The organism is Novosphingobium profundi (assembly GCF_018491765.1).
GTDB lineage: Bacteria > Pseudomonadota > Alphaproteobacteria > Sphingomonadales > Sphingomonadaceae > Novosphingobium > Novosphingobium profundi.
Genome location: NZ_JABWCU010000005.1, coordinates 168,100 through 283,442 on the forward strand (window position 1 = coordinate 168,100; position 115,343 = coordinate 283,442).

A 115,343-nucleotide genomic window follows, 5' to 3' on the forward strand; every position below is an offset into this window, starting at 1 on the left:
GTGGGAAGGCTTGCCGAATGCCAAAAAATCATCACATGACGTTGGAACGATGCTCCGTCAGTACGAACTAGTTGAACGCGTCAAGGAATACGCGCCCGAGGCCGACGAGGCCTTGCTGAACCGTGCCTACGTCTACACGGTGCAGAAACACGGCACCCAGAAGCGCGCGAGTGGCGACCCCTATTTCTCGCACCCGGTCGAAGTCGCCGGCCTCATGACCGAGCTCAAGCTCGACCAGCAGACGATCATTACCGCACTGCTCCACGACACCGTCGAGGATACGCTGGCGACGACCGAGGAGATCGAGAAACTCTTCGGTCCCGACGTCGCGCGGCTGGTCGACGGCGTCACCAAGCTCTCCAAGATCGAGGTGATGACCGAGAACGAGCGCGCGGCGGAGAACTTGCGCAAGTTCCTGCTGGCGATGAGCGAGGACTTGCGCGTCCTGCTCGTCAAGCTCGCCGATCGTCTCCACAACATGCGCACGCTCCACTTCATCAAGAAGCCCGAGAAGCGCCAGCGCATCGCGCGCGAGACCATGGAGATCTACGCGCCGCTTGCCGAACGCGTGGGCATGTACGAATACATGCGCGAGATGCAGCTGCTCGCTTTCGAGCAGCTCGAGCCCGAGGGCTACGCCACGATCACGGGGCGCCTCGCGCAGATCCGCAGCCAGGAAGGTGGGCAGGTCGACGCGATTGCCCTTGCCATCAAGCAGGCGCTCGCCGAGGCGGGCATCGCGGTGGAAGTGACGGGCCGCGAAAAGCATCCCTATTCGATCTGGCGCAAGATGAAGGAGCGCCACGTCTCCTTCGAGCAGATCACCGACATCATGGCCTTTCGCGTGCTCACCGAGAACGCGGACGACTGCTACCGGGCGCTCGGCGTCCTGCACCAGCACTGGCAGATGATCCCCGGGCGCTTCAAGGACTACATCTCGACGCCCAAGACCAACGGCTATCAGTCGCTCCACACCGCGCTCATCTACGAGAACTCGATGCGCATGGAAGTGCAGGTCCGCACGCGGGAAATGCACCGCCTCAACGAGTTCGGGCTTGCGGCGCACTGGGCCTACAAGCAGGGTGGCTCGCGTCCCGACGGGCAGGTGGGCTGGCTGCGCGACCTCATCGAGATCGTCGACAACACGCACGACGCCGAGGAACTGCTCGAGAACACCAAGCTCGCGATCTACCACGACCGCATCTTTGCCTTTACCCCCAAGGGCGCGCTGCACCAGTTGCCCAAGGGCTCGACAGCGGTCGACTTCGCCTTCGCGGTCCATACGGACCTCGGCACCTCGGCGGTCGGCGCCAAGATCAACAGCCGCCACATGCCCTTGCGCACGCGCCTCAACAACGGCGACGTCGTCGAGATCATCAAGAGCGAGGGCTCCGAGCCGCAGCTGTCCTGGCTGGGCTTCGTCGTCACCGGCAAGGCGCGCGCGGCGATCCGGCGCGCGGTGCGGGCCAAGGAACGCGCCGAAGTGGCCGAAATCGGCTCCAAGCTGTTCGACGAGATATCCTCGCGCCTGCCCCAGCGGATCGGCAAGAAGGCGCTGAGCAGCGCGCTCGAGCGGCTCGCCATGCGCGACGAGGAAGACCTCATGTTCGCGATCGGCTCGGCGCACGTGACCGACCGCGAGGTGATGGAAGCGCTCCTCCCGGGCAGCACCGCGACGATGCCCAACGACCCGGAATGGACCCGCAGCGAGAAGGCGATCTCGATCAAGGGGCTGACGCCGGGGATGGGCTTCGAGCTCGCCCGCTGTTGCCACCCGGTTCCCGGTGACCGCATCATCGGACTGCGCCGGCCCGATCACAAGGTCGAGGTCCACACCATCGACTGTCTGACATTGGCCGAGGGTGCCGACGCGGATTGGCTCGACTTGTCGTGGGGATCGCGCACCACCGGCGCGACCGGGCGGTTGCGCCTCGTGCTCTACAACCGGCCGGGCACGCTTGCGGAAGTCACCCAGATTTTTGCCAACGCCCACGCCAACGTCGCCGCGCTCAACATCGTCCAGCGCGACGACCATTTCGGCACCTACGAGGTCAGCCTCGAGGTGGCCGACCTCGCGCACCTCACCCGCATCGTCGCGGCGCTGCGGGCAAGTGCGGCGGTGACCGACGCCGAAAGGCTTTGAAGAAAACAAAAATTCAAGGGGTTATGACCCCTTGACCCCATGACCGTCGCGCTCACCGTTACCGACCGAGGTCGCGTGCGAACGGTGAGCAAGTCCGTTCCGGGAGCCCGAGGGCGATGGCCCTCGGAACCTGCTTTCGGACTTCCTGTGGTCGTGCCGACTTCGTAAAACGGGTTCTTAGAACTCCAGTTCGACCTGAACCGCGTCGCCTTCGCCAAGATCCTCGGCCTTGCGCACAGCGGCCTTGACCGGAAGCAGCCAGCCTCCGTCGGACTTGCTCGGGAAGACCGAGGTGGCAAAGGCGGTCTCGCCGATGCGCGCCCTGACCTTGAGCGAGCCGAACCCGCGCCCGAGCCCTTCGAGCTTGCGCATCAGGGCGGTGGCGCTGAGCGTTTCGGCGGCTGCATCGGTCAGCGTCACGAAGAACCAGGTTCCCCCGTTGGCGCCGCCCGTCCAGCGCCAGAGCTGGCCGGTGTGTACGAGGCTCTCGGTCATCGCGCGATCCGGCGGATCGGCACGGGCGCGTTGCACAAGTCCACGCCGCCCGCTGGCTGCAGGTAGAACCCATCCTTGCGGTTGGCCCGCGCGTGGAGATAGGCGGCGAAGCTGGCGCTGCCCGTCGCGAGGTATTCGTATGCCGGCAGGCCCGTCACTTCGGTGCCCATGCGCACCGAGAGGATCGGCGTGCGGTCAGCCTCGCGCGTGAAAAAGCCCATCGCACCGGGGCCACGCGGCAAGGCGGAGAGGAACTCCATCCCCTCGATCACCCGGCCGACCACGGCGATGTTGCGGTCGAGCTGGCGCGGCGCTTGTCCGATCACCGCATAGAGTTCCGCGCCGGTGCCGGTATCGGGCGACATGTCGCGCCCGACGCCGACCGAGGCGTAGCAGTGGACCGGCCAGGACGCGGTGGCGTTCCCGGCAATCGGCCATCCCGCGACGAAGCCGTTGCGCGGCGCATAGGCATCGCTTCCGAGCGCGCCGTCCTTCGGCAGCGCAGCGGCAGGGGCGGTGTATTCGCCTGGCGGTACGGCACGCAGGCCCGAGGGCAGGGCCTTGGCCCTGGCGGTGTCACCGTTCGTATCCGCCGCCTCGCCCTCGGAATTGGGATCGCCCCACTGCACGACGTAGTTGTCCTGGACGCGCACCACGGCGATGCCGTCGTACCAGCGCGCGGCGACGAGCTTGCGCATGTTGTCGACCCAGCCTTGCGAGAAGGGTTTGGGCAGGAGTTGGATCACGACGCGGCGCGGCGTGCCCGAGATGTCGGGGGCAAGGTCCATGACCATGAGATCGGCGGGATCGATTCGCGTCCAGGCACTGGCCGGCGCCTTGGCGACGAGCGAGGCGGGCGTCACCGGTTCGGGCGCGTCTTTGGCCGCCAGCGGAGAGGAAAGGGCCATGGCGGCCGCGAGCAGGGGCAGCGCCCCGTTTCGAAAAATGCGCATCGCACGACGATGCCACGCGTTCGCCGCTTGCGAAACCACAAAAGTCCCGCTAGTGGCACGCGCTCACCAGCGATGCGGAGCGGTGGCCGAGTGGTCGAAGGCGCACGCCTGGAAAGTGTGTATACGTCAAAAGCGTATCGAGGGTTCGAATCCCTCCCGCTCCGCCACTGGTGGCAACACCCACATTCATAATCGCCCACGAAAAACCAAGGAATACCTTGGCTTACGTGGTGATTCGCGTCCTCCTGCATCCAGCCCCATCCACCGGTGTCCGATTGGAAATGGGGGAGAATTTGGGCATGGGAAAGCTCTCTGTAACCGCTGTAAAAGCCGCCACGCGACCGGGGCGATTGGGCGACGGCGACGGCCTCTACCGCGTCGTTCAGCCGGGTGGTTCGAAAAGCTGGGTCTGCCGGGTGCAGAAGCATGGAATGCGCCGTTACCTCGGCTTGGACAGGCCCTCGTGTCGAATGCACCATCGGCGCTGACGGTCGCGATGGCCTGATCGGGTGGTATCTGCTCCTGCCGTTCGGGCAGCATGGGAGTATCGCCAACCCGCGCCTTCCGCTGATTTCGGAGGCCGCCTTCTTCAACCTCTCGAACATCGTCGACATCTATCCTTCGGTGACGATCAAGCCGATCCCCTCGATCACGGTGATGGCGGTGCCCGACTTCCTGTGGCGCCAGGCTTCGGCGGACGGGGTCTACATCGGGCCCTCGGGCTCGGCCTTCGCGGCCTATTCGGGTGGCCGGGCGATCGGCACCGACTACAATCTAGAGGCCTCCTGGCAGACCACCGACCCCCTGAGTTTCCGCCTGTTCGAAACCTATTTCGCGCGGGGCAAGGCCTTCGCTGCGGCGGGGGCCAAGAAGGGCAACGACTTCGGGGTGATGTCGAACTGCCGCATCTGAGCCCCTGACCAGGGATCCGCGACAGGGCCCTGCGCGGTGCGCGCGTGCGCTTAGTGCAGGGTTGCGGGCTGGTCGGTGTTCGCCCAGATCGCGACGGCCGCGCGGATCAGCGCGAGCCGCTCACCGGCGGGGACGACCTGGAGTTCGTGCTCGAGCGCTCCGGCCCGTTCGCCCAGCTCGCCCTCGCCGAAGAAGCCTGCCGTGCCCGCGAACTTGTGCAGGTCGTCGAGCAGGCCCGCGAGGGCCTCGGCGTCGGGCGGGCCAGCCGAGCTCTGGGCGGCCATGCGCGCGAAGAGATCGGCCTTGCGCCACTCGTACATGGCCTGGAGCTGGGCAAGTTCGCCGTCGTCCTCGGGCGTTGTTTGTGCCGGGGCGCTTTCCCCGCTCACCGAGGTGGTTTCGGGCAGTTCCTGGAATCCGGCGCCCGCAATGCAGGTCGTGAGCGTCTGGATGAAGTCGGCGAGCGAGATCGGCTTGGCGAGGTGGCCTTGCATGCCGGCCGCCTTGCAGGCGCGGATGTCCTCCTCGAAGGCGTTGGCGGTGAGGCCGATGATCGGCAGTTCGTGCGCGTAGTCGCTCGCGCGCAGGTTCCGGGCCGCGGAGAGACCGTCGAGCTCGGGCATCTGCATGTCCATCAGCAGCAGGTCGTAGGGCACCCCGGCCCGGACCGCGTCCTCGACCATCTCGATGGCGACGCGGCCGTTCTCGGCGATGGCGAGGGTGATGCCGCTGCGACGCCCGATCGAGCGCATCAGCGCCTGGTTGATCTCGTTGTCCTCGGCCACGAGCACCTTGGGAGGACGCGCGCCGCTCCAGCGCAGCGGCCCGGTGGGCGCCGGTGCGGCAGCGGCGTGCGCCACCGAAGCTGCGCTCGCGGTACGCAGCGGCAGGGTCAGCGTGAAGCACGAGCCTTCGTTCTCGACACTGGCGACCTCGAGCGAGCCGCCCATGCGCAGGGCGAGTTCGCGCGAAATGGCGAGGCCCAGGCCCGAACCGCCATACTTGCGGCCGACCGAACTGTCGGCCTGGATGAACTTGCCGAAGATCATGTCGAGGCGTCCGGCGGGAATCCCGATTCCGGTGTCCTCGACCGCGACGACGAGGCACGGCTCGCCGCCCGCGCCCGCACGCGTGGAAATCCGCATCGTGACGTGCCCTTGGGCGGTGAACTTGACCGCGTTGTTGGCGAGGTTGAGCAGGATCTGGCGCACCCGCAGCCGGTCGCCGCGCACGAAGTCGGGGACGCTCTCGTCGATCTCGACCGCGCAGGCGAGGCTCTTGGCATCGGCCAGGGGCTGGATCGCCGCCAGCACGCTGCGCGCCTTGGCGCGGATGTCGAAGGCCTCGTCGGCGAGGTGCATGTTGCCGGTGTCGATCTTGGAGATGTCGAGGATGTCGTTGAGCAACTGGAGCATGATCCGCCCCGATTCCGCGATCATCTCGACCTGCTGGCGCTGCTCGCTTTCCAGCGGGCCGTCGAGCAGGAGCTCGGTGAAGCCGATCACCCCGTTCATCGGCGTGCGGATCTCGTGGCTCATGTTGGCGAGGAACGAGGACTTGGCCTCGGTCGCGGCTTGCGCCTTGCGCTGCGACACCTCGAGTTCCTCGACAAGGCGCTTCGAACTGGTGATGTCGAAGACCACGCCGATGAAGGCGCTGATCGCGCCGTTCTCGTCGATCTCGGGGCGCGCCAGGGCGTGGCCCCAGACCGTCGTTCCGTCGGCATGGACGAAGCGCAGGTCGCGCTCGAATTCGCCGCCGGTGGTGATGGCGTGGACCCAGGCGGCGTCGGCGCCCGCGCGGTCGTCGGGATGGAGCGCGCGGGTCCAGCTGTCGCTTTCCCAGATACCGTGCGGCACGCCCGCCATCGCGAGCCAGGCGCGGTTCACGTACGTCGCGTTGCCCTGCGCGTCGGTGCGGAAGATGCCCGCGGGCGAGAGGTTGGAGAGCGCCTGGAACCGTCGCTCGCTCGAGGCCAGCGCAAGATTGGCCTTGCGCATGTGGGCGAGGATCGAGGTGACCGGCAGGCTCATGGCGAAATTGGCCGCGAGGAAGGCCTGGAGCACCACCAGCTCCTCGTTGATGCGCCCCTGCACCAGCGTCACCGGGCCGCTCGCGCTGGCGGTAAGCGTGATCGAGATGGCCGCCACGATCAGGATCGCGATGGCCGCGCCCAGGCTGCCGAGGCGGAAGGCGCAGATCATCATGATCGGCGAGACGAAGAACAGCAGCGGGTATCTCGACTGGAGGAAGACCGCGGCAGTTACGAACGCGGTGCTGAGCAGGATGCCGCTCCATTCCGCCGCGCTGCGCGGTTCGGCGTTGAGGCGCCCGGCAAGCGCGTCGCTGAAGATCCAGATACAGGGCGTGATGAGGACGATGCTGAGCGCGTCGGTGAGCCACCACATGGCGTAGACGTCGAAGAACGCGGCACCCTCGATGCCCAGCACTGCCATCGCGACGAGCGCGCCGGTCGCCGGTGCGAGCACGCCCCCCATGAACAGGAAGGTCATGAGCTCGCGGATGTCCTCCATGTCCGGGCGGGCGAGCCCGGCGCTGCGCAAGCCGAGAAAGGCGACGGCGATCTCGACCGCATTGGCCAGGGCGAGCCCCGCCGCGCGTCCCGGCGCATCGCCGCCCAGCGTGTTCGAGACGACATTCGCCGCGAAGACGACGAGCAGGAGGACGAGGTCGAAACGGGCGCGGCGCGCCATGATCGCGATGATCACCGCGTTGGGCAGCCAGATCGCGGCAATGCGGCTCTCGGCGCGCGTAAGTTCGACGCCGATATAGGCGAGCACGCCGAAGAGAACGGCCATGGCGGCGTAGCGGGCGAAGCCGCGGGCGAGGGACACTCCATCCATGCGGCTAGCTCCTGCGGGCAAGGTCTGGCGTCTCGGTGCGCACGGGGACGCTCTCTTCGAGCGGGGCGGGAGCGCTGTCGGGGGGCTGGCGACGATCGCCGGCCAGCGGCCAGGCGGTCTTGCCGGCGGGATCGGTGGAAAAGCCGCGCCGGGGCACCGCCGCCCAGGCGGTCTCGCCGCGAAAGAAGCGGACGATACCACGCAGGCGGAACACGAGGTTGGCCTGGCGGTAGCCGAAGTTTTCGAACACGGCGGCCAGCGCCACGCGCATCAGGTCGGCGGCGGTCGGCGTACGGCGCAGCTGATGTTCCTCAAGCGCGAGGGTGGCCACGCTGATCGCGGTGCCGAAGACGAAGGTGAGGCTGAGGAAGGCGAGCGCGGTCGTCGCATCGAGAATGCCCAGCGCAAAACCGATCGGGAAGATCAGGTAACCCAGCAGTTCGGCGGGCGGTCCGACCACGTCCTCGAGCACGAGCAGGGGCAGGGCAAGCAGGCCGATCCGGCCATAGCGCGGATTGCCCAACATCGCGCGGTGGCGCACCAGCGTCTCGAGCGCGCCCTGCTGCCATCGCATGCGCTGGTTGCGAAGGCCCGCGAGCGTGGCCGGGGCCTCGGTCCAGCAGACGATCTCGGGGACGAAATCGATGCGGTAGTCGCGCTTGTTTTCGCGCATGTGGCGGTGCAGGCGGGTCACGATCTCGAGGTCTTCGCCCACGGTGTCGTGGCGATAGCCGCCGATCTCGACGAGAAGCTCGCGCCGGAAGATCCCGAAGGCGCCCGAGATGAGCGTGAGAATGCCGATCTGGGCATTGGCGACGCGCGCGGTGAGGAAGGCGCGCATGTATTCGACGATCTGGAAACGCGGGAGCCATTCCTTCGCGATCCCGATCGCCTCGATGTGCCCGCCGCGCACGCGGCTGCCGTTGACGATGCGGATCGCGCCGCCCACCGCGATGAGCGAGCCTTCGTCGGACATGAAGGGTTCGGTCGCGCGCAGGAGGCCGTCGGGTTCGATCAGCGAATCGGCGTCGATCACGCAGACCAGCGGGGTGATGGCAAAGCCGATCCCCGCGTTCGCGGCATCGGCCTTGCGCCCGTTCTCCTTGTCGACGAGAAGCAGGTTGGGGTGTTGGCGCGAGGCGTAGACGCCCCGGATACGGGTGTGCTGCAAGGCGACCACCTGCTGGCGGTCGGTGGGGTGCATGGCAAAGGCCTCGATCATCCGCGCGAGCGTCGCGTCCTTCGAGCCGTCGTTGACGACGATGACTTCGTGCTCGGGATAGTGCAGCGCGAGCAGGGCCTTGACGCTCTCGACGATGGATAGCTCCTCGTTGAAGGCGGGCGCGATCACGCTGACCGGCGGGGCCAGCCCTTCGCACCGCGACCACAAGTCGATCGAGCGCGGCGATGGGCGGATCCTGCGCACGAAGTACCAGGCGGCGATCGCCAGCTGCACCACCGAGACCGCGTTGCGTGCGATCACCACGAGGAGACAGATCCAGGCGAGCGCGAGAACCGTGGTGGCGAGCGGGTCCGTGAGGGCGGGCATCATCGCCGCAGTCCGATCGTCGAGAGCGGCAGCGGCTGGGCCGGGCGCAACGCGTGCAGCGCTTGGGCCGAACGCATGCGCACCCACCACGAGCGGTCGTGGAGCAGCCCGGTGAGCAGCGGGATCGCCGCCTCGATACCCAGCTTTCCGCAGGCCCGCGCGGCGTGGAGGCGGACGAAGGCGATCGGGTCGCACAGGCAGGCCATCACCCAGGGCGCGGCGCCCGGATGGCCCATCTGCAACGCGGCCTTGAGCGCGGCGGAGCGCACCGCGGGATCGGCGGCCCCGGCCATGCCCTCGAGCACCGCGAGGTGGCTGAAGTCGTTCGACCAGCCGAGCGCTTCGACCAGCAGCGCGCGCACATGCTCGAAATCCTGCGCATGGCACAGGCGCACGAGTTCGTCACCGTGGCTTTGTGCCGCGACGCGCAGCATGGCCATGTGGAGGCGCGTGGGCGTGCGCGCGGGCAGGTCGAGCGCCCAGAGGATATAGGCGGGTCCCGGAATCGTGCCGTTGCGCGCGAGGATCGCGGCCGCCTCGAGGCGCACGCGCGGCGAGGGATCGCTGCTCATGACCCGGGTCACGGCGCGCTGTGCGTCCTCGACGGGCAGGTGTTCGAGCGCGCGCATGGCGTCGACGCGGCGGTGCAGGTTGCGATGCGTGACCTCGCGCAGCAGCCGCTCGGCGACGCCGTGGCGCTGCGCCAGCGCGATCAGGCGCTCGCGCTCGTGGCCGCGCACGAGCAGGAACAAATGCGAGAAGACCCGGCGCGCGCGGCGATTGTCGCGCAGCGCCAGCGCCAGCGTGCGTTCCTGCGCGGGCTCGTCGGTGTCCTCTTCCATCGCTTGCAGGAGAAGGCCGAGCAGGCCCTTGTCGCCTTCGACGAGCTGGGGGGCGCGGCGTTCGTCGACGAACCGGCGCAGGCACAGCAATGCGGTCACGCCCAGGCACGCGAGCGCGAAGCCCACCGAAACCCAGATGGCCGCGGTTACGGTCATCTGGGGCAGGTGGGCGAGCGCGCTCACAGCGCGAGGCTCAACGCGAGATTGGCGGTGCGCCGGGTGTAGCTGTCGCGCCGGCGCTCCCATCCGAGCCCGGCGCGCAGCACGAGGCGGGAATCGAAGCGATGGGAGAGGCCGCCGTAGAGCCCCTCGAAGCGGCGGGTGATGCCCGCTTCGGTGTCGGGATAAGTGGCCCCGGCAAGGTAGAGGCTGGTGCGCGCGGTGAGCGCGCTGTCCGCGCGCAGCGACCAGCCCGGGCTCTGCCCGTCGCCTTCGTTCCAGGCGAAGATCGACTGGAGTGTCAGCGCATGGCGGTCCTCGGCGTCGTGCAGGCGCAGGCCCGCCGCGCCCGAGACGACGTTCACGCCCCCGATGTAGTCGCCGTAGCGCGCCTGCGCGACGAGCGCGAGGTGGCGGGTGAGCGCGATGTCGGTGCCGGCGCGCAGGCCGAATTTCTCGCGAAACTGCGCATTTGGCGTGGCGGTCACGGTGAGCGTGGCCGAGGCGCCGTCGGAAAGGCGGGTGGCGCCGGTCAGCGCCAGGTGCGTGTCGACGAGGCCCGCGCGGTCCTCGCGGGTCACTTCGCCGGTGAGCGTGGTGCGCGGCGAAACGCGCGCCGAGAGCGCGGCCATGCTATCGTACCAGGTGCGCCGGGCATTGCCGACCGACACGCGCGAGATGCCCTGGTTGACGGTGAGCGTGAGCGGGTGTCCATCGACGTCGCCCTGCGCCTGCGTGCGTGTGACCTCGGCGAGGAGGCGCGCGACTTCGGCGTTGTCGGGCGCCGTGTTCGCCAGGGCCTGGGCCTGCTCGCGCGCCTGCGCGGTCTGGCCGGCCCACAGGTGGGCACGGGCCAGCGCGAGCGCGATGTCGAGATCGTCCGGCGCCAGCGCATGGGCTCGCTCGAGCGTTGCGATCGCCGCGTCGTAGCGGTGGTCGAAGGCATATGTCGTGCCGAGCAGGCGCAGCAGGTCCGCGTCATCGGGCGTGGCCGCGCGCAATTGCTCGAAGAGCGCGATGGCCCTCGCGTAGTCGCCCGCCGTGCGTGCTGCCATCGCGGCTTCGCGCGCCGTCATCGCCGCTTCGCGTGAGGCCTCGGGGCTCGCGGCGAAAGCGGCAGGTGTGGCGAGCAGCAGGCTGAGTGCGACGAGGCCGGCGCGGGCGGTCTTAGTGGGCTCGTGCTTCCAGGACACGTGATATCCGCAGGGTGAATTCGTCGGGGAGAAAGGGCTTGGTGATGTAATCGTCGGCCCCGTTCTGGAGCGCGCCCATGACATCGGCCTCGGCCTTGCGGGCGGTGAGCATGATCACCGGAATGCGCCGGGTCGCCTCGTCCTGCTTGAGGCGGTTGAGGACTTCGGGGCCCGAAAGCACCGGCATCATGGCATCGAGAATGACGAGATCGGGCTGGTTTGCGGCGATCGCTGCAAGCGCGGCCTCCCCGTCGAGGACGTGTTCGATCTCGTGTCCGGCCTTCTTGAGCTTGTGGTGGACGAGGACTCCCATCAGGGGGTCGTCGTCGGCGAAGAGAATGTAGCTCACGATGGTGCTCCCGGTCTGTCCTTCGTGCATTTACGAGAGAAAGGGTTTTGATCTGGTTAACTATCTTTGGAGCATTTCCGGGCCGGAATGAAAAGATCGTTTGATCAAGACCTTGGCTTGTGTGCAATCGTTACCACAGGCAGGTGCGTCCGGGGCCGAGGCAGGGCACCGCAAACGCGGGCGCGCGGACGGGAGCCGGCTTGCACCAGGCGACGGGTTTGGGGCACACGGTCCCCTCGCGCCGCGTCCCGGGTGCGAAGCTTGACGAAGGACCCCAAGCCCTGACCAGCCCCGTTACAGATGCGCCCCCGGCATCGACCGCCCCCGACGCCGCGGCCGTCCCCCACCTGCGGCTGATCCTGACCGGCCTCATCCTGGCGATGGTGCTCGCCTCGCTCGATCAGAGCATCGTCAACACGGCGCTGCCCTCGATGGCGAGCGAACTTGGCGGGCTGGCCCACATGTCCTGGGTGGTGACGGCCTTCATGCTCAGCTCGACGATCACAACGCCGATCTACGGCAAGCTAAGCGACATGTATGGGCGGCGGGTCTTCCTGCTGTTCGCGATCTCGGTGTTCCTGCTCATGTCGGGGCTATGCGGGATCGCGCAGTCGATGGGCCAGCTCATCGCCTTCCGTCTTCTCCAGGGGCTCGGGGCGGGGGGCATCATGACCTTGACGCAGGCGACCATCAGCGACGTCGTCACCCCGCGCGAGCGGGTGCGCTACCAGGGCCTGTTCACCGGGGCCTTCGCCTTTTCGGCGGTGACCGGACCCGTGCTCGGTGGCGCCCTGACGAGCGCGCTGTCGTGGCGCTGGGTGTTCTACATCAACCTGCCCGTCGGTCTCGTGGCGATCGCACTCTTGCTGCGCGCACTGCCGCCCGCGCGAACGCGCCATAGTCATGACATCGACGTCGCCGGGGCAGCGGCGATGATCTGCGCGGCGGCCTCGTTGCTGCTGCTGTGCAGCCTGGGCGGTTCGGTCTTCGCCTGGACCTCTCCGACCGCGGTCGGGCTCGCGCTGTTTGCGCTGGTCTCGGCTTGCGCCTTCGTGGCGATCGAGCGCCGCGCGCGCGAGCCGATCCTGACCCTGGCGCTGTTTCGCATCCGCAACTTCGCCATCGGCACGGTAACCACCGGCTGCATGAGCTTCGCGATGATGAGCGCGATGGTCTTTCTGCCGCTCTATTTCCAGCTCGTGCTCGGCCTTTCGCCCGCGCATTCGGGGGCGATGCTGCTCCCGCAGATCGGCGCGATGTTGCTGACCTCGGTGTTCGGCGGACAGGTTTCCGCGCGTATTGGCCGGCCCAAGGCGTTCATGGTGCTGGGTATCGCGCTCGAGGCGAGCGGCCTTGCCACGCTTGCGCTGCTGGCGATGAACGGGGCCGCGTTGCCCTGGTTCTGGGGGGCGCTTGCGATCCTGGGGCTGGGCATGGGCATCGCGATGCCGCACGCCACCGTGATCATCCAGCACGCCGCGCCCGAGGGCCGCATGGGCGAGGCGACCGCGAGCATGGCCTTCTTGCGCTCGCTGGGCGGGGCGCTGGGGGTTGCCGTTTCGGGCGGTGTGATGGCCGGCGGGCTTCGCCACGATCTCGCCGCGATCGGGCCGGGCATCGACGTCCAGGCGATCGTCGATGGCGGCATGGCCACCGTCGCGCGCCTGCCCGAAGCGCTCCACCCGGCGATCGCGGCGGCGTTCCGCGATGCGATCACCGCTTCCTTCGAGATTGGCGCCGGCGTCATGGCGTTCGCCTTCGTGCTCGCGCAGCTGCTTGGCAGGATCCGCTTCGAGGCCTGATCGGAGCCCACGAAAAAAGACCCTCCCTTCCACGGGGGAAGGGAGGGCCGTTGGGACCGGCAGGCATAAGGGACGCGCCTGCCGGAGGGTGGGAGAGGGTCTTAGAAGTCGACGGTCGTCGAGATGGCGACCTGGCGACCCAGCGAATCGTAGCGCGCCGACAGCGTGTTGTTGCGCGAGAGCGCGTAGCTGTAGGAGTTCGGGACGACCGGCGGGTCCTTGTCGAACAGGTTGTTGACCGTGAAGCGCAGGCCGAAGCGCTCGGCGACACGGAAACCGATGGCGAGATCGAAGTAGTTGTAGGCCGGGATGTGGTAGTAGGTCGAGCGTTCGCCGCCTTCATACCAGCCAAGGCTCGTCTTGCCCGAATTGGTGACGTTGGTGAGCGGGCCCACGAAGCGCCAGTTGAGCGAGATCGAGACTTCGTCGTCGGGCGCCGTCCAGGTCGTGCGCAGCTGGTGCGTCCACTTGGGGATCAGCTGGCCGCACGAACCGCCGTAGTAGCCCACGCAGTTGTACTTCGCGAGGATCGGCGAATCCTGGCCACCGGCATACGTGGTCAGCGACCCGGCGAAGTCGAAGTCGAGGCGACCGGCCTTCGCACCGAGGTCCAGACCATACTGCGCCTGCAGGTCCCAGCCGTGCGACTTGGACTTGTAGTAGTTGGTCGTGCCCTGGCGGATGTAGCCCGAAGTCGGGTTCGACGAGGCGTCCGAGTAAAGCGTGCCGTCCGAGTTGCGCACGAACATCGAGCAGAAGAACTCGCTGCCGGTCGCAAGGCACCCATTGGTGAAGTAGGTGTAGTCGTTGTAGCCGATGGAGTTGTCGAGATCGATCAGGAAGCGGTCGACCGACAGGCTCAGGCCCGGCAGGAAGCTGGGCGTGAGGACCAGGCCGATGGTCTTGGTATAGGCCGTTTCCGGATCGACGGTGAAGCCGCCGCTCTTGTAGGTGCAGCCGGTCTCGTCGGGGCACAGCAGCGAGGTGCTGCCGTACAGGCTGGAATCGAGGCCGGTGGCTTCGCAGACCGCGAGCGAGGCGGCCGGATCACCGTAGGTGGTGACCGTCGCACCGCTGGCGTCGACCGAGGTCGTCACGGTCGGCGCGCAGAAGTCGTTGAACGACGTATCGATGTTGCCGTAGCTGGTGGACTCGGCCTGGTACTGCTCGACGACCGTGGGCGCACGCTGCGCGCGGTTGAACGAAGCGCGCAGGGTAATGTCGCTGCTCGGCGACCAGATCGCCTCGGCCTTGAAGGTGCTGAACAGCGAGGGGTTGCCCGAGTACTTCGAGAGGCGATAGGCGCCGTTCAGTTCGAGCGAGCGGGCCCAGGGCTTGTCCTCGACGATCGGGACCTGCAGCTCGACCATGCCTTCCCAGGCTGCCTGCTGGTAGTGCGCCTCGGCGTCGCCGCCATTGTACGAAATCCACAGGTCGTCCTTCGAGACGTCGAGATGGTCCTCGCGGTACTCGACGCTGAAGGCGATGCCCACGCCCGTGCTCGCCCAGGGCGACTGGATGCCGTAGGAGCCCAGGTCACCCTGAACCGTACCCATCAGGTCGTAGAGGTGCGAGACGTTGCTGAGCGTGCCGTACTGGTCCTCGAGCAGCCAGTTGAAGGCCTGCTGGTTGGTCGAACTGGTGGTGTTGCCGAAGATGTCGATCGGAATGCAGCCCGCCGCGCTGCCTTCGGGGCAGCCGTTGATCGCCTGGTTGATCCGGTCGAAGTTGGGATAGGCCCAGTTGTAGTCGCTCTGGTTGCGCGCGTAGACGCCACCGATGTCGTAGCTCCAGCTGTGGCCGAGGTCGCCGCGCACGCCCGTGGTGATGCGCAGGCCCTTGTTCAGGTAGATGTCGTCCTGGTCACCGACGTCCGCGAAACGGTAGCGCAAGTCGGTCGGAACCGTCGCGCTGGTGCCCGCGGCCGAACCGCACAGCGTGCTCGCCTGCTGCGAGGAGAGGAACGCGTTGTCGCACGAGACGCTGTAGGGCGTCGAGCCATAAGCGCTGTAGGCGTAGAGGCGCGCCGGATAGGGGTTCACCGAACGGTCACGGAACCACATCGCGTTGGCGTAGACCGTGGCGGCGGGCGAGATCTCGAAGTTCATGAAACCGCCCGCGTTCCAGCGCTCGTTGGCGCGCTGCAGCGAGTAGCCGTCGTAAGGGTTGGCGGCGTAGTCGGTCGAGTAGGGCGTGAAGGTGCCCGGGTTTGCGGGATCGTTGACGTAGGCGTTGCCGGCGTTGGTGCCCGTGGTCGGCGAGAAGTAGCCGTTGGTGTTGTAGGTCGAGGTCGTGCAGCCCAGGTCGCCGTCGCCGCTCTGGGTCAGCTGGCAGGCCGAGGACGAACGGTCGCCGTAACCCACCAGCGAGGCCTTGCGGTAGTCGACGTAGCCCTGGATGTGCAGGCGGTCGTCGAACAGCTTGGTGCCGCCGACCAGCGAGATGTCGGAACGGCCACCGTCGGTCGAGAGGCCGCTGGCGGAGTCGAAGCCATAGGCCTTGGCGGTCTTGGCCGCGGTGCCGTTGCGGTTGTTGTGGAGGTAGAAGTTGTAGTTGGCGTTGAGCTGGAGACCCTCGAAGTTGTCGTCCATGATGAAGTTGACGACACCGGCGATGGCGTCCGAACCGTAGACCGCCGAGGCGCCCCCGGTCAGCACGTCGACGCGCTTGACGAGCGCGGTCGGGATCATGCCGACGTCTTCACCGTTCATCGTGCCCAGGCGACGGCCGTCGACGAGGACGAGCGTGCGCTCGAAGCCCAGGTTGCGCAGCTTGATGCGCTGGCGGCCATCGGAATCCTGGTAGCCCTGCTGGCTGTCGGGCGCGAACTGGGGAAGGCGGTTGAGCACTTCCTCGATGTTGACGGCGGCCTGCGCCTTGATCGCCTCGTTGGTCACCGAAAGGATCGGCGCGGCGGCGGCTGCATTCGGGCGCTTGATGAGACTGCCGGTGACGACGATCGCGTTGCCGTCGTCGGCTGCGCTGTCCGATGCGCTTGACGGGCTGTCGGCATCGGCCGCATGCGCGGCGACGGGCAGGGCGATCAGCCCGGCCAGGCACGTCGTGTGCAGTAGATTCTTGAAGATTGGTCTCATTGGCTTACCCCTCATTGAATGTGAACGTTATTCCGCTTGCCGCGCTGCCCTCTGCGATGGTGCGCCGCTCCCCACCGACCGGGGCGGATGCCCGGTCGTTCGGGCTCCCACTGCATGGGCGGGAGCCCTTGTCGCATTCGTCGTGCAATCGAGATCGGGCAGGCCTCGGAACCTGCCCCCGGCGTCAACCCTTTTCGGGGCCCGCGAGGCTTTTCGAAGGAAGGACCCGCGTGTGGCCCGTACGGTCGGTGATCGCCAGGGTGAAGCCGGGCATGAGCGCGTAGGCGCCGACCTGTCCCGCGGTGTCGATCGCGACGAAGCCGACTTGCGCACCACTGACGGCGCTGCCGCGCAGGCGCACGATGTGCTCCACCGCTTCGCGGCACGCGGCTTCGGGCGAGAGGCCGGCGCGCAGGTTGGCGACGACGCGCGCGCTGCCAGCGATGCGTGTCACTTCCTCGCCCACGCCGGTCGCCGCCGCGGCGCCAACGCCGCCCTCGACGAAGAGGCCGCAGCCCGCTTGCGGCGAATCGCCGACGCGTCCGTGCAGCTTGTAGGCCATCCCCGAAGTGGTGCAGGCGCCTGCGAGTTCGCCGTCCGGCGAACAGGCGAGAATGCCGATGGTGTCATGGTCGAGCGCGCCGCCACGGCGGTTCTCGATATTGGCGACCGGCTTGTACTGGGCGGTCTTGAGCCACTCCTTCCAGGCCTTTTCGGATTCGGGCGTCAGGAGGTTGGTCGCGTCGAAGCCCTGTTCGCGCGCGAACTGGTTAGCCCCGTCGCCCACAAGGAAGGTGTGCGGGGTCTTCTCCATGACGCGGCGGGCAACCGAAATGGCGTGGACGTAGTTCTCCAGCGCGGCAACGGCACCGCAGTTGCCCTTGCCGTCCATGATGATGGCGTCGAGCGTGACGTGGCCGTCGCGGTCCGGATTGCCGCCCAGGCCCACCGAGCGGTTCGAGGCATCGGCCTCGGGCACTTGTGCGCCAGCCTCGACCGCGTCGAGCAGGCTGCCGCCGGCGGCGAAGCGCGCGTAGGCGGCGGCGTTGGCCGCCGCGCCAAAGTCCCAGGTGGACACGATCAGCGCCGTCTCCGGCGCGGGCGTCGCGGCCCTGGCAGTGTGTTTCCCGACGAGCGTGGCGGCCAGCGCGCTGCCAAGCCCCATCCCGATCGCGTTTCGACGCGTTGTCATAGATCAGCCCCCCTGATTGGCCGGACCCGGTGATTCTCTCCCGTCCGTACTCGGACGTTGGCGGGGTTGTGTCTCAGGTCTTATGAAATGGCAACAAAATAATACCAATGCGACGCATTTGATTGTAAAGGTTATAAGGTGGATTTAGCCCGCCCGGCCTGCAGACGGGCCCGGATTCCGTGCGAGACACGCGTGATCATCGGGCGGGGGCGTCCGGGCCTTTCCAGTCGCCCTGGCATTCCACGGATGGAAGGGGGACCAGCCAGGCCTCGGCGATCTGCTGACCTCGGCCACTTCCGCCCAGGCCCGGTGTGGCGGTGAAGGCGACGCGCAAGCGTCCCCGTTGGACAAGGCGCCGTGGTATGGCGACCTGTTCGAAGGCCGGGTTCCCCGTGCGGGGGTGGAACGCCTGCACGACCTCGCCGCCCGCGCGCACCTCTATGGCGCGCGCATAGCCTTCGCCCGCCCAGGTGTAGCGCAGGCACCAGGCTGCCTTCTGCGGCAGGTCGGTGTAGAGCAGTTCGAGGGGACGCTCGTAGAGGCTTTCGGCATACGTCAGTTCGGAAAGGTGCCAGCCGTGCTCGGGCAATCGGTCGGCGATTCCGTCGATGGCGCCGAGCCGGCCCTGCACGTCGGCCTGGCTGCCCTTGCCGGTGACGAGGTGCGGCTGGCGGCCTGGCTGGCCGAGATCGTCGTAGTAGGCTTTCCCGGCCCGGTCGGCCCGGTCAGCCAGGCGTTCGAGGGCCTGCGCACGCGCCGCTTCGTCGGGAAGGGCAAGCCCGGCCGCGATCCCCGCCTGGATCGCGGTGCGATCGGACAGCGTGGTCATCGCACGGTCGAGGTTTGCGCCGCGCTCCCAGTTCGAGGCGCCGTGCCGTTCGACGCTGAGCTGCAGGCGCGCGCGGGCGAAAAGCCGGTCGCCGAGACGGTCGAGCCGGGCCGCGAGCGCGAGTGTGGGGGCGTGGGGCGCCTGCGCGTAGATCGCCTCGGCGCGCGCGGCTGCCTCTTGCGCGCCGATCCGGCCAGCTTGCGCGAGCGCGCCGCGTGCTGCGGTATCGGCGGCCTGCGCGGCTTTCCAGCGGCGCGCGACAAGTGCGTCGTAGACCGCGCGGTAGCGATAGAGATCAATGCGCCAGTCGGCCCAGGGGGCGGGGCTGAGGTCTTCCACCCAGCGCAGCGTGGCGGGGATGTCACGGTTGCTTGCCGGATCGCCGCGCCAGCCCGCTTCGAGCGCTTCGGGCACCGCCACGAAGCGATCATCGCCGATGAAGAGGCGGGCATAGCCCAGCGCGATGTCGGAAGGGCTGCGCGCCGGGTCCCAGGCGAGCGCGAGCCACTGCGCCACGTTCCAGTCGTCGTTCACGCCTTCGGAATAGGCGATGAAGCCGCGCGCGCCGGGGGTCTGCTGGGCGAAGGCGCGGGCCATCGCGGCGGGGCGCGGGTTCACCGGTTCGCGCCCCTGGGTGAAGGCGAAGGCGGGCGACCAGTCCATGACCGGCATCTGCGCGTGCATCGCGTGCGCCGTGTCGGGGTAGAGTTCGAGAGGCACGGCGGCACCGATCCGGGCGCGGTGCTCGGCGATCGTTGCACGGGTCTGGGGGCCGACGAAGACGGCGCTGAGCCACTTGGGCCGCTTGCGGACTTCCCCGAGGAAGGCGTCGAACCCGGCGGCGTCGAAGCCTTGCGAGGAGACGAGGATCTCGGCCTTCGGGAATTTCGCGCGCACCGTCTCGGCAAGGCGTGGGAGCAGGCGGAACAGCACCTCGGGCGCGGTGTGGCCGGGATCGCCGCCGGGAAAGTAGACGGCGTCGAGCGCGGGAAAGCGGGCGGCGAGCGCGGCCATGTCGGCCTCTTCGGCGGCCATGTCGCTGGCCTTGGTGTAGTCGCGCAGCAGCGGCTGGAACAGCGCGACCTCGAGCCCGATTTCATGGGCGTGGCGCGCGGTGGCGAGTATCGCGTCGAGCGCGGGGACCGGCGCCAGCGGCGAGGCGGCGGCATCGTCGGAGACGGGGCCGATGAGCTGGATGCGGTTGGCGCCCAGGAGCGCGAGATCGTCGACGTGGCGGGCCAGCATCGCCGGGGTCCAGGCATCGAAGCTGTTGTTCTTCGCGCGAATGCCGATCTGGTCGCCGCGCACGGCGAGGGCGGGCTCGGCGCGCACCGGGGCATCAAGCGTCAGATGGTCCTTGTCGAGATGCGAAAGCAGCCATCCGGCCGCGTAGACGAAGCCGCGCGGCATCGCGGCGCCGATCGTGATCTGCGCGCCGTGGTGCGTTCCGCGCGCGATGGTGTAGCCCTCGCCGAGACCGGGAGCCGCGGCCATCGCGATGGTGAGCGTGCAGTCGCCCGCCTCGGCCGCGAGCTTCGCGGCGAACCCGCGCTCCTCCAGTCGGCTCGCCAGCAGGCGCGCGGCGGGAAGGGCGGGGCCTTGCGCGGCGATGCAGGTGCGCCCATCGAACGCGAAGCGGTTCGCGGCCTCGGGGTGGGTCGCGCCGCACAGCGCGAAACCCAGCCCCGCGAGCGTGGCGAGGACCGCCAGGGCGGCGAGCCCGCGCGCCGCCAGCGTCACGTGCGGGCGGCGTCGGGACGGGCGGAAGGCGCGCGGCCGAACGCGGTGTCGGGCCTGGCCTGCATGTGGAAGGTCAGTTCCCCGCCTTCGGCCAGTTCCGAATGGCGGATCCAGCAGCGCTCGAGCGGCGTGCCGTTCCATTCGACGCGCCCGTAATAGGGCTTGTCGGGGCCGTTGTTGAGCGCGCGGATCGTCAGCGTGCGCCCGTTCTCGAGCCGCACGGTGGCGGTATCGAACAGCGGGCTGCCCAGGACGTAGACCGCGCTCACCGGGTCGACCGGGTAGAAGCCCATGGCCGAGAGGATGAACCAGGCGCTCATTTGCCCGCAGTCGTCATTGCCGATCACGCCATCGGGCTTGGCCGCGTACATCTCGGTCAGGAGGCGGCGGACCATCCCTTGCGTCTTCCAGTGCGCGCCGGACCAGGCATAGAGGTAGGCGACGTGGTGCGAGGGTTCATTGCCGTGCGCGTACTGGCCGACCAGCCCCGAGATGTCGGGCGGGGCGTTGTCGGGCAGCGTCGAGGGCGCGTTGAACAGCGCGTCGAGCTTGGCTTCGAAGGCGGTGTCACCGCCCATCGCGGCGACGAGGCCGGGCACGTCGTGCTGGTTGAGGAAGGTGGCCTGCCAGCCGTTGCTCTCGGTGTAGTCGCGCCACTGCTTGGGCGCATGGCCGAGCTGGATCGGGTCGTAGTCGGCCCAGAAGCTGCCGTCGGCGAAGCGCGGCACGGCAAAGCCGCGGCGGGTGTCGAAGACGTTCTTCCAGTTGCCCGAGCGTTCGAGCAGGCGCGCCGCGCCCGCTTCGTCGCCCGCAGCCCTGGCGATCTGCGCGCCGGCATAGTCGTCGTAACTGTATTCGAGCGTGCGGCTGACGCTCTCGAAGACCTCGTCGGCGGGCACGTAGCCCTGCTTGTCGTACTGCGGGATGCCCAGGCTGTTGTCCATCGTGGGCGTGGTAAGGTCGAGCGCGCGGCGCTTGATGTCGGGCCAGGCGGCGGCGTAGTCGGCCTCGATCCCCTTGGCGAGCGCTTCGGCGAGGACGGGCACCGCGTGCCAGCCGATCATGCAGCCGGTCTCCACGCCCTGGAGCGGCCAGACCGGCGGGCCATAGCGGCTCTGCTGGGTCTGGCGGATGAGGTCGGACACCATCTCGCGCGCGAGCGCGGGGCGCAGCAGCGTCTGGAGCGGGTGGAAGGCGCGGTAGGTGTCCCACAGCGAATAGGCGCTGTAGGCGTTCTCGCCCGCGGGCAGCCGGTGCACTTCGTGGTCGAGCCCGACATAGCGCCCGTCGACGTCGGAGAAGAGCGTGGGCCCCATCGCGGCGTGGTACTGCGCGCTGTTGAAGATCGTGCGCTGCGCCGCGGTGCCGCCGGTCACGGTCACGCGGCCGAGTTCGGCGGCCCAGACCTTCGCGGCTTCGGCGCGCACGCGCTCGAAGGCGAAGTCCGGCGCTTCGGCGGCAAGGTTGGCCCTGGCGCCCGCGACGTCGACGCCCGAGACGGCGGTGCGCAAGGTAATCGGTTCGGCGCCGGCATCGTCGAACCAGGCGACGGCCTTCAGCCGCTTGCCCAGGATCGCGCGGGTGCCGGGCGCGGCGGGGGCGTCGTCGTCGCCGAAGAAATCGATGCGGTCGGGCTGGCGCGAGAACTGCATTGCGAAGTAGATCCGGCGGCCCTTGGCCCAGCGAAACACACGGCGCGTGCCGGTCAGCGTTCCGTCGTCCGCGAGTGTCAGTTCGGCATCGTCGATGAGCGGGGCGTGGTCGGAGCTGTCCTTGACGAGGTGCGAGAGGTCGATGACGAAGTGCCCGGCGCCCTTGGGGAAGGTGTGGCGCTGCAGGCCGGTGCGCCTGGTGACCGTGAGCTCGCTGCGCACGCCGTTCTCGAGCGCGACCGCGTAGTAGCCGGGCTCGGCCACTTCATCGGTGTAGCGCAGGCGGTAACCCTCTTCGGGGGAGTCGAGGCCACCGGGAACGAGGCGCAAGCTGCCCCGGCAGGGCTGGACGAGGACGTCGAGCATGTCGCCGATGCCCGTGCCCGAAAGATGCGTGTGGCTGAAGCCCATGATCGAGGCGTCGCCGTGGTGGTAGCCCGAGCAGGTGTCCCAGCGCGCGACGTCGGTGTCGGGGCTGAGCTGAACCATGCCGAAGGGCATCGAGGCGCCGGGGAAGGTGTGCCCGTCGCCGCCGGTGCCGATGAACAGGTCGGCCTTGCCTTGCGTCTTCGCGGCCGGGGTGGAGCGTGCCCAGCCGCGCGAGGGGGCGGCCGCCAGCAGCGGGGCGGCGAACAGGGCCATCCGGCAGGTTCCGGTGAGCAGGGCGCGGCGGGCGAGTTGGGTCATGCGAAGGGTCCCCTAGTGGACGTGGCGTCGGCCCGGAAGCCGAAAGGGAAGGGCTTCAAATACAGGTACGCCTGCCGTGTCGGGGGACACGGCAGGCGTCTTGCGCGGGAGCGGGAAAGGGAGGAGCCGAACCCGTCCCCGCGCAAACCGGTTCAGAAGTTGAACTGGGCGGTGGCCGAGAAGACGCGACCGTTCTTGTAGAAGGCGGTCGGCGCGCTCTTGGTGCCGCTGTAGGAGTAGTAGGTGGAATCGAGCAGGTTCTGCGCGTTGGCGTGCACGCTGAAGTGCTCGTTGACCTTGTAGGCGATCGAGGCGTCGAGCTGGTGGTAGCCGTCGGTCGAGTCCACCGAGTTCAGGCGGCCGATGCCGGTGAAGTAGTGGCTGCGCCAGTTCCAGCTCACGCGCGCCTGGAACGGACCGCTCTCGAAGTAGGGGATCACGTTGATCGTGTGGCGCGAGAGGTAGGGCAGGTTGAGCACGTTGCCATCGGCGTCGGTACCCGCAGTCGCATCGGCGAAGGTGTAGTTGGTCTGGATACCGAAGCCGCCCCAGATCGGGGTCTGGAAGGCCACCGAGACACCGTTCACCGTCGAGTCCGAGGCGTTGACCGGGTGCGAGACGATATAGCTCTCGTTCTGCTGCGTCAGGTTGTTGAACAGGGTTTCGTCGCTGGTCGTGGTGACGATGTACGAACTGATCTCGCGACGGAAGTATTCCACCGAGAACAGGCCGCCCGGGCGGAAGTACCACTCGGCCGAGAGCTCGTAGTTGGTCGATTCGTACGGATCGAGATCCGGGTTGCCTCCGCTCGCGGTCAGCTGCGTGTCGTTGCGGCTGAAGGCGCCGGCCAGCTGCGAGTAGCGGGGACGGGCGACGACCTTGGCGATCGAGCCGCGCAGCTTGATCTGGTCGTTGATGTCCCAGCTTACGTTGATGCTGGGCAGGCCCTTGAAGTAGTCGTTCTTCGCAGTGGTGGGGGTGTAGGTGTCGCTCTCGGCGGTGTAGAGGTAGTAGTCCGAGATGTCCTGCGTGTAGACCATGCGGTAGCCCACGTTGCCACGGATCGGGCCGGTCTCGAAGTCGAGCTGGGCGTAGAAGCTGGCGGTCTTTTCACGCACCTTGAACGAGGAACCCTCGTCGAGGCCGGTGTCGACGTAAGTGCCGTTTTGGAGCGCCGAGATCACGTCGCTGGAGGTGAGCGTGGCGAATTGGTTCGAGTTGCCGGTGGCGCCGAGGCCGCTGAACAGGCCCGAGGGGCTCAGGACGTAGTCGAAGTCCGAAAGGTCGAGGTAGTCCGAATACCAGACCTGCGAGCCGGTCACCACGAGGCTGTTCTCGTGGGTCGAGGCCTTCACGCCCATTCGCACGGCGCGGAAGAAGTCATCCTCGACATCCCACTTGCCGTCGATCTGGCCGTAGAATTCCTCGTCCTTCTGCTTCGAGGTGGCGATGCCGCCGAGCTGGTAGGTGCCCGAATCCTTGCCTTCGGCGCTGCGGAAGAAGGCGGTCGGATCGGTCGGGTCGGTCGAATAGGTGACGTCGGTCGAGTTGGCCGAGTAGCTGTAGCTGAACGGCATGTTCGACTGGACGTTCATCAGGTATTCGGGGTCTGTGCCGCCGGTCGCCTTGCTCCAGCCGCCGTTGGCCGAAAGCGTGAAGCTGTCGCTCGCGTGCCAGGTGGTGGCGAGGTTGTAGCTGTCGTTGGTGACCTTGGTCTTGCGGTAGTTCATGTCCAGCTCGGAGCTGGTCGAGGGCAAGTCGGTCGAGCCGAAGGTGGCGTCGGTGATGAGGCCGTTCGCGATCGTCGCCGAGGTCAGCTGGCTGGTGGCCCAGCCGGGGACGACGAACTGCGAGCGGCTGAAGTTGTTGTAGGTGCCCTGGATGTGCATGCCCGTCAGCGCCATGTCGAAGTCGGCGGTGGGGGCCCACTGCACGGCAAACTGGCCGCCGATACGCTCACGCGTCTGCTTGAAGTAGGCGTGGTTGATGCCGTAGGGATAGCGCGCGTTGGCGAGGTCTTCCAGGCTGCCGCCGGTGATCACCGCATCGGGATTCTTGAGGGCATAGTTGCCGTCGGCGTCGGTGGTCAGGAAGTCCGAACCGCTCGAGTAGCCGAAGTACTCGATGCCCGCGCGGGCCAGCGAATCCTTGTCGTAGGTGCCCGCGACGAGGATGCCGAAGGTGCCTGCGTCGTTCTTCCAGCTGTACATCAGCGAACCGCGCGGGTTGCCGATCTTCGAGCGGTCGTTGTAGTTGTAGCCGAGCGAGCCCGAAATGGTGTTGGCCTTGAGATCGAGCGGCTTGCGCGTGCGCACGATCACCGTGCCGCCGAGCGAGCCCTCGTCGATCCAGGGTTCGGGCGACTTGTAGACCTCGATGCGGTCGACGATCTCGGGCGCCAGCAGCGAATAGTTGAAGGTGCGGCCGGTGACGTCGCCCGAATTGCCGCCCCAGTCGGCCGAGGCGACAGAGTGGCCGTCGATGAGGATGCGGTTGAGCGCGGGGTCGGTGCCCTGGATCGAGACGCGTTCGCCGACGCCGAACTGGTGGTCGACGCTGACACCCGGGATGTGGGCGAGCGATTCGGCGACGTTGCGATCGGGGAACTTGCCAATGCCCTCGGACGAGATGACGTCGACGACGGCGTTGAGGTTGCGCTTGACCTCGATCGCGTTCTTCAGCGATTCGCGGATGCCGCTGACGACGATTTCACCGCCGCTCGACTCGCTGCTGGCGGAAGCGTCCGACGCGGCGTCGTCTTGCGCCAGGGCGGGTGTGGAAAGTGCGAAGAGTGCCGTGGTGGTCAGCAGTATGCATCGAGCGAAAGCCATATCTCGTAACCCCTCATATCGGGCAGCGCGCAAAAAGGCTGCCACACGCGTCCCTGTCGATTGGCGCTTTTGCTTTGTCTTGATCCTTCGATAAGACCAATCTAGCGCCTTAAGAGATACCTGTTCTGTCACAAAATTTTAATTTGTCTACCAAAATTTCGCGCTTGGTTTTCGGCGGAAATCCCGGAAATCAGCCGTATCACGTAGAATTTTGTTGATTTGTAGTGCTCTGAATGATTTTCTTCGCCCCGTGTTGCAGGTAGGTTACGCTTCGTCGTGCCGGCCAAGGTGAGAGTCGGAAGTTACCAAAATAGGTCCGGTAGCGTGCGGGCAATGCTCGCATCGAGGCTCGTATATTCGCTGGGGGGTCCATGCTCGAAGTTGCCATTGAGGATTTGCGGGGGCTGCTGGTTGCTCGTGAGGGCGGCGCGGCCCGAGTGGAGCTGTGCAGCGCGCTCGAGTTGGGCGGGGTGACGCCGTCGATTGGTCTTGTCGGTCAGGTCGTGAACCGCGGTTTGCCGGTGCATGTTCTCGTCCGTTCGCGAGCGGGCGATTTCGTCTACGAGGGGGCGGAGGTCGACGTGATGATCGAGGACAGTCTTGCCGCTATCGCCATGGGTGTGGAGGGCCTCGTGATCGGTGCCGGGGATCGTTCGGGCCTCGATTGCGACATCCTGCGGCGTTGGGTCGCGCGGGCTCGCCAGGCCGCCGACGCGCGCGGCCAGAACCTTTCGTTGACCTTGCACCGCGTCTTCGATCTGCTCGACAATCCGCTGGTGGGGCTGGAAGATGCCATTTCACTGGGTTTCGATCGCATCCTGACGTCGGCCGGGTGTGTCGCGGCTGGCGATGGTCTGGCGCGTTTCGGTGATCTGGTCGGGGGCGCCTCGGGTCGGATCGCGTTGATGGCGGGTGGCGGCTTGCAGCCTGAGGTCGTGGCGGCGTTGAAGGCGGTCGGCATTGGCGAGTTTCACGCATCGTGCCGGGAGGTTTCGTCGGTGCCGTTCGATCCGCGCCTGCGCGAACTGGGCTTTGCGGCGGGGGCGGCGCGCTGCACCGATCTGGCGCGTGTTCGCGCCTTCGTCGCGGCCGCCGGGTAGGCTTGATGTCTGGCCGTCGTTAAGTGCCAATTTCGACTTGAACAATACCAATATATAACTTATGCAATACGGATCTTGCGGAAAACCGCGAATTCTCCGTTTTTGACGGTCCTTCGATACGATCCATCCCGAGGTCGGCGAGGGCCGGGCGGCCCCGTTCCTAGGAGGCATTTGGAAATGACTGTCCTGATGGCAGAAAAGACGCTCATGGCGGCCGAGACGGCCGAGGCCCCCGAGGCCTGCGCCCGTTTCCTGGCGGCCAATGGCGAGGTGCTGGCGAAGCTTGGCGAGGACCTGCGCGCGAACCCGCCCGCGCTGGTGGTTACCTGCGCGCGTGGATCCTCGGACCACGCGGCGACTTATGGCAAGTATCTCATCGAGACGATGGTCGGCGTGCCGGTTTCCTCGGCGGCGCTTTCGGTCGCTTCGGTCTACGCCGCGGCGCCGGTGCCGGGCAACGCGCTCCTCATCGCGATCTCGCAGAGCGGGCGCAGTCCCGATCTCATCGCCACCGCGCAGGCCTACAAGGATGCGGGCGCGCGCGTGGTCGCGCTGGTCAACGACGAGACCTCGCCGCTGGCCGCGATGGCCGATGTGCTGCTCCCGCTCAAGGCGGGCCCCGAGCGTTCGGTCGCCGCCACCAAGTCCTATATCGCCGCGCTGGTCGGCCTGGCCGCGCTGGCCGGGCACTGGGCCAAGGACGCGGCGCTGCTCGGCGCGCTCGAGACCTTGCCCGAAGGCCTCGTCCAGGCGCTGCGCCGCGAGCCCTTCGGCCTTGTGCAACTGCTCGGTTCGGCGACGAACCTTTTCGTCATCGGTCGCGGCTACGGCTTCGCGGTGGCGCAGGAGGCCGCGCTCAAGCTCAAGGAGACCTGCGGTCTGCACGCCGAGGGCTTCAGCGCCGCCGAAGTGCGCCACGGGCCTATGGCCATCGTTAACGCCGGCTTCCCGGTCGTGGCCTTCGCGGGCAGCGATGCCTCGGGCGCGAGCGTGCGCGAAGCGGCGGGTGAATTCGCCGCGCGCGACGCCGCGGTGCGCCAGCTCGATGCCCTGTCGGACGAGACGGGCCAAAGCTTCGCCGCGCTCGCGGGCCATCCCGCCCTCGAGCCGATCCTGATGATCCAGGCCTTCTATCCCGAGGCGAACGACCTTTCGCTCGCACGCGGCTTCAATCCCGATGCGCCCGCGCACTTGCGCAAGGTGACCGAAACGCGATGAGCAACCGCCTTACCTTCGTGAACGGGCAGGTCCTCGTGGCCGGTCAGTGGCAGGACGGGGCGCGCCTCGATCTTGCCGAGGGGCGCATCGTCGCGATTGCACCGGCCAGCGAGGATGCGACGGACGAAGTCGTCGATCTTGGCGGTGGGCGCCTCGTGCCTGGCCTCATCGACATCCAGGTCAACGGCGGCGGCGGCGTCCTGTTCAACGACGATCCCACGCCCGAGGGTATCGCGGCGATGGCCGCCGCCCACGCCGGGCGCGGCACGACCGGAATCCTGCCCACGCTGATCAGCGGTTCGGTGGCGATGATCGCGGCCGGGCTCGATGCGGTCGATGCCGCGATCGAGGCGGGGGTTCCCGGATGCCTGGGCATCCACGTCGAGGGTCCGGTGCTCAACCGCGAGCGCAAGGGCATCCACGCCGAGGACCGGCTGGTTCCGCTCGGCGACGACCTGATCGAGCTGCTCTGCCGTCCGCGCAAGGGGCGCGTGCTTTTCACCATCGCGCCCGAATATCTGGATGACGCGCAGGCCCAGGCGCTCAAGGCGGCGGGCGTGATCCTCTCGATGGGGCATTCCAACGCCGATTACGACACCGCCCGCGAGGCCTTCGCGCGCGGCGTGACCGGGGTGACGCATCTGTTCAACGCGATGTCCGCACTCCACCACCGCGCGCCGGGAATGGTCGGCGCGGCGCTGGAGAACCAGGAGGCCTGGTGCGGCATCATCGTCGACGGGCACCACGTTCACCCCGCCGCACTGCGCGTGGCGCTTGCGACGCGCCCGCTCGATCGCTTCGTGCTGGTCAGTGACGCGATGCCCTGCGTTGGTTCGCCGAGCGACCATTTCCTTCTCGACGGACGGCGCATCACGGTTGCCGGCGGGCGCTGCGTGGACGATGCCGGAACGCTGGCGGGCGCCTCGCTTGACCTTGCCTGCGCGGTGCGCAACAGCGTCGAGATGGTTGGCCTGCCGCTCGAGGCGGCGCTGGCCATGGCGAGCGCCAGCCCCGCCGCCTTCCTCGGCATGGCGGGTGATCGTGGCACGATCGCGCCCGGCCATTTCGCCGACCTGACCTGGCTCGACGCGGATGGCGAGCCGCGCGGCGCCTGGATCGCCGGCCAGCGCGCCGGCTGATCCGCGCCCGCCGACCCGAACGAAGTCCCGCCCCCGATAGACTGGAGACCCGAACCGCCCATGGCCGAAACCAGCGCCTCCATCCGCCTCCTGGCCCCTCTCGCCGGCTGGCTCGGCCCGCTCGACGAACTGCCCGATCCGGTCTTCGCCGGACGCAGCCTGGGCGATGGCCTGGCGTTCGACCCGACGGGTGATACGCTCCACGCGCCCTGCGCGGGAACGGTCGCCTCGCTGGCGACCACCGGCCACGCAGTGACGCTGCGCCTTGAAGGCGGCGCGGAACTGCTGATGCACCTGGGCATCGACACCGTGGCGATGGGCGGGGCCGGTTTCACGCCGCTGGTGCGCCAGGGGCAGGAAGTGGCCTGCGGTGATGCGCTCGTGCGCTTCGATCTCGACGCCGTCGTCCAGAGCGCGTCGAGCGCGATGACCCCGGTGCTCCTGCTCGAAAGCGAGGACTGGACGCTTGCCGAAATGCGCGGGCCGGGCGCGGTCAAGGTCGGCGATCCGATCATGACCGTGGTGGCGCGCGCGGGCCGCGCGACGCAGGTCGCGCAGGAGCCGCGCGAGGAGGCTTTGGGTGAGACGATCACCCGCACGCTCGTCGTGCCGCTGCGCCACGGTATCCACGCGCGCCCGGCGGCGCGCTTGCGCCAGACGGCGGCACCCTTCGAGGCGATGGTCCGGCTCGAATTCGACAAGCGCACGGCCAGTCTGCGCAGCCCGGTCGGCCTGCTCGCGCTTGGCGTGCGGCTGTGGGATGAGATCACGCTCCACGCGCGCGGTCCCGATGCACTGGCGGCGCTCGATGCGCTGGAAGAGTTGATCGCAGGAGGAATGGGCGAGAAGGCCGAGCCCGGCGAACAGCCGCCCGCGCCGGTACCCGCCGTGACGGCGACGGCCTCTGCCACCGCTCCGGTCTCGACGCAGATCCCCGAGGACGGCCTTGTCCACGGTGTCTGTGCGGCGCCCGGCCTCGCGGTGGGTACGGTCGTGCATTACCGCCTTGCCGAGATTCCGCTTCAGCCCTCCTGTGGGGATGCGGCACGTGAACGCGTGGCGCTTGACGCGGCGCTTGGCGAGCTTGCTGCGCAGATCGCGCAGGAAAGCACGAATGCCGATCCGCGCGCGCAGAGCATCCTGAGCGCCCATGCAGCCATGCTCGACGACGAGGACTTGCGCGCGGCCGCCCACGAGGCGATCGCGGCGGGTGCCGGGGCGGGCGAGGGCTGGAAGGCGGCAATCGCGCCGCAAGTCCAGGTCCTGCTGAAATCCGGCGATGCGCGCCTCGCCGAGCGGGCCGACGACATGCGCGACCTCGAACGGCGTGTCCTCATCCGCCTCGCGGGCGTCGAGGAAAAGCCGGTCGAACTGCCGCAAGGCGCGGTCCTGGTCGCCGAGGATCTGCTGCCCTCGCAGCTCATCGCGCTCGAAACCGGCAAGCTGGCGGGTATCGCGCTGGTCAAGGGCGGCCCGACGTCGCACGTCGCGATTCTCGCGGGCGGCATGGGGCTGGCCATGGTGGTGGCCGCTGGCCCGGCCCTGGGCCAGCTGGAGGAAGGTGCGCAAGTCATCGTCGATGCCGCATCCGCGCGGATCGAGGCGCGCCCCGCAGCGGAGCGCATCGCGGCCGTTCGCAACCGTCTCGCGCGCCAGGCCGAGCGCCGCGCCGAAGCGCGCGCGGCGACTGCGCCGTGCACCACGCGCGATGGTACCCGCATCGAGGTCTTCGCGAACCTCGGATCGGACGCCGACGCGCGGCTTGCCGTCGCCAACGGTGCCGAAGGCTGCGGGCTCCTGCGCAGCGAATTCCTGTTCCTCGAGCGCGCGTCCGCGCCCGACGTGGCCGAGCAGGCCGCCTCGTACCAGGCGGTCGCCGACGCGCTCGAGGGGCGCCCGCTGATCGTGCGCCTGCTCGACATCGGTGGTGACAAGCCCGCGCCCTACCTGCCGATCACCGGTGAGGAAAACCCGGCGCTGGGCCTTCGCGGTATCCGCGTGGGCCTTGCCCATCGTGACCTGCTCGAAGCGCAAGTCGAGGCGATCGCGCGGGTCCGGCCGCTCGGCCAGTGCCGGATCATGGTGCCGATGGTGGCGAGCCTTTCCGAACTGCGCGCGGTGCGCGCGGTGCTCGACAGCGTGAGTGCACGGCTTGGCCTTGCCGCCCCTATCGAGCTGGGCATCATGGTCGAGACGCCCGCTGCGGCGGCAACTGCCGACATCCTTGCGCGCGAGGCCGATTTTCTTTCGATCGGTACCAACGATCTCACCCAGTACACGCTGGCGATGGACCGCACCAACGCCTCGGTCGCGGCCTCGCTCGACGGGTTGCACCCGGCCGTGCTGCGCCTGATCGGCCAGACCTGCACGGGCGGCGCCTGCCATGGCCGCTGGACCGGGGTCTGCGGTTCGCTCGCGTCCGATCCGGTGGCGGTGCCGCTGCTGCTCGGACTCGGCGTGCGCGAGCTTTCCGCCAGCGCCGCGCTGGTCACCGACATCAAGGCGCTGGTCGCAACACTCGACCTCGACGCCTGCCGCGAACTGGCCGCCAAGGCCCTGGAGTGCGCCTCGGCGCAGGACGTGCGCGCGCTCGTCGCCGCCCACATCGAGGAGAACGAGGCATGAGCAAGGCCAAGCTTCAGGCCCTGGTGGAAACCCTGCAGCCGCTCGGCCGCGCGCTGATGCTGCCGATCGCGGTGCTGCCCGTGGCGGGGCTCCTGCTGCGCCTGGGCCAGCCCGACCTGCTCGACATCGCGCTGCTGAGCGCGGCGGGCGATGCGCTGTTCGCGCACCTGGGTCTGCTTTTCGCGATCGGTGTCGCCACCGGCTACGCGCGCGACGGCAATGGTGCGGCGTGCCTGGCAGGCATCGTGTGTTACCTCGTCGCGACCGAGGCGGCCAAGGTGCTGATGCCCGCGCCCGAAGGTCTCGATCCGGCCAATGCCGCTGATGCCCTCGCCATCGCGGCGGGCAAGGCGCAAGGGATCGCCCGGTTAGACGTGCCCATCGGCATCATTTCGGGCCTTGTCGGCGGCAAGTTCTACAACCGCTTCTCGGCCTTCAAGTTGCCGGAATACCTCGCCTTCTTCGGTGGGCGCCGGTTCGTACCGATCGTCGCGGGGCTTGCGGGCCTCGTCATGGCGACGGTCATCGGGCTCGCCTTTGGTCCGATCGTGGGCGGCATCGATGCGATCAGCCGGGGCATCGTCGACATGGGCGGTTTCGGGCTGTTCCTGTTCGGCGTGATCAACCGGCTGCTGCTGGTGACGGGCCTCCACCACATCTTCAACAACCTGTTCTGGTTCGTCCTGGGCGATTTCCACGGGGCGCACGGCGACATCCGCCGCTTCTTCATGGGCGATCCGACGGCGGGCGGCTTCATGACCGGATTCTTCCCGGTGATGATGTTCGGCCTGCCCGCCGCCTGCCTCGCGATCTACCGCACCGCGCGGCCCGAGCGGCGCAAGGCGGTGGGCGGCATGCTGCTCAGCCTCGCGCTGACCTCGATGCTGACGGGCGTCACCGAGCCGATCGAGTTCACCTTCATGTTCCTCGCGCCCGCGCTTTACGCGCTCCACGCGGTGCTGACCGGTATCTCGATGTGGCTGATGACCGCGCTTGGCGTGCACCTGGGCTTCGGCTTCTCGGCAGGCCTGTTCGACTACGTGCTCAATTTCGGCAAGGCGACGCGTCCGCTCATGCTGGTGCCGGTCGGCATCGCCTACTTCGCGATCTACTACACGCTGTTCGCCTTCGTGATCCGCAAGTTCGACCTCAAGACCCCGGGCCGCGAGGACGATCCGGTCGGCGAGGAAGTGGCCGAGAGCAGCGAGGACGGTGCGCGCGGCGCGGCCTATGTCGCGGCGCTGGGCGGAGCGGCAAACCTCGAGAGCGTCTCGGCCTGCACCACGCGCCTGCGCCTCATCGTCGCGGACCAGTCGGTGGTCGACGACGCGCGGCTCAAGGCGCTCGGCGCGCGGGGCATCGTGCGTCCCTCCGAGAAGGCGCTGCAGGTGATCCTGGGGCCGGTTGCCGACATCGTCTCGGTCGAGATTCGCGAAGCCATGGGCAGCGCGGCGCGCGCACCGGCGCCCGAGGTGGCACCGGCCGCCGCCCCGGCCGTGCCCAAGGCGACCGCGTTCCGGCTCGAGCCCGCCATGTTGGCCGCGCTCGGCGGCGAGGCCAATGTCGGGCCGGTGCAACTTCACGCCAACCGCGTGCGCGTGGTCGTGGCGCAAGGCGCGCGGGTCGACGAGAACCGCTTGCTCGGGCTCGGCGTGCGCGCGGTGGCGCGTCCCGACGCGACGACGGTTCATCTCGTGCTTGCGCCCTGAAGGGCGCAGCGCAAGGACAGGGCTGGCAGGCGGGCGTGTCGCAGGGCACGTCCGCCTTTTTCGCATGGGACGGGCTCAACCGGGGAAATCTTAAATTGGTCTGCAATTCCACCGGCGCATTTGGTTGATCTTGAGCCGATTTTCTGAAACGATCGCAAAATCACATGATCTAAATAATACCAATTGGACAAAATGGATATATTTTGGCAGCATTGGTATAGCGATTCAGGCAGGGGGACGACAATGCGGGGCAAGCAGCGGAAGCAGGAGCGCGCCAGTGGCGCGCGCGGCACGGGTGGCCTGGCGCTGCTGTTGGCGGGTGTAGCCGTGGCGCCCGCCGCCGCTTCGGCGTCCCTGCCGCTCGTTCCCTATCCGGCCGAAGTGCACGCGGCGAGCGGTGTGCTGCGCGTGGCCGAAGGTGCCCGCATCGTGGTTCCGGCGGAGGACCAGGCCGCGCGCAACGCGGCGCAAGTGCTTGCCGCGCATGCGATTTCGGCGCGCGGGCTGAAGCTCTCCATCGCCGAGGGGAATAGTGCGGGCGGCGCGGTTGCGGTGCGCTTCGTGCGCGATCCTGCGATCACCGGCCCGGAGGCCTATCGTCTCGAAGTCACTCCGGCAGGGGCCACTATCGCGGCGTCGCAGCCCTCGGGCTTTCTCTATGGCGCGATGACCTTCAACCAGTTGCTGGGCACCGCGAGCGGGTCCGTAGCCCAAGTTCCCGCACTTACCATTGTCGATGCGCCGCGCTTCGCCTGGCGCGGGCTGATGGTGGACACGGCGCGCCATTTCCAGCCGCTTGCCTCGCTGCGCACGCTCGTCGACCAGATGGTGGAAGTGAAGCTCAACGTGCTGCACCTGCACCTCACCGACGACCAGGGCTGGCGCTTCGAGGTCAAGCGCTACCCGAGGCTGACCGAGACCGGCGCGTGGCGCAGGTCGCCGGGCGCAGGGCAGGGCGAAAGCGGGCGCGTAGGCGGCTTCTATACGCAGGACGAGCTCAAGGGGCTGGTCGCCTATGCCAAGGCGCGCGGCATCACGATCGTGCCCGAGATCGATCTGCCGGGGCACGCGCAGGCGCTGCTGGCGGCCTATCCCGAACTGGGCGTGATCGGGGCTGCGCCCAAGGTCTCGCACGACTGGGGCATCAACCCCTACCTGTTCAATCCCGGCCCCGAGGGCATGGCTTTCGTCAAGGCGGTGCTGGACGAGGTCATGGAGGTCTTCCCCTCGACCTACATCCATCTGGGCGGTGACGAGGCGGTCAAGGACCAGTGGGAACGTTCGCCGCAGGTACAGGCGCAGATGCGCGCGCTGGGCATCACCAGCGAGAACGCGCTGCAGAGCTGGATGATCGAGCAGCTGGGCCAATACCTGGGCGAGCACGGTCGCAGGCTGATCGGGTGGGACGAGATCCTCGAGGGCGGTATTCCGCCTTCGGCCTCGGTGATGAGCTGGCGCGGCGAGGACGGCGCGATCGCGGCCGCCAACGCCGGGCACGACGTGGTGCTCTCGCCTTCGCCCGGGCTCTATCTCGACAACAAGCAGTCCACGCTGGGCGACGAGCCCGCTGGACGCGGTTTCGTGCAGAGCCTGGAGGCGATCTACCGGTACGATCCGATGCCCGCCGCGATTGCCCCCGACAAGGCCGGGCATGTCATGGGCGTCCAGGCCAACGCCTGGAGCGAGTACCTCGTCACGCCCTGGCAAATGCAGCACAAGATCTTCCCGCGCGCGGGCGCTCTGGCCGAGGATGGCTGGTCGCCGCGTGCGAGCGGCAAGAAGGATTACGCAGCGTTTCTCGCGCGGCTCGATCCGCAGATCCGGCGCTGGAAGAAGGCGGGCGTGGAAGTGGCCGACAGCGCCTTTGCGGTCGATTTCGCGCTGGCGCGTCCGCTGGGCGAGACGCTCGATGCCCGGCGCGTCGGGGTGACGCTCGTAACGCAGGCGCCATATGGCACGATCCGCTACACGCTCGACGGGTCTGAGCCCGATCCGCGTTCGAAGGCCTATGCCGCGCCCCTGAACGTGGTGCCGGGCACGGTGATCCGCGCCGCGAGCTTTGCCGCCGATGGCGCCGTGCTTTCCGCGGTGCGCCGTTTCGATACCGCGCACACCGCGCTGATGACCGCACCCAACGCCGCGCTTACCGGCTGCGGTGCGGACGCGCTGTGGCTGCGCCTGCCGCTCGGCGCGGATGCCACGGCCAAGGGCCCCGCCTACAACACCAATATCTTCGATGCCTGTTCCGCCCAGGAAAAGGCCCCGCTCGGCCACGCGCGCAGCGTGACCGTTACCGTGGTGCGCCTGCCGCGCAACTTCGGCCTTGCCCACGATATCTGGACCGAAGTGCGCCACTATCCCACCAGCCCGCACGGCGAACTGGTGGTCAGCGCCGCATGCAAGGCGGCCGCAAAGGCTGCCGAGGGCGACCCCAAGGCCCGCCACCATGACCCGCTGCCGGGGGCGAGCCTGCTCGCCACCTGGCCTCTGCCCGACCCCGCGACGGCTCCGCAGCGTTTCGACGTGCACGCCGTCCTGCCCGAGGTCGCCATGAAGGACGAAAGCGACGTATGTTTCCAGTTTACAGCGCCCCTCTCGGATCCGCTCTACGCGGTGGAATCGGTCACCTGGTCGGACGCTGCGAAGTGACGCGCGCCCGCACCCGGATCGCTGCGCTAGGCGCGCTGCTGCTGGCGACCAGCGCCTCGCCGGTCCTCGCCGATGCGCCCGTCCGCACGGCGCTCAACGAAGGCTGGCAGGCGCGCATCGCGCCTTCGGACACCGATGCGGCCAAGGCGCACCCGCGTGAGGCGCAGTGGTTCGCCGCGCGCGTGCCCGGTGCGATCCAGCGCACGCTGGTCGAGGACAAGCGCGTGCCCGACCCGTTCCTTTCCACCAACGAGGCGGCGATCCAGTGGGCGGGCCTGACGGGCTGGGACATGCGCCGCACGCTCGATGTCAGCGCGGCCCAGCTGAAGCGCGGGCACCTCGATCTCGTCTTCGACGGGCTCGACACGTTCGCGACCGTTTTGATCAACGGGCACGAGGTGCTCAAGGCCGACAACGCGCACCGCACCTGGCGCGTGGAGGCCAAGCCGTACCTGCACGAGGGCGCGAACGAGATCCTCGTGCATTTCGCCTCGCCGATCGCCACACTCCAGCCGATGGTGCTCGCCGAGAAGAATCCGCTGCCGGGCGAATACGACAGCGCCTTTGGCGATGAGCCAAAGGGCAAGCAGACCTCGCCCTACATCCGCAAGCCCAAGTACGACTATGGCTGGGACTGGGGCCCGCGCATCGTCAACATCGGCATCTGGCGCCCGGTCCACCTCGAGGCCTGGGACGATGCGCGCATCGAGGGTCTCGATGTCGTCCAGACCGCGCTTTCCGACGATCAGGCGCAGCTCACCGCGCGGCTTCGCGTCACCGCCGACAAGGCCGGGCCGATGACCGTGCGTGTGGCTCTGAAGGGCCCCGACGGGCGGTCGCTGAAGCCGGTGGAGCGTACCGTGACGGTCGGCGCGGGCGACAGCCTCGTGGACGTTCCTGTCACGATCGCCAGCCCCCGGCGCTGGTGGCCCGCCGGCTACGGCGCACAGCCGCTCTATGCGCTCGACGCCGCGATCCGAAAGGGGCTTGGTGCGGGCGATCACGAAGGCCGCTCCGTGGGCCTGCGCACCGTCGAGCTGATCCGCGAGGGCGGCGCGATGGGCTTCAAGGTCAATGGCGTGCCGATCTTCGCAAAGGGTGCCAACCTCATCCCCTTCGACATGTTTCGCAGCCGGGTGAGCGACGCCACCATGCGCACGCTTCTGGAAGATGCGCGCGCGGTGAACATGAACATGATCCGCGTCTGGGGCGGCGGTTCGTACCTCGAGGACAGCTTCTACGACGAGGCCGACCGGCTCGGCCTGATGGTCTGGCAGGACTTCATGTTCGGCGGCGCGGTGACGCCGCCCGATGCGGCCTACCGCGCAAGTGTGGCGGCCGAGGCGGACGAGCAGCTCGCACGGCTGGGCACGCACCCCTCGATCGTACTTTGGGCGGGTGGCAACGAAGTGCTTTCGGGCTGGGAGAACTGGAGCGACCGCAAGGCGTTCAAGAAGGCCGTCGGCCCCGACGAGCAGGAGCGCATCGCGACCGGCATGACCGTGCTGTTCGACCGCGTGCTGCGCGGTGCCGTGGCCGAACATTCGCCCGGCACGCCCTACTGGCCTGGCTCGCCCTCGAACGACTACGATGGCCCCACCGACACCGACGCGGCGGGCGACCGCCACTTCTGGGATGTCTGGTCAGGCTCAAAGCCGGTCGAGAACTACACCCATTCGTGCCCGCGCTTCATGTCCGAATACGGTTTCCAGGCAATGCCGGTGATGGCAACGGTCCGCCAGTTCGCGGGCGAGGGGCCCTACACCGCCGACAGCGCGGTGATGAAGGCGCACCAGAAGTTCCTGGCAGGCGAGGGCAACGAACGCCTCAAGTTCTACCTCGACGCGCGGCTGCGTCCGGCCAAGGACTTCGCCGACTTCGTCTACCTCACGCAAGTCAACCAGATGCAGGCCATCGCACTGGCCGCACGCCACCACCGCGGCTGCGAGCCGGTCACGATGGGCTCGCTCTACTGGCAGCTCAACGACGTCTGGCCCTCGATCTCGTGGGCGAGCGTCGACCACTATGGGCGCTGGAAGCTGCTGCACTACGCCGCCAAGCGCTTCTTCGCAGCCCAGATCGTGACCGCCGAGCACGCGGGCAGCGAGACGAAGGTGACGCTGGTCTCCGATGCCACCACGCCGCTGGCCGCGCATTGGGCGCTGACCGGCTACGCGATGGACGGCACCAAGCTGGGCGAGGCCGGGGGCGACATCACGCTTGCGCCCACCACGGCCACCCCCGCGCGCGCCGTACCCGACGCCGAGGTGTTCGGGTCGGCGACACCGGGGGCGTCCTTTGCGGTGGCGACCTTGACGGTCGAGGGCAAGACCGTCTCGCGCCAGATCGTCGAACGCGCCCTGCCCAAGGACATGGCCTATCCGGCGCCGGGTCTGGAGGCGGTGTGGAAGGGCAAGAGCGTAACGCTGACCGCGAAAAACCTGGCCCGCGCGGTGATGCTCGATTTCGGGACGCTCGACGCGCACCCCGACGACAATGGCTTTGACCTGCTGCCCGGTGAAAGCCGCACAATCACCGTGACCTCCGCGTCCGACGCGGCGGCGCTGGCCAGCGCGCTGACGCTGCGCACTCTGGCGGGAGGCAAGTGATGCGCGCAAGGCTTCTCACCACCGCGACGTTGCTTCTGGCCACGGCGCTGACTGGCGTGCCCGCGCTCGCCGATACGCCCGTGGAGGATGGCGCGGGCAAGCCGATCGCCAAGCCCGTTCGCGACGCCATTGCGGGAGCGAGCCTTGAACAGAAGGCCGCGCAGCTCCAGTCGACCGCGCCCGCCGACCCCAGGATGGGCCTGCCCGCCTACGACTGGTGGAGCGAAGGGCTGCACGGCCTTGCCCGCAATGGCGTTGCCACCGTGTTCCCGCAGGCGATCGGCCTTGCCGCGACCTGGGACCCGGACCTTCTGGAAAAGGTCGGCACGGTCGTCTCGACCGAGGCGCGCGCCAAGTTCAACGCGGCTCCGCGCGACGCTGACCGGCGCATCTACGAAGGGCTCACCATCTGGTCGCCCAACATCAACATCTTCCGCGATCCGCGCTGGGGGCGCGGGCAGGAGACCTATGGCGAGGATCCGTTCCTCACCGGCAGTCTTGCCGTCGGCTTCATCAAGGGGCTGCAGGGGCCCGACCGTGCGCACCCGCGCGTGATCGCGACCGCCAAGCACCTTGCCGCACACTCGGGTCCTGAGGCCGGGCGTGACAGCTTCGACGTCGACGCCGCGCCGCAGGACATGGAGGCAACCTTCCTTCCTGCCTTCCGCATGGCGGTGACCGAGGGCGGCGTCCTCTCGCTGATGTGCTCGTACAACTCGATCCACGGCACGCCGGTCTGCGCCGATGCGCCGCTGCTGAACGAGCGCGTGCGCAAGGACTGGCACTTCGACGGCTTCGTCGTTTCGGACTGCGATGCCATCGGCAATATCTGGCAGTTCCACCACTACACGTACGACGCGGCCGAGGCTTCGGCGGCAGGCATTCGCGGCGGCACCGACTTCAACTGCGGCACCGCCTATGGCGCGGTTCCCGAGGCGGTGAGGCGCGGTCTCCTGAGCGAAGGCGAGGTCGATGTCGCGCTCGCCCGCTCGCTTCAGGCGCGCTACGATCTCGGCACGCTTTACGATGCGAAGAGCCCGTGGTCGCGGATCCCGCCGAGTGCGATCAACACCAGGGACGACCGCGCGCTGGCGCTCGAAGCCGCGCGCAAGGCGATCGTGCTCTTGCAGAACAAGGGCGGCGTGCTGCCGTTCAAGGCCGGTGCGCACCTCGCCGTCGTGGGCGTCAACGCCGACGATCTGGGCGTGCTGGAGGGCAACTATCACGGCACCGCCGCCGATCCGGTGACCCCGCTCGATGGCATCCGCGCGCGTTTCGGCGCGGCCAACGTGACGTACGCGCAAGGCTCGGTCCTTGCCGAAGGCGCGCCGGTGGTCATGCCCGAGACGGCGCTTTCGTACGAAGGAAAGCCGGGGCTTCTTGCCACGTACAACGATGCGCAGGGCGAGACCGTGCTTGCGCGGCAGGACCGGCGGATCGACTTCAACTTCACCCGCACCGCCCCCCAGGGGCTCGATCCCCGGCGCTTCGATGCCGTGTGGACGGGCGATTTCACCCCGCCCAAGGCGGGCACCTACCGCCTCGTGCTCGACGCACCGCAGTGCTGGAAGGACTGCACCCGCCACGACGACGTCCGGCTGCTGGTGGGCGGCAAGGTGCTGCACGAAGGTCCGCTCGGTGGCCAGCGTATCGAGGTGGCGATCGCCTCGGACGGGAGCCCGCAGCCGATCCGCGTCGAACTCAACCACTATGGCGAGGACGAGGGGCTACGCCTGATGTGGCTCCCGCCCGAGGACGCGCTGCTCGGCGGCGCGCTCGAGGCGGCGAAGGGGGCCGATGCCATCGTCGCGGTGCTCGGCCTTTCGCCCGATCTCGAGGGCGAGGCGCTGCAGGTGCAGGTGCCCGGCTTCGTGGGCGGCGACCGCTCCGAGATCGAACTGCCCGAACCGCAGGTCGCACTGCTCAAGGCGCTCAAGGCGACCGGCAAGCCGGTGGTCGCCGTGCTCTCGACCGGCAGCGCCATCGCCATCGATCCCGATCTGGCCGACGCCGTCGTCGCCAACTGGTATTCGGGCGAGGAGGGGGGCACCGCGCTTGCCGATACGCTCGTGGGCGCGAACAACCCCTCGGGCCGCCTGCCGGTGACCTTCTACAAGAAGACCAGCGATCTGCCCGCCTTCGTCGATTATTCGATGAAGGAGCGCACCTACCGCTACTTCACCGGGACCCCGCTCTGGGGCTTCGGCCATGGTCTGAGCTACACCACCTTCGCCTATTCGGGCGCGAGCGCCACCAGTGCGGCGGTCGGTTCCCCGGTCACCGTCACGGCGAGGCTGGCGAACACCGGCGCGCGCGGCGGCGAGGAAGTCGTTCAGGCCTATGTCGTGCCGCCTTCCGACGGGCACCGGCCGATCCTGACCGAACCCGTCCTGCAGCGGCAGCTTGGCGCGTTCACGCGCGTTACCCTCAAGCCCGGTGCATCGCGCAAGGTGACCCTGACGCTCGACCCGCGCCGGATCTCGGTGGTCGACCGTCGCGGCACACGCCGCGTGGTGCCGGGCGACTACAAGGTCTGGATCGGTGGCGGTCAACCGGGCGATGGCGCGGGCCAGTGGGCCAGCTTCACGCTTGCCGGCGATGCGATGGAGATGCCCAAGTGAGCGAGAACGTCAGCGAGAATGCCTTGAACCGTCGTCGCCTTCTGCAAGGTGGTGCGGCGCTGGCCGGGGCGGCCTTTGCCGTTTCGGCGGGCAGCGGCCGCGCACTGGCCGAGGAAAGCAGCTTCACCAAGGTGATCCCGATGCCGTCCGGCGGTGGTCGCCCGGCGCCTGCGCAGCGCCGCTTCGTCAGCAAGGCAGTGGAAGAGGAGATCGCGCGTGTTTCGGCGCTGATCGGCGATCCCAAGCTGCGCACGATGTTCGAGGGCTGCTATCCCAACACGCTCGACACCACGGTCGAGATGGGCACGCTCGAGGGGCGCGAGGATACGTTCGTGATCACCGGCGACATCCCGTGCCTGTGGCTGCGCGACAGCACCGCGCAGGTCCTGCCTTACATGCACCTCGCGACGCGCGATGCGGACCTGCGCGCGATGTTCCGGGGCCTGATCGCCCGCCAGTCGCGCTCGATCCTGATCGACCCTTACGCCAACGCCTTCATGCACGACCCCAAGGCGCGCACGAACCTGTCGTGGGCGCTGAAGGACCAGACCGAGATGAAGCCGGGCGTTGCCGAGCGCAAATGGGAGATCGATTCGCTGTGCTACGCGATGCGCCTTGGCTACCGCTATTGGCGCGAAACGCAGGACAAGGCGCCGTTCGACGCGCTCTGGGTGGAGGCCTCGCGCGCTTGCGTGCGCACGCTGCGCGAACAGCAGCGAAAAGGGGATCGCGGGCCCTACAGCTTCCAGCGCACCAGCAACCGGCCGACCGAGACGATGCAACTCGACGGCTGGGGGGCGCCGGCGCGCAGTGTCGGCCTCATCCATTCGGGTTTCCGTCCCTCGGACGATGCCTGCACTTATCCCTTCCTGATCCCGGCCAACCACTTCGCGGTCACTGCGCTGCGCGAAATGGCACATGTGGCCGAAGCTGCGCGCGGCGACGCGGCGCTCGCCGCCGACGCGCGCGCGCTGGCGGACGAGGTGGCACAGGCGCTGCGCCAGTGGGGCACGATGGTCTTGCCCGACGGTCGCCAGGTCTGGGCTTACGAGGTCGATGGCTTTGGCAACGCAATGTTCATGGACGATGCCAACGTGCCCTCGCTGCTGGGCCTCGCGTTCCTGGGCTGCGTGCCGACAAGCGATGCCCTTTGGCAGGCGACGGCGGCGGCGTGCTGGTCGGATGCGAACCCCTATTTCTTCAAGGGCAGCGCGATCGAGGGGATCGGGGGCCCGCACGTCGGGCTCGGCCAGGTCTGGCCGATGAGCCTCATCGTGCGCGCGATGTCGAGCGATGATCCGGTGGTGATCGGGCAGATGCTGCAGGCGCTGCGCGACACCGACGCGGGAACCGGCTTCATGCACGAGGCGCTCGACAGCAACGACCCTGCGCAGTTCACGCGGCCCTGGTTCGCCTGGGCCAACGGCCTCTTCGGCGAACTGGTCATCCGCATTGCCGACCAGTTCCCCCAGCTTCTCGCCGCGCGCCCCTGAGCCGCGCCGCGCCCCTTTTGCCAAGGACAGACTCCATGGACTTCTCCCGCCGCCGCTTCCTTGCCGAAACCGCGATCGCCAGCGCTGCCGCCGGTGGCCTCTCGGCCGTCCCCGCCGAGGCCTTCGCGCAAGGCGCCGCCGTACCCACCCCCTGGGGCGCGCGCCCTTCGCCGCGCCAGGTCAAGTGGCACAAGCGCGGCATGTATTCCTTCATCCACTTTGCGATGAACACCTTCACCGACAAGGAATGGGGCTACGGCGACGAGAAGCCCGAGTGGTTCAATCCCACCGACTTCGACCCCGACCAGATCGTCGCAGCGGCCAAGGCCGCGGGCATGACCGGGATTATCCTCACCGCCAAGCACCACGATGGCTTCTGCTTGTGGCAGACGCAGACGACCGAACACTCGATCCGCAACAGCCCCTATAAGCAGGGCAAGGGGGATATCGTGGCGGAACTGGGCGAGGCGACCCGCCGCGCCGGGCTCGACTACGGCCTCTACCTCAGCCCCTGGGATCGCAACCGCGCCGACTACGGCACGCCCGACTACATCACCTACTACCGCGCGCAGTTGACCGAGCTCTGCACGCGCTACGGCAAGCTGTTCGAAGTCTGGTTCGATGGTGCGAACGGCGGCGACGGCTACTACGGCGGCGCGCGCGAGGCGCGCAAGATCGACGCGCCCAAATACTACAACTGGCCCTCGATCGTCGAACTGGTGCACAGGCTCCAGCCCGATGCCTGCACCTTCGATCCGCTCGGCGCCGACATTCGCTGGGTGGGCAACGAGAACGGCGTGGCGGGCGATCCGTGCTGGCCCACGATGCCCAACCGCCCCTACGAGCAGGATCTGGGCAACGCGGGCCTGCGCGGCGGCGAACTGTGGTGGCCGGCCGAGACCGATGTCTCGATCCGTCCAGGCTGGTTCTACCACGCCGACGAGGATTCCAAGGTCAAGAGCCCCGAGCGCCTGATCCAGCTCTTCGACGAGTCGGTGGGCCGTGGCACCAACCTCAATCTCAATCTGCCGCCCGACCGGCGCGGCCGGATCGCCGATCAGGACGTGAAGATCCTGAAGAGCTTCGGCGATGCCCTGCGCGCAAGCTTTGCCAAGGATCTTGCCAAGGGTTCGGTCGCCCACGCCAGCGCCGAACGCGGCGCGGCCTTTGCCGCCGCGCGCGTGCTCGACGGGCGCGACGATACCTACTGGTCCAGCCCCGATGCCGACCACACCCCGACGCTCACGCTCGACCTGGCGCCAGGCACTCGCTTCGACCTCGTGCGGGTGAAGGAATTCCTGCCCCTGGGCGTGCGCGTCACGCGCTTCGCCATCGAGGCCGAGATCGGCGGTGTGTGGCAGCGCCTCGCCGAGAAGGAATGCATCGGTGCGCAGCGGATCATCCGCCTGCCCGAGAAGATCGCCCCGCGCCGCGTGCGCCTCGTGGTACTCGATGCGCCTGCGTGCCCCGCGATCACCGAGTTCGCGCTGTTCGCCGCGGTTGCCCCGGTGCCCGTGCCCGCGATCGTCTCGAGCGATCCCACCGTGCTCGACACCACCAAATGGAAGGTCGTCTCGGCCAGCGCGGCGGGCGCCGAAGTGCTGCTCGACAACGATGCCGCGACGATCTGGCGCCAGAGCGCGCCGATGCCGGGCAAGCCCGCGCAGGTCACCCTCGACCTCGGCAGCGATGTCGAGCTCGCCGGTTTCAGCCTGACGCCGGGCCGCCAGGTCGACAGCCAGGCGGTGCCGCCCAAGGGCTATCGCGCCGAAGTCAGCCAGGACGGCACGCGTTGGAGCGAAGTGGCCCAAGGCGAATTCTCGAACATCGCCTATGCGCTTTCGACCCAGCGCATCGCCTTCGCCGCGCCCGTGGCGACCCGCTATCTGCGCCTGACCTTTGCCGAAACCGCCATCGATGCGCCCAAGCTCGCCATTGCCGGGGTCGGCGGCTTCTCCGCCAAGCGCTGACGAGCGCGCCCCGCACCCACGATATTTCTTCAAGGACACGACGATCCCATGACCACCGCCCGCTGGGAGAGCCTCTCCGCGCTCGCCAAGCCCACGCTCGCCACGCTTTTCGCCCAGGATGAGGCCCGCGCAGCGCGCTATTCCACCTTGTTCGAGGTCGGGGCAGGGAGCGAGATACTCTTCGATTGGTCGAAGACGCATCTCGACGACGCGCACATCGCCGCGTTCGAGGCGCTGGCGCAGGAGATGGCCTTCGCCAGCCAGCGCGGCGCCCTGTTTTCGGGACAGGTCGTCAATCCCACCGAGGGCCGCGCGGCCGAACATACCGCGCAGCGCTTCGTGGGAAGCCCGGTGGCCGTCGCCCGCGCGCGCGAGGACCATGGCCGCATGGAAGCGCTGGTCAAGGCGATCCACGCGGGCGAGCACGGCGAGGTGCGTCACCTCATCCACATCGGCATCGGTGGCTCGGCGCTCGGCCCGGCGCTGGTGGTCGACGCGCTGGCGCGCAAGGACGCGAAGCTCGACGTCCATGTCGTGGCCAACATCGATGGCTGTGCGCTGGAAGCGGCGCTGGCCAAGTGCGACCCGGCGACGACGATGCTGGCGGTCGCCTCCAAGACCTTCACCACGATCGAGACCCTGACCAACGCCGAAAGCGCACTTGCCTGGTTGCAGGCGGCGGGTGTCGCCAACCCGCGCGAGCGGGTGGTGGCGCTGACGGCGGCACCGGAAAAGGCGCAAGGCTGGGGTGTCGAGGAGGGGCGCATCCTCTCCTTCCCCGAAAGCGTGGGCGGGCGCTACTCGCTGTGGTCGACGATCGGCTTCCCGATTGCGGCGGCGCTGGGCTGGGACGGCTTTGCCGCCCTGCTCGAAGGCGCGGCGGCGATGGACCGGCATTTCCGCGACACCGAGGGCGCGGCCAATCTGCCCCTGCGCGCGGCCTTCGCCGACCTCTATTACGCGCGCCTGCGCGGTTGCCAGACCCGCGCGGTCTTCGCCTATGACGAGCGCATGGCCCTGCTGCCCGACTATCTCCAGCAGCTCGAGATGGAATCGAACGGCAAGAGCGTGACGGCCGAGGGCGCGCCGCTCGAGGGGCCCTCGGCGCCGATCACCTGGGGCGGGGTGGGCACCGACGCGCAGCATGCGGTGTTCCAGCTCCTCCACCAGGGCACCAACCTGGTACCGGTCGACTTCATCGCCGCGATCGCGCCGGGCGATGCGCTCGACCCCGCGCACCACCGCATCCTCCTTTCGAACTGCTTCGCGCAAGGCGCCGCGCTCATGGCCGGGCAGGCGAGCGAGGACGGGGCGCGTGCCTATCCGGGCGATCGTCCCTCGGCGACGATCCTGCTCGACGCGCTCACCCCGGCGAGCCTCGGCGCGCTGATCGCCTTCCACGAGCACCGCACGTTCGCCAGCGCGGTACTTCTGGGGATCAATCCCTTCGACCAATTCGGCGTCGAACTGGGCAAGGCCATTGCCAAGCGCATCGAAGCGGGTAACGCCAGCTTCGATGCTTCGACGCAGGCGCTGCTCGAGCGCGCGAAGATCGCCTGAGGCAAAGGGGGAAATGACGGTGATGGTGGGACAGGTCATGAGGATCGTGCGCGGGCTTCTGGGCGGCGCGGCGCTCGGCGCGGTGGGAATGACGGCGGCCGGGGCGGCGACGGTGGTCAGTCCCGCTCCCGCCACGTTGCCCCAGGTGATGCCCGCGCCCGTTGCGATGGAGCTGAAGGGCGACACGTTGCAGGCGGGCACGAGCGCGCGGCTGGTGCTTGCCGGCGATGTCGACAAGGAAACCCAGCGCATCGTGCGCGAGAGCCTGGCGAAGCTCGGCATCACCCGCGTGCGCACTTCGGGCCGTTTCTCGATCGACAGCGGGGAAACCCAGGTCGTGCTCGGCACCGCAGGCGAACGGCAGCTTGAACGTGCACTCACCGCCGCCGGTGGAACGATGACCGACAAGCGCGAGGGCTATGCGCTCGCGACGGCGCAGGGGCCCAAGGCGATGGCGATCATCGCGCTGGGCGGGGCTGACGCGGATGGGCTCTACTACGCGGCGCAGACCTTCTCGCAGCTCGCCGCGCGCGGCACGCTGCCCGCGCTGTCGATCACCGACTATCCCGCGATGGCGGTGCGCGGCACGATCGAGGGCTTTTATGGCGCGCCCTGGTCGTTCCGCGATCGCTTGGCGCACCTCGCCTTCCTGGGGCAGCTGAAGGCCAACACCTACATCTACAGCCCCAAGGACGATCCTTATGCGCGCGACAAATGGCGCGAGGCCTATCCGGCGGACCAGCGTGCGGACTTGCGCGCGCTGATCGAGGCGGCGGGCACCAGCCACGTGCGCTTCACGTATGCGATCTCGCCCGGGCTCTCGATCTGCTACACCAACCCGGACGACATCGAAGCGCTCGAGCGCAAGTTCGAGAGTTTCGCCAAGGAGGGCGTCCGTGCCTTCTACATCGCCTACGACGACATTCCCTACGACAAGTGGAACTGCGAGGGCGACAAGGCGCGCTTCGGGGAACCGGGAGCCGAGGCGGCAGGCAAGGCGCAGGCCTGGCTGACCAACACCATCTTCGCCTGGGAAAAGGCGCATATCGGCAAGGATGCCGAACTGATGATCGTGCCCACCGAGTACTATGACGCGAAGGAGAGCCCCTACAAGACCGCGCTCCAGGCGGTCGATCCCGGCGTCTTCGTGCAGTGGACCGGGACCGACGTGGTGCCTCCCTCGATCGCGCAGCGCGACGCCAAGGCGGCGATGAAGGCCTTCGGGCGCAAGACGTTGCTCTGGGACAACTACCCGGTCAACGACTACGGCGAATCGACCGGACGTCTGCTCATGGCTCCCTATCGCGAGCGCGAGGCGGGGCTTTCGGAGGACCTCAGCGGTATCCTTGCCAATCCCATGAACCAGGAGGCGGCGAGCCGCGTGGCGGTGACCGGCAGCGCCGCGTTCAGCTGGAACGATCGCGACTACGATCCCGAGGCGACCTCGCTGTTCGCCGCGCGACGCCTCGCCAACGACGATGGCGAGGCGACGCTCGCGCTGCTCATGCTGTTCGACCTGGAGAACCTGGCGCCCACTTTCGGCAGCCAGCCCTGGCAACCCCAGGCGCCGGCTCTCAAGACCGAACTCGACTGGGTGCGCGACGCGCTGGCGGTGGGCGATGCGGCCACGCGCGCCCAGGCGCAAGTCCGCCTCGCCGCGCTGGCGCAGCGCATGGCGGCCGCGCCCGGCCTCATTCGGGCGAAGGTGACCGACGCGGGCTTCCTCGAAGAGACCGCGCCCTGGCTCGAGGCAATGGCGCTCTGGGCCAAGGCGCTGCAGGAGACGAGTGCGGGGCTCGACGCCGCACTCGCGCGCGATCCCTCGGCTTCGGTCCACTTCGCCCAGGCGCGCCTTGCCAGCAGCGATGCGGCGGCAATCCAGACGCTGCCGGGAACGACCCGGCCGCAAGGGGCGATCCGACTGGGTGACGGTGTGCTCGACCGTTTCATTGCTGATGCACCCAAGTTCGTCTACGTCGCGGGCATGCGCGTGGCGGGGACGAACGCGGCCAATTGAACTGATCTTGGAAGAGGAAATGACGATGTCCCTGTTCGGCGCGATCGAGGCGGGTGGAACGAAGTTCGTCTGCGCCATCGGCAATTCGCGCGAGGGTTCGCTGCGCACCGCGACGATCCCGACGCGCGCTCCCGAGGCCACGTTCGCCGATGTCGCTGCCTTCTTCTGCGAAGCGGGCGAACTGGGGCCGCTGTCGGGTATTGGAGTTGGCAGCTTCGGCCCGGTGCGGGTCGATCCCGAGGCGGCGGACTTCGGCACGATCCTGCGCACACCCAAGCCCGGCTGGGAGGGGTTCAACGTGCTTGATGGCTTGCGCGCCTTCACCGATGTGCCGCTTGCCCTCGACACCGACGTCAACACCGCCGCGCTGGCCGAGGCGGCGCTGGCCGGGCCCGGGATCCGGCACCTTGCCTATGTGACGGTCGGCACCGGGATCGGCGTGGGCATCGTGCAGCACGGACGTACGCTGCAGGGCTTTGCACATCCCGAAATGGGCCATATCCTCGTGCGCCGTCATCCGCTGCACGGCGATTTTCCGGGGCACTGCCCGTTCCACGGCGATTGCCTCGAAGGCCTGGCGGCAGGTCCGGCGGTCGCGCGGGCCTGGGACCTCACGCCCTCGCAGATCGCCGAGGACCACCCGTTCTGGGAGGTCGAGGCGGACTACCTCGCGCAGCTGTGCATGACCCTGTTCCTGACCACCGCGCCCGACCGCATCGTGTTCGGCGGGGGCGTGATGAAACAGGAGCGCCTGTTCCCCAGGATCCGCGCGCGCACGCTGGAACTGCTTGCGGGCTATCTCCAGGGCGCGGACACGCTTGCGGCACTCGAGACGCGGATCGTGCCCCCGGCCAGCGTCGAGCCTTCGGGGCTGATCGGGGCCTATCACCTCATCGAGAACGCGCTTCGACGAGGTTGAGCGCGCGCCGGAGCGGCGGGTGCAAGAAGACCAAAGGCGACCAACGTTCGCGGGGCCGGGATGCGGCGGGGATACGAGGCGAGGCCTCCCGTTTCGCTGATCGTGCGCAGGCCCCTTGCGATTTTCGCATTCCGGCAATTGCCATGCTTGTGATACCAATATAGGTCATTACCCCGGCCGCTGGCGGCTGGGGGACAAGAAGGAATGGCATGTCGTTCGTAGACCGGGTTGGTGCGCTCTCCAAAGACGATCCCGCGCCGCTTTATCTGCAGTTGCAGAAGCTTATTCGCGACGCGATTTCGACGGGGATTCTCGAGCAGAACGAGATGATCCCGCCCGAACGCGACCTGGCGACATTCTACTCGGTCTCGCGCATCACCGTGCGCAAGACCATCGGCGGGCTCGTCGAGGAAGGCCTGCTCACGCGTCGGCGTGGTTCGGGGACCTTCGTCGCCTCCACCCGTGTCGAGAAGAATTTCTCCAAGCTGACCTCGTTCAGCGAGGACATGGTTGCGCGCGGCAAGCGTCCGTCGAGCAAGTGGGTCTCGCGCACGTCGGGCACGGTCAATTCGGACGAGGCGATGGCGCTGGGGCTCGCGCCCGGCAGCACCGTGCACCGTTTCACGCGCATCCGCTTCGCCGACGAGGCTCCGCTCGCGCTCGAGTTCTCGACGATCCCGGGCTATTGCATGGACGATCCCGAAGCGATCGGGGAATCGCTCTACGAGGCGCTCGCAAGGGGTGGAAACCGGCCCGTCCGCGCGCTCCAGCGCCTGCGCGCGGTGCCCTTCGGGGCGGAATACGCCAAGCTCCTCGACGTCGACACCGGGCACGCCGGCTTCCTGATCGAGCGCCACGGCTTCAAGGCGGATGGCCGCGTCGTGGAGTTCACCCGATCCTACTACCGGGGCGACATCTACGATTTCGTCTCCGAACTGATTGACCCCAACTGACCGTTTCGCGCCGCGGGGGCTGACCCTGGCGCCCACTTCGTTACCATGGTTTCGGAACCCCGGCGCGCATTCATGCGTCTCGATGGGGGTGACGGTCACTGGACGAGACGGGGAAGGGGCGGCGATGAAGCGCGGATCGAGATGGGCATGGCGGTGCGGAATACTGGCCGCCTGCCTGCTGGCGACACCCCTGGCCCCGGCTGGTGCACGCGCCGGATCGGCGGCCGACGAGGTCGCCTCGCCGGCGCGGGTCTATGGCGATCTCTACCGCGCGGTCGAACGCGCGCGGGTCTTTCCCGACAGCAAAACCTTTGCCGACATGGTGCCCCGCGCCGCGCCCGAGGCGATCCTCGCCGAATTCCGCCGCGAGAAGCCGCAGGGGCGTGACGCTTTGGCCGCCTTCGTCGCGGCGCACTTTCACAGCGCGGATGAAAAGCCCGCGAAGCGCCCGTCGATGCGCGCACATATCCGCCAGCTCTGGCCACTGCTCGCGCGCCCGCCGATGGCCGCCGAGCCCGGCTCCTCGCGGCTCGGGCTCGACAGCGCCTATGTCGTGGCGGGCGGGCGCTTCCAGGAAATGTATTACTGGGATAGCTACTTCACGATGCTGGGGCTCAAGGCCGACGGCCAGCACGCGCTGGTGGAATCGATGCTGGCCAGTTTCGCCGGACTCGTCGAGCGCTACGGCCACGTCCCCAATGGGACGCGCAGCTATTACCTCACGCGCTCGCAACCGCCGTTCCTGGCGCTGATGATGGACCTCTCGGACGCGCGCGATCCGGTGGTGCTACGCCGTCGGCTCGACGCCCTGCGCCGCGAATACGCCTACTGGATGGCGGGCGCGGATTGCCTTGGTGCGGACGGGGCCTGCCAGCACGTCGTGCGCATGCCGGACGGGAGCCTGCTCAACCGCTACTGGGATGCGTCTGACACGCCGCGCGACGAAGCCTATGTCGAGGACGAGGAAACCGCGCGGGCGGCCTCGGCGCGGGTTGCGGCGCACGTCTACCGCGACTTGCGCGCGGGCGCCGAGAGCGGATGGGACTACAGTTCGCGCTGGCTTGGCGATGGCCGCACGCTGGCGACGATCCGCACCACGCAGATCGTGCCGGTCGATCTCAACAGCCTGCTGTGGAACCTCGAGACGAGCATCGCCCGGCGTTGCAAGGCGGCCGGTGACGAGGGCTGTGCAGCCGATTTCACCGGGCTTGCGGCAAGGCGCAAGGCGGCGATCGAACGGTACCTGTGGTCCCCCGCCGAGCAGCGCTTCGCCGATTGGGACCGCGCTGCGAAGGCGCCGACCGCGGCGATCAGCGCGGCGGCGCTCTACCCGCTCTTCGTGGGGCTCGCCAGTGCGGAGGAGGCCCGGGCGAGCGCGCGGCTGGCCCGCAAGGACCTGCTCGCCCCGGGGGGCTTGCGCACCACTACGGTCGCGACCGGGCAGCAATGGGACGAGCCCAACGGCTGGGCGCCGCTGGCGTGGATCGCGGTCACCGGGTTCGATCGCTATGGAGACACGGCGCTTTCCGACACGATCGCGCGGCGCTGGGTGACGACGGTTTCGACCTTCTACGCCTGCACCGGACGCATGGTGGAGAAGTACGACGTCGATGCGGGCAAGGCCGGAGGCGGGGGCGAGTACCCGGTGCAGGACGGTTTTGGCTGGACCAACGGCGTTACCCGCGCGCTGCTCGACCGAGCGGGGATGGAGGAGGCTGTGGTCGCTTCCTGCCCCAGCGGCTCCTGAAACGATACGGGGCGCGCCTTGCGGGCACGTCCCGTATCGATTTTGCGCAAGGGGATGCGCGGATCAGACGACCGGCTTGCCCTCGGCCTTCACCACTTCGCCGCCCTTCATCACGAAATCCATGTTCTCGAGCAGGGTGACGTCGGCGAAGGGATCGCCCTTGACCGCGACGAGGTCGGCGTAGCGTCCGGGCTGGACCGAACCGACCTTGTCGCTCGCGCCGAGCAGGTCGGCGGCGTTGACGGTAGCGGCGCGGATCGCGTCGCGCGGCGTCATCCCGGCCTTGACGAGAAGTGCGAATTCCTTGGCGTTGGTGCCGTGGGGGGCGAGGCTCTGGTCGGTGCCGAAGGCGATCTTCACGCCCGCGCGGTAGGCCCGGCCCAGGTTGCTCATCACGATCGGGCCGACCTGCAGCGCCTTGGCCGCCGCCGAGGGGTTGAGCGTCTCGGGGTGGGTCTTGGCGATCTGGACGACGGTCTCGGCGACGAGCAGCGTGGGCACGAGGTAGGTGCCGTGCGCCTTCATCACCTTGTCGGTCTCGGCATCGCCGAAGGAGCCGTGCTCGATCGAATCGACGCCGAGTTCGGCCGCGTGGAGGATCGCGGTCTTGCCGTGCGCGTGCGCGGCGACCTTGATGCCCAGACCATGCGCGGTGTCGACCACCGCCTTGATCTCCTCGTCGGTCATGGTCTGGTGGTTGGGGTCATCGCCGATCGAGAGCACGCCGCCGCTCGGCATGATCTTGATGAGATCGACGCCGTCGCGCTGCATCGCGCGCACGGTCCGGCGTGCATCGTCGCCGCCGTCGATGACCCGGCCCTCGGAGTGGAAGTCGAGCTCGGGGCTCATGCCGTTCTGCGGGTCGCCGTGGCCGCCGGTAGGGCCGAGCGGATAGCCCGAGACCCACATGCGCGGGCCTTCGACCTCGCCCTTGGCGATGGCCTTCTTGAGGCCGACGATGACCTTGGTTTCCGAGCCGACGTCGCGGATCGTGGTGAAGCCGGCCTCGAGCGTGGCGCGCGCGTGCGGCACGCCCTGGAAGGCGACGTCGATGCTGGTTTTCTGCGCGCGCTCGGCCACCGGGTTGCCGCCGTCGTAGCCCGACAGGATGTGGTCGTGCGTGTCGATGAGGCCGGGCAGCACGGTGTCGGCGGACAGGTCGATCACTTCGGCGCCCGCGGGGGTGACGAAGCCGTCCTCGACGGAGACGATCTTGTCGTCGTGGATGAGGATCGAGACTTTCGTGCGGGTGGTAGTGCCGTCGAACAGCGTACCGGCGTGGACGACCGCGTCGCGGGCGAGGGCTGCCTGGCCGAGCGGCGCGAAGGCGAGTGCGACGAAGGGGAGGGCGCGAAGCAGCGAGGTGCGCATGGGGGAGGCTCCGGATTTCGGGAAAAAAAGGGGGGGGGGGGAGAGGCAGGCCCTGATCAGGCCCGCCTCTCGTCAGCAAGGTCAGAAGTTGTGGCGCAGGTTCACGCCGATCGTGCGCGGCGTGGCGCTGGTCACCAGCGTACGTCCTTGCGCGATGGCGCTCGAACTGGCGCGGGTGATTGCGGTGGCGTCGAACAGGTTGGTGACGAAGAGGTAGGCGCCCCATTCCTTGCCGGGCCCTTCGACGCCGACGCGCGCGTTCACCAGCTCATACGAATCGACCTCGCGGGCATAGGCATACGTGTGCCGGAAGTCCGACCACGAGCGGCCGACGTAGTTGAAGTCGACGCGCGCCATGGCGCCCAGGGTATCCGAGAGCGCCCAGTCGTACTGCGCCGAGGCCCCGCCCATCCATTTGGCGACATAGGGGATACGATCACCCTTGAGGCCCGAGGTGGCGGTGACGCCGGTGTTCTGGTCCTCGGCAAGGGTGGCGTCGGTGTAGGTGACGTTCCCCTGCAGCGAGAGGCCTTCGACGGGCATCGCGTTGAGTTCGGCCTCGATGCCCTTGACCGTCGCCTTGCCGGCGTTGCCCAGGTACGAGAACGCGCCGTTGGGCGTGCGCAGCGTGATCTGCATGTCGCTCCAGTCGATCCAGTAGGCATCGATGTTGAAGAGCACCGCGCGGTTGAACCAGCTGGTCTTGAAGCCCGCCTCGTAGTTCCACAAGCTGTCCGAGTTGTAGGCGGTGAGCGCCGCGTCGAGGCCCAAGACCTGGTTGGCACCGCCGGGGCGATACCCTTGCGCGGCTTCGGCGTAGAACATGAGATCGGGGGTGATCTCGTAGGAGCCGTTGAAGCGGAACACCCAGCCGTTCTCGTTCGAGTTGACCTCGGTTGCGGGGGTGATCTTGGCCCCTACCAGGATCGAGGCAACGTCGGTGTAGCCGACGATGTCCTTCTTGTAGTGGAAGTAGCGCGCGCCGCCGGTCAGCTGGAAGCCTGCGAAGGGGTGCACGGTCACTTCGCCGTAACCCGCCAGCTGGGTCAGCGTGTCGTCGATGTGGCGACCGGTGTCGACCTCGAGCGGGCGGATGATCTCGCCCGTCGTTGCATCGGTGTTCACCTGGGGGTTCCACACGGCGATGTTGCGGTTCGACCAGAAGCCGCCGACCGTCCAGTCGATGAGGCCCTTGGTGTTCGAGCTGAGGCGCAGTTCGCCGGTCCAGGCGTCCATTTCCTGCTGCGGGTAGAGCACCGAGTAGGACTGGTAGTCGACGAGGTCGTAGTAGTCGGAAAGCTGGTCCGCCGAGCACGCGCTGCCGCCGCCGACGAGCGTGGCGCAGCGCGAGGTGGTACGCTGGGCCTGGATGTAGCGCGAGACGTCGCTGGCGGTGTCGAGCTGGCGGTGCATGTAGGAGCCCGAGGCGACGAGCGTGGCGAAGTCGAATTCGTAGTTCGAGGTCAGCGAGTAGAGCTGGGTGTCATCCTTCACCGGCTGGCGCGCGTAGGCATCGGAATTGTACGTGCCCGCATCGAGCGTCCAGCTGGTGGTGTCGGTCTCGGCATGGTTGACGAAGGCCGAGACGTCGAAGGTCCAGCGATCCGACGGTTTCATGCGCAGGGTGAAGCGCCCGCCGTAGCTTTCCAGGCTGTTGATGTCGTCGATGCCGAGCGCGGTGTTGTCGATGTAGCCGTCCTGGTGGCGGTAGAAGCCGACCACGCGCAAGGCCACCTTGTCGGTGGCGAGCGGCAGGTTGACCATCGCGCTGGCGTCGTAGTTCCAGCCGCCCTCGTGCGTGTTCGAGAGATTGGCGTCGATCGCGCTGGCGTACGTCGTGAGGTCGGGCTTCTTGTAGATGACGCGCAGCGTGCCGCCCATCGAACCCGCGCCGTAGAGCGTGCCCTGGGGCCCGCGCAGGACCTCGACGCGCTCGACGTCGAACAGCTTGAGTTCGGGCGTCGAACCGCCCGCATCGTTGCTGGCGCCGATCATGCCGGTCACCGGGGTCTCGTCGTAATAGGTGCCGATCATCGGCTCGCCCGCGCCCTGGATGCCGCGGATGACGACGCGACGCTGCGAGGGGCCTCCGTCGACGAAGCTGAGGCCGGGCGTGGTGGCGGCAAGGTCGGCGATGCTCTGGACGCCCGAATTGGCCATCGTCTCGCCGGTGACCGCCGAGATCGAGATCGGCGTTTCCTGGATCGAGGTGGCGCGCTTGAGCGCGGTCACCACGATGTCGGCACCGATCACCGTGGGCTGGGTGTCCTCGGCGCCTTGCGCATGCGCCTGCGAGGCCAGCGCGAGCGTCGACAGCCCGGTTGCCGCGAGCAGGCCGGCCAGCTTGCCCGATGCCGTACGCGAATTTCGATTCAATTTGGTCTTCGTGAACACGTATTACCCCCTGAACTTCGTCGCCCGCACTTCGTATGGTGCACGCGCGAGAACCTTGCCGCAGCGCACGGCTGCGCCGTCGCCTTCCACGCGCCTGCTCCTTCCCATTTTCGGTGCTCGTCCCGAGCGCGGATTTGCCCCCGCTGCGCCGGTAACCGGACCCTCATGCATGTCTTTTTTCGCAACCGACCGTGGATCGGTTCGTCCCGAGCGTCAACAGGATATTCTGTATATCCCGGGCAATGTCGTGCTTAAAAATCCGATTGGTGAGAATATGCGCAATAAATTTGCGAAAATTGCCAAATCGTCTCACGAAATGGCCGGTCCGGGCCGAATTCGTTCCGATTTTGCGGGCGATGCGCCGAGCGCAGCCTCCAAGATGCGAGAAAGCGGAACAAAAATGGTTGCGCGTCGGCCCTCGAGCCGGAAGGATGGGGCAATTGGGCAGTCGGACCGGACAAGGGGTTCGTGCCCCGCATCCACGCGGGGCGGCGGTCGCGTGCTGCTCCAGACAGGAGGCTTCATGATCAGCAGGAAACAGGTCGGGGCGCTGTGCGCCCTGCTGTTGTGCACGGCAGCACGCGTGCAGGCGCAACCAGGTGGCGCGCAGCCCATGGACGGCGAGTACGCCGCCGCCGTCAAGTCCTGGACGACCAAGCCCGAGTTCATGAGCCCGCTCGTCGACCATCTGCCGGTCTCGAGCACGATCCCCTCGCCCAAGCAGGTCCTGGGCAAGCACATCGGCGCGCCCGACACGCTGCATTATTACGAGCAGATCGTAGGCTATTACCGCGCGCTGGCCGCCGCCGCGCCCGACCGGGTCAAGATCGTCGAGATCGGCAAGACCGAGGAAGGCCGCGAGAACGTGATCGTGATGATCTCGTCGGCGAAGAACATGGCCGGGCTCGAAGCGAACCGGGAAAACCTGGCGAAGCTGGCCGACCCGCGCGGGCTTTCGGCCGAAAATGCCGCCTCGCTGATCGCCGGGACCACGCCGATCTACCATATCTCGGCAGGGCTCCACAGCGCCGAGACCGGACCGCCCGAGATGCTGATGGAGCTGGCCTATCGCCTTCTTGCCGACGAGGGCGAGACCTTCCAGCGCATCCGCGACAACGTGATCGTCTCGCTCAGTCCGGTGCTCGAGGCCGATGGGCGTGATCGCTACGTCGACTGGTACTACCGCAACCTCGTCGACGAGCGCGACGACCAGACCAAGCCGGGTGGCCCGCCCTACTGGGGCAAGTACATCTACCATGACAACAATCGCGACATTAACCTGTCCGACACCAGCGCGCAGGAACTGATGAAGTGGTACCTGCACTGGCACCCGCCGATCATGCATGAACTGCACGAATCGGTGCCCTTCCTCTACACCTATTCGGGCATGGCGCCGCAGAACCCGGACCTCGATCCGCTGCTCTTCGCCGAACTGCCGTGGTTCTCCAACTTCGAGATGGCGCAGCTGACCAAGTACGGGATGCCGGGCGTCTGGACCCACGGCTACGTCGACGCCTGGACGCCGGGATACCTGGCCTTCATGTCCTCGAACCACAACGGCATGCTGCGCATGTACGAGACCTTCGGCAATGCGGGCGCAACGACGATGTTCCGCCACGTCGCCCCCGATCCGGCCTCGGGTCTCGGACGCGACCAGACCTCGCGCGAATGGTACCGCCCCAATCCTCCCTACAAGGAGGTGATGTGGTCGATGCGCAACAACACCAACTACATGGAAAGCGCGATCATCTCCGCGCTCGACATGACCTCGCGCTTCCCCCGGGTGATCCTCGAGAACTTCTACAAAAAAAGCGCGGACGCGGTGTCCAAGGGCACGAACGAGGCACCCTACGGCTTTGTCATCCCGGCGGGGCAGGCCGATCCTTCGCGCGTCAAGTTCGTGACCGACATCCTGCAACTGCAGGGCATCGAGATCGGCGCCGCGAAACAGGCGGTGAAACTGAAGGAAGGGACCTATCCGGCCGGTTCGCTCGTCGTGAAGCTCGACCAGCCCTATGGGCGTCTCGCCAAGATCCTGCTGCGCAAGCAGGACAACTACCCTGACGAGAAGCTGGGCACGTATGACGATGCGGCCTGGACGATGGGCCTGATGGCGCACGCGAACATCGTCGAGAGCGCCGACAAGGCTCTTCTGGACGTGCCCACCACCAGGATCGAGAGCTATACGCCGGCAGGCGCGATCTCCGGATCGGGCGCAAAGGCCTATGCCGTGCTCGACGAGGGTTCGGTGAACATGGCCAGCTTGCGCTACAAGCTGGCGGGTATCGAGGGCATCACCATCGTCGAGGCGCCGTTCAAGGCGGGCGGGACCACGGTCCCGGCGGGCTCGTTCCTGGTGCCGGGCAGCGCTTACGCGACGCTGAAGCCGCTGGTCGAGAGCCTCGCGCTCACGGCGGTGGGGGTCAGCGATCCGGGCAAGGCCAAAGTCCACGCCAGCGCGCTGCCCCGCCTTGGCGTGTTCAGCACCTGGGGCGCGACGCAGGACGTGGGCTGGCTGCGCTACGCGCTCGACAAGCAGGGTGTGGACTACGACCTCGTGTTCAAGGAGCGGGTGCGGCAGGGCAACCTCAAGGCTGATTTCGACGTGATCATCCTGCCCCAACAGGCAAAGTCGGCGAAGGACATCGTCTTCGACATTCCCAAGACCGGAAAGCCGCTGCCCTACACCAAGACCGACCAGTACCGCTTCCTGGGTGATTACGGCTCCTCGCCCGACATCCGCGGCGGCATGGGCCTTGAAGGCCTTGCCGAGCTCAAGAAGTTCGTCGATGCGGGCGGCACGCTCATCACCACCGGGCGCGCGAGCGAGGTACCCGTCGACTACGGGTTCCTGAGCGAGATCGGCAGCAAGGAGCCGGCCAAGGGCTTCTACGCGCCGGGGCCGATCGTGAAGGCCAAAGTGGTCAAGCCCGAAAGCCCCGTCTTCTATGGCTATGGGGGCGACCTGAAGGACGGTGTGATGCCGGTGCGCTGGGCCCAGGACACAACCTACTACGTGCCCGAGCGGCTCAAGGGCGAAGTCCTGATGCGCTTCCCCGGCGGGGGCAAGGACAGTGTGCTCAGCGGCTTCATCCGCGACGGCGACAAGCTCAAGGACAGCCCGGCGATCATCAACGCGCCGGTGGGCGAGGGCCGCGTGCTGATGTTCGCCACCAATCCGATCTGGCGCTGGCAGAACTGGGGCGAGTTCCGCATGCTCTACAACGCGGTGCTCAATTGGAAGGAGCTGGGCATGACCGACGAGGCGCCGCCCGCGCCGCCCGAAGTGCCCGCCGCGCAGCAATAGTGCGGGGGTGGGGCATGACGGTCCTGCGCGCAGCACCCGCGTCGCAGCAGCGCCGCCGCGGGGCCGGTCAGCTCCAGTCGGGAAGCGGGTCGCGCTGGAACAGGCGCTCCTGCACCATCGCGATTGCGCCGAGAGGGTGGAGCTCCAGATCATCGCAGCGCACGGCCACGGGGAAATCCGCACCCAGGAAGGGCAGCAGGTTGGCCGTGAGTGCGGCGTGGAAGGCGGGCCCTGACAGCTCGATCCAGGCCTCGTGCTCGACGATCACGGTCGCACCGTCGGGGTTCGAGATATTGGCCATGTTGGCGAGCGCCAGGCCCAGTGCGGTGCCCGCCTGTTCGAACAGCGCGGTGGCTGCGCCGTCGCCCTTCCGCGCACGCGCGGCAAGGGCCTCGAACCGCCCGAGGATGTCGGCATGGCCGGTGACCGGCTCGTGCACGCTGTCCGCGTCGCGCGACACGATCCCCCACAGCGAGGCGACCAGGCACAGGCACCCCGTGCCGCCACAGGGGCAATCGAGCCCGGCGGCGATGCTCGACTTGACGTGCCCGAACTCGGGATTGATGCCCCGCCCGCCGTTCTGGATGGTGCCTTCCCAGGTGTTGGAAAGACCGATCCCGAGGCCGATCTGGATGAAATGGCGCTTCCCGATCGCTTCCTCGGGTACGCGCCAGCATTCGCTGCGCGCGATCAGGTTCGCGTCGTTGTCGATGAACACCGGGATGGCGAGGCGGCTTTCGAGCATGGCCTGGAGCGGGACCGGATGGGGGCGGCCGGGGGGCAGCCAGTGCAGAATTCCCGCGGCCGAGGCGACTGTACCGAACATGCCGATCCCGGCCGCGCAGGGGCGCGCGAGGTTCCAGTTGGTGGCCGCGACGGCCCGGCGAAGGCAGTCGGCCAGCGCGTCGGCGAGCGCTTCGCCTTCAAGGGCCGAGGCTAGGGGGTAGTGTTCGGTGTGCAGTGCCTCGCCCAAAAGGTTGGTGATCTGCACGTCGACCACCCCGTTCGGGCGCAGCAGCATGCCGGCCAGCGTCGCGGCCTGGGCGTTGATCGACAGCGCCATGCGGGGGCGACCGCGTCCTTCGGTCGCTTCGCGGACCTCCTGGAGGATGCCGTGGTCGACGAGTTCGCGGGTGATGTTGGAGATCGACCCCGCCGAGAGGCCGGTCGTCTCCACCAGTTCCACGCGCGAGATCGTACCGGCCCTGCGAACGCTGTTGATGACGTGGAAGCGACTGTTGAACGGTTGGGGGCTCAAGTGGGCAGGTATCCGGCTTCGCGATTGTGGGACGAATTTCGTTCTGGCATGTTTGCCCGAACGCGACAATCCTGAGCAGCGCTTGCCCCGCAATAATTTTCATGCCATGAATTAAAAATTGAGACAGTGCACTGAACAAGCTGGGGATTGAGGTATGCTTCGTCGTAGTTCGATTGCCGCGATGGCCGTGATGGCATCGCTGGCGCTTTCCAATGCCGCCTGCGCGCAAGGGACGGGGGCGCAGGTCACGGTCGCCGATGGGCGCCTGGAGGGCACGCAGGCGGACGGCGTACTGGCCTGGAAGGGCATTCCCTTCGCGGCCGCGCCGATCGGCGACTTGCGCTGGCGCGCGCCGCAGCCGGCCACGCCCTGGAGCGGGGTGCGCGATGCCTCGCAATATGGCCACGACTGCATGCAGGTGCCTTTTCCCAGCGACGCCGCACCGCTCGGCACGCCGCCGGCCGAGGACTGCCTCTATCTCAACGTGTGGAAGCCGGCCGGGGCCAAGGGGCCGCTGCCGGTCCTGGTGTGGATCTACGGCGGCGGCTTCGTCAACGGCGGCGCCTCGCCGCCGACCTATTCGGGCGCAAACCTGGCCAAGCAGGGCATCATGGTGGTCAGCTTCAACTACCGCGTCGGACGCTTCGGCACGTTCGCGCACCCTGCGCTGACGAAGGCCGACGAGGACGAGGGCTTGCTCGGCAACTACGGCTATCTCGACCAGATCGCGGCGCTCAAATGGGTGAAGGCCAATATCGCCGCCTTCGGGGGCGACCCCGCGCAGGTGACGATCGCGGGCGAATCCGCCGGCGGCATGTCGGTCAACACGCTGCTGACCTCGCCGCTTTCGCAAGGGCTGTTTGCCCGCGCGGTGGTGATGTCGGGTGGCAACGGTTCGGGGATGGGCCCGGCCACGCTGACGACGAGCGAGCAAGTCGGTATCGCCTTTGCCAAGAGCAAGGGCATCGCCCCCGACGATCCCGCGGCGCTGGCCAAGCTGCGCGCGCTGAGCGCCGAGCAGGTCACCGACGGGCTCAACATGATGGCACTGTTTACGCCGGGCGAGCGCACGTTTTCGGGACCGTTCCCCGATGGACGCATCGCGGTGGACGCGCTTTCCGCGTTCAAGGCGGGCGATTTCGCCAAAGTCCCGTTGATGATCGGCGCGACCAGCGCGGACATGGGGGGCAAGACCGGCTTCATGGTCGCGGGCGCGCGCCAGGTGGCGGGCGTCGTCGCCGGGCAGGGCGTCCCGGTCTACGAATACCGCTTCTCCTACGTCGCGGATTCGGTGGGCAAGCCGGGCGCACAGCACGCGACCGACATTCCCTTCTTCTTCGATACCACCGCGATCAAGTACGGCGAGGAAACCAGCAAGCGTGACCTCGCGATGGGCAAGGCGATGAGCGGCTATCTCGTCAACTTCACCCGCACGGGCGATCCCAACGGCAAGGGCCTGCCCACCTGGCCGCGCTATGCGAAGGCCAGTGATACGCTGGTGGACTTCACCGAGACCGGCAAGGTGCTCGCGCTCAAGGACCCCTGGGGTGCGGAGATCGACGCGGCGGCGGCGAAGCAGGCGTCGCGCTGAGCAAAAAAGGGAGGGGCGGACCCAGCGGTCCGCCCCTCAGGCATTCACCACTGCTCAGGTGATCTCTATGGGCAGGTGCCGGGTGCGCCGCGCTCGGCGGCCACGATGGCGTTGGGGATGAGGGCATCGTCCCAGTCGACGTCCATCGCGCCCGTGCGCACGATCACGAGGTCGGCGCTGCGCGCGATGTAGACACGTTCACCGCCAAAGCCGTCGAGGTAGATCATGTCGGGCGCGAGGAATGGCTGCGAATGGTGCGCTGCGAAGGCGACGTGGGGTCCGTAGGAGCGCGTGGTCCCGGGCGGCGAGCCGAGCCAGACAAGCCAGCCGTAGTTGGGATTGCGCGGACTTGGCGTGGTCATCGCGTCGATCCACGCGGCGGGGACGAGGCGCTTGCCCTGCCATTCGCCCCGGTCCTTGATCAGCACGCCGATGCGCAGCCAGTCGCGCGCGGTGGCGTAGATCGAGGGGGTGGCGTGGCCCTTGTCGTCGCCCGCGAAGAAGGCGTCGCCTGCGCCGAGCGGCTGCCACAGACGCTGCGAGACGAAGCGCGCGAAAGGCTCGCCGGTCGCGCGCTGGATGGCCTCGATCAGCAGCGTGACGTTGAGTGTGTAGTAGTCGAATTCCTGCCCTGCGGGCGTCGTCGCGGCCAGGGCGAGCGCATTGGCGACGGCGTCGTTCCCGCCCATCAGCGCCGCTCCGCCGCCGCCGGTCGGCGCGCCGTGGTCGAGGCCGCTGGTCATTTCGAGCAGATCGCGAAAGGTGATCGCACGGTGTGCGCTGTCGCGCCATTCGGTGAGGACTTGCGCGACCGGCGTGTCGACCGAGGCGATCTTGCCCTCGGCAATCGCGACGCCCAGCGCCAGGGCGACCACGGTCTTGGCCATCGAGGCCGACCAGCTGCGCGAACGCGCATCGTGGGGCGGGAAATCGTGCGCCAGCTCGAGGTGGTCGCGATGCCAGACGAGCAGGCTGTCCGAACCGGTCTTTGCGGCATAGGCGATCGCGGCGCAGAAATGCTGCGAGGCTTCCTGGCGCGCGGCGGCATCCACAATCGGCAGTCCGGCGGACGTGGTGGCGCCCGTCAGGCCGACGAGCGTGGGATAGCCGGTCACGCGCCGCGCGGCATCGGGCGGGGGCAGGGAAGCTTCGATTTCGGTCGCGGCCTGCCCATGCGCTGCGCTGGCGAGGCCGAGCGCGAGTATCGGTGCCAGGGCGCGCAGACGCGGCTTGGCGCGTGGCCGGTCGCGGGGCGTTCGATGGACGATGCGCAAGTTCATGCCGTTCCTGTCTCGCTCCGGCGGCAAGGTCCTTGCCGGCCTCACCGGGATGCCGCCATGCCGGAGGCGGGTGCGACCCTATCGGGAGGGACGGACGGAAACAGCCTGGTCCTGCACCGCGCTCGCGTGGCGAACACGAGGCGCGCGCCCGTTCAGGCGACGAGGGTGCCCGGCAGGCGCACCTGGGCGCTGAGGCCGCCGCCGGCACGCGGCGTGATGACGAGGCGCGCACCGAAGGTCTCGGTCTGCGCACGCGCGATGCACAGGCCGATGCCGGTACCACCCGAACTGCGCGAGAGGCGACTGAACGGCTGGAGGGCGACCTCGATTTCCTCGGCGGTCATGCCCGGGCCCCGATCCTCGACCGCGATGACGAGGTCCTCTCCCTCGCGAAAGCAGCTCAGCTCGGCGGCGCCGGCATACTTGATCGCGTTGTCGGCAAGGTTGCCCAGGCACCGCGAGAGCGCCACCGGCTTGACCCGGGCGAGGGCCTGGCAACCCCGGGTAAAGCGCACATCGCGACCCAGCTCTTCGGCGTCTTCGGCAAGGCTGGAGAGAATCGAATCGACATCGATCACCGACCAGGGCTCGCGCGATTCGCTGGAACTGGCGAGGTCGAGACCCTCGCGCACCATGCGCAAGGTGGCCGAAAGATCGTCGATCAGCCTTTCGCGCAAGGCCTCGGGCTCGACCTGCTCGAGCCGCAGGCGCAGGCGGGTCAGCGGGGTCTGCAGGTCGTGGGTGATCGAGGCAAGGATCTGCGTGCGCTCGCGCAGCGCCTCGCGCACCCGGCTCTGCATGATGTTGAAGGTTTCGAGCGCGGCCCGGACTTCGCTGGGGCCGGTGACGGGGATCGGCTCGATGTCGGCGACCAGCGAGAAGGTGCGCGCGGCCCGCTCCATCCGGCGCAGGGGCGCGGTGGCGACGCGCGCGGCGAAGATGCCGAGCAGGGCGCCGGCCAGTACGATGAGTTCGAGATAGGGCGGGCCGAACAGGACGCCGACCGGACGCTCGGGCAGGAGGTCTATGGCGAAACGGTGTTTGAGACCGTTCGCGCCGGTGGCCTCGACGAACCAGCAGTCGGGAAACGAGGCGCGCGACATGCCCGCCGCGGTGTCGTGCCCGAACGCATCCTGGAAGCAGATGCGTGACGGCATGCGCCGGATCGCGACGTGGCGGCCTGTGTCGAGACGCGCCTGGACGAAGCTGCCGAGCGCGGGGTCGGGCTGGGTCATCGTCCAGTTGGCGGGGGTCGCGTGGGCGCCGAGAATGCCGTGGTCCGTGAGCTGGCGTTCTAGCTCGCGTGGGTCGCGGTGAAGGCGTCCGAGTATGTCGACCACGCTCTTGGCGGCCTGCTCCTTCTGGATGTCGTGGAACTGGTGTTCGCGCAGTGTGTCCATGGCGAGCAGCGCGATGAGTGCGGAGACCGCCATGCCGATTGCGAGCAGGACGGCCAGACGACCGGCGAGCGAGCCGGCGATGGCGGAAACCCGGGCGGAAAGGCGCTGCATGGGGGGGCGGCCCGGGCTCTGCTTCATTCGAATTCCACCGGACCGGGCAGGATGTAGCCCTCGTTGCGCACGGTCAGGATCAGGTCCTCGCCTCCCGGCACGCCGGCCAGCTTCTGGCGCAGGCGGCTGACACGGATGTCGATGGTCCGGTCGTAGGCGACCGTCGCGCTGCGCTCGGGGGCCAGCTCCTCGCGTGAGAGAACGCGGTTGGCGGCGTCGAGGAACTGCGAGAGCAGGCGGTATTCGGCCGAGGACAGCATGACCAGGCGTTCGTCGTCGGTGACGAGGCGGCGGTGGTTGAGGTCGAGCCGCCAGGGGCCGAAGCGGGCAAAGCGCGCGGCGCGCGGGATGCCTCCGTCGATCAGGCGCGAGCGGCGCAGGAGATTGCGCACGCGCGCCAGCAGCTCGCGCGGCTCGAAGGGCTTGGCGAGGTAGTCGTCGGCCCCCAGTTCGAGCCCGAGCACGCGGTCGAGCGCGGAATTGCGCGCGGTCACCATCATGATCGCGCCCTGAAAGCCTTCCGCGCGCAGCGACTTGCACACTTCCACGCCGTCGCCGTCGGGCAAGTTGAGGTCGAGGATGACGAGGTCCGCATCGAGCGTGTCGAGCGTCTCGCGCAGCGCCGCAACGCTGCCCACGGCGGTGATCCGCAAGCGCTCGCGGTTGAGCTGTGCGGTGATGAGTTCGCGAATGTCGGCATCGTCCTCGACGACGACGACCTGCCGCCAGGGATGCTCAGGGTTCGTGCTCATGATGTGCGGCATAGGTTCGCTCTGGCTGCAAGTCTGCCCATTGTTACACGATGAAACATTCCGCAACCCCGGGCAACTTGACGATACCTCCCGTTCCTTGCCGAACAATGCTGCACCGCACACTTAGCGCCCCAAATCGCGAATTCGTACAGGAGTGTCCCGGGTGCGTTCCACCTACCGAAATCTTGCCGCTGCCACCGCCCTTTGCCTGGTGACGGTCTCGCTTGCCGGATGCGGGCAGCAGACCCAGCAACGCGCGCAGCAGACCCCCGAGGTCGGTGTCGTCACGCTCAGGAGCGAGCCGGTGACGCTCACCTCCGAACTGACCGGCCGCGTGGCCGCGACCGCCGTCGCCGAAGTGCGCCCCCAGGTCGCCGGGATCATCATGGCGCGGCTGTTCCAGGAAGGCTCGATCGTGAAGCAGGGCCAGGCGCTCTACCAGATCGATCCGCGCCTCTACAGCGCCGACCTCGACACCGCGCGTGCGCAGCTCGAGAGCGCGAAGGCCGATCTTGCGACGGCACAGGCCAAGGCCAAGCGCTACGCGGCGCTGGGCGATTCCGACGCGGTGAGCGCGCAGGACCGCGACGACATCAAGGCCAGTGCCCGCGCGGCGCTGGCCAGCGTCCACCAGTACGAGGCGGCGACCCGCACCGCGCAAGTGAACCTGGGCTTCACCAAGGTCTACGCGCCGATCACCGGGCGCATCGGGCGCTCCGCCTACACCAAGGGCGCGTTGGTCTCGGCCAGCCAGGACGATGCGCTGGCGACGATCCAGCAACTCGACCCGGTCTACGTCGACATCACCCAGTCCTCGGCCGACCTCCTGCGCCTGCGCAAGGCGCTGGCCAAGGGCGATCTCCTGCCGACCAGCGCCAGCGTCAAGCTGGAGCTGGAAGACGGCACCGAATACCCCCAGGCCGGCACCGTCGAATTCAGCGAGGTGAGCGTCGATCCCGAAGCGGGCACGGTGACGATCCGCGCGCGCTTCCCCAATCCCGACAATCTCCTGCTTCCCGGCATGTTCGTGCGCGTGAAGACCCCGCAGGGCACCATGCCCAACGGGTTGCTGGTCCCGCAGCAGGCGGTCAGCCGCGACGACAAGGGCAACGCGGTCGTGCTGGTGGTCGGCAAGGACAACAAGGTCGAGAGCCGCACCGTCAACGCCGCGCAGGCGATCGGCGACAAGTGGCTGGTCACCTCGGGTCTCAAGGCGGGCGAGCGCGTCGTCGTGGAGGGCACCGACAAGGTGAGCGCCGGGGCCAGCGTCAAGGCCACCGAAGTGAAGCTGGACAACTGATCCCATGAACATCAGCCGTTTCTTCGTCGACAGGCCGATCTTCGCCTATGTCCTTGCCATCGTCGTGATGATGGCGGGCGGCGCGGCCATCATGAACCTGCCGATCGCGCAGTATCCCGACGTCGCCCCGCCGACTGTCACCATTTCCGCCACATATCCCGGGGCCTCGGCCGCCACGCTCGAATCGAGCGTGACGCAGGTCATCGAGCAGCAGCTCACCGGCATCGACAACATGCTCTACTTCTCGTCCACCTCGGACAGCTCGGGCAAGGCGTCGGTCTCGGTCACGTTTGCCAAGGGCACCGACCCCGACGTGGCGCAGGTCCAGGTCCAGAACAAGGTGCAGCAGGCCAATTCGCGCCTGCCCAGCGCGGTGCAGGAGCAGGGCCTCACCGTCACCAAGTCGAACTCCGAGATTCTGATGATCGTGGGGCTCTACGACAGCAGCGACAAGGCCACGTCCTCGGACGTTTCGGACTACCTCGTCAGCCACTTCCAGGACCAGCTCGCGCGCGTCAGCGGTGTCGGCAACGTGCAGGTCTTCGGCGCGCAGTACGCGATGCGCATCTGGCTCGACCCGGCGAAGCTTGCTGCCCTGCAGCTCATGCCGTCCGACGTCGAGAGCGCGATCAGCGCGCAGAACGTCGACCTTTCGGCGGGCCAGATCGGCGCGCAGCCGGTGGTCAAGGGCCAGCAGCTCAACGCGGTGGTCAAGGCCAAGTCGCGCCTGCAGACGCCCGAGCAATTTCGCCACATCGTGGTCAAGACCCAGACCGACGGCTCGGTGGTGCACCTCTCGGACGTGGCGACGGTCGAACTGGGCCAGGAATCCTACACCGCCGTCGCCAAGTACGGGAAGCACCCGGGCTCGGGCGTGGGCATCGAGCTGGCCTCGGGCGCGGACGCGCTCAAGACCGCCGAGGCGGTCAAGGCCCGCGTCGCCGAACTCTCGAGCGACCTGCCGGCCGGCTACAAGATCGTCTACCCCAAGGATTCGAGCACTTTCGTCAAGCTTTCGGTGCACGAAGTGGCCGAGACGCTGTTCGTCGCGATCATCCTCGTGATCCTCGTCATGTACGTATTCCTGCAAAGCTGGCGCGCGACGATCGTGCCTGCGCTCGCGGTGCCCGTCGTGCTGCTGGGCACATTCGGACTGCTCCTGGCCTTCGACTATTCGATCAACACCTTGACGCTGTTCGGCATGGTGCTGGCCATCGGCCTCCTTGTCGACGACGCGATTGTCGTCGTCGAGAACGTCGAGCGCCTGATGCACGAGGAGCACCTTTCGCCGCGCGAGGCGACGATCAAGTCGATGGGCGAGATCGGCTCGGCGCTGGTCGGCATCGCCATCGTGCTTTCGGCGGTGCTGCTGCCGATGGCTTTCTTCGGCGGCTCGACCGGCGTGATCTACCGCCAGTTCTCGGTCACGATCGTCTCGGCCATGGTGCTCTCCGTGCTGACCGCGCTGATCCTGTCTCCCGCGCTGTGCGCCACCCTGCTCAAGCCCACCGACAGGATCAGCGCCGACCAGCCGATGCCGAGCGGGTCGGAGCCCGAATACCGTGGCCTCACCGGGCGCGCCCGGCTCTACGCCACGCGCTTCTTCATCGGCTTCGACAAGGGCTTCGAGAAGCTTTCCGAGCGCTACTTGCGCGCGACCAGCTCGGTCATCACCCGGCGGGGCCTGCACATGGTGGTCTTCGCGGCGATCTGCGGCGTCATGGCGGTGCTCTTCATGCGCTTGCCCACCGGCTTCCTTCCGGTCGAGGACCAGGGCGAGGTCATGGTCATGTACCAGCTTCCCGCGGGTTCGACGCTCGAACGCACCGAGAAGGTGCGCACGAGCGTGGTCGACTACCTTGCCAAGAGCGAGGCCAAGGACGTCGATGGCATCTTCGGCGTCGCGGGTCAGAGCTTCAACGGCAGCGGCCAGAATGCGGGCATGGGCTTTGCCCAGCTCAAGCCCTTCGACGCGCGCTCGGGTTCGGACGAAACCGCGCAGGCGGTCGCCATGCGGCTCTCGATGGCCCTCTCCAAGGTGCGCGACGCGCAAGTCTACGCGATGGTGCCGCCCTCGATCCGCGGCCTTGGCCAGTCGAACGGCTTCACGTTCGAACTGCTCAACACCAGCGGCCTGGATGCAGCCAAGTTCAAGGCCTTGCGTGACAAGATCATCGCGGCGGCGAACCAGGACCCCTCGATGTCGCAAGTGCGCGCCTCGACGCTGCCCGACACGCCCCAACTCCAGATCGACTTCGACGACGAGAAGCTCAACGCCATGGGCCTCACCGAAGCCAACGCCACCGACGTGCTCAGCACGGCCTGGGGCGGCACTTACGTCAACGACTTCGTCGACCGGGGGCGCGTCAAGAAGGTCTACCTGCAGGGCGATGCGCCCAGCCGCATGCTGCCCGACGATCTCAAGCGCTGGTTCGTGCGCTCGACGAGCGGGACCAACGCCGACGGATCCTCGCTGATGGTGCCGTTCTCCTCGTTCACCACCACCAAGTGGGTGACGGGCGCGAACTCGGTGAGCCGCTTCAACGGTTTCTCCTCGTACGAGATCCAGGGCCAGCCCGCCTCGGGCTACAGCTCGGGCGAAGTGATGAAGAAGCTGGTGGCGCTGCAGCAGGAACTGGCGCCGGGCACCGGCTATGCCTGGAGCGGGCTGTCCTACCAGGAGAACCAGTCGAACGGCCAGCAGGGCCTGCTCTACGCCCTCTCGATCGTGGTGGTGTTCCTCAGCCTCGCCGCGCTCTACGAGAGCTGGTCGGTGCCGCTCGCGGTCATGCTGGTGATCCCGCTCGGGGTGATCGGGGCGGTGCTGGCGGTCACGGTGCGCGGTCTGGAAAACAACATCTACTTCCAGGTCGGCCTGCTCACCACGATCGGTCTCGCCGCCAAGAACGCGATCCTCATCGTCGAGTTCGCCGAGATGGCGCATCGCGAAGGCAAAGACATGGTCCACGCCGCGATGGAGGCCGCCAAGGTCCGCCTGCGCCCGATCCTGATGACCTCGATCGCCTTCATCGCCGGCGTGTTCCCGCTGGCGGTGGCGAGCGGTGCTGGCGCGCAGAGCCGCGTCGCCATCGGCACCGCCGTCCTGGGCGGCATGCTCTCGGCGACGTTCCTGGCGATCTTCTACGTGCCGATGTTTTTCGTCCTCGTCGCCAAGCTGTTCCACCGCGAGGACACCAGCGCCCCCGCCGTCGAAGGCCCGGCGCCCGACGATACCCCCAATTCGAAGGACCCAGCCTGATGCCCCGCCGTACGTTCCTCGCCGCCCTCGCGCTCGCCACGGCGCTTGCCGGGTGCAACATGGCGCCCAAGTACGTGGCGCCCGAGAACCCCGCGCCGCCGCAGTGGCCGACCGGGGCGGCCTACCCGGCGGCGCAGGCGGGCGATGTCGCGATGCCCTGGCGCACGGTCTTCGCCGATGCACGCCTGCAGCAGGTGATCGCGGATGCGCTGGCGCACAACCAGGACCTCGCCGCCTCGCTCGCCAACGTCGCCTCGGCGCGCGCGCAGTACCACGTCGAGCGTTCCTACCAGCTGCCGACGCTGGCGCTGGGCGGAGACGCGGCGGTCAGCAAGGCGGGGCATTCGGCCTCGAGCCAGAGCTACGACGCCAACGTCGGGGTTTCGGCTTTCGAGCTCGACCTGTTCGGGCGCGTGAAGAACGAGGCCCGCCAGTCGCTCGAGACTTACCTCTCGACCGAATCCGGCTATCGCTCGGCGCGCCTGACGCTGGTCGCCAACGTGGTCACCGCCTACGTGACGCTGGCCTCGGACCGCGACCTCCTGAAGCTGGCGCAGGAGACGCAGAAAAGTGCGCAGCACAGCCTCGATCTCGATCAGGACCTCTACGAACATGGCTTGGCCGACGGCGCGACGCTGGCCTCGGCGCAGACGGTGGTGGAGCAGGCACGTTCGGACGTCGCCGCGCAGACCACGCTCGTCGCGCAGGACCGCAACGCGCTTGAACTGCTGACCGGCGGGCCGGTGGACGAGGCGCTGCTGCCGGCCTCGCTCGCCGAACTCGACGGACAGATCGCGACGTTGCCGGCCGGGCTTTCCTCGAGAGTGCTGCTCCAGCGCCCCGACGTGGTCGAGGCCGAGCACAGCCTCAAGGGCACTTATGCCGAGATCGGCGCGGCGCGCGCGGCGTTCTTCCCGACGATCTCGCTGACCGGCACGCTGGGCTTCGCCAGCACCGCGCTTTCGGACCTGTTCACCGGTGGGGCCTTCACCAAGGCGGCTTCGGGCTCGGTCACGATGCCGGTGCTGGGCGGCGAGACCAGGGGCAACCTCGAATACGCCAAGGCGCAGCGCGACTACTACCTGGCAAGCTATCGCTACACCGTGCAGGGCGCGTTCAAGGACGTTGCCGACGCGCTCGCACGGCGCGGCACGATCGCCGAGCAGCGCAGCGCGCAAGACCGGCTGGTGACCGCCGCGGCCAAGGCCTACACGCTCTCCGACGCGCAGTACCGCGCGGGGATCGGCACCTACCTCGACGCGCTGACCGCGCAGCGCGAACTCTACTCTGATCAGCAGACGCAGATCGCGACCGTGCTCGCCGATCTCACCAACCGGGTGACGCTCTACAGCGCGATCGGGGCCGACCCCAGCCTGGGCGGCGCCGATACCACCGCCTCAGAAGCGGGCGCGCAGGCCCAGTGACCAGCGGCGCGGCGCCCCGGGGCCATAGGCCCTCGGGTCGCTGGCGCCGGGGGCTTCGGCAAGCGCGATCTCGTCGACCTCGCTGAAGGTCCCGAAGGTCGCGTGGTCGCGATCGAAGAGATTGCGCACCTGCCCGAAGAGCGCGAGCCCGGGAACGAGTTCGAGACTGGCGCGCAAGTGCACCAGCACGTAGCCGGGCAGCTTGGGGGTGAGGTTCGCCTCGTCGCCGACGAGGACCTGGCCCGAACGCGCGATCACGTCGCCGCCCAGTGTGAAGGCGCGCGAACCCAGCGCCCCCGCATGCTCGAGGCTGAGTGTGGCCGAATGGCGCGGTATGCCGGGCAGCCGGTCGCCCGGTTCGACCGCAATCGTGCCGTCCGCGTCGGCCTCCGGGTTCGCCGGGCTCGCGACCGTCATCGCCTTGCGGTAGGTGGCCTGGGTCAAGGCGTATCCGGCCGAGACCTGCCAACCCGGGCGCGCCGCCTTAAGCGTCAGTTCCACGCCCTGGCGCCGGGTCGCGCCCAGATTGCGGAAATAGGCGCGGCCCCGGATCGCCGAGGCGACATAGTGGATGTCGTCGCGGCTGGTGGTGCGATACGCGCTTGCCAGTGCGTCAAGAGTCCAACCCGAAAGCCGCGCATGGCCGCTCGCGCCCAGCTCCAGGGTGCGCGCGACGACCTGTTTCAGCGGCGGGTCGGCGACGAAGAAATTGGTAAGGCTGCACGGGGCGTTCGCGTCGGCGCAGGAGAGTTCGGCGGGCGTGGGCGCGCGGTTGCTTTGCGCGAACCCGGCGCGAAGGTCGAGCCCGTCGCTGGCCTTCCAGTCGAATTCGAGGCCGGGATTGAGCTTGCGGAAGGTGTGGGTGCCGTTGAGCGCGGTGCCGATCCGGTCGACGAGTTCGATGCGCGCGTAATTGTAGCGCAGGCCCAGTTCGGCGCGCAGGCGGGCGGTCAGCGGCAGGCCATCGGTGACGAACAGGCCCCAGTAGCGCGTCCGCGCGGTCAGCCGTACGGGGGCGATGGCGTCGTCCTCCTGCACCACCGTGATGCCAAGGTCCTCGACGCTACGCTCATCGGTGAGGAGGCCGAGGTTGCTCGCGGCGGCGAAGTCGCTGGTGCTGCCGTCATAACTCGCGCCTAGCGCGAGATGGTTGGTGCCTGCACCCAGCGACCGCTCGTCGATCACTTGCGCGAGCACGCCGTTCGAACGGGTGTGGACCCGGCCCCGGTTGAGCAGGCCGTAGCCATCTTTACCCCAGCGTGCGGCTATCTGCGCTCCGCCGGCATCGGTGAGCGGGCTCGCGTCTTCGTTCGCGTCCTCCAGGCAGAGCAGGCCGGGGAGATCCTCGCAGGCGGCGATGTCGGCGACGTCGCCGTTGGTGGTGTCGACGCGCAGGCGCTGGCGGTAGAGGCTGGCCTCGAGCCGCGTGCCTTCGCCCAGCGCGATCCAGGGATGGAGGCTGATGCGGCCGTAGTGGCTCTTCGAATTGTCGGGCCAGCTGAACACCGAGCGGCGCCGCGCGGCGAGCAATTCGACCGGGGCGACGCCATTGCCGGTCAGATCGGTGTCCGCGGCGATCAGCTTGACGTGGAGCCCCGCCTCGGCGCCGTCGAGCCCGAGGTCGGCGTAGCCGTTGCGAAGGTCAGACGGGCTATGGTCGCGCCAGCCGTTCTCGCGGCGCGACTGGAAAGCGCCGAAATAGCTGAAGGCGCCGGTGCTTGCGCCTCCGGCGAGGCTGACGGTGCGTTCGCCGTAGGAGCCGAAGGAAAGCGCTGCGTCCATGCCGCGATCGCTCAGTCCGGTTGCGGTCTCGAGCAGCATCGTTCCCCCCAGCGCGTTGAGACCATAGGCCGGGCTGGGGTCGGCGAGGGTGACCGTGCGCAAGGCGGCATCGGGGATAAGGTCGAAGCCCACGGTGTCGCCGAAGGGCTGGTTGAAGCGTGCGCCGTCGAGGTAGACCGCGAGGCCTTGCGCCTGTCCCTGGAGCGGGGAGGCGGTGAAGCCGCGGTAGACGAGGTTGGGTTGCCAGGGGTTGCCCTGGGCGTCCTGCAGGCTGACCCCGGCAACGCTGCGCGAAAGCGCGCCGGTAAGGTCAGGCGTACCCACGCGCGCGATTTCGGCGCGGCCCAATTGCAGGGCGTCGTCGAGATCGTTGCGCCCGCCGGGCGCGGTCACGACGATCGGGCCGAGCGCGGCGGCAAGCGGCAGCGTGGAAGCTACGGAAGTTGGCGCGGTTTCGCGCTCCGCCTCGGCCCTGACCGGAGCGGCGACAATCAGCGCCGCGCTGGCGAGCGCGACCGCGGAACATCTGCGCATGTCCTCGATCTCCCCCTGGGTTTGTTCTCGAGAACGAACCTAGGGGTGAGGGGGGCGGCGGCAATAGGACCTAGGGCCAATGCGCGCGCGAGATCCATGCCCGCTCAGGCGTCGACCGGGCGGATCATGCCTTCCTGCGCGGCGCTGGCGACCAGCCGTCCCGAACGGTCGAACAGCGCGCCGCGCGCGAAGCCCCGCGCATGGCCGGCCCAGGGGCTGTCCATGGTGTAGAGCAGCCAGTCGTCGAGGTCGGGTTCGGCGTGGAACCACATCGCGTGGTCGAGGCTGGCGGCCTGGAGTTGCGGGGTGAAGAAGGTGGCCGGGTGCGGCAGTGCGGTGGTGCGCAGCAGCGAAAAGTCGCTGGCGTAGGCAAGCACCACGCGCTGGAGCGCAGGATCGGCCTGCATCGGCCGGGCCAGCTTGAACCAGAAGTACTGCGAGGGCGTGTGCGTTCCGGCCTTGCCCCGAGGCGAGGCCCGGCCCACGCGCACGTCGAAGGCGTCAAGCTTGCGCGCGAGGAAGGGCGGCATTGCCTGGCCACTCGCGGCAAGCACGCTGGCCATGTCGGGGCATTCGTCGGGCCCTGCGACGTCCGGGGGCGAAGAGGCGTGCTCGAAGCCGGCTTCGGCGATGTGGAACGAGCAGGCAAGATTGAGGATCGGCCGTCCGTCCTGCATCGCCACCACGCGCCGGTTGGTGAAGCTGCCGCCGTCGAAATCGCGCAAGGTCTGGTAGATGATCGGACGCGTGACGTCGCCCGCGCGCAGGAAATAGGCGTGGAGCGAATGGGCCGGGCGCGTATCGTCGACGCTGTGCGCGGCCGCGCGCAAGGCTTGCGCGATGACCTGCCCGCCGAACACACGGCCAGGCCGGGTGGAGGTGGCGCAGGCGCGGTAGAGGTCGGTGTCGAGCTTCTCGATGCACAGCAGTTCACGCAGTTCGGCCACTGCCACGCTGGCGCGGTCGGTCTCAGCGTCCATGGCCGCCGTCCGCCGCGCGCCGGTCGGATTCGAGCCAGGCCTCGGTCTGGTGCACGATCGAATGGAGTTCCTCGAGCGTCTGTTCGATTGCCCGCTTCTGCTTGCGCAAGTCCGATATGCGTTCGCTGACCTTGGTGTGGAGCTTGCGCATCTGCTCGTAGTGCTCGGGATCGACTTCGTAGAGGTCGAGGAATTCCTTGATCTCGCGGATCGTGAAGCCGAGCCGCTTGCCGCGCAGGATCAGTTGCATGCGCCCGATCTCGCGGCGCGAATAGATGCGCGTGGTGCCCACACGCTGCGGCGCGATAAGGTCCTTGTCCTCGTAGAAGCGCAAGGTACGCATGGTCACGCCCAGCAGGGTCGCCGCTTCCTGGATGCCCAGCATGTCGGTCGCGGGATCACTTGCGGCAAGCGGCTCGGCCGCGTTCATTGGGCGCCGCCCTCGGAGGCGCGGCGTGCGTCCTCTTCGGCGACGAGTTCCTTCTTGGAGAGCTTTCCGACCAGGGTCTTGGGCAGGGCGTCGCGAAATTCGATGGTTGCCGGCATCTCGATCTTGTTAAGCCTCCCGCGCAGGAATTCCAGCAATTCCTCTGCGCTGAGTGTATCACCTGGGTGCACTGCAACAAAGGCCTTGGGTGCCTGGCCGCGATAGGGGTGGGGAATGCCGATCACGGCGGCTTCGGTCACCATCGGATGCTCGTAGATCGCCTCCTCGATGATGCGCGGGTAGACGTTGTAGCCCCCGCACAGGATCACGTCCTTGATGCGGTCGACCAGAAACAGGTAGCCGTCCTCGTCCAGATAGCCGATGTCGCCGGTGCGCAGCGCGCCGTGGGTCATCGTCTTGGCGCTGTCCTCGGGACGGTTCCAGTACCCCTGCATGACCTGTGGGCCGCGCGCGCAGACTTCTCCCTTTTCGCCGATCGCGCAGATCCGGTCGAGGTCGTTGGGATCGCGGATCTCGATCTGGGTGCAGGGGAAGGCGGGGCCGCAGGAATTGTCCTTCACCAACCCCTCGAGCGGATTGCAGGTGATGATCGGGCTGGCTTCGGACAGGCCGTAACCCTCGACCACGCGCACCCCGGTGCGCTGCTCGAAGGTGTGGCGCACTTCGAGCGGGAGTGGGGCGCCGCCCGAAATGCACACCCGTACGCTCGAGAAGGCGCCGTGGGTCTCCTGGCCGTTGAGCGCGGTGTAGAGCGTGGGCACCCCGAAGAACTGCGTGGGCTTGGTGCGCAACGCGGTCTTGAGGAAGGATTTCATCTCGAAGCGCGGCAGCAGGATCATCTCGGCCGCAGTGTCGATCGAGTAGTTGAGCACCGTCGTCAACGCGAAGACGTGGAACAGCGGCAGGACGCCGAGCGTGCGTTCCTGCGTCTCGGGCATGTGGCCCACGTGGGTGACCATCTGAGCCGAATTGGCGGTGAGGTTGGCGTGGCTCAGCATCGCGCCCTTGGGCACCCCGGTGGTGCCGCCGGTGTATTGCAGGACGGCAAGGTCATCGGGATCGCGCGCCACCGGATCGGGGGCGACGGCGCGCGCGACGAGATCGTCGTAGGCGACGTAGCGCAAGTCATGCTCGGGGAAGGGGATCACGTCGCGCCGCTTGAACAGCAGGAACGCGCCTTTCTTGAGCGCGGGCAGGGCATCGGCGAAGGAGCAGACGATCGCGCGGCGAAGCTTGTGCTTGCCGAGCAGTTCGCCGACCTTGGGCATCGAAACCTGAAGGTCGGTGGTGACCAGGATCTCCGCGCCCGAATCCGCGACAAGATGGTCCATCTCGCGCTGGGTGTAGAGCGGGTTGAAGTTCACCACCACGCCGCCCACGCGCAGGATCGCGAAATAGAGGATCACGTAATAGGGCGTATTGGGCAGGCACAGGCCCACCCTCGTGCCCTTGACGACGCCCAGGTCCTGCAGGCCGCGCGCCGCCCGGTCGGCCAGCGCGCCGATCTCGGCGTAGGTCCAGCGCCGGCCCATGAAATCGATCGCCGTCCACTCGCCATGCCGCTTCACGGCATGGTCGAGCAGATCGGTCAGCAACCGCGGCGCGATCGGCGGCATCTCGTCCGCCTGCCCGGAGGCTGCGCCGTTGGAAGAGAGCGTTTGCATCTGGCCTTCGAGGCCGCCGATCGTCGCCGCGCCGCCCATTAGAACGCCATCCTTGCACCGAGCGAGAAGACGAGGGCGGAAGCGTCGGTCAAAGTGCCGTTGACCAGGATCGGCGTCTGCACCGCGGTGCCGGCATAGGCGGCGGTGGTGCGGTCGATCGTGGTGTCCTCGAACGAGATGTACGAGGCCGCGAAGTCGACGGTCAGGTTCTTTGTCGCCGCGTAGCTGGCGCCGGCCGAGAAGTTGAGACGGTCGGAATCGGGCACGCGCGCGTCGCGTTCGCCGTCGCGCGTGGGGGTCTGCGCCCACTGCAGGCCGGCGCGCACGGTCAGGCGGGGATCGACCACGTAGTCGACGCCGCCAGCCAGGCTCCACACGTCACGGTAGTTTTCGGGTACCGAGACGTTGACCGGATCACCAAGGTCGATCGAATCGAACTCGCTCCAGCCCGAGCGGATCGCCTGGAAGTTGAGCGTCATTGCCGGGGTCACGCGGTAGCGCACCGAGCCGATCGCCTGCCAGGGCGTGCTGAACGTGGCGTGGGTGCTGAGCGTGTAGTTCTGGCTCGCGAGCGGGCCGAGCAGGTCGGAGTTGGTGAGCGTGCCCTTGAGCTTGTGCTCGATCGCCGACTTGTAGGTGAGGCCGAGCGAGACCGGGCCCTGGTGGAGCTGCGCGCCGACCGACCAGCCGATGTCCCAGCCGTCGCCCTTGAGGCGCTGGTGGCCGTCGGGCAGGGCCGAGGAGAGGTTGGGCAGGTAATTGCTCAGTTCCGCCTTGGCGTACTCGACGTTGAGGCCGGCACCCACGTTGATGCCCGGCGCCAGCTCGACGGCGACGGTGGGCTGGATGTCGAACGTGCGCAGTTCGGTCTTGTCGGCGGTGTAGCGTGCCCAGCTCGTCGAGGAATAGTCGGTGGTGAAATTGTAGGGCGCGCTCACCGCAAGGCCCAGCGAGACTTTGCCGAAGCCATAGGCGATCGCGCCCGAGGGCAGCACGCCGTTGTTGATCGGGTTCTTGGCGACGCTGTCTCCGCCGACCGCTTCGCCTGTGGTTCCCGGCCGCACGACATAAGTGCCGTTGTCCGAGACCTTGCCGCGCGGCAGGATCGCGCTGGCATGGATCGAGGCTTCGCCACCTTGGGTCCCGGCGATCGCGGCGGGGTTCCACCAGATCGATTCCACCCCGGTGTCGGCTGCTTCACCCGAGAACGCACGGCCCTGTCCGCGTACGGACTGTTCCTGGAGGTAGAATGCCTGGGCATGCGCTGCTCCGGCAAAACCCAGCGCGAGAAGCGAGATCGCGCCGGAAAGGGCGACCCGCCCGGTCTTCGTGTTCATTATATTCTCTCCCATGAAAATTCTTTTGCTCCCTCAGAACGCCCGAGCGGGCTCACTTGATCCGGGTCCAGGTCTGCGTCTTGCACAAGGGCCAGACGATGCAGCCCTTCAGCTTCAGGCTGTCGGGTCCAGCCGGGGTGATGGTGGCCTGGTAGGTGCCGCCATCTTCGGGATTATAGATGGTCCCGCCGGTCCACTTGGCGCCGTCCTGCTTGAAACCGCCCACGATCTGCAGGCCCTTCAGCTTGCGGTCGCGCTTGGCCTCGTCCTTGTTGTTGACGTCGCGAAGGTCGGGGTTCTTGGAAATGTTGTCCGAGTTGGTCAGGCGGCCGCAGATCGAGGCTCCGCAGCTCGAGATTTCGACGGTGCCGTGCTTCGAGGGGGTTCGCCAGGTGCCGATGACCGAATCAGGGGCGGCCGCCAGCGCCGGAGCGGACAGGCCCAGGGCGACCACAGATACAAAAATGGCGGATTTTCGGGTGTGCATGCGCAATCGTTCCATCCTCTCATGTTCACGATCTAGCCCGTGTCCCGGGTTGGGAACCGGGGCACGGGCTGTCGTGTTGAAGATTCGATAGCGCAAAAATTGCTTGACGTATAGGGAAAGAATCGCACCCTTAGGGAAGATGTTCACCCGACCGTCGGATTCACGAGAACGTGGAGATCGCCCGAGTCGGGCACGCTGTGGAGAGAATGCATGGATAGCGTCGTCATTGCGGGTTACGCCCGTTCCCCCTTTCACCTGGCCAACAAGGGGGCGCTCAAGGGCGTTCGTCCCGATGACCTGACGGCGCAGGTCGTGCGCGGGCTGATCCAGAAGACCGGCGTCGAGCCCGCCGATATCGAGGACATCATCGTGGGCTGCGCCTTTCCCGAAGGCGAACAGGGGCTCAACGTCGCGCGCCTGATCGGCCTGCTCGCCGACCTGCCGCTCTCGGTGGGCGGGATGACCGTCAACCGCTTCTGCGGCTCGTCGATGAGCGCGATCCACATCGCCATGGGCCAGATCGCGGTCGGCGCGGGCGAGGCCTTCATCTGCGCGGGGATCGAATCGATGAGCCGGGTGCCGATGATGGGCTTCAACCCGATGCCCAACCGTGCGCTCGCCGCCAAGAGTGCGGCCTACATGGGCATGGGCGAGACGGCCGAGAACGTGGCCACCAAGTACCAGATTTCGCGGGCCGAACAGGAAGCTCTGGCAGTCGAGAGCCAGAAGCGCGCCAGCGCTGCGCGAGAGGCCGGCAAGTTCGCGGATGAAATCGTCCCGATCGAGACCAAGGGAGGTATCGTGGACCAGGACGGTACGATCCGCGGCGGCACTACCGCCGAAGACCTTGCCGGCCTCAAACCCGCCTTCGACGCGCAAGGATCGGTCACCGCGGGCACGTCCTCGCCGCTCACCGACGGCGCGAGCGCGGTGCTGGTGACCAGCGAGGCCTACGCCAAGGCGCATGGTCTGCCGATCCTCGCGCGCATCAAGTCGGTCGCGATCTCGGGCTGTGCGCCCGAGACGATGGGCCTGGGACCCATCCTGTCCAGCCAGAAGGCGATGGAGCGCGCCGGAATCTCGGCGAGCGATCTCGACGTGGTCGAACTGAACGAGGCTTTCGCCAGCCAGGCGCTGGCCTGCATCAAGGACCTCGGCCTCGACACCGCCAAGACCAACATCGACGGCGGCGCGATTGCCATCGGCCATCCGCTGGGCGCCACGGGCGCGCGCATCGTCGGCAAGGCGGCCTCGCTGCTGAAGCGCGAGGGCGGCAAGTACGCGCTCGCCAGCCAGTGCATCGGCGGCGGGCAGGGCATCGCGACGATCCTGGAGGCGGTGGAATGAGCCAGACCATCCAGAAAGTCTGCGTCATCGGCGCGGGCACGATGGGCGCGGGCATTGCCGCGCAAGTCGCCAACGCCGGCGTTCCGGTGCTGCTGCTCGACATCGTCCCCAAGGATGCGACCAATCGCAACGCCGTTGCCGAAGGCGCGGTTGCGAAGATGCTCAAGACCGAGCCCGCGCCCTTCATGTCGAAGTCGGCGGCGAAGCTGGTCGAGACCGGCAATATCGAGGACGACCTTGCCAAGGTTGCCGACTGCGACTGGATCATCGAGGCGGTGATCGAGCGGCTCGACATCAAGCAGGGCCTCTACGAAAAGCTCGAGGCGCTCAAGAAGCCGGGCACGGCGGTCTCGTCGAACACCTCGACGATCCCGCTCGCGCACCTGGTCGAAGGCCGCTCCGACGCGTTCAAGGCCGATTTCCTGATCACCCACTTCTTTAATCCGCCGCGCTACATGCGCCTGATGGAGATCGTGACGGGCCCGGCGACCGACGCCGCCGTGGCGGCCAAGGTGCGCCTCTTCGCCGACGTGGCGCTGGGCAAGACGGTGGTCGATGCCAAGGATACGCCGGGCTTCATCGCCAACCGCATCGGCACTTACTGGATCCAGCTCGGCCTTAACGCGGCCTTTGATCTGGGCATCTCGGTCGAACTGGCCGACGCCGTCGCGGGCAAGCCGATGGGCGTGCCCAAGACCGGCATTTTCGGCCTCGTCGACCTCGTCGGCATCGATCTCATGCCGCACCTTCAGGCGAGCCTCACCTCGACGCTGGCCAAGGACGATCCCTACCAGGCGATCGCGCGCAGCCATCCGCTCATCGAGAAGATGATTGGCGAGGGCTACACCGGCCGCAAGGGCAAGGGCGGCTTCTACCGCCTGAACAAGGACAAGGGCCGCCAGAAGGAGGTCATCGACCTGGCGAGCGGCGAGTACGGCCCGGTTGGCCGTCCGGCTGGTCCGCGCGGATCGGCCGCCAAGGGCGACTTGCGCAAGCTCATCGAGACCAAGGGCGAGATCGGCCAGTACGCCTGGGCGATCCTGGGCGGCACGCTGTCTTACGCGGCGAGCCTGGTCCCTTCGGCCGCCCATGACATCGTCTCGGTCGATGAGGCGATGAAGCTGGGCTACAACTGGAAGCAGGGCCCCTTCGAGATGATCGACAAGCTGGGCGCGGCCTGGTTCGCCGAGAAGCTCGAAGCCGAAGGCATGGCCGTGCCCGAGATCCTCAAGATCGCCGGTGAACGCAGCTTCTACCGCGTCGAGGAGGGCAAGCGCCAGTTCCTGGGGCTCGACGGTGAATACCACGATGTGGTCCACCCCGAAGGCGTGCTCAGCCTTGCCGACGTCAAGCTGGCCTCCAAGCCGATCCTCAAGAACGCCTCGGCGGCGCTCTGGGACATCGGCGACGGCGTCGTCGCGCTGGAATTCACCGGCAAGATGAACGCCTTGGACGGCGAGGTGATGAAGCTCATCCTCCAGGCGCTGCCGATCGTGCAGAGCCAGTACAAGGCCATGGTGGTCTACAACGAGGCGGCGCATTTCTCGGCCGGTGCGAACCTGGGTCTGGCGATGTTCGCGGTCAACATCGCGGCCTACTCGGAGATCGAGAAGCTCGTCGCGGGCGGGCAGATGGCCTACAAGGGCCTGAAGTACGCGCCGTTCCCCGTCGTCGGCGCGCCCGCCGGCATGGCGTTGGGCGGGGGCTGCGAGATCCTGCTTCATTGCGATGCGATCCAGGCCCATGCCGAGCTTTACACCGGCCTCGTCGAATGCGGCGTCGGGCTGGTCCCGGGCTGGGGCGGCAACGGCGAGATGCTCGACCGCGCGCGCAAGGCCGGCAGGATGCCCAAGGGCCCGATGCCGCCGGTCGCCAAGGTATTCGAGATGGTCTCGACCGCGACCGTGTCGAAGTCGGCGGCCAACGCCAAGGAACTACTGTTCCTGCGCGAAGGCGACGGCGTGACGATGAACCGCGACCGCTTGCTCTACGACGCCAAGCACAAGGCGCTGTCCATGGTCGAAGGCTACACCCCGCCTGAAGCGCCCGAGTTCCGCCTTCCTGGCGACAGCGGCCGCGTGGGTCTTTCGATGGCGGCCGAGGGCTTCCACAAGCGTGGCCTTGCGACCGATTACGACCTGGTCGTCTCCGATGCGCTGGCAGAAGTGCTGACAGGCGGCGAGGCGGACGTGGTCGATGTCGTCACCGAACAGGAGCTGCTCAAGCTCGAGCGCGATGCCTTCATGAAGCTGGTCAAGTCGCCGCGCTCGATCGCCCGCGTCGAGCACATGCTCGAGACCGGCAAGCCGCTGCGCAACTGATAGAACATAACCGGGGGACCGCGTTCACGGTCCCTCGCGAGGAGAGTTGAAATGCAGGTTTACGAAGCACCCTTGCGCGACATGAAGTTCGTGCTGAACGAGCTTCACGCCGACGACGGGTTCGGCAATCTGGAGGCGCTGGCGGAATTCACGCCCGACCTTACCGACGCGATCCTGGAAGAGGCGGCCAAGGTCGCGCAGGAAGTGCTGCTGCCCCTGAACCGCAGCGGCGACATCGAGGGCTGCACGCTGGAAAACGGCGTCGTGCGCACGCCCAAGGGCTTCAAGGACGCCTACGACCTGTTCCGTGAGGGCGGCTGGTGCGCGCTCGCCTCCGACCCGGAATGGGGCGGCCAGGGCTTGCCCGAGGCGGTCAACAAGCTGACCGAGGAGATGATCTGCTCCTCGAACCTGTCGTTCAGCCTCTACCCGGGCCTGACCCACGGCGCGACGACCGCGATCGAGGGTTACGCCACCGATGAATTGAAGCAGGCCTATCTGCCGAAGATGGTTTCAGGGGAATGGTCGGGCACAATGTGCCTTACCGAACCCCACTGCGGCACGGACCTTGGGATGTTGCGCACCAAGGCCGTGCCGCAGGACGCGGATGATCTGGGCGGGAGCTTCAAGATCTCGGGCGCCAAGATCTTCATCTCGGCGGGCGACCATGACCTGACCGACAATATCGTCCACCTCGTCCTCGCCCGGCTTCCCGATGCGCCTCCCGGCGTCAAGGGGATCAGCCTGTTCCTGGTGCCCAAGTACCTGCCCAAGGACGATGGCACGCCCGGCCCCTCGAACGGGGTCTCGGTGGCCGCGATCGAGCACAAGATGGGGCTCAAGGCCTCGGCCACGTGCCAGCTCAACTTCGACGAATCGATCGGCTGGCTGGTCGGCAAGCCCAACAAGGGCATGGAAGCGATGTTCACGATGATGAACACCGAGCGCGTTTCGGTCGGCATCCAGGGCCTGGGTGTGGGTGAAGTCGCCTACCAGTCGGCGGTCTGGTACGCCAAGGACCGTGTGCAGGGCCGCTCGCTCTCGGGCGTGAAGAACCCTTCCGGACCCGCCGATCCGATCATCGTCCACCCCGACGTGCGCCGCATGCTGATGACGATGCGCGCCTACAACGAAGGCAGCCGCGCGGTCGGCGCCTGGGTGGCGCGCGCGCTCGACGCCGAGAAGCACTCGACCGACCCCGAGGTCAAGAAGCGCGCCGAGGACTTCATCGCGCTGATGACCCCGGTGGTGAAGGCGCTCTTCACCGACCTTGGCTACGAAAGCGCGAACCTCGCCGTCCAGGTCTATGGCGGCCACGGCTTCATCGCCGAGAGCGGGGTCGAGCAGTTCGTGCGCGACGGGCGCATCGCGATGATCTACGAGGGCACCAACGGCATCCAGGCGCTGGACCTTGTCGGGCGCAAGATGGGCGCGCACATGGGCCGCTACTTGCGCAGCTTCTTCCACCCGGTTGCCGCCTTCATCGAGGAGCACAAGGGCGACGAGGACTTCGGCAAGATGGTCGAAGGCTTCGAGAAGGCCTTTGGCGCGCTCCAGCTTTCGACCGGTACGATCGCGCAGAAGGGCATGAAGGATCCCGAGGAGGCGGCCGCCGCAGCGACCGACTACTTGCGCCTGATCGGCCTGGTGGCGATGGGCTATACTTTCGCCAAGGCCGCGGTGATCGCGCGCGCACGGCTGGCCGAGGGCAGCGAGGAGGTGACCTTCTACCGCTCGAAGATCACCACCGCGCGCTTCTTCTTCGATCGCCTGTTGCCGCAGGCGACGGCGGCTTTCCTCGCGATCAAGTCGGGCAAGGCCTCAATGATGGCGATGGACGCCGAGGCGTTCTGATCGGCGCGTGACAGGCGCCCCCGGCCACGGTCGGGGGCGTCCTGCGCTCAGGTAAAGGCGCGCTTAGCCTTAGGTGCGTCAGGCGTAAGCGCGCTGGGCCACCGGGCTCTCGCTCTCGATGCGGAAGGTCTGCGCCTGCGCGGCGAGGCGCGTGGCGTCCGAGGACAGCGAATGCACCGCCGCCGAGGTCTGCTCGACCATCGCGGCGTTGCGGTGGGTGGTCTCGTCCATCTGCCCCATCGCGGTGTTGATCTGGCTGATCGCCGAGGCCTGGGCCTCGTTGTCGCGGGCCATCGTGTTGATCAGCGTGTGGACTTTCTCCACTTCGTGGGCCAGCGCCTCGAGCTCGCGGCTCACCGCGAAGACGGCGCTCGCGGCCTGCTCGATCTCGCTGCGCGTGGTGCTGAGGCCAGTGCGGGCCTTGTGGGCTTCTTCTTCCGAACGCATCGCGAGCGCCGACACCAGATCGGCGACGACCGCGAAGCCGCGGCCCGCTTCCCCTGCGCGCCCCGCTTCGACCGCCGCGTTCATGGCGAGCACGCGGGTCTGGAAGGCGATCTTGTCGAGCCCTTCGATCACGGTGTCGATGCCGCGCGCACTTTCCTGGACCTGTCCCATTGCCTCACCGGCGTGGACCGCCGCGTCGCGACCTTGCAAGGTGGCGCTCAGCGCCCCCGAGGCGAGACCAAGCGTCTCCTGCGCGCCCGAAGCCGTGGTGCGCACGAGCGCCTCGATGCTCTGCAGCGTCGAGGTAACCTCCTCGAGACTGGCCGCATTGCTTTCGGTGCGCCGGGCAAGGTCCTCGGTCGCACTGGCGATCTCGCCGGTGCCGGTCTGGATCGTACCGGCGGTGTCGATGACGGTGGCGATGGTCTGGCGCAAGTTGCCGAGGCTGCGGTTGAATGAGCGGGCCAGCGATTCGAAGCTGTCGGGCAATCCGTCGACGTCCCGCGTCAGGTTGCCCTGCGCGAGGTCGGAAAGTGCGGTGTCGAGCGCGGCGATTGCGGCCGCGCGTTCGGCTTCGGCTTCCTCGAAATAGACCGAGATCGAGAGCTGCATGTCGAGAAGGGCAGCTTTCACCAGCACCGCGCGCAGGGCCCCGGCGTTGGGAGCGAGACCGACCAGTCGTTTCCAGGGCGCGCTCTGGGCGTCGACTGCGCGCAAGAGTTCCTCGATGATCAGGGAATAGCTGCCGATGTACCAGCGCGGTTCGAGACCGATCGTGGCGTGGACCTTGCCGATGCGGCGCACGGCCTCGACGTAGGCGGCATCGAAGGTTGCGTTCGACAGGTTCATCCAGTGCCGGATCTGCGCTGTCCTGGCCTTTTCCATATGTGCATTGTCGCGGAACATGGCGGCGGTTGCGGGCGTCTTGCGGGCGCGGGCATAGAAGCGGTCGAGGGCGGGAACGATGGCCTTGCTCAGGAAAGGCTGGGCGGCGACCAGCGTCTTGCGCTGGGCGGCAGTGAATTCGATGAACTCCAGATGGGCGTCGAGGGCGTTGAGGGACAAGGCGTTCGGTCTCCTGCGAATGTATGTCGCGTGTGTTTCTTCCTCGCGTTTTAGATGGAAATGCGGGGCACGATGGATCGCAGGGTGAAACATTTGCAATCCGTGCACCTGAGCTCACCGCCATCCGCAGGCCGGATGGCGGTGAGCTCAGGTCGATCGGTGCAGGTGAACGCGGCAGGCAATCGGGCCGCCGCGGGCCTTGTTCAGGTATGCGAACGCGCGTCGACATCCCCGAGTGCATCGGTGCCCGATGCCGGTTGCGCGGATGTCTCGGTGTCGATCGCCGGGGGCGGTACCTTGAAGAGCCGTGTGGAATGGTGTTCGGGCGTACGCGGAGAGCGCGAGGTCAGGCTGATGAACCAGGGCGAGGTGAGCAGGCCGAGCGTCAGCGGCGAGAGCCAGATCGCCGTGACCGGATCGAAGTAGGCTGTCGCGGCGAAAAGCACGCCGAGCGCGAGGTGTTCGCGCAAGTCGGGAATGATCTCGCGTACCGAGATGCGCCGCGCCTCGCGCGCCTGGGTCGACCAGCCCGCCGAAATGCCGAACAGCAGGCCGAGCAGGGCCTTGGTCTGGGTGACCATGGTGATCGGCGCGAAGAGCATGGCAAGTGGCACTTCGACCGCGACCGAGCGCAGGATCGTCGCGGTGCCACCGAAGGCCTTGCGCCGTGCAGGCTCGGCCAGCATCCAGACGAGGCCCATGATCTTGGGGCCGAACAGCAAGGTGATCGTGAGCCAGAGCACGCTGGGCGGCGCGGCCCCGACGAAACCGGTGCCCACGCTTGTGGCGCCGGCGGCCTGGCCGATCGTGACCAGTAGCAGGAGCAGCCAGCCGGGTGAGGTAAGGTAGGCCGAGGCGCCGATGAGAAGGTGCAGGCGGCTGGTCCAGGTCAGGCCCGAGGTGCCCAGCAGGCGCAAGTGCTGCAGGTTGCCCTGCATCCAGCGCCGGTCGCGGATCGCCATGTCGACGACGGTGGGCGGAAATTCCTCGTAGGAGCCGCCGATCATGACCATGTGTACGGCCCAGCCACGCCGGCGCAGCAGCGCGGATTCGAGCATATCGTGGCTGAGGATGTGGCCGCCGAAGGGCCCGTCGCCGGGCAGCTCGGGGAGGCCGCAGCTCTCGGCGAAGGCGCGCGTACGCACGATCGCGTTGTGGCCCCAGAAGTTCGATTCCGAACCCGACCACCACAGGAGCCCCGCCGAGGCGATCGGGCCGTAGGCTTCGCTCGCGAACTGCATCCAGCGCTGGAACAGGGTGTGCGCGTTGATGATCATCGGCACCGTCTGGAGGAGGCCGATCGAGGGGCGCTCCTCCATGATCGAGGCCATGCCCACGATGGCATCGCCGCTCATCATCGAGTCCGCGTCGAGCACCAGCATGCATTCGTAGGCCCCGCCGAAGCGGCGGACCCATTCGGCGATGTTGCCGGGCTTGCGCGCGATGTTCTTCTCGCGGCGGCGGTAGTAGACGTTGACCGGGGCCTCGGCGGCAAGTTCCTGCCAGGCGGCGAGCTCGCGGCGTCCGGAAAGTTCGTTCGAATCGGACAGCACGAAGAAGTCGATCCAGGGCGCGCCGCCCGCCTTCGCGATCGACTTCGTCATGGCGCGCACCCGCGCGAAAACTTCCTCGACGCTCTCGTTGTAGACCGGCATCAGCACCGCGGTGCGCTTGGTGAGCGACTGGGCGGGGCTGGGGATCGCGGTGAAGCCGGGATGCTCGCCCGAGATCAGCTTGAGGAAGCCGATCGTCGAGCTGACGAAGCCGAAGGCGATCCAGGTGAACAGCGGCACGAAGAAGACGAGCAGCGCCACCTCGATGACGTCGAGCCCATCGCGCGAGAACGAGAAGCGCAGCTCGCTCGAGGCGGCAAGGCCGATCACCGCGGTGAGCGCGATCAGCAAGAGCCGCTTGACGGCCATCCCGTGCGGCTGGGTCTTGACCTCGATCGAGCCCGGAGGCGCGCCATCGAGCCGCTGGATCGGCATGGCGAGCGGGGCTTCGTCGGGGAGCTGTCGCACGGGAGAAGGCAGGGTCATACGTTGAGGGCTTTGATCACGGTTTCGCTGAGGGCGTCCTTGCCCCTTTTCAGGAACAGTCGCAAATCCATGGGGTTCCCGATCGAATTTGCAGATTGTGCAGGCGCGAGGCGAATGTCGAGCTTGACCCGCCACAGCGCGTTCTGGCCCGAGACCGGATAGGCCTCGCTCGCGAGCAGCGCGCCCTCGGGCAACTGGGCGACCACCTCGACCCCGCTCGAACGGTCAAGCCCGGCAAGCGCGGGGCCGGCGAAATCGAACACGAACTTGCGGGCACCCTCGATCGCGGGCGCGTCGGCAAGGCCCGCCTTGCCCGACCAGTCGTTGACGCAGCGTGCGATGGCGCTTTCGCTCGGGTCCTTGCAAGTCCAGGTCAGGCGGTAGGAGAAGGCCAGCTCGTCGCCTGCGCGGACCGGCTTTTCCGGGGTCCAGAACGCGGCGATGTTGTCCTGGTTCTCATTGTCGGTCGGCATCTCGTAGAGCTTGACCGCGCCCTTGCCCCAGTCCGAAGTCGGCTCGACCCACAAGGAGGGGCGCCGATCGTACCATGAGCCGTCATCCTGGTAATGCGCGAAGTCCTGGTCGCGCTGGAGCAGGCCGAAGGCCTTGGGGCTGTTGTCGGTGAACGTGAAGCTGGTGGGTTTGACCGCGTTCTCGAGCGGGCGCCAGACCTGTTCGCCGTTGCCCGAACGGATGGCAAGGCCGTCGCTGTCGTGGACTTCGGGGCGCCAGTCGGGGCCGCGCGGAGGGCGCGGGTAGGCGCGGCTGGCCTGGTCGTACCAGAACATGCTCGAGGCCGGGGCCATGCCCAGTTGGCGGACGTCCTTGCGGAAGAACAGTTGGGCCTTGATGTCCTGGGTCGCCCCTTCCTGCGGCTGGCCATTAGTGTCGATGCGGTAGACGCCGCTCACCGAGGGACTGTCGAGCAGCGCGTGGATGAGGAAGTGGTCCGCGCCCAGCTGCTCGATCCAGAAGTGGGTGAAGAGGGGAAATTCCTCGCCCGAGGGCAGGCCGGTGTCGATCGCGAGGCCGCGCGCGGAAATCCCGAACTGGTCGCGCGATCCCGAGGTCCGGAAGTAGCTTGCCCCCATGAACGAGAGCCAGTCGGCGTGGCCGTCCTGGGCCATCACGCGAAAGCCCGCGATGTCGGCCTTGGTATTGTCGACGAAGAGGCTCGAACTGTCGACCACGGGGCGCGCCATGCCGTTCTCGACGATGTCGATGCCCACCTTGTAGGGCGCGACGGCGGTGGCGGTCGGGAAGAAGCGGATGACGTTGGCGACGGCCGAGGCAGAGCCGTAGGTGAGCCGCGCGAGGGTGTCGAAATCCTTGGCGGCGAGCGGCGATACTTGCGGCTGGGCGTAAGGCTTCGCCGCCAGATCGCGTGCCCGCTTGACCAGTTTGTCCCACGAAAACGGTTCGGCCTTGCCCAGCATCGTGGCGGCTGGCGGGGCGGCGCCCGTGGTCAGCATCGCGGCTAGGCCGAGGAGCAAGGTGCCGGCCTCGCGGCGGTTCATCGCGGGGCCGCCGCGCGCGGTGGGGCCCGACATCGCGAGCGGCGTGTTCAGCTTAGGCGTCTTCAGCATAGGGGTAGTGAACTCCGGTTGTGCGCCCCCAGTTTGGTTCTCGCCTTCACTTCGCGTCGGCCGGCGCCTCGCGCCAACCGATGATGACATCCTCTCCCGGATGCAGTTCGGAGGAAAAGACCTGCGTGCGACCGCCATCGCTGCCCCCCGTGGTGACGAAGACACGGCGTGGATTGCCGTCCTCGCCCACGAGATAGATCGAATCGCGCGCAGCCCCGCTGCGGTTCCCGCCTTCGGGATCGAATTGCAGGGCGGCGTCGGGGACCAGCAGGACGTCGCGCCGCTCGTCGAGCGTGACTTCGACGCGCGCGGCCATGCCCGGCCGGACGGCGGGGGCTGGGTCCTTGAGCGCGAAATGGGCGACCCGCTGTCCGTCGACCGTCTCGATCCGCTCGAGGACGGCACGCTGTTCGAGGTCGGGCTGCGCTTCGAGCCTCAGGCGCGCCTCGGCGCCGGGCTTGGCCGACATGGCGGCGCGGCTGGCGAGCGGCACGTCGATGCCGAGCGCGGTGCCCTTGCGCACGAGCGTGAACAGCGGCTGGTCGCGCTGGATCATCTGCCCTTGCGCGATCTGATGGACGAGCACGGTGCCCTCGAAGGGCGCGCGGATCACGCGCCCGCTGGCCTGTTTCTCGAGCGCCGCGACATCGAGCCGGGCGGCTTCGAGGCGGGCCGTTGCGGCCGAAAGCGCATCGCGCGCGCGCGCCGCCTCGCTGCGCGCACCCGTCATCTCATTGAGCGAGGGGACGCGGTGGCCCGATTCGCGCCAGACGCGCTCGAAGCGGGCGAGGCGCGCTTCCACGTCCTCGAGCGCGGTGCGCGCGGCGTCCTTTTCGGCACTTGCGGACTGGGCCTGGGCCTTGCGCGCGGCGAGGGCATCGTCGCTGCCGCGCGCCTCGATCGTGGCGAGGACCTGCCCCAGTTGCACGTCGCTGCCGCTGGCGACCTCGAGCGTGGCGATGCGGCCATCAAGCCGGGCGCGGATCGGCAGTTCGTCGCGGCCGTGGATCGTGCCCGCCTCGGAGAGTTGGGGCACGAAATTGCCGCTCTCGATCGGGGTCACGTAATAGGGCGTGGCGCTGCCCGAGACGAAACGTACGAACAGCGCGGCAATCGCGAAAAGCGAAAGGACCAGCACCACGAGGCTGATGAGCTGGCGTCGCGCGCGGCGGGGGCTGGCGCCAAGGAATGCGTCGAGAGGGCTGTGCGGCGGGCCGTCGGCCGCCGTTTCGCTCGTCGGGCCGGGGATCTGGTCGGATGCGGGTGTGTCAGTCACAGACGAGCACCTCCAGGCCATCGCTGAGGGGCGCGGGGGGATCGAGGTCGGCCTCGGTCCAGCCAAGGCCTTGCGCTGCCCAGCTGCGGATCGCCGCGTCGGTGCGCGCCGTGCGGGCGGCGATGCGCGCCTCGTCGAGTTTGAGCGCGGCCTGTTCGGCGACATAGAGCGCGGCAAAGTCGCCGGTGCCGGTGCGGTAGGCGAGCCGGGCGAGCTTGAGTGTCGCGCGGGCCTTCTCGGCGGCCTTGTCGAGCTCGCTTTGACGGCGCGCGGCCTCGGCCATGCGGTCGCGGCTCGCGGCCAGTTCATCGAGCGCGGCGTCGCGCGCCTTGCGCCACTGGACGACGGCGGCCCGCGCGGTAGGATTGGAAATTGCCTCGGGGCTGTCGGCCGGGTCGACCGCGAGCGCGGCGTCGAGCTCGGGCTGGCTGACCTTGCTGGCGATGAGATGCGCGATCAGGCTGCGTTCGAGCGCGAGCAGGTCGGCCCGCCGCGCGATCTCGTCAAGCGTGCTCTGGGCGGGGACCGGCGCTCCGAAATCGGGAACGGCTCCGGCCTCGCCCAGCTTCTGCTGGACCTCATCGCTCGAAAGTCCGACGAGGCGGGCAAGGGCTTCGCGGCTGTCCTCGAATTCGGTGCGCGCCGTATCTGTCCCGGCATCGGCGGTCGAGAGGGCGGTTCCCGCCAGCCCCGTGTCGACCCCGCTGACGAGCCCGGCTTCCTCGCGGTAGGCCGCGATCTCGGCGTTGTCGCTGGTCGGGGCGAGCGCGGCGGTGCGCGTGACCAGTATTTCCTGCAAGTGCCGCGTCTCGATGTAGGCAAGCGCGATGCGGGTCGCGAGATCGGAGTGGTGCGCGGCGAAGCGGAAGGCGCGCGCGGCCTGTTCGGCGTCGGCCTCGTTCATCCCGCGGGTGTCGAAAAGGCGGCCCACGCGGGTGTCGATGCGCCGCGCGTGCGAACGGGCCCGGGCATTGGCCTTGCGCAGCGACAGCGCTTCGCAGGAAAGCGTACGGTTGCGCGTGAGGCCGGTCTCGACGAGGTCGGCCAGAACGGGATCACCCGCTTCGCGCCACCAGTAGGGATCGCCTGCCAGATCCTGCGAACCGTCTTTCGGGACTGTGGTCAGGCGCGAGGCGGCGGTCGTCACCGGCGGCTTGCCCGCGCAGGCTCCAAGCGCCAGGGCGCAGGTCAGCGCCAGGGCGGTTGCGGCAATCGGGCGGCGTCGGGTGCGATAGGGGCGAACGTACGGCACGATGCTGCGATAGCGAGATTGCCGGGCAAGGCAATCGTCGAGCCCCAGATTTTCGCCGTACCGGGGGGGGATTTTCACGCCTTGCATCGAAGATGCCGCACATTCGGCCGCATCTTCCGGTTTCGCCAGATCCAATGAATGCCGCAATCGCCGATACCCCGCCGCCCAGAACAGGCCCTCTTCGCCAGACTAGACACATGGGGAGGGGTTTTGTTTCCAGGCAGGCTTCTGAAATGTGCCCGGGCGCGCCGCGGCGGAGGAAGGCGCCGGGCCGGGTTGCCAGCGCCACCGGTGCGTTGCACAGTGGCCGCGATGAGACAGGCCAGTGACATCCTCACGTTCCCGACTGCAGGGCAGGGCCTCACCGAAATAACGGGCGAGCTGGCCGCGTGGCTGGCTGGCACGGGCCTGCGCGAAGGGCTCCTGACCATGCTGTGCCGGCACACTTCGGCGTCGCTGCTGATCCAGGAGAACGCGGCGCCCGAAGTGCGCGGCGATCTCGTCGACTGGCTCGACCGGCTGGCCCCGCAAGGACCCCACTACCGCCACGACGACGAGGGCCCCGACGACATGCCTGCCCACCTCAAGGCCACGCTGACCGGGGTCAACCTGCAGGTGCCGGTGCTGAGCGGACGGATGGCACTGGGCACCTGGCAGGGTATCTACCTGGCCGAACACCGCAGCCGTCCGCACCGTCGGCAAGTGGCGGTTCATGTGATCGGGGCATAATGGGCGAAAGGGCCGGGGTGCAAAGGCGCGCCCCAGCCGGACGGGAAGGGCGCGCGCAATGGCGGAAGATCCGATGGGGCCGACCCCCGAGGCAGGAACCGGCGCAAGAGGGGCGCATCCAGGCCGTATGCGCGTTCGCCACCGGCTCTCGACACGGATCTGGCACGCGCTCAACGCGCTCACTCTCCTGGTCATGCTGATGAGCGGGTTGATGATCTTCAACGCGCACCCCCGGCTCTACTGGGGCGAATACGGTGCGAATTTCGATGCGCCCTGGTTCAAGATTTCCTCCGCGCGCCAGGGTGCGCGCGAATTCGGCTTCGTCCAGATCGGCAATGCGCGCCTCGAGACGAGCGGTGTGCTGGGCTACTGGCACGACCCTGACGGAGTGGTGCAGCGCCATGCCTTTCCCTGGTGGTCGACCTTGCCTTCGACCTACAGCCTGGCCCTGGCGCGCATCTGGCACCTTGCCTTCGCCTGGGTGCTAAGCCTTGCGCTGGCGCTCTACCTTGTCTGGTCGCTGATCAACGGGCATCTGCGCCGCGACATCCACATCACCCGGCGCGAATGGCACTGGCGAGCGCTTTGGCACGACGTCACGGAGCACGCGCGCCTGCGCTTTCCCAAGGGCGAGGCGGCACTGCGCTATTCGGTGCTCCAGAAACTGGCTTATGCCTCGGTGCTCTTCGTCCTGCTTCCGCTGATGATCGCGACGGGCCTTGCCATGTCGCCCGGTACCGATGCCTGGGCGCCGCTTTTGACCGAGGTCTTGGGCGGGCGCCAGAGCGCGCGTTCGGTCCATTTCCTGTGCGCTTTCGGGCTTGTCGGCTTCTTTCTCGTCCATATGGCGATGGTGCTTCTCTCGGGGCCGATCAACCAGGTGCGCGGCATGATAACCGGACGGTTCCGGATAACCGAGGAGGCGGGCGCATGAGCCGCATCGTGCGCCCGCACGCGCCGCTCGTCACCCGGCGCGCGCTCATTCGCGGCGGGGCGCTGGCCGCCGGAGGGCTTGCGCTTTCGGGCTGCGACGGGCTCGTGCGCGACCCCGATGTGACCGGCATACTGGGCAAGGCCGAAGATCTGCACCGCGTCAGCCAGCGTACGCTGGGCGGCGGAGCGCTCGCGCGCGAATACACCCGTCTCGACCTGTCACCGGTGTTCCGTGCCAACGGCAGTCGCAGCGTCGCCGATGCGGCTTACCGCCGCCAGCTCGCGGAGGGCTTCGCGGGCTGGCACTTGCGGGTGGAGGGCCTGGTCGCGCGCCCGCTCGACCTCTCGCTGGCGGCCTTGCGCGACCTGCCCCAGCGCAGCCAGATCACCCGGCACGATTGCGTCGAGGGGTGGAGCGCGATCGGGCAGTGGCAGGGGCCCCAGCTTGGCAGCGTGCTGCGTCTGGCCGGCCTGGCCGATGCGGCGCGCTACATCGTGTTCCACTGCGCGGACCTCTACCACGGACGCCCCTATTACGAATCGATCGATCTTGCCGATGCCTTCCATCCCCAGACGATCCTTGCCTGGCAGATGAACGGTGCCCCGCTTAAGGAGGCGCACGGCGCGCCGCTTCGGCTGCGCGTCGAGCGCCAGCTGGGCTACAAGCAGGCCAAGTTCGTGACGCGCATCGTCGCCGTGTCCTCGCTCGAGGGGATCCACGGGGGCAAGGGCGGGTTCTGGGAGGACCTGGGCGACTACGCCTGGTACGCCGGGATCTGAGGCTGGAGCGGTTTTCGATCAGATTGCATCAGATCGACCGCTCTAGACTACTGTTTTCACGCATTTTCTGAAACGTCAGGTGATCCCACCCGGCTGGAAAGTGCCCTAGAGCTTGCGCAGTGGCACCACGTTGTCGCCGTCGCCATCGGGGGTGGGAGTGAAGGCCGCCAGGGTCTCGGTCACGCGGTCGAGCGCGGTCTGGACGAAGGCGGCCTCGACCAGGTACTCGCGTTCGTCGAGCAGCGAGAGGGCCTGTGTCAGCAAGGCGTGCGCGCGCGCGATCTTGTCGGTTGTCTGATCCATGGTGCGAGCCCTATTAAATTTATGAAATGGCACCGCGGTTCTAAGGTGATTGCCATAGGAATGCACGGATAAACCGGAGGAGGCGCGGTTTTGTGCCGCCAGGATGGGGCGTTCTTGCGTCGAATCGATCGCGATGGGCCGAAAAAACGAACTTCGAGGCCGAATCGAAAGAGGCCCACAAATAGATCCATTTCGGATCTATTTGTGGGCCTCTTTCGATTACTTGGTTCAGACGGCCAGTTTGAGGCGGGCTTCTTCCTCGCGCACGACGCGAGGCTGGTCGGGCCAGATGCCGCGCGTGTCGTAGACCAGCTTGGTGGCGCGTTCGGCGAGTGGAACCACGCGGAATACGTCGTGGTCGACCAGGACGATGAGGATGTCGCAGGTCTCCAGCGCGTCGTCGATGTCGATCTGAAGGACACCGGTTCCGGTGAATTCGATCGGCAGTTCGGCGGCGTAAGGCTCGACCACGTGGATGCGCGCGCCGAACCTGCGGGCAAGGCGGCTGGCGACGAAGCGCGCGGGGCTTTCGCGAAAGTCGTCGATGTTGGCCTTGAAGGCGAGCCCCAGGCACGCGACTTTCGCCTCGGGCTGCGCCTCGATGAGGGCCTCGGCCTTGGCGACGACGTGGTGCATCTTGCGGTCGTTGACGCCGCGCGCGGTGCGGATCAGCGGGGTTTCGTCAGGCGCGCCGTGGACGATGAACCAGGGGTCGACCGCGATGCAGTGGCCGCCCACGCCCGGACCCGGGCTCAGGATGTTGACGCGCGGGTGCCGGTTGGCAAGGCGGATCACCTCCCACACGTCGAGCCCCATCTTGTCCGAGACGATCGAGAGTTCGTTGGCGAAGGCGATGTTGACGTCGCGGTAGGCGTTCTCGACAAGCTTGGTCATTTCGGCCGAACGGGCGTCGGTGGTAACGCATTCGCCGCGCACGAAGCGCTTGTAGAAGGCCAGCGCCTTGCGCGCGCAGCGCGGGGTAATGCCGCCGATCGAGCGGTCGTTGTTGATCAGTTCTTCCAGGATACGGCCGGGCAGGACGCGCTCGGGGCAATAGGCGATCGCGATGTCGGGGGTGTCGTGGGTGAGCCCGGGTACCTTGAGGTCGGGGCGCATCTTGGCGATCATGTCGCGCATCTGCTCGGTGGTGCCGACCGGCGAGGTCGATTCCAGGATCACCACGTCGCCATGCTTGAGGACCGGCGCGATCGTGCGTGCCGCTGCCAGGACGTAGGAAATGTCGGGCGCGTGATCGCCGTCCTCCTTGTGAAAGGGGGTGGGCACCGCGATCACGAAGATATCGGCGGGGGCAACCGTGGTCGAGGCCGAAAGCAGCCCGCGCGCCACGACGCCCTGCACCAGTCCGTCGAGATCGACTTCCTCGATATGAATTTCGCCGCGGTTGATCGTCTCGACGACCTTTTGCGAGACGTCGAGGCCCAGCACCGTGCAGCCCGCGCGCGCGATCACGGCGGCGGTGGGCAGGCCGATGTAGCCAAGGCCGACGACACAGACGCTGGGTTTAGATTCCGATTTCATGGCCAAGCAGCTCCACGATCCGGCGCGCCGCCTCGCCATCCCCGAACGGGTTGTGCGCGCGCGCCATTGCCTCGTACGATTCCGTATCGTCGAGCAAGATTGAAATTTCGGAAACGATGCGCGCGGCATCGGTGCCGACGAGCTTTGCCGTACCCGCGGCGACGCCTTCGGGGCGTTCGGTCGTCTCGCGCATGACGAGCACCGGCTTGCCGAGCGCGGGGGCTTCTTCCTGCACGCCGCCCGAATCGGTAAGCATGATCTCGCATAGCGAAAGCAGCCGGGCGAAGTGCGGGTAGTCGAGCGGTTCGATGAGCGCGACGTTATCGAGCCCGGAGAGCCTGGCGTTCATCACCTTGCGCACGTTGGGGTTGAGGTGGACGGGGAAGATCACGGCGGTATCGGGTCGCTCGGCGATACGGCGGATGGCCGTCGCGATCTGCTCCATGCCTTCGCCGAAGTTCTCGCGGCGGTGGCTGGTCACGCCGACCACCCGCTTGCCGGCGAAGCGCGTCTCGAGCTCGGCCAGCCCGGTGGCAAGCTGGGGGCGGCGTTCGATCTCGCCGGTTACCCAGTGCAGGGCGTCGATCACGGTGTTGCCGGTGACGTGGACGCGTGCAGGCTCGACGTTTTCCTTGAGGAGCGCGGCCTCGGCCGTCGTCGTCGGCGCGAAGTGCAGGCTGGCGAGCGATCCGATGATCTTGCGGTTCACTTCTTCGGGCCAGGGGTGGAAGATGTTGTACGAGCGCAGACCTGCCTCGACATGGTCGACCGGCAGCTTGCGGTAATAGGCCGCGAGGCCACCCGCCATCGCGGTCGCGGTGTCGCCCTGGACCATGACCCGGTCGGGCCTGGCCGCGTCCATCACTTGTCCCAGTCCGGTCAGCAGGCGCGCGGTCAGGGCATCGAGGCTCTGGTCGGGTTGCATCACGTCAAGGTCGTGGTCGGGCACGATCCCGGCGATCTCCAATACCTGGTCGAGCATCTGGCGGTGCTGGGCCGAGACGCAGACCACGCATTCGAACCGCGGATCGGCCTTGAGCGCGTGGATCACCGGGAACAGCTTGATCGCCTCGGGACGGGTGCCGAAGACGACGAGTATACGGGCCGGGCGCGCGGGATCGCTAATGGTCATCTCCGGGTGTCTATCACCCGGAGGTTAACCATGAAATAAGCGATCTGACTTCAGGCGGCGGGCTTGCGCGCGAACCACAAGGTGTGCGGGAAGGCTTCCCCGCTCGGGCGCGAGCCGACGGTGCGCGCCGAGACGATGAAACCGGCCTCTTCCAGCCTTGCGGTAAAGGCAGGGTCGGACCAGGACGACCAGACGGAAAGGATGCCGCCGGGGCGCAGCGCGCGCAGCGCGCGGGCGAGGCCATCGGGCGAATAGAGCCGGTCGTTCTGCCAGCGGGTGAGGCCTTCGGGTCCGTTGTCGACGTCGAGCAGGATCGCGTCGTAGCCCTCGCGCGCGGCGTCGATCAGCACCGCGACGTCGTCCTCGACGAGCATGACGCGCGGGTCGTCCAGGCAACCGTCGGTGAGCTTGGCCATCGGGCCGCGCGCCCAGGCGATGATCTCGGGCACGATCTCGGCGACGAGGACGCCCGCATCGGCAGGCAGCACGCCAAGCGCGGCGCGCAGCGTGAAGCCCATGCCGTAGCCACCAATCAGCATCTGGACCGCGGGGCGGCCGAAAAGCTGGTCGCAGGTCATCACCGCGAGCGCTTCTTCCGAGGCATTGGCCTCGGTGCTCATCAGTTCGGTGTCCTCGAGCAGGATGGTGAAATCCTCGCCGTGCTGGATCAGGCGCATTTCGACGCCTTCGGGCACGTGGGCAACGCCGAGAAGGATGTCGTTGGAGGTGTCGATCGGCTCGAGGGGAAGCGTGGTGGCCATGGAACTGGCTCCGGCTGTGTAAGCAAGAGCACGCGAACGAACGGTCCTCTCGGCCGGGCCCGTGCCTACAAGGATGATGGCCCCGATCGCTTCGGGCATGGGCGAGCTTTCCGGCCAAGGCAAGAGAGCAGGAAGCAGGGCTGCAATTCATTGTGGATTGCCCGCCGGATCAGGCGGCTGCGCCCGGTTTCGCATGCGTACGCCGGGTTTTGCTTGCTCCCCCGCAAAGCTTGGGTAACACGGCGCGCATGGCAATTCTGAGCGACAAGTGGATTCGGCAGCAGGCTCTCGAAAACGGCATGATCGAGCCGTTCGTGGAGAGCCAGCGCCGCGAGGGCTGCATTTCCTACGGGCTTTCGTCCTATGGCTACGACGCGCGCGTGGCGCCCGAGTTCAAGATATTCACCAACGTCGATTCGGCGGTAGTCGATCCCAAGGACTTCGCCAGCAACTCCTTCGTCGATCGCGAGACCGAAGTCTGCGTGATCCCGCCCAATTCCTTCGCGCTCGCGCGTACGGTCGAATATTTCCGCGTGCCCAAGGACGTGCTGGTGATCTGCCTTGGCAAGAGCACGTATGCGCGCTGCGGCATCATCGTGAACGTGACCCCGCTCGAGCCGGGCTGGGAAGGCCACGTCACGCTCGAATTCTCGAACACCACGCCGCTTCCGGCCAAGATCTACGCCAACGAAGGCGCCTGCCAGTTCCTGTTCCTGCAGGGCAACGAGCCGTGCGAGGTCAGCTACGCCGACCGTGCGGGCAAGTACATGGGCCAGCGGGGGGTGACCTTGCCGCGCCTTTGAGCACGTTGCGCCGCCCTATCTGAGGTGCCCCGGGGAACCTTCCCGGGCCCTGGCGGCTTTTCCCGGCGGAGGGTGATCCCTACCGGGAGAATCTGTTTGTCGAAAATTGCAGCCATCATCGGGCGTTTCCTGCTCGCCCTCGTGTTCATCGTCTCGGGCGGCATGAAGTTCGCCGACGTCGCCGGGACGGGCGCGATCATGCAGGCGGCCGGCATGCCCGGCAACCTCGCGGTCCCGGCCGCGACGATCGAGCTGCTGGCGGGGCTGTGTCTTGCCGCCGGCTTCCTCGTGCGGCTGGTGAGCCTCGTCCTCATCGTGTTCACCGCACTCACCATCCTGTTCTTCCACCACCGCATCGACCAGGCGGTGGAAGTGGCCGAAGCGCTCAAGAACCTCGCGCTCATCGGCGGGCTGTTTCTGGCCTTCGCGCACAGTCAGATGTGGGGCAGCTACGCCGCGCTCTCGCGCTCGAGCCGCGAGGCGCACGCCGCGCACCGGGCCGAAGTCGAGCGTTACGAAGCCGAAGTCCAGGCCGCGCGCGAAGAAGCCCGCGCGCAGGCGCTGGCTGAAGGCCGCCCCGCCGAGACGGGCGCGTTCATGCCCGAGGCGCGCGTCTCGACCATGCCGATCGGGGCCACCCACCGGCGCTGGTTCGACTGGTAGGCAAAGCTCTCAGGATTTCTTCGCGGCGCCGTCGTGGTCGGAGCGACCGAAGTCGGGCCGCGAATCGTCCTGGCCTTCCTCGATGATCGAGCGGCGGATCGCGCGGGTGCGGGTGAAGTGGTCGAACAGCGTGTCGCCATCGCCCACCCGGATCGCGCGCTGGAGGGCGGTCAGGTCCTCGGTGAAGCGCTGGAGCATGGTGAGGACCGCCTCCTTGTTCGAGAGGAACACGTCGCGCCACATCGTCGGATCGGAGGCGGCGATGCGGGTGAAGTCGCGGAAGCCACCGGCCGAATACTTGATCACCTCGCCTTGCGTCACGTCCTCGAGGTCCGACGCGGTGCCCACGATCGTGTAGGCGATGAGGTGGGGCAGGTGGCTGGTCACCGCCAGCACCAGGTCGTGGTGCGGGGGCGACATGATCTCGACGTTGGCGCCCAGCGCCTCCCAGAATTCGACGAGCTGGGACAGCTTGACGAGGTCGGTCTGGTCGGGCGGGGTGACGATGCACCAGCGGTTGCGAAAGAGCGTGGCGAAGCCGGCGTCGGGGCCCGAATTTTCGGTGCCCGCGACCGGGTGGGCGGGGATCACGACGTGATCGGGCAGCGCTTCGGCAAGATCGGCGGCGATCCGCTTCTTGGACGAACCCACGTCGCTGACGAGGCAGTCGGCGGGGATCGCGCTGCGCAGCGGAGCGGCAGCCTTGCCCATCGCGCCCGGCGGCACGCAGAAGATCACCAGATCCGCCTCGGCCACCGCGTCCTCGGCGCTCTCGCACACCGTGTGGCACAGGCCGCGTTCGGTGGCGCGGGCGCGCGTTGCGGGATCGAGGTCGTAGCCCGTCACCCGCGCGTCAGGCAGGTAGGCCTGGACGGCGAGACCGATCGAGCCGCCCTGGAGGCCGAGGCCAATGATGGCGATGTGCGCGAAGGTCATCCCGCGGCCTGCGCCATTTCGGCGAGCGCATCGGCCATCGCGTCCATGTCGGCGCGCTTGCCGATCGTGAAGCGCAGCGCCTGCGGCAGGCCTTGCCCGGGCAGCCAGCGCACGATGTAGCCACGTTCGGCCAGGCCCTCGTAGGCGGCCTCGGCCGTGAGCGCGCCGTTGAACAGCACCAGCACGAAATTGGCCTGGCTGGGCAGCGGGCGCAGTCCGTGGTTGCCCAGCGCGTCCAGCTTGGCGACGAAGCGCGCGCGTTCCACCAGGTTGTGCTCGTGGCTGCGGGTCAGGAACTCGGTGTCGCCCAGGGCCGCGAGTGCCATCGCCTGGCCGGTTGCCGAGACGTTGAAGGGGCCGCGGATGCGGTTGAGCGTGGCGATGATCGCGGGCGCGCCGGTGGCCCAGCCGATCCGCTCGCCGGCGAGGCCGAAGATCTTCGAAAAGGTACGCGTAACGAGCACGTTCGCGTGGCTCGCGGCGAGCGCGAAGGCGCCGTCCTCGTCCTCGGCCGGCACGTATTCGCCGTAGGCCTGGTCGATCACCAGCAGCACGTCGGAAGGGAGCGCGGCGTGGAGGCGCGCGATTTCGCCCTTGGGCAGGTAGGAGCCGGTGGGGTTGTTGGGGTTGGCGAGGAAGACGACGCGGGTCTTCGCGCTCACCAGCGCCAGCAGCGCGTCGACGTCGGTGCCGTAGTCCGCATCGGGCGCGACCACCGGGGTCGCCCCGCAGCGCCTTGCGGCGATGTCGTAGACCGCGAAGCCGTAGCGCACGTAGATGACTTCGTCACCGACCCCGGCATAGCCCTGCGCGGCGAGGTTGAGCAATTCGTCCGAGCCGGTGCCCATCACCACGCGCGCGGGATCGAGGGCGTGGCGCGCGGCGATCGCTTCGCGCAGCGCCTTGCTGTCGGGATCGGGATAGAGCGCGGGCGCCTGCGCGTCGCCACGTGCGGCGAGGGCCGTGGCGCTGGTGCCGAGCGGGTTCTCGTTCGCGGAAAGCTTGATCAGCGGCTTGCCGTCCGCACCGGCCGACTTGCCCGGCACATAGGCGTGGATCGCCTCGATCCAGGGCTTGGGGGCAGGGGCGGGCTTGGACGTCGTGGGTTCGCTCATAGTGGGCGCGCCTTTACCGCAGGCGGCGCGTGATTGCACCTGTCATTTCGAGGCGGGCGCCCGGCGGGCTCGGACGGGAATTGCGTTTGCGACCGCGCGCTTGCGATCCCCCGCGCCACTTCGGACTCGCGCCTGCGGGTCGAGACTACTAAAGGGCGGCCTGGCGGGTGCGCCGTCCGGGGCGGTGTCTTTCCCCTAGTGCAGGAATTTCACGATGTTCGAGCTCAGTGACGACCCCCAGCGCCTCGACGTGGCGCGCATCCACGGCTGGCTCGCCGCGAGCTACTGGACGCCGGGCATCGTGCGCGAAAAGGTCGAGCGCCAGATTGCCGGCTCGCATTGCCTGGGCGCCTACGATCCGGCCGGCGGCGCGCAGATCGGCTTTGCACGCGTCATCAGCGACCGCGCCAGCTTTGCCTGGCTCGCCGACGTCTGGGTCGACGAACCCGCGCGCGGGCAGGGCCTGGGCCGGGCAATGGTGCAGTGGTTCCTCGATCATCCCGATTACGCCGAAGTGCGCCGCTTCGCGCTTGCCACTTTCGACGCGCATGGCGTCTATGCCGCGCTCGGCTTCACCGCGCCCAGCCGCCCCGACCGCCTGATGGAACGGCTCTCGCCCGCGATGCAGCAGATGCTCGCCGACACGCCTTGAAGCGGGGCGCATCCACGCGCGCGCGGTTCGACCCGCGTGGATGCCGGCCGGCCGAGTTATCCACCTCATTCCCGGAGCATGCGCGCCGATTGCGGCTGGACGCCCTAGGTGCACTTGGGCAAGGATGGGGCGCATCATGTGGCATATCTTCCAGTTTCCGCTCTGCCCGTTCAGTCGCAAGGTCCGCCTTCTCATGGCCGAGAAGGGGATCGCCTACGAACTCCAGACCACGCGGCCCTGGGATGGCGAAGATCGCCTGTTCCAGATGAACCCGGCCGGGCGCACGCCCGTCGTGCGCGAGACCGAGAAGAACATCGTGCTCGCCGACAGCCGCGCGATCTGCGAATATTTCGAGGAGACCGTCGAGCGCAGCGCGCTGATCAGTGGCACCAGCCAACAGCGCGCCGAGATCCGCCGCCTGATCGCGATGTTCGACGAGAGCTTCTTCCACGATGTCTCCGGCCCGCTGCTCCATGAGAAGATGAAGAAGCGGCTGGTGCTGCGCCAGTCGCCCGACGCGCGCATCCTGCGCGATGCCATGCGCCTTGCGCACGACTATCTCGACTATATCGATTACCTGATCGACAACCGCCCCTGGCTGGCGGGCGCGACGATGACGCTCGCCGATCTCGCCGCCGCAGCGCAGATTTCGGTGGCGGACTACCTCGGTGGTCTCGACTGGTCGAGCCACGAGCAGGCGCGCGGCTGGTACCTCGTGATGAAGTCGCGGCCCAGCTTCCGGCCCTTGCTCAGCGAGCGGATGGAAGTGATCCAACCGCCCAGCCACTACGGCGAAGTCGACATCTGAAGCCGACGCAAAAAAGGGGGCTCGCGGCCCCCTTTTTCATGTCCGATGCCCGCTGGGGCGCGGCGTCAGGCCGCGCTGGGGTGCTTTGCACCGAAGCGGCCGTGCTTGCGGAACTGGGTCATCCAGCGCTCGAGGAACAGGCCCATCGGACGCGCCGAAACGCCCAGGTCGGCGAGGCCCGGCGCCGCACCGCTCGCCACGCTGCCCGCCTTGAGCAGTGCGAGCTGGTCCTTGCTGATCGGCGTGCCGGGCAAGGCGGCGATGAGGCCGGCCATCGCGTCCGACAGCTCGAGGAAACTTTCCTTGCGGTTTTCGGCCCGGGCGATGCGTACGAACAGGCCGCGCATCGTCACCACTTCTGGCCCGGCGAGTTCGAAGGTCTTCCCACCACAGCTCGCGGGGTTGCCAGCCGCATTGGCGATCGCCGCGGCGACGTCGTCGACGAAGACCGGCTGGAGCTTGGCCTCGGGCGCGAAGAGCGGAACCAGGGGCAGCGAGCTCATGAGCTTGCCGAACATCATCAGGAACTGGTCGTCGGGGCCGAAGATCACCGCGGGACGCACGATCGTCGCGGTGGGGAAGGCGGCCAGCGCGGCGGCCTCGCCTTCGGCCTTGGTGCGCGCGTAAGCGACACGCGAGGTGGCGTCGGCGCCAATCGCCGAGACGTGCACGAAGGCGGCCGCGCCGGCGGCCTTGGCGGCGGCGGCGATCGCGCCCACGCCTTCGCCCTGCACCGCGTCGAGCTTGCCGGTGAAGGCCCCCACGAGGTTCACGACGGCGTCCGAACCGGCCAGAACGCGCGCCAACGATTCGGTCTTGGTCACGTCGCAACGGGCGTACTGGACCGTGCCGAGTTCACCCAGCGCCTTGACCATATAGGCTTTTTCCGGATTACGGCTGGCAACGCGCACGCGCGCGCCGCGCTCGAGCAGCTCCTGCGCCAAGTGCCTGCCCACGAAGCCGCTGCCACCCAGGATGGTGACGATCTTGCCGTAAAGCGAATCGGTGGGGGTCATGCTCATCTGCGTACAATCCTCAGGGCCTGGTGCCGGGCGGAGCGACGAGTCCCGCACTGCAGCACGTCGCCAAAGCCCCTGCCACAAGCTCTCGATATCGGCAACCGGGCAGTTGCGCCAGACTCCCGGGCCCTTGCTTCGGCCGGCGAGAGGCTGCGTGGGCCGCGCAAATTCGCAAGGACGTACAGAAAAATGCATTGCGCCGACAAAGCGCTGTTGACACGAATCGCGAGGCCACTTAGAGGCGCCCTCCTACCCAACGAGGGCAGCACTTTGGCTCCTTCGTTCCGTGCCCAGATGGCGGAATTGGTAGACGCACCGTCTTCAGGTGGCGGCGCTGGTAACGGCGTGGAGGTTCGAGTCCTCTTCTGGGCACCAACACTTCTCAACACATTGAGAACGCTAGGGAAACCGACCAAGGTCGGGGCCCCAGGCGTGCGTGTTGCGTTTCCCTGCTAAGGTTTGATGCCGAGAATCAGCGTAGGGCGGGCGGCTACCCTTGTGCACCCTCGGAAAAGGCCGGCGCGGCCGTCAAGGGCGGCTGAAACGCCTCGAAGTCCACGACCCGAGCCAGAATTTCCCAGCAGATCGCCGTCCGCCGAAAGGCGCTTCATGTGCTCTGATAAACCGAAAAGCCCCGCCTGCCGCATCGCGCATGTCCGCTGCACAGCGGCAGTGCATTATCTTAAGGCTTGCCTGGCGAGAGGTAGGGGGAGGTGCCCAGTTGCTGTCGAGCAGCGTGATCGACATTGAGAGTGACAGGCCATGCCCCGGGGCCACATCGGCTTTTGGCCGCAGGGTGGCATGGGTCTTGGATCTGGCGGCAGTCCTCCAGTCCCATCGGGTTCGACGGAGGACGCCAGGCCGCAGCTGCCCGCGTGCTTCGTTTCTGGCGCCGTCGCGGGTCGAGCTCTAGCGTTCGCCGCGTTCCTTGCGCTCGGAATAGCGGTCGACCAGCTGGGCCGTGTGGGGACGCAGCAGGACGGTGAAGCGGACCAGTTCCTCCATCACGTCGACGATGCGGTCATAGTAGCTGGAAGGCTTCATCCGGCCCGCCTCGTCGAACTCGTCATAGGCCTTGGCGACCGACGACTGGTTGGGAATGGTGAACATGCGCATCCAGCGACCGAGAATGCGCAAGGTGTTCACGCTGTTGAAGGACTGGGAGCCGGCGCTCACCTGCATGACCGCCAGGGCACGTCCCTGGGTCGGGCGCAGGCCCTTGATGGCCAGCGGCAGGTGATCGATCTGGGTCTTCATGATCCCGGTGATCTGGCCGTGCCGCTCGGGGCTGCACCAGACCTGCGCCTCGGACCACAACGAATGTTCGCGCAATTCGTGCACGGCGGGATGGTCGTCGTTCTCGATCCGGTCGGGAAGGGGAAGCTGCGAGGGGTCGAAGATGCGTGTCTCGCAGCCGAAGAACCGGAGGAGACGTGCCGCCTCTTCGATCGCGAGGCGCGAGTAGGAGCGTTCGCGCAGCGACCCGTAGAGCAGGAGGATACGCGGTGGCGGATCGAGCTCGCCAAGGCCGAGCGCGGGGCGGGCAAGAACGTATTCCGCCCGCAGGGCCGGTAGCGTGTCGGCGTCGGGAAGCGGGCGAAGGTAACGATGCTCGGGCATGGTGGGGGCGTTACTCCGGTGGAAGCGTGGAGGGAAACCAGCGTCGCCCGAAGCGGAACGCCACGCCGACCAGCAGGATCAGGACCGGCACTTCGACCAGCGGGCCGATGACCGCGGCGAAGGCGACCGGCGAGCCGAGCCCGAAGGCGGCGATCGCCACCGCGATGGCGAGCTCGAAGTTGTTGCCGGCCGCCGTGAAGGCCACGGCGGTCGTGCGCGGATAGTCGCTTTCGACAAGCTTGCCCATGGCGAAACTGATCGAGAACTGGATCACGAAGTAGATCGTCAGGGGGATCGCGATGCGCACTGCATCGCCGGGCAGGGCGAGGATCTCGTTGCCCTTCAGGCTGAACATGGCGATGATCGTGAACAGCAGCGCCACCAGCGTTACGGGGCCGATGCTGGGCAGGAAGCGGCTTTCGTACCAGTCCGCGCCTTTGGTCCGCACGAGCGTCCTGCGCGTGAGGAAGCCTGCGACGAAGGGAATGCCGAGGTAGATCAGCACCGCTTGTGCGATGGTCCAGAAACGCACGTCGACGACGCTGCCTTCGAGCCCGAACACGGGCGGCAGCACCGTGAGGAAGAACCAGGCGTAGACGCTGAAGAACACGATCTGGAAGATCGAGTTGAACGCGACAAGCGCGGCGACGTACTGGTTGTCGCCTTTCGCGAGCTGGTTCCACACGATCACCATCGCGATGCAGCGGGCGAGGCCGATCAGGATCAGGCCGGTCATGTATTCCGGCGTGTCGGAGAGGAACAGCACGGCGAGCGCGAACATCAGCACCGGCCCGATCAACCAGTTCTGGATCAGCGAGATGACGAGGATGCGCCGGTCGTCGAGGATATGCGGCAGTTCCTCGTAGCGCACCCGCGCCAGCGGCGGATACATCATGAGCACGAGGCCGATCGCGATGGGAACGTTGGTGGTCCCCCAGGCGAGGCTGCCGATCGCGGCGGGCAGGCCGGGAATGGCCGAACCCAGACCGATCCCGAGCGCCATGGCGAGGAAGATCCACAAGGTCAGATAGCGATCGAGGAAAGAGAGGCGCGCGCGGGTGGCCGGTGCAGTCATTTCGTCGCTCCGGACGGTAGGGGCTGGCGATTGCGTGGCATGTCGTGACCTGTTCAACAGCAGGGCGCGAGCTCGGCGACGAGCGGCCCGCACAACTCGGCGCGACCCTGGCAGCAGTCGTTGGCGAGGAACAGCATGAGCCCCTTGAGCGCGTCGATGTTGGCCCGCTGGATCTGGTGGCGGCCACGCCGTTCGGAAAGGACCAGTTCCGATTTCACCATCACGGCAAGCTGCGAGGAAAAGGTGCTCTGGCTCAGTCCCGAGGCCTCGACGAGCGCGCCGGTCGCAAGCCCTTCGGGTTCGTGGCGCACGAGCTGGCGAAAGGCCTCGAGCCGGGTGGGATGGCTCAGCGCGGCGAGAAGCGAGAGGGCTGTTTCGGAATCCATGTATCGAAAATATTCGATGCATCTGGCAGGGTCAAGAACGCACCGAGAAACTGCGATGCAATCATCACGGCGTGATGGCGCGGTCGTTGCGGCGTGGCCTCAGGTCGCGGGCTCGACGGCCTGTGCGGTTTGGCCGATGAGGTCGTTGCAGAAGGCCTGGGTCGCCGGTGAGGGATTGCACGAGCGCACGAGCAGGAGTTCGCTTTCGAAGGCGACGTCCATCGAACGGAAGACCAGCGTGTCGAGGTTCAGGCGGCTAAGCGGGGCGGTCAGCAACGAGACCCCGAAACCCGCCGCGGTGAGGCCGAGCAGGGCAGCCAGGCTGCTTGCCTCGACCGAGATATGGGGGTGGAAACCGGCGGCCTCGCAGTGCGCGACGAGGTGTTCGTTGAAGCCCGCGCCGTTGATCGAGCCGTACATGATCAGCGCCTCGCCGCGCAGGTCCGCCAGCGTGGGGTTCGCCGCTTGCAGCGCCAGCGGGTGGTCGCGCCGCATGGCGAGGGCCATGCCGTCGCGTTGCAGGCAGGTTGCGTGAAAGCCGGTGGGCAGTTCGAGCGTTTCAAAGACGCGCACGATGCCGATGTCGATCTCGCCCCGGTCGAGCCGCACGAGCTGTTCGTTGCGGGGGATGTCGTCAAGCTGCAGCGCGACGAGCGGATTGCGGCGGCGGAATTCGGCAAGCCGGTCCATCACGTGGGGCACGAAGGCGACCGAAGTCGAGAACCCGATCCTGAGGCGCCCGGTTTCGCCACGCCCGGCCCGGCGCGCGGTCTGCAGCGCATAGTCGGCCTGGCGCAAGGTGGCCTGGGCTTCGGGCAGGAACAGCGCACCCGCCTCGGTCAGGCGCACGCGGCGGCTGGTGCGGTCGAACAGCCGCACCCCCATCTCTTCTTCCATTGCGCGGATCTGCTGGCTGAGTGGCGGTTGCGAGATGCCCAGGCGCTTGGCCGCGCGCCCGAAATGCATCTCCTCGGCCACGCACACGAAATAGCGCAAGTGCCGCAGTTCCATCGCGGTTGGATCCTTTGATATGAAAAAGCAATCAATGATGCCTTTTTATATATTGGACATACCGCCACGGCCTTGGCAAGGGCTCACGCGAGGTTTCGTGAGCCGGTGTCCTTGCCTTGTGTGTGGGGCAGATGTCCGGTCGGCATGGGCGTTCGTCCCTTCGGCGGTACCTTGAGGCCCTTCGCGCGCGCCGGCTTTCCCCCGCTGGCGCGTGGCCCCCACGAGAACCATAACCGGAGAGGCACTCGAGCCCGTGCCCGTGCGCGAGCACGGAGCGCAAACGGAGAAGTTGATGATCGGAATTGTGAAGGTCGCGCTGCATCGGCCTTTGACCTTCATTGTCATGGCGATCCTGATCGCGCTGGCCGGTATCCTGGCCGCGGTGCGCACGCCGGTCGACATCTTCCCGGATATCAAGATCCCGGTGATCGCGGTGGCCTGGACCTATTCCGGTCTTCCGCCGCAGGACATGTCCGACCGCATGGTCACGCCCTTCGAGCGCGTGCTGACCACCACTGTCAACGACATCGAGCACATCGAGAGCCAGTCCTACCAGGGCATGGGCGTGGTGAAGATCTACTTCCAGCCCAATGCCGACATCCGTACCGCGACGGCGCAGGTGACCTCGATTTCGCAGACCGTGCTCAAGCAGATGCCGCCGGGTGTGAACCCGCCGCTGATCCTCAACTATTCGGCCTCCACGGTCCCCATTCTCCAGCTCGCGCTCTCCGGCCAGGGCCTGTCCGAGCAGCAGCTCTTCGACATCGGCCAGAACCAGGTGCGTACGCGTCTCGTCACCGTTCCCGGCCTCGCCATGCCCTATCCCTCGGGTGGCAAGCAGCGCCAGGTGCAGATCGACCTCGACCCCCAGGCGCTGCAGGCGCGCGGCCTCTCCGCGCAGGACGTGGGCAACGCCATCGCCGCGCAGAACCAGATCAACCCGGCCGGCTTCGTACGCATCGGTGCCACCGAGTACTCGGTGCGCCTCAACAACGCGCCCGGCTCGATCGAGGCGCTCAACGCCATTCCCGTCAAGGTCGTCAACGGGGCGACGATCTACATGCGCGACGTCGCCTATGTGCGCGATGGCAGCGCGCAGCAGCAGAACGTCGTCCACGTCGAAGGCGGCCGCTCGGTGTTGCTGACGGTGCTCAAGAACGGCGCGGCCTCGACGCTCGCCGTCGTCAACGGGGTCAAGGCGGCGCTGCCTGCGATCCAGGCGAGCCTGCCCTCAAGCCTCAAGGTGCTCCAGGTCGGTGACCAGTCGATGTTCGTGAAGGCGGCCGTCAGCGGCGTGATCCACGAAGGCGCGATCGCGGCCACGCTGACCTCGCTGATGATCCTCTTGTTCCTGGGGTCGTGGCGCTCGACGGTGATCATCGCGCTTTCGATCCCGCTCGCGATCCTTGCCGCCATCGCCGCGCTCGCGGCCTTCGGCCAGACGCTCAACGTGATGACGCTGGGCGGCCTTGCGCTCGCGGTCGGCATCCTCGTCGACGATGCCACGGTGACGATCGAGAACATCAACTGGCACCTCGAGCAGGGCAAGGGCGTTATTCAGGCGATCCTGGATGGCGCGGCGCAGATCGTGACCCCAGCCTTCGTCTCGCTGCTGTGCATCTGCATCGTCTTCGTGCCGATGTTCTTCCTGCCGGGCGTCGCGGGCTACCTGTTCGTGCCGATGGCGCTTTCGGTGGTCTTCGCGATGATCGCCTCCTTCGTACTGTCGCGCACGCTCGTGCCGACGCTGGCGATGTATCTGCTGAAGCCCCACACGCCCGAGGGCGAGAACATCCACAACGCCGGGCAGCCCGGCTCGCACAACCCGCTGGTGCGCTTCCAGCGCGGCTTCGAGGCGCGCTTCGAGAAAGTGCGCGCGGGCTACCTTGGGCTCCTGCGGCGTGCCCTGATTGCGCGCAAGCCGTTCATGCTGGGCTTCATGGGCGTGGTGATCGTCTCGTTCGGCCTGCTCCCGTTCCTGGGGCAGAACTTCTTCCCCTCGGTCGATTCGGGGCAGATCTCGATGCACATCCGCCTGCCGGTGGGCACGCGCATCGAGGCTTCGGCGGCGCATTTCGAGGAGGTCGCCAAGGTCGTGCGGCAGGTCATCCCGGCCGACGAGCTCGAATCGGTGACCGACAACATCGGCCTGCCGATCAGCTCGATCAACACCGTCTACAACAATTCGGGCACGATCGGCCCGCAGGACGGCGACATGCTCATCGCGCTCAAGGAAGGCCATGCGCCGACCGACGAATACGTGGCGAAGCTGCGCAAGGAGCTTCCCGAACGTTTCCCGGGCGATACCTATTCGTTCCTGCCCGCCGACATCACCAGCCAGATCCTGAACTTCGGGTCGCCTTCGCCGATCGACGTGCAGGTCAGCGGCAAGGACGTCGCGGCCTCGCGCGAATACGCGCATAAGCTGATCAAGAAGCTCCATGAAATCCCGGGCCTGGCCGACATTCGCAGCCAGCAGCCCGCCCACGCGCCGCAGATCGACGTCGACGTCGACCGTTCGCGCATCGGCCAGTACGGGCTCAGCGAGAAGGACGTGACGACCAGCCTCGCCAGTTCGCTGGCGGGTACCGCGCAGACCGCGCCGGTCTATTTCGTCAACCCGGACAACGGGGTGTCCTATCCGGTCGTCGCGCAGGCCCCGCAGTACCGGGTGGGATCGATGAACCAGCTGTCGGACCTGCCCGTGACGGGCAGTTCCGGGAATTCGACCCAGCCGCTTGGCGCGCTGGCGCAAGTGACCCGCTCGAACACGGTGCCGGTGGTCTCGCACTACAACATCCAGCCGGTGGTCGACATCTACGGCACCACGCAAGGGCGTGACCTGGGCGCGGTGGCGGGCGACGTGGCGAAGGCGATCGCGCAGCTCAAGGACCAGGAGCCCAAGGGCGCCAAGGTCACCATCCGCGGCCAGTACGAGACGATGAACACCGCCTTCGCCGGGCTCGGCTTCGGCCTGCTCGGCGCGGTTTTCCTGATCTACCTGCTGATCGTGGTGAACTTCCAGAGCTGGCTCGACCCCTTCGTCATCATCACCGCATTGCCCGCTGCGCTTGCCGGGATCGTGTGGATGCTGTTCACCACCAACACCACGCTCTCGGTTCCCGCACTGACGGGCGCGATCATGTGCATGGGCGTGGCGACCGCCAACTCGATCCTCGTCGTCAGCTTCGCGCGCGAAAAGCTCGCCGAGACCGGCGATGCCTTCCAGGCCGCGATGGAGGCAGGCCTCGTGCGCTTCCGCCCGGTGCTGATGACCGCGCTTGCGATGATCATCGGCATGGCGCCGATGGCGCTGGGCCTGGGCGAGGGGGGCGAGCAGAACGCCCCGCTCGGCCGCGCGGTCGTCGGCGGCCTGATCTGCGCCACCATTGCCACCCTCTTCTTCGTTCCCACCGTCTTCAGCTATGTTCACCGCCGCCGCAGCGAAAGCCGCGACGCGTCCGACACCCGCTCCATGGAGCCGCAGCCCAGCCATGCATGACACTCAGCTTCCCGAAAACGCCGGCCCCGACAGCCGGACCCTCAAGAAAGTGGGGATCGCCGCCGCGGTGCTGGCCATCGCCGTCGTGGCGACGGGCCTCGTCACCCGCTCGATGGCGACGCAGGAACTCGACGCCGTGGCCAGTGCGGCGGCCCTTCCCAAGGTGAGCGTCGTGACACCTGCCCTTGCCACCGGTGGTGACGGGCTGGTTCTTCCCGGCACCGTGCAGGCCTACAACAGCGCCGCGATCTACGCGCGTACCAACGGCTACGTGCGCAGCTGGCAGGCCGATATCGGCGACCGCGTGGGCGCGGGCCAGACGCTGGCCACGCTCGACGCGCCCGATCTCGACCAGCAGCTCGCCCAGGCCAAGGCCGACTACCAGACCGCACTCGCCAACCAGAAGCTGGCGGTGAGCACCTCGAAGCGCTGGCAGGACATGCTCGCCAAGGACGCGGTCTCGCAGCAGGAAGCCGACGAGAAGGCGGGCGACCTCGCCGCCAAGACCGCACTTGCCAACGCCGCGCTCGCCAACTTGCGCCAGATCCAGGCGCAGCACGGCTTCACGCGCCTTTCCGCGCCCTTCGCGGGCATCGTCACCAGCCGTTCGGCGCAGATCGGCGCGCTCGTGGTTGCGGGCAACGCCGCCGCGCAGCCCTTGTTCACCGTCTCGGACGTCCACCGCATGCGCATCTACGTGCGGGTGCCGCAGGTCTATTCCTCGCAGATCCACCCCGGCCTCGCCGCGACGCTGACGCTGCCCGAATTCGCCGGACGCACGTTCCAGGCCGAAACCGTGCGCAGCGCCAACGCGGTCGACCCGCAGTCGGGCGCGGTGCTGGTCGAACTCCAGGCCGCCAATCCCGACGGCGCGCTCAAGGCCGGAGCCTATGCCCACGTCTCCTTCGCGGTGGCGGACGGCACCGGCAACGCGCTTCGCCTGCCGGGCAGCGCGATCCACTTCGGTTCCGAAGGTCCCACCGTGGCGGTCGTCGACACGGCTGGGCGCGTGACCATGAAGGGCGTCACGATCGCGCGCGACGAAGGCAAGACCGTGCTGGTTTCCTCGGGCGTGGGCAAGGCCGACCGGATCATCGATTCGCCGCCCGATTCGATCGCGACGGGCGACAAGGTCTCGGTCGTTCCCGCCAAGAAGCCGGCCGGGAAGGGTGCCAAGCCCGATGCCTGAGGCTCCGGTTCGAAGCTCGATGGCGCGCTGGCTGCTGGGTGCGGCCGGAGCCGGCCTGATGGTCGCCACCGGCGCCTGCTCGATGGCGCCTGACTACCACGCGCCCGAAACCGCCAGCGTGCCGGCCTTCAAGGAAGTCGCTGGCTGGAGCCCGGCGCACCCGGCCGATGCCGCCGCGCGCGGGCCCTGGTGGCAGAGCTATGGCGACCCCGTGCTCGACGATCTCGAGGCCAGGGCCGAGGCCGCGAGCCCCACGCTCGCCGCCGCGCTCGCGCGCTACGACAGCGCCCGCGCCGCCGCGCGCGAGGCCGGGGCGGACTTGCTGCCCACCGCGTCGGTGAACGGCTCGGCCGCGCGGGACCGGGTCTCGGCCGGGCGCCCGCTCTCGACCGGCCGGGCGGTGACCTATGACGACTATATCGTGGGCGGTTCGCTGTCGTACGAGGTCGACTTGTGGGGCCGGGTCCGCAACTCGGCGCGCGCCAGTGCGGCCGAGGCGGACGCGAGCAAGGCCGATCTCGCCTCGGCGCGGCTGAGCCTCCAGGCCTCGGTTGCCGATGCCTATTTCCGCCTGCGCGGGCTCGACGCTGAGGCCCGGCTGCTGGCGCAGTCGGTGGATGCGTTCGCACGTGCCTACGAGCTGACGAAGACCCGCCACGAGGGTGGAATCGCTTCGGGGATCGACGTCAACCGGGCGCACACCGTGCTCGCCAACGCGCAGGCGCTGGTGGCCGAGAACGCCAACCAGCGCGCGGCGACCGAGCACGAGCTGGCCGCGCTGACCGGTGCCGTCGCTTCGCAGTTCACGCTCGCCTCGACCGCCGACACGGCGCTGCCGACGCCCTTCGTGGCGGCGGTGGGCACGCCGTCGACGCTGCTCGAGCGGCGTCCCGACGTGGCCGCGGCCGAGCGCCGGGTCTTTGCCGCCAACGCCGAGATCGGCGTCGCGCGCGCGGCCTTTTTCCCGTCGCTGACACTGGGCGCGAGCGGTGGCTGGCGTACCACGCACGGCGACATCTTCTCGGCGCCCAACACCTTCTGGGGGCTGGGTCCGCTGTCTTCGGTGCTCACGCTGTTCGACGGCGGGAAACGCAAGGCGCAAGTGCGCATGGCCCGCGCGGACTACGAGGCGATCGCGGCGAATTACCGCCAGACCGTGCTCACCGCCTTCCGCGAGGTCGAGGACGCCATCGCCGCGCAGCGCCAACTCGCGGCGCAGGGGGCGGCCCAGAAGGAAGCGGCCGACGCGGCCGGCCGGACGAGCGAGATCGCCATGTCGCGCTACCGCGACGGGGCCTCGGACTACCTCGAGGTCGTCACCGCGCAGACCGACGCGCTTTCCGCCAAGCGGGCCTACATCCTGGTCGAGACCCAGCGCATGCAGGCCAGCGTCGCACTGGTGCGCGCGCTCGGCGGCACCGGTTCGGCCTGAATCCGTTTAGCGCGAGGCGGACGGCGGTCCGCCTCGCGGACTACTGCTTGCGCACCAGTGGCCCGCCCACCTTGTAGGCCAGCGCCTCGAGGATGATGCCGTTGTTGTTGGCGCTGAGCGAGTTGATCCGCCCGCCGCCTTCGAGCACGCCCTCGTAGATTCCGCGCTCGGGATCGAATTCGCCCGCGACGGCATCGAACAGCTTGTCCGTATAGGGCGTGGGCCAGAGCACCCACATCCCGATCGCCGCCTTGAGCGCGACCGCACTCGCGCCGGTGATTGGCTGTCCGCGCGCGTCGATCGTCGCCCAGGGGGTGCCGTCGGCATAGACCGTGTCGTAGGCGAAGTAGGGCGAGGTGGCGAGCTGGTGTTCGGTACGCGCGGTCAGGATCCCGGTCTGCTGCGCGCGGCGTTCCTGCGCGAGGTAGATGTGCCAGGCCTGCGCGGCGCGCCAGCCATCGGTGAACTCGAAGGCGTTCGAGCGGTTGTCGTTGGCCGCGTCCCAGCCGAACTCGATCCCGTCGAGCATGGCGCTTTCGGTGACGACGTGGTTGCTCGCCCCGTGGCTCTTCACCGTGCGCTGGTCATGCGCGATGGTGACGCCCTGCACTTGCGCCGTCGCGTAAGGCTCGGGCGCGGCGGCCTTCTTCGCCTCCTGCCCCCAGAGCGCGAAGCCCTTGGCCGAATATTCCTCGTAGCCCAGGCGCCCTTCCTGCAAGTAGACGACCTTGCCCTTGCTGAAGGCAGTGCCATAGAGTTCCCCGCCGCGCACCAGGCCGGCGATCTTCCAGTAGCGCACCAGGTCCTGCACCGCGGGCGCGAGCTCGGGGTAGCGCCCTTCGACGATTTTCATCCAGACCAGCGCGCGGCCCATGTCGAGTGCCGAGCAGCCGATCTCCTTGGGGCTGTTCGAATAGTCGGTGCGCTGGAGCGTCGCGGTGTTGAAGGCCTTGTTCGGGCACAGGTTCTGGAACAGCGGGATCTTGCGCAGCGAGGCGAGGATGGCCGAAAGCCGGCCTTGCGCCTCGGCGTGTTCGGCAAGTCCGAGCTGGTCCGCCGCGACGATCCCGCCGATCACTGCGGCGGTGTCCCACAAGGTCGAGGAGGGATAGTTCTCGGCCGCGTTGACGAGGCCGGTCGCACCTTGCGTGTTGCGTTTGATGTAGGACCAGGCCGCGGCGGCCAGCGCCGTCTCGCGTTCGCTCAGCGGTCCGTTGCGCCCGGGATGACGCGCTGCCGCATCGCGCGGGGCGACCCAGCGCGCGCCCTCGACGATCGGGCTGTCCTCGGCGGGGGGCAGGGTGGGGCCTCCCGGCGTGGCCGCGAAGGGCACGGGCGGCGGCGTGGGGGCCGCGGCCGGTGCCGGTTGCGGCGCTGCGGACGCGGAAGCGGTCGCGCCGGTCCGGGGCGTGCCCAGCGCCTCGCCCTTCAGGATCGGCCCTTGCGCCTTGTAGAGCAGCGTCTCGAGGATGA

78 protein-coding genes, 2 tRNA genes and 1 pseudogene (1 of these 81 running past the window's edge) are annotated in these 115,343 nt (G+C 67.7%); 39 read left to right on the forward strand and 42 right to left on the reverse strand.

Annotated elements, in window-relative coordinates; all coding sequences use genetic code 11:
* The first annotated feature begins 49 nt into the window (after positions 1-49).
* Positions 50-2,143, forward strand: coding sequence for a RelA/SpoT family protein (locus HT136_RS06075; protein ID WP_214198674.1), 2,094 nt, complete (start codon positions 50-52; stop codon positions 2,141-2,143).
* 177 nt (positions 2,144-2,320) lie between these two features.
* Here HT136_RS06075 and HT136_RS06080 read toward each other — a convergent pair whose 3' ends face one another.
* The gene (locus HT136_RS06080; RefSeq protein WP_214198675.1) at positions 2,321-2,638 is read right to left on the reverse strand and encodes a DUF1905 domain-containing protein; all 318 of its coding nucleotides are present in this window, start codon (positions 2,636-2,638) and stop codon (positions 2,321-2,323) included.
* Entirely contained in the window at positions 2,635-3,591 is a 957-nt protein-coding gene (locus HT136_RS06085) for a peptidylprolyl isomerase (protein ID WP_214198676.1), read from the reverse strand. The genes HT136_RS06080 and HT136_RS06085 overlap by 4 nt, the downstream gene beginning before the upstream one ends.
* A gap of 76 nt (positions 3,592-3,667) precedes the next feature.
* Here HT136_RS06085 and HT136_RS06090 point away from each other — a divergent pair.
* Together HT136_RS06090 and HT136_RS26585 are read left to right on the forward strand one after the other, a co-directional pair.
* Positions 3,668-3,758 (forward strand) — tRNA-Ser (locus tag HT136_RS06090).
* A 132-nt stretch (positions 3,759-3,890) separates the two neighbouring features.
* Positions 3,891-4,079 (forward strand): Arm DNA-binding domain-containing protein, encoded by a 189-nt coding sequence (locus tag HT136_RS26585; RefSeq protein ID WP_343222123.1) that lies wholly within the window; start codon positions 3,891-3,893, stop codon positions 4,077-4,079.
* Here HT136_RS26585 and HT136_RS26195 read toward each other — a convergent pair.
* Positions 4,045-4,146 (reverse strand): annotated as a pseudogene (locus HT136_RS26195) (IS5/IS1182 family transposase); the annotation flags it as partial. The gene HT136_RS26585 and the pseudogene HT136_RS26195 overlap by 35 nt on opposite strands.
* Before the next feature lie 69 nt (positions 4,147-4,215).
* Between HT136_RS26195 and HT136_RS06095 the strand changes: the two are divergent.
* Positions 4,216-4,503 carry a hypothetical protein gene (locus HT136_RS06095; protein ID WP_425516883.1) on the forward strand — a complete coding sequence of 96 codons (288 nt, stop codon included), beginning with the start codon at positions 4,216-4,218 and terminating at the stop codon, positions 4,501-4,503.
* 50 nt (positions 4,504-4,553) lie between these two features.
* Here HT136_RS06095 and HT136_RS06100 read toward each other — a convergent pair whose 3' ends face one another.
* From HT136_RS06100 to HT136_RS06120, 5 genes are read right to left on the reverse strand one after another with little or no spacing between them, the layout of a single operon-like run.
* A complete protein-coding gene (locus HT136_RS06100) occupies positions 4,554-7,367 on the reverse strand; it encodes an ATP-binding protein (RefSeq protein ID WP_214198677.1) in 2,814 nt (937 codons plus the stop codon).
* Positions 7,368-7,371: 4 nt separating this feature from the next.
* Positions 7,372-8,919: a glycosyltransferase family 2 protein gene (locus HT136_RS06105; protein WP_214198678.1), complete on the reverse strand. Its 1,548-nt coding sequence runs from the start codon at positions 8,917-8,919 to the stop codon at positions 7,372-7,374.
* Entirely contained in the window at positions 8,916-9,941 is a 1,026-nt protein-coding gene (locus HT136_RS26590) for a HEAT repeat domain-containing protein (RefSeq protein ID WP_214198679.1), read from the reverse strand. The genes HT136_RS06105 and HT136_RS26590 overlap by 4 nt, the downstream gene beginning before the upstream one ends.
* Positions 9,938-11,110 carry a YaiO family outer membrane beta-barrel protein gene (locus tag HT136_RS06115; RefSeq protein ID WP_214198680.1) on the reverse strand — a complete coding sequence of 391 codons (1,173 nt, stop codon included), beginning with the start codon at positions 11,108-11,110 and terminating at the stop codon, positions 9,938-9,940. The genes HT136_RS26590 and HT136_RS06115 overlap by 4 nt, the downstream gene beginning before the upstream one ends.
* Positions 11,085-11,459: a response regulator transcription factor gene (locus HT136_RS06120; RefSeq protein WP_214198681.1), complete on the reverse strand. Its 375-nt coding sequence runs from the start codon at positions 11,457-11,459 to the stop codon at positions 11,085-11,087. The genes HT136_RS06115 and HT136_RS06120 overlap by 26 nt, the downstream gene beginning before the upstream one ends.
* Before the next feature lie 200 nt (positions 11,460-11,659).
* On the opposite strand from HT136_RS06120, the gene HT136_RS06125 reads away from it, so the two are divergent.
* On the forward strand, positions 11,660-13,261 hold the full coding sequence (locus HT136_RS06125) for an MDR family MFS transporter (protein WP_214198682.1): 1,602 nt from the start codon (positions 11,660-11,662) through the stop codon (positions 13,259-13,261).
* Between the two features lie 101 nt (positions 13,262-13,362).
* Here the strand turns inward: HT136_RS06125 and HT136_RS06130 are convergent, their stop codons facing one another.
* The 5 genes from HT136_RS06130 to HT136_RS06150 form a co-directional block, all read right to left on the reverse strand.
* Positions 13,363-16,356: a TonB-dependent receptor domain-containing protein gene (locus HT136_RS06130; protein ID WP_214198683.1), complete on the reverse strand. Its 2,994-nt coding sequence runs from the start codon at positions 16,354-16,356 to the stop codon at positions 13,363-13,365.
* 184 nt (positions 16,357-16,540) lie between these two features.
* The gene (locus HT136_RS06135) at positions 16,541-17,548 is read right to left on the reverse strand and encodes an isoaspartyl peptidase/L-asparaginase (protein ID WP_214198684.1); all 1,008 of its coding nucleotides are present in this window, start codon (positions 17,546-17,548) and stop codon (positions 16,541-16,543) included.
* A 196-nt stretch (positions 17,549-17,744) separates the two neighbouring features.
* Complete coding sequence (locus HT136_RS06140) at positions 17,745-20,117, reverse strand: hypothetical protein (protein WP_214198685.1); 2,373 nt, start codon at positions 20,115-20,117, stop codon at positions 17,745-17,747.
* Positions 20,114-22,456 carry a GH92 family glycosyl hydrolase gene (locus tag HT136_RS06145; RefSeq protein WP_214198686.1) on the reverse strand — a complete coding sequence of 781 codons (2,343 nt, stop codon included), beginning with the start codon at positions 22,454-22,456 and terminating at the stop codon, positions 20,114-20,116. Before HT136_RS06145 ends, HT136_RS06140 begins: the two co-directional genes overlap by 4 nt.
* A 152-nt stretch (positions 22,457-22,608) precedes the next feature.
* Complete coding sequence (locus tag HT136_RS06150) at positions 22,609-25,287, reverse strand: TonB-dependent receptor (protein ID WP_214198687.1); 2,679 nt, start codon at positions 25,285-25,287, stop codon at positions 22,609-22,611.
* A 371-nt stretch (positions 25,288-25,658) separates the two neighbouring features.
* Between HT136_RS06150 and HT136_RS06155 the strand changes: the two genes are divergently transcribed.
* The 15 genes from HT136_RS06155 to treF all read left to right on the forward strand — a co-directional run bounded on the left by HT136_RS06155 (position 25,659) and on the right by treF (position 51,616).
* On the forward strand, positions 25,659-26,387 hold the full coding sequence (locus HT136_RS06155) for a copper homeostasis protein CutC (RefSeq protein ID WP_214198688.1): 729 nt from the start codon (positions 25,659-25,661) through the stop codon (positions 26,385-26,387).
* 189 nt (positions 26,388-26,576) lie between these two features.
* Positions 26,577-27,605: an SIS domain-containing protein gene (locus HT136_RS06160; protein ID WP_246543397.1), complete on the forward strand. Its 1,029-nt coding sequence runs from the start codon at positions 26,577-26,579 to the stop codon at positions 27,603-27,605.
* Entirely contained in the window at positions 27,602-28,744 is a 1,143-nt protein-coding gene (gene nagA / locus HT136_RS06165; RefSeq protein ID WP_214198690.1) for an N-acetylglucosamine-6-phosphate deacetylase, read from the forward strand. The genes HT136_RS06160 and nagA overlap by 4 nt, the downstream gene beginning before the upstream one ends.
* A 60-nt stretch (positions 28,745-28,804) precedes the next feature.
* Positions 28,805-31,369 (forward strand): phosphoenolpyruvate--protein phosphotransferase, encoded by a 2,565-nt coding sequence (ptsP, locus tag HT136_RS06170; RefSeq protein ID WP_214198691.1) that lies wholly within the window; start codon positions 28,805-28,807, stop codon positions 31,367-31,369.
* Positions 31,366-33,078, forward strand: coding sequence for an N-acetylglucosamine-specific PTS transporter subunit IIBC (nagE, locus tag HT136_RS06175; RefSeq protein ID WP_214198692.1), 1,713 nt, complete (start codon positions 31,366-31,368; stop codon positions 33,076-33,078). Before ptsP ends, nagE begins: the two co-directional genes overlap by 4 nt.
* A 243-nt stretch (positions 33,079-33,321) precedes the next feature.
* On the forward strand, positions 33,322-35,727 hold the full coding sequence (locus HT136_RS06180; RefSeq protein ID WP_214198693.1) for a beta-N-acetylhexosaminidase: 2,406 nt from the start codon (positions 33,322-33,324) through the stop codon (positions 35,725-35,727).
* Entirely contained in the window at positions 35,724-38,336 is a 2,613-nt protein-coding gene (locus HT136_RS06185; protein WP_343222118.1) for a beta-mannosidase, read from the forward strand. Before HT136_RS06180 ends, HT136_RS06185 begins: the two co-directional genes overlap by 4 nt.
* Positions 38,336-40,957 (forward strand): glycoside hydrolase family 3 C-terminal domain-containing protein, encoded by a 2,622-nt coding sequence (locus HT136_RS06190; RefSeq protein WP_214198695.1) that lies wholly within the window; start codon positions 38,336-38,338, stop codon positions 40,955-40,957. Before HT136_RS06185 ends, HT136_RS06190 begins: the two co-directional genes overlap by 1 nt.
* A gap of 140 nt (positions 40,958-41,097) precedes the next feature.
* Complete coding sequence (locus HT136_RS06195; protein ID WP_246543422.1) at positions 41,098-42,450, forward strand: glycoside hydrolase family 125 protein; 1,353 nt, start codon at positions 41,098-41,100, stop codon at positions 42,448-42,450.
* 35 nt (positions 42,451-42,485) lie between these two features.
* Positions 42,486-44,420 carry an alpha-L-fucosidase gene (locus tag HT136_RS06200; protein ID WP_214198696.1) on the forward strand — a complete coding sequence of 645 codons (1,935 nt, stop codon included), beginning with the start codon at positions 42,486-42,488 and terminating at the stop codon, positions 44,418-44,420.
* Between the two features lie 48 nt (positions 44,421-44,468).
* Positions 44,469-45,980 carry a glucose-6-phosphate isomerase gene (pgi, locus tag HT136_RS06205; RefSeq protein ID WP_214198697.1) on the forward strand — a complete coding sequence of 504 codons (1,512 nt, stop codon included), beginning with the start codon at positions 44,469-44,471 and terminating at the stop codon, positions 45,978-45,980.
* 13 nt (positions 45,981-45,993) lie between these two features.
* Positions 45,994-47,997: a glycoside hydrolase family 84 protein gene (locus HT136_RS06210; RefSeq protein WP_246543398.1), complete on the forward strand. Its 2,004-nt coding sequence runs from the start codon at positions 45,994-45,996 to the stop codon at positions 47,995-47,997.
* Between the two features lie 19 nt (positions 47,998-48,016).
* On the forward strand, positions 48,017-48,916 hold the full coding sequence (locus HT136_RS06215; protein WP_214198698.1) for an ROK family protein: 900 nt from the start codon (positions 48,017-48,019) through the stop codon (positions 48,914-48,916).
* 209 nt (positions 48,917-49,125) lie between these two features.
* Positions 49,126-49,869 carry a GntR family transcriptional regulator gene (locus tag HT136_RS06220; protein ID WP_214198699.1) on the forward strand — a complete coding sequence of 248 codons (744 nt, stop codon included), beginning with the start codon at positions 49,126-49,128 and terminating at the stop codon, positions 49,867-49,869.
* 124 nt (positions 49,870-49,993) lie between these two features.
* Positions 49,994-51,616, forward strand: coding sequence for an alpha,alpha-trehalase TreF (gene treF / locus HT136_RS06225; RefSeq protein ID WP_214198700.1), 1,623 nt, complete (start codon positions 49,994-49,996; stop codon positions 51,614-51,616).
* A 63-nt stretch (positions 51,617-51,679) separates the two neighbouring features.
* On the opposite strand, the gene HT136_RS06230 is transcribed toward treF, so the two are convergent.
* Both HT136_RS06230 and HT136_RS06235 read right to left on the reverse strand, forming a co-directional pair.
* The gene (locus HT136_RS06230) at positions 51,680-52,987 is read right to left on the reverse strand and encodes a metal-dependent hydrolase family protein (protein WP_214198701.1); all 1,308 of its coding nucleotides are present in this window, start codon (positions 52,985-52,987) and stop codon (positions 51,680-51,682) included.
* 81 nt (positions 52,988-53,068) lie between these two features.
* The gene (locus HT136_RS06235) at positions 53,069-55,363 is read right to left on the reverse strand and encodes a TonB-dependent receptor (protein WP_214198702.1); all 2,295 of its coding nucleotides are present in this window, start codon (positions 55,361-55,363) and stop codon (positions 53,069-53,071) included.
* A gap of 541 nt (positions 55,364-55,904) precedes the next feature.
* On the opposite strand from HT136_RS06235, the gene HT136_RS06240 reads away from it, so the two are divergent.
* Positions 55,905-58,688: a M14 family zinc carboxypeptidase gene (locus HT136_RS06240; RefSeq protein ID WP_214198703.1), complete on the forward strand. Its 2,784-nt coding sequence runs from the start codon at positions 55,905-55,907 to the stop codon at positions 58,686-58,688.
* Positions 58,689-58,755: 67 nt separating this feature from the next.
* Here HT136_RS06240 and HT136_RS06245 read toward each other — a convergent pair whose 3' ends face one another.
* Positions 58,756-59,946: an ROK family transcriptional regulator gene (locus HT136_RS06245; protein ID WP_214198704.1), complete on the reverse strand. Its 1,191-nt coding sequence runs from the start codon at positions 59,944-59,946 to the stop codon at positions 58,756-58,758.
* Between the two features lie 154 nt (positions 59,947-60,100).
* On the opposite strand from HT136_RS06245, the gene HT136_RS06250 reads away from it, so the two are divergent.
* Positions 60,101-61,537 carry a carboxylesterase/lipase family protein gene (locus tag HT136_RS06250; RefSeq protein WP_214198705.1) on the forward strand — a complete coding sequence of 479 codons (1,437 nt, stop codon included), beginning with the start codon at positions 60,101-60,103 and terminating at the stop codon, positions 61,535-61,537.
* A gap of 65 nt (positions 61,538-61,602) precedes the next feature.
* Here HT136_RS06250 and HT136_RS06255 read toward each other — a convergent pair whose 3' ends face one another.
* The 3 genes from HT136_RS06255 to HT136_RS06265 form a co-directional block, all read right to left on the reverse strand.
* Entirely contained in the window at positions 61,603-62,817 is a 1,215-nt protein-coding gene (locus HT136_RS06255; protein ID WP_214198706.1) for a serine hydrolase domain-containing protein, read from the reverse strand.
* A 152-nt stretch (positions 62,818-62,969) separates the two neighbouring features.
* Positions 62,970-64,355, reverse strand: coding sequence for an ATP-binding protein (locus HT136_RS06260; RefSeq protein ID WP_246543399.1), 1,386 nt, complete (start codon positions 64,353-64,355; stop codon positions 62,970-62,972).
* The gene (locus tag HT136_RS06265; RefSeq protein ID WP_214198707.1) at positions 64,352-65,080 is read right to left on the reverse strand and encodes a response regulator transcription factor; all 729 of its coding nucleotides are present in this window, start codon (positions 65,078-65,080) and stop codon (positions 64,352-64,354) included. Before HT136_RS06265 ends, HT136_RS06260 begins: the two co-directional genes overlap by 4 nt.
* A gap of 163 nt (positions 65,081-65,243) precedes the next feature.
* Here HT136_RS06265 and HT136_RS06270 point away from each other — a divergent pair, with 163 nt between their 5' ends.
* The 3 genes from HT136_RS06270 to HT136_RS06280 are packed head-to-tail and all read left to right on the forward strand — an operon-like array spanning position 65,244 to position 71,063.
* On the forward strand, positions 65,244-66,380 hold the full coding sequence (locus HT136_RS06270; RefSeq protein WP_214198708.1) for an efflux RND transporter periplasmic adaptor subunit: 1,137 nt from the start codon (positions 65,244-65,246) through the stop codon (positions 66,378-66,380).
* 4 nt (positions 66,381-66,384) lie between these two features.
* On the forward strand, positions 66,385-69,639 hold the full coding sequence (locus HT136_RS06275) for an efflux RND transporter permease subunit (protein WP_246543400.1): 3,255 nt from the start codon (positions 66,385-66,387) through the stop codon (positions 69,637-69,639).
* Complete coding sequence (locus tag HT136_RS06280) at positions 69,639-71,063, forward strand: efflux transporter outer membrane subunit (protein ID WP_214198709.1); 1,425 nt, start codon at positions 69,639-69,641, stop codon at positions 71,061-71,063. The genes HT136_RS06275 and HT136_RS06280 overlap by 1 nt, the downstream gene beginning before the upstream one ends.
* Here HT136_RS06280 and HT136_RS06285 read toward each other — a convergent pair.
* The 6 genes from HT136_RS06285 to HT136_RS06310 form a co-directional block, all read right to left on the reverse strand.
* Positions 71,037-73,379 (reverse strand): TonB-dependent receptor, encoded by a 2,343-nt coding sequence (locus HT136_RS06285; RefSeq protein WP_214198710.1) that lies wholly within the window; start codon positions 73,377-73,379, stop codon positions 71,037-71,039. The genes HT136_RS06280 and HT136_RS06285 overlap by 27 nt on opposite strands.
* 104 nt (positions 73,380-73,483) lie before the next feature.
* On the reverse strand, positions 73,484-74,359 hold the full coding sequence (locus HT136_RS06290) for an acyl-CoA thioesterase (RefSeq protein WP_214198711.1): 876 nt from the start codon (positions 74,357-74,359) through the stop codon (positions 73,484-73,486).
* Positions 74,349-74,789: a MerR family transcriptional regulator gene (locus HT136_RS06295; protein ID WP_246543401.1), complete on the reverse strand. Its 441-nt coding sequence runs from the start codon at positions 74,787-74,789 to the stop codon at positions 74,349-74,351. The genes HT136_RS06290 and HT136_RS06295 overlap by 11 nt, the downstream gene beginning before the upstream one ends.
* Entirely contained in the window at positions 74,786-76,510 is a 1,725-nt protein-coding gene (locus tag HT136_RS06300) for a long-chain-fatty-acid--CoA ligase (protein WP_425516881.1), read from the reverse strand. The genes HT136_RS06295 and HT136_RS06300 overlap by 4 nt, the downstream gene beginning before the upstream one ends.
* The gene (locus HT136_RS06305; protein WP_214198712.1) at positions 76,510-77,808 is read right to left on the reverse strand and encodes an OmpP1/FadL family transporter; all 1,299 of its coding nucleotides are present in this window, start codon (positions 77,806-77,808) and stop codon (positions 76,510-76,512) included. Before HT136_RS06305 ends, HT136_RS06300 begins: the two co-directional genes overlap by 1 nt.
* Positions 77,809-77,860: 52 nt before the next feature.
* On the reverse strand, positions 77,861-78,295 hold the full coding sequence (locus HT136_RS06310; RefSeq protein ID WP_214198713.1) for a DUF2147 domain-containing protein: 435 nt from the start codon (positions 78,293-78,295) through the stop codon (positions 77,861-77,863).
* 210 nt (positions 78,296-78,505) lie between these two features.
* On the opposite strand from HT136_RS06310, the gene HT136_RS06315 reads away from it, so the two are divergent.
* From HT136_RS06315 to HT136_RS06325, 3 genes are read left to right on the forward strand one after another with little or no spacing between them, the layout of a single operon-like run.
* Positions 78,506-79,642, forward strand: a complete 1,137-nt coding sequence (locus tag HT136_RS06315) for a thiolase family protein (protein ID WP_214198714.1) — start codon at positions 78,506-78,508, stop codon at positions 79,640-79,642.
* Positions 79,639-81,963: a 3-hydroxyacyl-CoA dehydrogenase/enoyl-CoA hydratase family protein gene (locus HT136_RS06320; protein ID WP_214198715.1), complete on the forward strand. Its 2,325-nt coding sequence runs from the start codon at positions 79,639-79,641 to the stop codon at positions 81,961-81,963. Before HT136_RS06315 ends, HT136_RS06320 begins: the two co-directional genes overlap by 4 nt.
* Before the next feature lie 51 nt (positions 81,964-82,014).
* Positions 82,015-83,817 (forward strand): acyl-CoA dehydrogenase C-terminal domain-containing protein, encoded by a 1,803-nt coding sequence (locus tag HT136_RS06325; RefSeq protein ID WP_214198716.1) that lies wholly within the window; start codon positions 82,015-82,017, stop codon positions 83,815-83,817.
* A 78-nt stretch (positions 83,818-83,895) separates the two neighbouring features.
* On the opposite strand, the gene HT136_RS06330 is transcribed toward HT136_RS06325, so the two are convergent.
* From HT136_RS06330 to HT136_RS06350, 5 genes are all read right to left on the reverse strand, one after another.
* Positions 83,896-85,329, reverse strand: coding sequence for a methyl-accepting chemotaxis protein (locus tag HT136_RS06330; protein WP_214198717.1), 1,434 nt, complete (start codon positions 85,327-85,329; stop codon positions 83,896-83,898).
* Between the two features lie 203 nt (positions 85,330-85,532).
* Entirely contained in the window at positions 85,533-87,368 is a 1,836-nt protein-coding gene (gene mdoH, locus HT136_RS06335) for a glucans biosynthesis glucosyltransferase MdoH (protein ID WP_214198718.1), read from the reverse strand.
* Complete coding sequence (locus tag HT136_RS06340) at positions 87,365-88,954, reverse strand: OpgD/OpgG family glucan biosynthesis protein (RefSeq protein ID WP_246543402.1); 1,590 nt, start codon at positions 88,952-88,954, stop codon at positions 87,365-87,367. Before HT136_RS06340 ends, mdoH begins: the two co-directional genes overlap by 4 nt.
* A 46-nt stretch (positions 88,955-89,000) precedes the next feature.
* Complete coding sequence (locus tag HT136_RS06345; RefSeq protein WP_214198719.1) at positions 89,001-90,230, reverse strand: efflux RND transporter periplasmic adaptor subunit; 1,230 nt, start codon at positions 90,228-90,230, stop codon at positions 89,001-89,003.
* On the reverse strand, positions 90,223-91,560 hold the full coding sequence (locus HT136_RS06350; protein WP_214198720.1) for a TolC family protein: 1,338 nt from the start codon (positions 91,558-91,560) through the stop codon (positions 90,223-90,225). Before HT136_RS06350 ends, HT136_RS06345 begins: the two co-directional genes overlap by 8 nt.
* Positions 91,561-91,794: 234 nt before the next feature.
* On the opposite strand from HT136_RS06350, the gene HT136_RS06355 reads away from it, so the two are divergent.
* From HT136_RS06355 to HT136_RS06365, 3 genes are all read left to right on the forward strand, one after another.
* Entirely contained in the window at positions 91,795-92,211 is a 417-nt protein-coding gene (locus HT136_RS06355; protein WP_214198721.1) for a secondary thiamine-phosphate synthase enzyme YjbQ, read from the forward strand.
* 127 nt (positions 92,212-92,338) lie between these two features.
* Positions 92,339-93,145: a cytochrome b/b6 domain-containing protein gene (locus HT136_RS06360; RefSeq protein WP_214198722.1), complete on the forward strand. Its 807-nt coding sequence runs from the start codon at positions 92,339-92,341 to the stop codon at positions 93,143-93,145.
* Positions 93,142-93,924, forward strand: a complete 783-nt coding sequence (locus tag HT136_RS06365) for a molybdopterin-dependent oxidoreductase (RefSeq protein ID WP_214198723.1) — start codon at positions 93,142-93,144, stop codon at positions 93,922-93,924. The genes HT136_RS06360 and HT136_RS06365 overlap by 4 nt, the downstream gene beginning before the upstream one ends.
* Before the next feature lie 105 nt (positions 93,925-94,029).
* Here the strand turns inward: HT136_RS06365 and HT136_RS06370 are convergent, their stop codons facing one another.
* The 4 genes from HT136_RS06370 to HT136_RS06385 all read right to left on the reverse strand — a co-directional run bounded on the left by HT136_RS06370 (position 94,030) and on the right by HT136_RS06385 (position 97,659).
* Entirely contained in the window at positions 94,030-94,227 is a 198-nt protein-coding gene (locus HT136_RS06370) for a hypothetical protein (RefSeq protein WP_214198724.1), read from the reverse strand.
* Between the two features lie 228 nt (positions 94,228-94,455).
* The gene (wecC, locus tag HT136_RS06375) at positions 94,456-95,766 is read right to left on the reverse strand and encodes a UDP-N-acetyl-D-mannosamine dehydrogenase (protein ID WP_214198725.1); all 1,311 of its coding nucleotides are present in this window, start codon (positions 95,764-95,766) and stop codon (positions 94,456-94,458) included.
* Positions 95,750-96,898 (reverse strand): non-hydrolyzing UDP-N-acetylglucosamine 2-epimerase, encoded by a 1,149-nt coding sequence (gene wecB / locus HT136_RS06380; RefSeq protein WP_214198726.1) that lies wholly within the window; start codon positions 96,896-96,898, stop codon positions 95,750-95,752. The genes wecC and wecB overlap by 17 nt, the downstream gene beginning before the upstream one ends.
* Positions 96,899-96,948: 50 nt before the next feature.
* Positions 96,949-97,659: a spermidine synthase gene (locus tag HT136_RS06385; RefSeq protein WP_214198727.1), complete on the reverse strand. Its 711-nt coding sequence runs from the start codon at positions 97,657-97,659 to the stop codon at positions 96,949-96,951.
* Positions 97,660-97,907: 248 nt separating this feature from the next.
* Between HT136_RS06385 and dcd the strand changes: the two genes are divergently transcribed.
* Entirely contained in the window at positions 97,908-98,462 is a 555-nt protein-coding gene (gene dcd, locus HT136_RS06390; RefSeq protein WP_214198728.1) for a dCTP deaminase, read from the forward strand.
* A 96-nt stretch (positions 98,463-98,558) separates the two neighbouring features.
* The gene (locus HT136_RS06395; RefSeq protein ID WP_214198729.1) at positions 98,559-99,125 is read left to right on the forward strand and encodes a DoxX family protein; all 567 of its coding nucleotides are present in this window, start codon (positions 98,559-98,561) and stop codon (positions 99,123-99,125) included.
* Between the two features lie 9 nt (positions 99,126-99,134).
* Here the strand turns inward: HT136_RS06395 and HT136_RS06400 are convergent, their stop codons facing one another.
* A complete protein-coding gene (locus tag HT136_RS06400) occupies positions 99,135-100,061 on the reverse strand; it encodes a prephenate/arogenate dehydrogenase family protein (protein WP_214198730.1) in 927 nt (308 codons plus the stop codon).
* A complete protein-coding gene (locus HT136_RS06405) occupies positions 100,058-101,176 on the reverse strand; it encodes a pyridoxal phosphate-dependent aminotransferase (protein WP_214198731.1) in 1,119 nt (372 codons plus the stop codon). Before HT136_RS06405 ends, HT136_RS06400 begins: the two co-directional genes overlap by 4 nt.
* Before the next feature lie 214 nt (positions 101,177-101,390).
* Between HT136_RS06405 and HT136_RS06410 the strand changes: the two genes are divergently transcribed.
* Together HT136_RS06410 and HT136_RS06415 are read left to right on the forward strand one after the other, a co-directional pair.
* The gene (locus HT136_RS06410) at positions 101,391-101,828 is read left to right on the forward strand and encodes a GNAT family N-acetyltransferase (protein WP_214198732.1); all 438 of its coding nucleotides are present in this window, start codon (positions 101,391-101,393) and stop codon (positions 101,826-101,828) included.
* Between the two features lie 136 nt (positions 101,829-101,964).
* Positions 101,965-102,636, forward strand: coding sequence for a glutathione S-transferase family protein (locus HT136_RS06415; protein WP_214198733.1), 672 nt, complete (start codon positions 101,965-101,967; stop codon positions 102,634-102,636).
* A gap of 65 nt (positions 102,637-102,701) precedes the next feature.
* Here HT136_RS06415 and HT136_RS06420 read toward each other — a convergent pair whose 3' ends face one another.
* A complete protein-coding gene (locus tag HT136_RS06420; RefSeq protein WP_214198734.1) occupies positions 102,702-103,658 on the reverse strand; it encodes an SDR family NAD(P)-dependent oxidoreductase in 957 nt (318 codons plus the stop codon).
* Between the two features lie 285 nt (positions 103,659-103,943).
* On the opposite strand from HT136_RS06420, the gene HT136_RS06425 reads away from it, so the two are divergent.
* Positions 103,944-104,030 (forward strand) — tRNA-Leu (locus HT136_RS06425).
* Positions 104,031-104,564: 534 nt separating this feature from the next.
* On the opposite strand, the gene arsH is transcribed toward HT136_RS06425, so the two are convergent.
* The 4 genes from arsH to HT136_RS06445 form a co-directional block, all read right to left on the reverse strand.
* Positions 104,565-105,275, reverse strand: coding sequence for an arsenical resistance protein ArsH (gene arsH, locus HT136_RS06430; protein WP_214198735.1), 711 nt, complete (start codon positions 105,273-105,275; stop codon positions 104,565-104,567).
* Positions 105,276-105,285: 10 nt separating this feature from the next.
* Positions 105,286-106,350, reverse strand: a complete 1,065-nt coding sequence (gene arsB / locus HT136_RS06435) for an ACR3 family arsenite efflux transporter (protein ID WP_214198736.1) — start codon at positions 106,348-106,350, stop codon at positions 105,286-105,288.
* Between the two features lie 53 nt (positions 106,351-106,403).
* Entirely contained in the window at positions 106,404-106,736 is a 333-nt protein-coding gene (locus HT136_RS06440) for an ArsR/SmtB family transcription factor (RefSeq protein WP_214198737.1), read from the reverse strand.
* 99 nt (positions 106,737-106,835) lie between these two features.
* Positions 106,836-107,747 (reverse strand): LysR substrate-binding domain-containing protein, encoded by a 912-nt coding sequence (locus HT136_RS06445; RefSeq protein WP_214198738.1) that lies wholly within the window; start codon positions 107,745-107,747, stop codon positions 106,836-106,838.
* Positions 107,748-108,039: 292 nt separating this feature from the next.
* On the opposite strand from HT136_RS06445, the gene HT136_RS06450 reads away from it, so the two are divergent.
* Genes HT136_RS06450 through HT136_RS06460 form a run of 3 tightly spaced genes read left to right on the forward strand, consistent with a single transcriptional unit; the run spans position 108,040 to position 113,870 of the window.
* Entirely contained in the window at positions 108,040-111,249 is a 3,210-nt protein-coding gene (locus HT136_RS06450) for an efflux RND transporter permease subunit (RefSeq protein WP_214198739.1), read from the forward strand.
* Entirely contained in the window at positions 111,242-112,438 is a 1,197-nt protein-coding gene (locus HT136_RS06455; RefSeq protein WP_214198740.1) for an efflux RND transporter periplasmic adaptor subunit, read from the forward strand. The genes HT136_RS06450 and HT136_RS06455 overlap by 8 nt, the downstream gene beginning before the upstream one ends.
* Positions 112,431-113,870, forward strand: coding sequence for an efflux transporter outer membrane subunit (locus HT136_RS06460; RefSeq protein ID WP_425516882.1), 1,440 nt, complete (start codon positions 112,431-112,433; stop codon positions 113,868-113,870). Before HT136_RS06455 ends, HT136_RS06460 begins: the two co-directional genes overlap by 8 nt.
* Positions 113,871-113,910: 40 nt before the next feature.
* Here the strand turns inward: HT136_RS06460 and HT136_RS06465 are convergent, their stop codons facing one another.
* Positions 113,911-115,343: the 3' portion of a DUF3131 domain-containing protein gene (locus tag HT136_RS06465; RefSeq protein ID WP_214198741.1), read on the reverse strand. The gene runs 1,279 nt beyond the window's last position; 1,433 of the gene's 2,712 nt are visible here — the last part of the coding sequence; the start codon falls outside the window, past its right edge — the gene reads right to left on this strand; its stop codon occupies positions 113,911-113,913.

Bases quoted from the DNA above. Each gene is read 5' to 3' on its own strand.
- HT136_RS06315 (WP_214198714.1), top strand. From the start codon at position 78,506: ATGGATAGCGTCGTCATTGCGGGTTACGCCCGTTCCCCCTTTCACCTG.
- HT136_RS06080 (WP_214198675.1), bottom strand. From the start codon at position 2,638: ATGACCGAGAGCCTCGTACACACCGGCCAGCTCTGGCGCTGGACGGGC.
- treF (WP_214198700.1), top strand. From the start codon at position 49,994: ATGAAGCGCGGATCGAGATGGGCATGGCGGTGCGGAATACTGGCCGCC.
- HT136_RS06310 (WP_214198713.1), bottom strand. From the start codon at position 78,295: ATGCACACCCGAAAATCCGCCATTTTTGTATCTGTGGTCGCCCTGGGC.
- HT136_RS06445 (WP_214198738.1), bottom strand. From the start codon at position 107,747: ATGGAACTGCGGCACTTGCGCTATTTCGTGTGCGTGGCCGAGGAGATG.
- HT136_RS06440 (WP_214198737.1), bottom strand. From the start codon at position 106,736: ATGGATTCCGAAACAGCCCTCTCGCTTCTCGCCGCGCTGAGCCATCCC.
- arsB (WP_214198736.1), bottom strand. From the start codon at position 106,350: ATGACTGCACCGGCCACCCGCGCGCGCCTCTCTTTCCTCGATCGCTAT.
- HT136_RS06150 (WP_214198687.1), bottom strand. From the start codon at position 25,287: ATGGCTTTCGCTCGATGCATACTGCTGACCACCACGGCACTCTTCGCA.
- HT136_RS06155 (WP_214198688.1), top strand. From the start codon at position 25,659: ATGCTCGAAGTTGCCATTGAGGATTTGCGGGGGCTGCTGGTTGCTCGT.
- HT136_RS06230 (WP_214198701.1), bottom strand. From the start codon at position 52,987: ATGCGCACCTCGCTGCTTCGCGCCCTCCCCTTCGTCGCACTCGCCTTC.
- wecB (WP_214198726.1), bottom strand. From the start codon at position 96,898: ATGACCATTAGCGATCCCGCGCGCCCGGCCCGTATACTCGTCGTCTTC.
- HT136_RS06160 (WP_246543397.1), top strand. From the start codon at position 26,577: ATGGCAGAAAAGACGCTCATGGCGGCCGAGACGGCCGAGGCCCCCGAG.
- HT136_RS06295 (WP_246543401.1), bottom strand. From the start codon at position 74,789: ATGAACGCGGCCGAGCCGCTTGCCGCAAGTGATCCCGCGACCGACATG.
- HT136_RS06255 (WP_214198706.1), bottom strand. From the start codon at position 62,817: ATGAACTTGCGCATCGTCCATCGAACGCCCCGCGACCGGCCACGCGCC.
- HT136_RS06075 (WP_214198674.1), top strand. From the start codon at position 50: ATGCTCCGTCAGTACGAACTAGTTGAACGCGTCAAGGAATACGCGCCC.
- wecC (WP_214198725.1), bottom strand. From the start codon at position 95,766: ATGAAATCGGAATCTAAACCCAGCGTCTGTGTCGTCGGCCTTGGCTAC.
- HT136_RS06105 (WP_214198678.1), bottom strand. From the start codon at position 8,919: ATGATGCCCGCCCTCACGGACCCGCTCGCCACCACGGTTCTCGCGCTC.
- nagE (WP_214198692.1), top strand. From the start codon at position 31,366: ATGAGCAAGGCCAAGCTTCAGGCCCTGGTGGAAACCCTGCAGCCGCTC.
- HT136_RS06130 (WP_214198683.1), bottom strand. From the start codon at position 16,356: ATGAGACCAATCTTCAAGAATCTACTGCACACGACGTGCCTGGCCGGG.
- HT136_RS06190 (WP_214198695.1), top strand. From the start codon at position 38,336: ATGCGCGCAAGGCTTCTCACCACCGCGACGTTGCTTCTGGCCACGGCG.
- HT136_RS06415 (WP_214198733.1), top strand. From the start codon at position 101,965: ATGTGGCATATCTTCCAGTTTCCGCTCTGCCCGTTCAGTCGCAAGGTC.
- HT136_RS06100 (WP_214198677.1), bottom strand. From the start codon at position 7,367: ATGGATGGAGTGTCCCTCGCCCGCGGCTTCGCCCGCTACGCCGCCATG.
- HT136_RS06355 (WP_214198721.1), top strand. From the start codon at position 91,795: ATGAGACAGGCCAGTGACATCCTCACGTTCCCGACTGCAGGGCAGGGC.
- ptsP (WP_214198691.1), top strand. From the start codon at position 28,805: ATGGCCGAAACCAGCGCCTCCATCCGCCTCCTGGCCCCTCTCGCCGGC.
- HT136_RS06215 (WP_214198698.1), top strand. From the start codon at position 48,017: ATGACGATGTCCCTGTTCGGCGCGATCGAGGCGGGTGGAACGAAGTTC.
- HT136_RS06450 (WP_214198739.1), top strand. From the start codon at position 108,040: ATGATCGGAATTGTGAAGGTCGCGCTGCATCGGCCTTTGACCTTCATT.
- HT136_RS06320 (WP_214198715.1), top strand. From the start codon at position 79,639: ATGAGCCAGACCATCCAGAAAGTCTGCGTCATCGGCGCGGGCACGATG.
- nagA (WP_214198690.1), top strand. From the start codon at position 27,602: ATGAGCAACCGCCTTACCTTCGTGAACGGGCAGGTCCTCGTGGCCGGT.
- HT136_RS06385 (WP_214198727.1), bottom strand. From the start codon at position 97,659: ATGGCCACCACGCTTCCCCTCGAGCCGATCGACACCTCCAACGACATC.
- HT136_RS06180 (WP_214198693.1), top strand. From the start codon at position 33,322: ATGCGGGGCAAGCAGCGGAAGCAGGAGCGCGCCAGTGGCGCGCGCGGC.
- HT136_RS06135 (WP_214198684.1), bottom strand. From the start codon at position 17,548: ATGACAACGCGTCGAAACGCGATCGGGATGGGGCTTGGCAGCGCGCTG.
- arsH (WP_214198735.1), bottom strand. From the start codon at position 105,275: ATGCCCGAGCATCGTTACCTTCGCCCGCTTCCCGACGCCGACACGCTA.
- HT136_RS06290 (WP_214198711.1), bottom strand. From the start codon at position 74,359: ATGGACGCTGAGACCGACCGCGCCAGCGTGGCAGTGGCCGAACTGCGT.
- HT136_RS06145 (WP_214198686.1), bottom strand. From the start codon at position 22,456: ATGACCCAACTCGCCCGCCGCGCCCTGCTCACCGGAACCTGCCGGATG.
- dcd (WP_214198728.1), top strand. From the start codon at position 97,908: ATGGCAATTCTGAGCGACAAGTGGATTCGGCAGCAGGCTCTCGAAAAC.
- HT136_RS06325 (WP_214198716.1), top strand. From the start codon at position 82,015: ATGCAGGTTTACGAAGCACCCTTGCGCGACATGAAGTTCGTGCTGAAC.
- HT136_RS06280 (WP_214198709.1), top strand. From the start codon at position 69,639: ATGCCCCGCCGTACGTTCCTCGCCGCCCTCGCGCTCGCCACGGCGCTT.
- HT136_RS06365 (WP_214198723.1), top strand. From the start codon at position 93,142: ATGAGCCGCATCGTGCGCCCGCACGCGCCGCTCGTCACCCGGCGCGCG.
- HT136_RS06275 (WP_246543400.1), top strand. From the start codon at position 66,385: ATGAACATCAGCCGTTTCTTCGTCGACAGGCCGATCTTCGCCTATGTC.
- HT136_RS06260 (WP_246543399.1), bottom strand. From the start codon at position 64,355: ATGAAGCAGAGCCCGGGCCGCCCCCCCATGCAGCGCCTTTCCGCCCGG.
- HT136_RS06305 (WP_214198712.1), bottom strand. From the start codon at position 77,808: ATGAACACGAAGACCGGGCGGGTCGCCCTTTCCGGCGCGATCTCGCTT.
- HT136_RS06085 (WP_214198676.1), bottom strand. From the start codon at position 3,591: ATGCGCATTTTTCGAAACGGGGCGCTGCCCCTGCTCGCGGCCGCCATG.
- HT136_RS06340 (WP_246543402.1), bottom strand. From the start codon at position 88,954: ATGCTGAAGACGCCTAAGCTGAACACGCCGCTCGCGATGTCGGGCCCC.
- HT136_RS06370 (WP_214198724.1), bottom strand. From the start codon at position 94,227: ATGGATCAGACAACCGACAAGATCGCGCGCGCGCACGCCTTGCTGACA.
- HT136_RS26585 (WP_343222123.1), top strand. From the start codon at position 3,891: ATGGGAAAGCTCTCTGTAACCGCTGTAAAAGCCGCCACGCGACCGGGG.
- HT136_RS06300 (WP_425516881.1), bottom strand. From the start codon at position 76,510: ATGGGCGGCGCGGCGACGATCGGCGGCCTCGAAGGCCAGATGCAAACG.
- HT136_RS06220 (WP_214198699.1), top strand. From the start codon at position 49,126: ATGTCGTTCGTAGACCGGGTTGGTGCGCTCTCCAAAGACGATCCCGCG.
- HT136_RS06405 (WP_214198731.1), bottom strand. From the start codon at position 101,176: ATGAGCGAACCCACGACGTCCAAGCCCGCCCCTGCCCCCAAGCCCTGG.
- HT136_RS06240 (WP_214198703.1), top strand. From the start codon at position 55,905: ATGATCAGCAGGAAACAGGTCGGGGCGCTGTGCGCCCTGCTGTTGTGC.
- HT136_RS06420 (WP_214198734.1), bottom strand. From the start codon at position 103,658: ATGAGCATGACCCCCACCGATTCGCTTTACGGCAAGATCGTCACCATC.
- mdoH (WP_214198718.1), bottom strand. From the start codon at position 87,368: ATGACCCTGCCTTCTCCCGTGCGACAGCTCCCCGACGAAGCCCCGCTC.
- pgi (WP_214198697.1), top strand. From the start codon at position 44,469: ATGACCACCGCCCGCTGGGAGAGCCTCTCCGCGCTCGCCAAGCCCACG.
- HT136_RS06455 (WP_214198740.1), top strand. From the start codon at position 111,242: ATGCATGACACTCAGCTTCCCGAAAACGCCGGCCCCGACAGCCGGACC.
- HT136_RS06210 (WP_246543398.1), top strand. From the start codon at position 45,994: ATGACGGTGATGGTGGGACAGGTCATGAGGATCGTGCGCGGGCTTCTG.
- HT136_RS06200 (WP_214198696.1), top strand. From the start codon at position 42,486: ATGGACTTCTCCCGCCGCCGCTTCCTTGCCGAAACCGCGATCGCCAGC.
- HT136_RS06360 (WP_214198722.1), top strand. From the start codon at position 92,339: ATGCGCGTTCGCCACCGGCTCTCGACACGGATCTGGCACGCGCTCAAC.
- HT136_RS06285 (WP_214198710.1), bottom strand. From the start codon at position 73,379: ATGCGCAGATGTTCCGCGGTCGCGCTCGCCAGCGCGGCGCTGATTGTC.
- HT136_RS06250 (WP_214198705.1), top strand. From the start codon at position 60,101: ATGCTTCGTCGTAGTTCGATTGCCGCGATGGCCGTGATGGCATCGCTG.
- HT136_RS06400 (WP_214198730.1), bottom strand. From the start codon at position 100,061: ATGACCTTCGCGCACATCGCCATCATTGGCCTCGGCCTCCAGGGCGGC.
- HT136_RS06195 (WP_246543422.1), top strand. From the start codon at position 41,098: ATGCCGTCCGGCGGTGGTCGCCCGGCGCCTGCGCAGCGCCGCTTCGTC.
- HT136_RS06265 (WP_214198707.1), bottom strand. From the start codon at position 65,080: ATGAGCACGAACCCTGAGCATCCCTGGCGGCAGGTCGTCGTCGTCGAG.
- HT136_RS06460 (WP_425516882.1), top strand. From the start codon at position 112,431: ATGCCTGAGGCTCCGGTTCGAAGCTCGATGGCGCGCTGGCTGCTGGGT.
- HT136_RS06410 (WP_214198732.1), top strand. From the start codon at position 101,391: ATGTTCGAGCTCAGTGACGACCCCCAGCGCCTCGACGTGGCGCGCATC.